At 57.1% G+C, this 94,923-nt stretch carries 95 protein-coding genes, 3 tRNA genes and 2 rRNA genes (1 of these 100 running past the window's edge); 36 read left to right on the top strand and 64 right to left on the bottom strand.

What is annotated here, in order from left to right; all coding sequences use genetic code 11:
* Both GJQ55_RS10995 and GJQ55_RS11000 read left to right on the top strand, forming a co-directional pair.
* Window positions 1-74, top strand: the 3' end of a protein-coding gene (locus tag GJQ55_RS10995; protein ID WP_228345013.1) for a vWA domain-containing protein. The gene continues 589 nt to the left of window position 1, outside the view; the window shows 74 of its 663 coding nt (coding positions 590-663); the start codon falls outside the window, past its left edge; its stop codon occupies window positions 72-74.
* Between the two features lie 62 nt (window positions 75-136).
* Entirely contained in the window at window positions 137-907 is a 771-nt protein-coding gene (locus tag GJQ55_RS11000) for a methyltransferase domain-containing protein (protein WP_228345014.1), read from the top strand.
* A 56-nt stretch (window positions 908-963) separates the two neighbouring features.
* Here the strand turns inward: GJQ55_RS11000 and GJQ55_RS11005 are convergent, their stop codons facing one another.
* The 7 genes from GJQ55_RS11005 to alaS form a co-directional block, all read right to left on the bottom strand.
* Window positions 964-1,677, bottom strand: a complete 714-nt coding sequence (locus tag GJQ55_RS11005) for a type 2 periplasmic-binding domain-containing protein (RefSeq protein ID WP_228345015.1) — start codon at window positions 1,675-1,677, stop codon at window positions 964-966.
* A 361-nt stretch (window positions 1,678-2,038) separates the two neighbouring features.
* Window positions 2,039-2,115: transfer RNA gene (locus GJQ55_RS11010), tRNA-Arg, on the bottom strand.
* A gap of 46 nt (window positions 2,116-2,161) precedes the next feature.
* Window positions 2,162-2,238: transfer RNA gene (locus GJQ55_RS11015), tRNA-Arg, on the bottom strand.
* Between the two features lie 90 nt (window positions 2,239-2,328).
* Window positions 2,329-2,419: transfer RNA gene (locus GJQ55_RS11020), tRNA-Ser, on the bottom strand.
* Window positions 2,420-2,487: 68 nt separating this feature from the next.
* The gene (gene csrA, locus GJQ55_RS11025; protein ID WP_228345016.1) at window positions 2,488-2,682 is read right to left on the bottom strand and encodes a carbon storage regulator CsrA; all 195 of its coding nucleotides are present in this window, start codon (window positions 2,680-2,682) and stop codon (window positions 2,488-2,490) included.
* Between the two features lie 180 nt (window positions 2,683-2,862).
* Window positions 2,863-4,095 (bottom strand): aspartate kinase, encoded by a 1,233-nt coding sequence (locus GJQ55_RS11030; protein ID WP_228345017.1) that lies wholly within the window; start codon window positions 4,093-4,095, stop codon window positions 2,863-2,865.
* A 145-nt stretch (window positions 4,096-4,240) separates the two neighbouring features.
* Window positions 4,241-6,874: an alanine--tRNA ligase gene (gene alaS, locus GJQ55_RS11035; protein WP_228345018.1), complete on the bottom strand. Its 2,634-nt coding sequence runs from the start codon at window positions 6,872-6,874 to the stop codon at window positions 4,241-4,243.
* A 187-nt stretch (window positions 6,875-7,061) separates the two neighbouring features.
* Here alaS and GJQ55_RS11040 point away from each other — a divergent pair, with 187 nt between their 5' ends.
* The 5 genes from GJQ55_RS11040 to GJQ55_RS11060 all read left to right on the top strand — a co-directional run bounded on the left by GJQ55_RS11040 (window position 7,062) and on the right by GJQ55_RS11060 (window position 10,877).
* A complete protein-coding gene (locus GJQ55_RS11040; protein ID WP_228345019.1) occupies window positions 7,062-7,265 on the top strand; it encodes a YgaP family membrane protein in 204 nt (67 codons plus the stop codon).
* A gap of 133 nt (window positions 7,266-7,398) precedes the next feature.
* Complete coding sequence (locus GJQ55_RS11045) at window positions 7,399-8,349, top strand: tetratricopeptide repeat protein (RefSeq protein WP_228345020.1); 951 nt, start codon at window positions 7,399-7,401, stop codon at window positions 8,347-8,349.
* Between the two features lie 18 nt (window positions 8,350-8,367).
* Window positions 8,368-8,586, top strand: coding sequence for a hypothetical protein (locus GJQ55_RS11050; RefSeq protein WP_228345021.1), 219 nt, complete (start codon window positions 8,368-8,370; stop codon window positions 8,584-8,586).
* A gap of 45 nt (window positions 8,587-8,631) precedes the next feature.
* Entirely contained in the window at window positions 8,632-9,522 is an 891-nt protein-coding gene (locus GJQ55_RS11055; RefSeq protein WP_228345022.1) for an alpha/beta fold hydrolase, read from the top strand.
* A 71-nt stretch (window positions 9,523-9,593) separates the two neighbouring features.
* A complete protein-coding gene (locus GJQ55_RS11060) occupies window positions 9,594-10,877 on the top strand; it encodes an NAD(P)/FAD-dependent oxidoreductase (RefSeq protein WP_228345023.1) in 1,284 nt (427 codons plus the stop codon).
* Window positions 10,878-10,901: 24 nt separating this feature from the next.
* Here GJQ55_RS11060 and GJQ55_RS11065 read toward each other — a convergent pair whose 3' ends face one another.
* The 3 genes from GJQ55_RS11065 to GJQ55_RS11075 all read right to left on the bottom strand — a co-directional run bounded on the left by GJQ55_RS11065 (window position 10,902) and on the right by GJQ55_RS11075 (window position 13,064).
* Entirely contained in the window at window positions 10,902-11,417 is a 516-nt protein-coding gene (locus GJQ55_RS11065) for a regulatory protein RecX (protein WP_228345024.1), read from the bottom strand.
* Window positions 11,398-12,438 carry a recombinase RecA gene (recA, locus tag GJQ55_RS11070; protein ID WP_228345025.1) on the bottom strand — a complete coding sequence of 347 codons (1,041 nt, stop codon included), beginning with the start codon at window positions 12,436-12,438 and terminating at the stop codon, window positions 11,398-11,400. The genes GJQ55_RS11065 and recA overlap by 20 nt, the downstream gene beginning before the upstream one ends.
* Window positions 12,439-12,578: 140 nt before the next feature.
* On the bottom strand, window positions 12,579-13,064 hold the full coding sequence (locus GJQ55_RS11075; protein ID WP_228345026.1) for a CinA family protein: 486 nt from the start codon (window positions 13,062-13,064) through the stop codon (window positions 12,579-12,581).
* 78 nt (window positions 13,065-13,142) lie between these two features.
* Here GJQ55_RS11075 and mutS point away from each other — a divergent pair, with 78 nt between their 5' ends.
* Both mutS and fdxA read left to right on the top strand, forming a co-directional pair.
* Window positions 13,143-15,773 (top strand): DNA mismatch repair protein MutS, encoded by a 2,631-nt coding sequence (gene mutS, locus GJQ55_RS11080; RefSeq protein ID WP_228345027.1) that lies wholly within the window; start codon window positions 13,143-13,145, stop codon window positions 15,771-15,773.
* Window positions 15,774-15,942: 169 nt separating this feature from the next.
* A complete protein-coding gene (gene fdxA / locus GJQ55_RS11085; protein ID WP_228345028.1) occupies window positions 15,943-16,266 on the top strand; it encodes a ferredoxin FdxA in 324 nt (107 codons plus the stop codon).
* Window positions 16,267-16,349: 83 nt separating this feature from the next.
* On the opposite strand, the gene rpoS is transcribed toward fdxA, so the two are convergent.
* The 11 genes from rpoS to GJQ55_RS11140 all read right to left on the bottom strand — a co-directional run bounded on the left by rpoS (window position 16,350) and on the right by GJQ55_RS11140 (window position 26,397).
* Window positions 16,350-17,339, bottom strand: a complete 990-nt coding sequence (gene rpoS / locus GJQ55_RS11090) for an RNA polymerase sigma factor RpoS (RefSeq protein ID WP_228345029.1) — start codon at window positions 17,337-17,339, stop codon at window positions 16,350-16,352.
* Window positions 17,340-17,408: 69 nt separating this feature from the next.
* Window positions 17,409-18,188: a peptidoglycan DD-metalloendopeptidase family protein gene (locus tag GJQ55_RS11095; RefSeq protein WP_228345030.1), complete on the bottom strand. Its 780-nt coding sequence runs from the start codon at window positions 18,186-18,188 to the stop codon at window positions 17,409-17,411.
* 288 nt (window positions 18,189-18,476) lie between these two features.
* Window positions 18,477-19,376 (bottom strand): DUF368 domain-containing protein, encoded by a 900-nt coding sequence (locus tag GJQ55_RS11100; RefSeq protein WP_228345031.1) that lies wholly within the window; start codon window positions 19,374-19,376, stop codon window positions 18,477-18,479.
* Window positions 19,377-19,404: 28 nt separating this feature from the next.
* Window positions 19,405-20,037, bottom strand: coding sequence for a protein-L-isoaspartate(D-aspartate) O-methyltransferase (locus GJQ55_RS11105; protein WP_228346788.1), 633 nt, complete (start codon window positions 20,035-20,037; stop codon window positions 19,405-19,407).
* A gap of 26 nt (window positions 20,038-20,063) precedes the next feature.
* Window positions 20,064-20,813 (bottom strand): 5'/3'-nucleotidase SurE, encoded by a 750-nt coding sequence (surE, locus tag GJQ55_RS11110; protein WP_228345032.1) that lies wholly within the window; start codon window positions 20,811-20,813, stop codon window positions 20,064-20,066.
* Window positions 20,791-21,858 carry a tRNA pseudouridine(13) synthase TruD gene (gene truD / locus GJQ55_RS11115; protein WP_228345033.1) on the bottom strand — a complete coding sequence of 356 codons (1,068 nt, stop codon included), beginning with the start codon at window positions 21,856-21,858 and terminating at the stop codon, window positions 20,791-20,793. The genes surE and truD overlap by 23 nt, the downstream gene beginning before the upstream one ends.
* Window positions 21,855-22,337, bottom strand: a complete 483-nt coding sequence (ispF, locus tag GJQ55_RS11120) for a 2-C-methyl-D-erythritol 2,4-cyclodiphosphate synthase (RefSeq protein WP_228345034.1) — start codon at window positions 22,335-22,337, stop codon at window positions 21,855-21,857. The genes truD and ispF overlap by 4 nt, the downstream gene beginning before the upstream one ends.
* An 18-nt stretch (window positions 22,338-22,355) precedes the next feature.
* Complete coding sequence (gene ispD / locus GJQ55_RS11125; protein ID WP_228345035.1) at window positions 22,356-23,054, bottom strand: 2-C-methyl-D-erythritol 4-phosphate cytidylyltransferase; 699 nt, start codon at window positions 23,052-23,054, stop codon at window positions 22,356-22,358.
* Window positions 23,051-23,362 carry an FtsB family cell division protein gene (locus tag GJQ55_RS11130; protein ID WP_228345036.1) on the bottom strand — a complete coding sequence of 104 codons (312 nt, stop codon included), beginning with the start codon at window positions 23,360-23,362 and terminating at the stop codon, window positions 23,051-23,053. The genes ispD and GJQ55_RS11130 overlap by 4 nt, the downstream gene beginning before the upstream one ends.
* Before the next feature lie 72 nt (window positions 23,363-23,434).
* Window positions 23,435-24,727 (bottom strand): phosphopyruvate hydratase, encoded by a 1,293-nt coding sequence (eno, locus tag GJQ55_RS11135; protein WP_228345037.1) that lies wholly within the window; start codon window positions 24,725-24,727, stop codon window positions 23,435-23,437.
* 41 nt (window positions 24,728-24,768) lie between these two features.
* Window positions 24,769-26,397: a CTP synthase gene (locus GJQ55_RS11140; protein ID WP_228345038.1), complete on the bottom strand. Its 1,629-nt coding sequence runs from the start codon at window positions 26,395-26,397 to the stop codon at window positions 24,769-24,771.
* Between the two features lie 245 nt (window positions 26,398-26,642).
* On the opposite strand from GJQ55_RS11140, the gene GJQ55_RS11145 reads away from it, so the two are divergent.
* The 3 genes from GJQ55_RS11145 (at window position 26,643) to GJQ55_RS11155 (ending at window position 29,559) form a co-directional block, all read left to right on the top strand.
* Complete coding sequence (locus GJQ55_RS11145; RefSeq protein ID WP_228345039.1) at window positions 26,643-27,929, top strand: succinylglutamate desuccinylase/aspartoacylase family protein; 1,287 nt, start codon at window positions 26,643-26,645, stop codon at window positions 27,927-27,929.
* A gap of 86 nt (window positions 27,930-28,015) precedes the next feature.
* The gene (locus tag GJQ55_RS11150; RefSeq protein WP_228345040.1) at window positions 28,016-28,843 is read left to right on the top strand and encodes a motility protein A; all 828 of its coding nucleotides are present in this window, start codon (window positions 28,016-28,018) and stop codon (window positions 28,841-28,843) included.
* A complete protein-coding gene (locus GJQ55_RS11155) occupies window positions 28,840-29,559 on the top strand; it encodes an OmpA/MotB family protein (protein WP_228345041.1) in 720 nt (239 codons plus the stop codon). Before GJQ55_RS11150 ends, GJQ55_RS11155 begins: the two co-directional genes overlap by 4 nt.
* Window positions 29,560-29,851: 292 nt before the next feature.
* On the opposite strand, the gene GJQ55_RS11160 is transcribed toward GJQ55_RS11155, so the two are convergent.
* Both GJQ55_RS11160 and GJQ55_RS11165 read right to left on the bottom strand, forming a co-directional pair.
* Window positions 29,852-30,097: a hypothetical protein gene (locus GJQ55_RS11160; protein WP_228345042.1), complete on the bottom strand. Its 246-nt coding sequence runs from the start codon at window positions 30,095-30,097 to the stop codon at window positions 29,852-29,854.
* Window positions 30,098-30,269: 172 nt separating this feature from the next.
* Window positions 30,270-32,429, bottom strand: coding sequence for a methyl-accepting chemotaxis protein (locus GJQ55_RS11165; protein ID WP_228345043.1), 2,160 nt, complete (start codon window positions 32,427-32,429; stop codon window positions 30,270-30,272).
* 203 nt (window positions 32,430-32,632) lie between these two features.
* On the opposite strand from GJQ55_RS11165, the gene GJQ55_RS11170 reads away from it, so the two are divergent.
* Entirely contained in the window at window positions 32,633-33,979 is a 1,347-nt protein-coding gene (locus GJQ55_RS11170) for a Na+/H+ antiporter NhaC family protein (protein WP_228345044.1), read from the top strand.
* Here GJQ55_RS11170 and GJQ55_RS11175 read toward each other — a convergent pair.
* A complete protein-coding gene (locus GJQ55_RS11175) occupies window positions 33,976-34,734 on the bottom strand; it encodes a Nif3-like dinuclear metal center hexameric protein (RefSeq protein ID WP_228345045.1) in 759 nt (252 codons plus the stop codon). The genes GJQ55_RS11170 and GJQ55_RS11175 overlap by 4 nt on opposite strands.
* A gap of 89 nt (window positions 34,735-34,823) precedes the next feature.
* On the opposite strand from GJQ55_RS11175, the gene GJQ55_RS11180 reads away from it, so the two are divergent.
* Complete coding sequence (locus tag GJQ55_RS11180; RefSeq protein WP_228345046.1) at window positions 34,824-35,993, top strand: trypsin-like peptidase domain-containing protein; 1,170 nt, start codon at window positions 34,824-34,826, stop codon at window positions 35,991-35,993.
* A gap of 209 nt (window positions 35,994-36,202) precedes the next feature.
* Here GJQ55_RS11180 and hisC read toward each other — a convergent pair whose 3' ends face one another.
* The 9 genes from hisC to GJQ55_RS11225 are packed head-to-tail and all read right to left on the bottom strand — an operon-like array spanning window position 36,203 to window position 43,229.
* Window positions 36,203-37,267, bottom strand: coding sequence for a histidinol-phosphate transaminase (gene hisC, locus GJQ55_RS11185; protein WP_228345047.1), 1,065 nt, complete (start codon window positions 37,265-37,267; stop codon window positions 36,203-36,205).
* Between the two features lie 5 nt (window positions 37,268-37,272).
* The gene (gene hisD / locus GJQ55_RS11190) at window positions 37,273-38,577 is read right to left on the bottom strand and encodes a histidinol dehydrogenase (protein WP_228345048.1); all 1,305 of its coding nucleotides are present in this window, start codon (window positions 38,575-38,577) and stop codon (window positions 37,273-37,275) included.
* A gap of 18 nt (window positions 38,578-38,595) precedes the next feature.
* Complete coding sequence (gene hisG / locus GJQ55_RS11195) at window positions 38,596-39,246, bottom strand: ATP phosphoribosyltransferase (RefSeq protein ID WP_228345049.1); 651 nt, start codon at window positions 39,244-39,246, stop codon at window positions 38,596-38,598.
* Window positions 39,247-39,273: 27 nt separating this feature from the next.
* Window positions 39,274-40,539, bottom strand: a complete 1,266-nt coding sequence (murA, locus tag GJQ55_RS11200) for a UDP-N-acetylglucosamine 1-carboxyvinyltransferase (protein WP_228345050.1) — start codon at window positions 40,537-40,539, stop codon at window positions 39,274-39,276.
* An 11-nt stretch (window positions 40,540-40,550) separates the two neighbouring features.
* Window positions 40,551-40,784, bottom strand: coding sequence for a BolA family protein (locus tag GJQ55_RS11205; protein ID WP_228345051.1), 234 nt, complete (start codon window positions 40,782-40,784; stop codon window positions 40,551-40,553).
* Between the two features lie 47 nt (window positions 40,785-40,831).
* Window positions 40,832-41,161 carry an STAS domain-containing protein gene (locus GJQ55_RS11210; RefSeq protein ID WP_228345052.1) on the bottom strand — a complete coding sequence of 110 codons (330 nt, stop codon included), beginning with the start codon at window positions 41,159-41,161 and terminating at the stop codon, window positions 40,832-40,834.
* Between the two features lie 12 nt (window positions 41,162-41,173).
* Window positions 41,174-41,632 carry an outer membrane lipid asymmetry maintenance protein MlaD gene (gene mlaD, locus GJQ55_RS11215; protein WP_228345053.1) on the bottom strand — a complete coding sequence of 153 codons (459 nt, stop codon included), beginning with the start codon at window positions 41,630-41,632 and terminating at the stop codon, window positions 41,174-41,176.
* Between the two features lie 2 nt (window positions 41,633-41,634).
* A complete protein-coding gene (mlaE, locus tag GJQ55_RS11220) occupies window positions 41,635-42,417 on the bottom strand; it encodes a lipid asymmetry maintenance ABC transporter permease subunit MlaE (protein ID WP_228345054.1) in 783 nt (260 codons plus the stop codon).
* A complete protein-coding gene (locus GJQ55_RS11225) occupies window positions 42,417-43,229 on the bottom strand; it encodes an ATP-binding cassette domain-containing protein (protein ID WP_228345055.1) in 813 nt (270 codons plus the stop codon). Before GJQ55_RS11225 ends, mlaE begins: the two co-directional genes overlap by 1 nt.
* 200 nt (window positions 43,230-43,429) lie before the next feature.
* Here GJQ55_RS11225 and GJQ55_RS11230 point away from each other — a divergent pair, with 200 nt between their 5' ends.
* From GJQ55_RS11230 to yjgA, 12 genes are all read left to right on the top strand, one after another.
* Window positions 43,430-44,389, top strand: a complete 960-nt coding sequence (locus tag GJQ55_RS11230; RefSeq protein WP_228345056.1) for a calcium/sodium antiporter — start codon at window positions 43,430-43,432, stop codon at window positions 44,387-44,389.
* On the top strand, window positions 44,389-45,363 hold the full coding sequence (locus GJQ55_RS11235; RefSeq protein WP_228345057.1) for a KpsF/GutQ family sugar-phosphate isomerase: 975 nt from the start codon (window positions 44,389-44,391) through the stop codon (window positions 45,361-45,363). The genes GJQ55_RS11230 and GJQ55_RS11235 overlap by 1 nt, the downstream gene beginning before the upstream one ends.
* Window positions 45,363-45,935, top strand: coding sequence for an LPS export ABC transporter periplasmic protein LptC (gene lptC, locus GJQ55_RS11240; RefSeq protein ID WP_228345058.1), 573 nt, complete (start codon window positions 45,363-45,365; stop codon window positions 45,933-45,935). Before GJQ55_RS11235 ends, lptC begins: the two co-directional genes overlap by 1 nt.
* Entirely contained in the window at window positions 45,913-46,488 is a 576-nt protein-coding gene (gene lptA, locus GJQ55_RS11245) for a lipopolysaccharide transport periplasmic protein LptA (RefSeq protein WP_228345059.1), read from the top strand. Before lptC ends, lptA begins: the two co-directional genes overlap by 23 nt.
* Window positions 46,485-47,210 carry an LPS export ABC transporter ATP-binding protein gene (lptB, locus tag GJQ55_RS11250; protein WP_228345060.1) on the top strand — a complete coding sequence of 242 codons (726 nt, stop codon included), beginning with the start codon at window positions 46,485-46,487 and terminating at the stop codon, window positions 47,208-47,210. Before lptA ends, lptB begins: the two co-directional genes overlap by 4 nt.
* 94 nt (window positions 47,211-47,304) lie before the next feature.
* Window positions 47,305-48,798 carry an RNA polymerase factor sigma-54 gene (locus tag GJQ55_RS11255; protein ID WP_228345061.1) on the top strand — a complete coding sequence of 498 codons (1,494 nt, stop codon included), beginning with the start codon at window positions 47,305-47,307 and terminating at the stop codon, window positions 48,796-48,798.
* A gap of 42 nt (window positions 48,799-48,840) precedes the next feature.
* Window positions 48,841-49,143 carry a ribosome hibernation-promoting factor, HPF/YfiA family gene (hpf, locus tag GJQ55_RS11260; RefSeq protein WP_228345062.1) on the top strand — a complete coding sequence of 101 codons (303 nt, stop codon included), beginning with the start codon at window positions 48,841-48,843 and terminating at the stop codon, window positions 49,141-49,143.
* 3 nt (window positions 49,144-49,146) lie between these two features.
* The gene (locus GJQ55_RS11265) at window positions 49,147-49,608 is read left to right on the top strand and encodes a PTS sugar transporter subunit IIA (protein WP_228345063.1); all 462 of its coding nucleotides are present in this window, start codon (window positions 49,147-49,149) and stop codon (window positions 49,606-49,608) included.
* Window positions 49,609-49,626: 18 nt separating this feature from the next.
* Window positions 49,627-50,487 (top strand): RNase adapter RapZ, encoded by an 861-nt coding sequence (gene rapZ, locus GJQ55_RS11270; protein ID WP_228345064.1) that lies wholly within the window; start codon window positions 49,627-49,629, stop codon window positions 50,485-50,487.
* A gap of 7 nt (window positions 50,488-50,494) precedes the next feature.
* Window positions 50,495-50,767: an HPr family phosphocarrier protein gene (locus tag GJQ55_RS11275; protein WP_338149180.1), complete on the top strand. Its 273-nt coding sequence runs from the start codon at window positions 50,495-50,497 to the stop codon at window positions 50,765-50,767.
* A 150-nt stretch (window positions 50,768-50,917) separates the two neighbouring features.
* Window positions 50,918-52,273: a magnesium transporter gene (mgtE, locus tag GJQ55_RS11280; protein ID WP_228345065.1), complete on the top strand. Its 1,356-nt coding sequence runs from the start codon at window positions 50,918-50,920 to the stop codon at window positions 52,271-52,273.
* A 14-nt stretch (window positions 52,274-52,287) separates the two neighbouring features.
* Entirely contained in the window at window positions 52,288-52,800 is a 513-nt protein-coding gene (gene yjgA / locus GJQ55_RS11285; RefSeq protein WP_228345066.1) for a ribosome biogenesis factor YjgA, read from the top strand.
* 759 nt (window positions 52,801-53,559) lie between these two features.
* Here yjgA and GJQ55_RS11290 read toward each other — a convergent pair.
* The 7 genes from GJQ55_RS11290 to GJQ55_RS11320 all read right to left on the bottom strand — a co-directional run bounded on the left by GJQ55_RS11290 (window position 53,560) and on the right by GJQ55_RS11320 (window position 62,912).
* Window positions 53,560-54,357, bottom strand: a complete 798-nt coding sequence (locus tag GJQ55_RS11290; RefSeq protein ID WP_228345067.1) for a carbon-nitrogen hydrolase family protein — start codon at window positions 54,355-54,357, stop codon at window positions 53,560-53,562.
* On the bottom strand, window positions 54,357-58,361 hold the full coding sequence (locus GJQ55_RS11295) for a YhdP family protein (RefSeq protein ID WP_228345068.1): 4,005 nt from the start codon (window positions 58,359-58,361) through the stop codon (window positions 54,357-54,359). The genes GJQ55_RS11290 and GJQ55_RS11295 overlap by 1 nt, the downstream gene beginning before the upstream one ends.
* A gap of 7 nt (window positions 58,362-58,368) precedes the next feature.
* Complete coding sequence (gene rng / locus GJQ55_RS11300) at window positions 58,369-59,823, bottom strand: ribonuclease G (RefSeq protein ID WP_228345069.1); 1,455 nt, start codon at window positions 59,821-59,823, stop codon at window positions 58,369-58,371.
* Window positions 59,813-60,400 (bottom strand): Maf family protein, encoded by a 588-nt coding sequence (locus GJQ55_RS11305; protein WP_228345070.1) that lies wholly within the window; start codon window positions 60,398-60,400, stop codon window positions 59,813-59,815. Before GJQ55_RS11305 ends, rng begins: the two co-directional genes overlap by 11 nt.
* Window positions 60,397-60,876, bottom strand: coding sequence for a rod shape-determining protein MreD (gene mreD / locus GJQ55_RS11310; RefSeq protein WP_228345071.1), 480 nt, complete (start codon window positions 60,874-60,876; stop codon window positions 60,397-60,399). The genes GJQ55_RS11305 and mreD overlap by 4 nt, the downstream gene beginning before the upstream one ends.
* Window positions 60,876-61,718 carry a rod shape-determining protein MreC gene (mreC, locus tag GJQ55_RS11315; RefSeq protein ID WP_228345072.1) on the bottom strand — a complete coding sequence of 281 codons (843 nt, stop codon included), beginning with the start codon at window positions 61,716-61,718 and terminating at the stop codon, window positions 60,876-60,878. The genes mreD and mreC overlap by 1 nt, the downstream gene beginning before the upstream one ends.
* Window positions 61,719-61,874: 156 nt before the next feature.
* Window positions 61,875-62,912 carry a rod shape-determining protein gene (locus GJQ55_RS11320; protein ID WP_228345073.1) on the bottom strand — a complete coding sequence of 346 codons (1,038 nt, stop codon included), beginning with the start codon at window positions 62,910-62,912 and terminating at the stop codon, window positions 61,875-61,877.
* Window positions 62,913-63,038: 126 nt separating this feature from the next.
* On the opposite strand from GJQ55_RS11320, the gene gatC reads away from it, so the two are divergent.
* The 4 genes from gatC to GJQ55_RS11340 all read left to right on the top strand — a co-directional run bounded on the left by gatC (window position 63,039) and on the right by GJQ55_RS11340 (window position 66,711).
* Complete coding sequence (gatC, locus tag GJQ55_RS11325; RefSeq protein ID WP_228345074.1) at window positions 63,039-63,326, top strand: Asp-tRNA(Asn)/Glu-tRNA(Gln) amidotransferase subunit GatC; 288 nt, start codon at window positions 63,039-63,041, stop codon at window positions 63,324-63,326.
* 20 nt (window positions 63,327-63,346) lie between these two features.
* Entirely contained in the window at window positions 63,347-64,798 is a 1,452-nt protein-coding gene (gene gatA / locus GJQ55_RS11330) for an Asp-tRNA(Asn)/Glu-tRNA(Gln) amidotransferase subunit GatA (RefSeq protein ID WP_228345075.1), read from the top strand.
* Between the two features lie 11 nt (window positions 64,799-64,809).
* On the top strand, window positions 64,810-66,273 hold the full coding sequence (gene gatB, locus GJQ55_RS11335) for an Asp-tRNA(Asn)/Glu-tRNA(Gln) amidotransferase subunit GatB (protein WP_229367416.1): 1,464 nt from the start codon (window positions 64,810-64,812) through the stop codon (window positions 66,271-66,273).
* A gap of 93 nt (window positions 66,274-66,366) precedes the next feature.
* A complete protein-coding gene (locus GJQ55_RS11340) occupies window positions 66,367-66,711 on the top strand; it encodes a P-II family nitrogen regulator (protein WP_228345077.1) in 345 nt (114 codons plus the stop codon).
* A 74-nt stretch (window positions 66,712-66,785) separates the two neighbouring features.
* On the opposite strand, the gene GJQ55_RS11345 is transcribed toward GJQ55_RS11340, so the two are convergent.
* From GJQ55_RS11345 to GJQ55_RS11385, 9 genes are all read right to left on the bottom strand, one after another.
* Entirely contained in the window at window positions 66,786-67,190 is a 405-nt protein-coding gene (locus tag GJQ55_RS11345; RefSeq protein WP_420907145.1) for a ClpXP protease specificity-enhancing factor, read from the bottom strand.
* Window positions 67,190-67,816: a stringent starvation protein SspA gene (gene sspA / locus GJQ55_RS11350; protein ID WP_228345078.1), complete on the bottom strand. Its 627-nt coding sequence runs from the start codon at window positions 67,814-67,816 to the stop codon at window positions 67,190-67,192. The genes GJQ55_RS11345 and sspA overlap by 1 nt, the downstream gene beginning before the upstream one ends.
* Window positions 67,817-67,909: 93 nt before the next feature.
* Window positions 67,910-68,665 carry a cytochrome c1 gene (locus GJQ55_RS11355; protein WP_228345079.1) on the bottom strand — a complete coding sequence of 252 codons (756 nt, stop codon included), beginning with the start codon at window positions 68,663-68,665 and terminating at the stop codon, window positions 67,910-67,912.
* 2 nt (window positions 68,666-68,667) lie between these two features.
* Complete coding sequence (locus GJQ55_RS11360; protein ID WP_228345080.1) at window positions 68,668-69,900, bottom strand: cytochrome b; 1,233 nt, start codon at window positions 69,898-69,900, stop codon at window positions 68,668-68,670.
* Window positions 69,900-70,496: a ubiquinol-cytochrome c reductase iron-sulfur subunit gene (gene petA / locus GJQ55_RS11365; protein WP_228345081.1), complete on the bottom strand. Its 597-nt coding sequence runs from the start codon at window positions 70,494-70,496 to the stop codon at window positions 69,900-69,902. Before petA ends, GJQ55_RS11360 begins: the two co-directional genes overlap by 1 nt.
* A gap of 226 nt (window positions 70,497-70,722) precedes the next feature.
* The gene (rpsI, locus tag GJQ55_RS11370) at window positions 70,723-71,115 is read right to left on the bottom strand and encodes a 30S ribosomal protein S9 (RefSeq protein WP_228345082.1); all 393 of its coding nucleotides are present in this window, start codon (window positions 71,113-71,115) and stop codon (window positions 70,723-70,725) included.
* Window positions 71,116-71,119: 4 nt separating this feature from the next.
* Window positions 71,120-71,551, bottom strand: a complete 432-nt coding sequence (rplM, locus tag GJQ55_RS11375) for a 50S ribosomal protein L13 (protein WP_228345083.1) — start codon at window positions 71,549-71,551, stop codon at window positions 71,120-71,122.
* A 121-nt stretch (window positions 71,552-71,672) separates the two neighbouring features.
* Entirely contained in the window at window positions 71,673-71,984 is a 312-nt protein-coding gene (locus tag GJQ55_RS11380; protein WP_228345084.1) for a hypothetical protein, read from the bottom strand.
* A 71-nt stretch (window positions 71,985-72,055) separates the two neighbouring features.
* Complete coding sequence (locus GJQ55_RS11385; protein WP_228345085.1) at window positions 72,056-73,645, bottom strand: peptide chain release factor 3; 1,590 nt, start codon at window positions 73,643-73,645, stop codon at window positions 72,056-72,058.
* A gap of 170 nt (window positions 73,646-73,815) precedes the next feature.
* On the opposite strand from GJQ55_RS11385, the gene GJQ55_RS11390 reads away from it, so the two are divergent.
* Window positions 73,816-75,051 (top strand): ATP-binding protein, encoded by a 1,236-nt coding sequence (locus GJQ55_RS11390; RefSeq protein ID WP_228345086.1) that lies wholly within the window; start codon window positions 73,816-73,818, stop codon window positions 75,049-75,051.
* Window positions 75,044-75,583, top strand: coding sequence for a response regulator transcription factor (locus GJQ55_RS11395; protein ID WP_228345087.1), 540 nt, complete (start codon window positions 75,044-75,046; stop codon window positions 75,581-75,583). The genes GJQ55_RS11390 and GJQ55_RS11395 overlap by 8 nt, the downstream gene beginning before the upstream one ends.
* Before the next feature lie 25 nt (window positions 75,584-75,608).
* On the opposite strand, the gene GJQ55_RS11400 is transcribed toward GJQ55_RS11395, so the two are convergent.
* The 5 genes from GJQ55_RS11400 to GJQ55_RS13470 are packed head-to-tail and all read right to left on the bottom strand — an operon-like array spanning window position 75,609 to window position 79,261.
* Window positions 75,609-76,271, bottom strand: a complete 663-nt coding sequence (locus GJQ55_RS11400) for a hypothetical protein (protein ID WP_228345088.1) — start codon at window positions 76,269-76,271, stop codon at window positions 75,609-75,611.
* Window positions 76,268-76,711 carry a ribosomal protein S18-alanine N-acetyltransferase gene (gene rimI, locus GJQ55_RS11405; RefSeq protein WP_228345089.1) on the bottom strand — a complete coding sequence of 148 codons (444 nt, stop codon included), beginning with the start codon at window positions 76,709-76,711 and terminating at the stop codon, window positions 76,268-76,270. The genes GJQ55_RS11400 and rimI overlap by 4 nt, the downstream gene beginning before the upstream one ends.
* 2 nt (window positions 76,712-76,713) lie before the next feature.
* Window positions 76,714-77,460 (bottom strand): hypothetical protein, encoded by a 747-nt coding sequence (locus GJQ55_RS11410; protein ID WP_228345090.1) that lies wholly within the window; start codon window positions 77,458-77,460, stop codon window positions 76,714-76,716.
* 2 nt (window positions 77,461-77,462) lie between these two features.
* Complete coding sequence (locus GJQ55_RS11415; protein WP_228345091.1) at window positions 77,463-79,013, bottom strand: 2-isopropylmalate synthase; 1,551 nt, start codon at window positions 79,011-79,013, stop codon at window positions 77,463-77,465.
* A 47-nt stretch (window positions 79,014-79,060) separates the two neighbouring features.
* Window positions 79,061-79,261: a thioredoxin family protein gene (locus GJQ55_RS13470; protein ID WP_420907166.1), complete on the bottom strand. Its 201-nt coding sequence runs from the start codon at window positions 79,259-79,261 to the stop codon at window positions 79,061-79,063.
* Between the two features lie 36 nt (window positions 79,262-79,297).
* On the opposite strand from GJQ55_RS13470, the gene GJQ55_RS11420 reads away from it, so the two are divergent.
* Window positions 79,298-79,531: an FAD:protein FMN transferase gene (locus tag GJQ55_RS11420; protein WP_479266826.1), complete on the top strand. Its 234-nt coding sequence runs from the start codon at window positions 79,298-79,300 to the stop codon at window positions 79,529-79,531.
* 39 nt (window positions 79,532-79,570) lie between these two features.
* Here GJQ55_RS11420 and GJQ55_RS11425 read toward each other — a convergent pair whose 3' ends face one another.
* From GJQ55_RS11425 to GJQ55_RS11445, 5 genes are all read right to left on the bottom strand, one after another.
* Complete coding sequence (locus tag GJQ55_RS11425) at window positions 79,571-80,101, bottom strand: SPOR domain-containing protein (protein WP_228345092.1); 531 nt, start codon at window positions 80,099-80,101, stop codon at window positions 79,571-79,573.
* Window positions 80,102-80,136: 35 nt separating this feature from the next.
* On the bottom strand, window positions 80,137-81,822 hold the full coding sequence (gene argS / locus GJQ55_RS11430) for an arginine--tRNA ligase (protein ID WP_228345093.1): 1,686 nt from the start codon (window positions 81,820-81,822) through the stop codon (window positions 80,137-80,139).
* 486 nt (window positions 81,823-82,308) lie between these two features.
* Window positions 82,309-82,905 (bottom strand): FMN-dependent NADH-azoreductase, encoded by a 597-nt coding sequence (locus tag GJQ55_RS11435; RefSeq protein WP_228345094.1) that lies wholly within the window; start codon window positions 82,903-82,905, stop codon window positions 82,309-82,311.
* Window positions 82,906-83,010: 105 nt separating this feature from the next.
* Window positions 83,011-84,393, bottom strand: coding sequence for a ribonuclease J (locus GJQ55_RS11440; RefSeq protein ID WP_228345095.1), 1,383 nt, complete (start codon window positions 84,391-84,393; stop codon window positions 83,011-83,013).
* Window positions 84,394-84,451: 58 nt separating this feature from the next.
* Window positions 84,452-85,321 carry a hypothetical protein gene (locus tag GJQ55_RS11445; RefSeq protein WP_228345096.1) on the bottom strand — a complete coding sequence of 290 codons (870 nt, stop codon included), beginning with the start codon at window positions 85,319-85,321 and terminating at the stop codon, window positions 84,452-84,454.
* 173 nt (window positions 85,322-85,494) lie between these two features.
* On the opposite strand from GJQ55_RS11445, the gene GJQ55_RS11450 reads away from it, so the two are divergent.
* Both GJQ55_RS11450 and GJQ55_RS11455 read left to right on the top strand, forming a co-directional pair.
* Entirely contained in the window at window positions 85,495-86,196 is a 702-nt protein-coding gene (locus GJQ55_RS11450) for an AzlC family ABC transporter permease (protein WP_228345097.1), read from the top strand.
* Window positions 86,193-86,519 carry a branched-chain amino acid transporter permease gene (locus GJQ55_RS11455; protein ID WP_228345098.1) on the top strand — a complete coding sequence of 109 codons (327 nt, stop codon included), beginning with the start codon at window positions 86,193-86,195 and terminating at the stop codon, window positions 86,517-86,519. The genes GJQ55_RS11450 and GJQ55_RS11455 overlap by 4 nt, the downstream gene beginning before the upstream one ends.
* 20 nt (window positions 86,520-86,539) lie before the next feature.
* Here the strand turns inward: GJQ55_RS11455 and GJQ55_RS11460 are convergent, their stop codons facing one another.
* Complete coding sequence (locus GJQ55_RS11460) at window positions 86,540-87,250, bottom strand: HNH endonuclease (RefSeq protein ID WP_228345099.1); 711 nt, start codon at window positions 87,248-87,250, stop codon at window positions 86,540-86,542.
* 252 nt (window positions 87,251-87,502) lie between these two features.
* Here GJQ55_RS11460 and ilvD point away from each other — a divergent pair, with 252 nt between their 5' ends.
* Entirely contained in the window at window positions 87,503-89,338 is a 1,836-nt protein-coding gene (gene ilvD, locus GJQ55_RS11465) for a dihydroxy-acid dehydratase (protein WP_228345100.1), read from the top strand.
* 50 nt (window positions 89,339-89,388) lie between these two features.
* Here ilvD and GJQ55_RS11470 read toward each other — a convergent pair whose 3' ends face one another.
* The 4 genes from GJQ55_RS11470 to GJQ55_RS11485 all read right to left on the bottom strand — a co-directional run bounded on the left by GJQ55_RS11470 (window position 89,389) and on the right by GJQ55_RS11485 (window position 94,837).
* Window positions 89,389-90,816 (bottom strand): ATP-binding cassette domain-containing protein, encoded by a 1,428-nt coding sequence (locus GJQ55_RS11470; RefSeq protein WP_228345101.1) that lies wholly within the window; start codon window positions 90,814-90,816, stop codon window positions 89,389-89,391.
* A 14-nt stretch (window positions 90,817-90,830) separates the two neighbouring features.
* Window positions 90,831-91,175, bottom strand: a complete 345-nt coding sequence (locus tag GJQ55_RS11475) for a histidine triad nucleotide-binding protein (RefSeq protein ID WP_228345102.1) — start codon at window positions 91,173-91,175, stop codon at window positions 90,831-90,833.
* 493 nt (window positions 91,176-91,668) lie between these two features.
* Window positions 91,669-91,784 (bottom strand): 5S ribosomal RNA (rrf, locus tag GJQ55_RS11480).
* A 165-nt stretch (window positions 91,785-91,949) separates the two neighbouring features.
* A 23S ribosomal RNA gene (locus GJQ55_RS11485) occupies window positions 91,950-94,837 on the bottom strand.
* Window positions 94,838-94,923 lie beyond the last annotated feature (86 nt).

Below are 94,923 nucleotides of genomic sequence, written 5' to 3' on the forward strand. Positions count from 1 at the left end.
GTGTGCAGGATGGCGGTGGCAACTGGCGGGTGGTCAATGATCTGGAGAAACTGGACAGCCTGCTGGTGCCCTGAGCCACTGTGAAAAAAACGCGGCGCTGCTATGATCAGCGCCCGTTTCACGTTCGGCAGATGCCATGAAGCCCACCGTTCCCGACCGCAATTTCGACGACCTTGCCAGCCGCTTTGCCCGCACTATTTACGCCACCCCGCGCGGGCGTATCCGGCTGGCGGCACTGGCGCAGGATTTTGCCGAACTGAGCATTCCGCTGGCGCAGGCCCGCGTGCTGGATATCGGCGGCGGTCAGGGTCAGTTTGCCCTGCAGCTGGCCAAACAAGGTGCGATGGTCGATTTGTGTGATATTTCGGCGGAAATGCTGCGCCTGGCGCAGGATCAGTTTGCCGCCGCTGGTCAGCCGTTAAACAGCCGTCACTGCGGCTTGCAACAGGCAGCTGATTATTTTCCGGCCACCTACGATATTGTACTGAACCACGCCGTGCTGGAATGGCTGGAAGAACCGCTGGCCGCCCTTCCCATACTGGCCCAACAGGTTAAACCCGGCGGTTGGTTGTCACTGATGTTTTATAACCGCGATGGCCATATCTGGCGGCAATTAATGAACGGTGGTTTTACCGACCCGTTACGCACCAATACACGGCTGCGCGATGAAGGCAACGCGCCGCAGCATCCGTTAAATCCGGACCTGATTGAACAGCAATTAAATGCCCTGGGGTTCAGCGTGCAACGCTGGCGTGGTATCCGTTGTATTTACGACCATCTGGCGCAAAAAATCCGCGACCGTGAAGGTGAGGAGGCCGTAACCCGGGCCGATCTGGAGTACGGCACCCGGGAACCCTTCCGGCGTTTAGGGCGTTATGTGCATTTTCTGGCGCAGAATAAAAGCTAAGGAGCCGCTGAATAACTCTGCACAGCTCTGCGCGATTTATTCAGAAGCTCCCTAAGTTATTGCAGAATTTTTTTAATTATTTCTGCCTGCGGATGGCGCGGATTGATATACACAGAATGCGGATAAGTGCGCACCAGCGTTTCGGCAAACTGCAGGGCGGCAGGATCGGCCTTTAATTGCTGCAGGTAATACCAGCCGGTATCTTCGGTGGTCAGCATATAATCGGCTCGGCCAGCCAATAACATCTGCACCGCCTGCTCGATCTGATTAACATAAATAACCTCAAAATCCGCATCACGAAAATAATTCAGTTCCTTGCTGCCCGGTAATTGCCGGGTAACCACCAGCACCCCGGGACCAAGCTCGGCCGGATTCTGCCAGCGGAAAGGTTGCGGCTGTGTACGGCGGAATAAACTGTATTTTATCGCAGCGGCTTTTAATACCACCGGCTCGGCATGATCTGCCGGTGGATAAAAACTTAATAACCAATCATTGGCTTCCAGCACCCGCTGAGCCGCCCGGGCCGGTGGTAAAAAAACCGGCTCCGCCTGCCAGCCATGGACGGCCAGCTGCTCGGTTAAAATGCGGAAAGACATACCGAAATCCGGCTGCTGCTGACTGATAAAAGGTGGATACTCAATAACAATGACCGGCGCGACATTGCCATGACCAGTATTTGTGGTGGTTGCAGGGGTGTCGCTGGCCTGGCTTTGACTGGATAAAAATACCAGGAAAAATACTGATAAAAATGCCGATAACTGCTTTAGCATGGCCGATTCCTCTGTGTCGAAGGAGTATAACAGCGCCATGAAATTCTGCGTGGTGATGGGAGAAGTTGGCGCGGATAGGAGAATACTGGCTGGTGAATACGGAGATGAACGGCAGATTCGAAAACAGGGAATAACGTGCGGAATATTCAGTTTCGGAAGAATCTGAGGAGATGGCGCGCTCGGGAGGATGTGCTGACGGTCGCAAGCGACCTGGCCTTCGGCCCACGCGCTTTCCGCATCAACAAAAGGCGTTGATGCTACAAGTCGAACCTGAGGAGGTTCTTACCTCCGTCGCTTGACGGCAGCTTCGAAAACAGGGAATAACGTGCGGGATATTTAGCTTCGGAAGAAACTGAGAAGATGGCGCGCTCGGGAGGATTCGAACCTCCGACCGCCTGGTTCGTAGCCAGGTACTCTATCCAGCTGAGCTACGAGCGCGCATCAGGTTGTTTCCACGGAATACATTTAATCGGCGGGGATTAAATGGCGCGCTCGGGAGGATTCGAACCTCCGACCGCCTGGTTCGTAGCCAGGTACTCTATCCAGCTGAGCTACGAGCGCGCATCGTGGGGCGCGTATTATAGGGAGTTGCGATTAGCTGTCAACGCTATAATTACGGCTTCTAACGGGTTTCTGCAAAGCAGAAGAACGTGGCGGAGAGAGAGGGATTCGAACCCTCGATAGGGTATTAACCTATACACCCTTAGCAGGGGTGCGCCTTCAGCCACTCGGCCATCTCTCCAGTTCACGGCGCGCATGATACCACGTTCAGACAAAATTCAAAGGGAAAATTTTAACGAAATTAAGGTCTTAGTAGTTACCCGGAGTTTCGTCGCCATCTTTCTCACGCTGAATGCGCTGATAAATCTCTTCCCGGTGCACCGCCACTTCTTTGGGGGCATTTACACCAATACGAACCTGGTTACCTTTTACGCCCAGTACGGTTACGGTCACTTCGTCACCGACCATCAGGGTTTCGCCAACGCGACGGGTCAAAATAAGCATAGGAGTTCTCCTGAAGTTCCTGTTCTGTCTAGGGGTGCTGTGTGGCCTTACGGCCGATTCCCATTTCCCAACCTCAGTATTGACCACTTTTGGCGGCCATGATTGAGAATCCTGAGAACTTTTAGTTATTAAAGAACACCCAATCATTGAGTGTTCTTTAACAACGTCCGGACTGCTGGTTTAACCGGTTACGGTTTCTGCATCCAGGCCAAAGGCTGTGTGCAGAGCGCGAACCGCCAGTTCCAGATACTTTTCCGCGATAACCACAGAGATTTTGATCTCAGAGGTGGTGATCGCCAGAATATTAATGTTTTCGTCCGCCAGTACCTTGAACATTTTACTGGCGACACCCGCGTGTGAACGCATGCCCACACCCACCATAGACACTTTGCAGATGTCATCGGTGCCGCTGACTTCACGGGCATTCAGTTCATTGGACACGTTGTTCAGGATGGTCAGGGCTTTTTTGTAATCGCCACGGTTCACGGTAAAGGTGAAATCGGTGGTGCCATCGTCGGATACGTTCTGGACGATCATATCCACTTCTACATTGGCATCACTCACCGGGCCAAGAATACGCGAGGCCACACCCGGAATATCCGGTACGCCTTTAACGGTGATTTTTGCTTCGTCGCGATTGAACGCGATACCTGAAATTACTGGATTTTCCACGGAGCCCATCTCCTCCATTGTGATCAATGTGCCGTTACCTTCCTTCAGCGAGGAAAGTACACGCAGCGGTACTTTGTACTTACCGGCAAATTCTACTGAACGGATCTGCAACACTTTTGAACCCAGGCTGGCCATTTCCAGCATTTCTTCAAAGGTTACCTGTTCCATGCGGCGGGCTGCCGGAACCACACGCGGATCGGTGGTATACACACCATCCACGTCGGTATAAATCTGGCATTCATCCGCTTTCAGGGCTGCCGCCAGCGCCACGCCGGTGGTATCAGAACCGCCACGGCCCAGCGTCGTAATGTTGTTGTCACTGTCGATGCCCTGGAAACCGGCCACAATCACAATGCCACCGGCGTCCAGCACTTTGCGCATGCCGTCGGTTTCAATGTCTTCGATGCGGGCCTTCATAAAGGCGCTGTCGGTTTTAATGCCAACCTGCCAGCCGGTAAAAGAACGGGCCATAATGCCACGCTTCTGCAGCGCCATTGCCAGCAGTGCAATGGTGACCTGCTCGCCGGTCGAAACCAGCACGTCCATTTCACGCGGGTCGGGGGACTCGGTAATGCCTTTTGCCAGAGCGATCAGACGATTGGTTTCACCGCTCATTGCCGACACTGCCACCACCAGCTGGTGACCAGCATCGTGGAAAGATTTCAGCTTGTCAGCAACAGCTTCGATACGTTCGATGGAACCAACGGAAGTGCCGCCGTATTTCTGTACGTATAACGCCATGATGTGTCTTACTGGGGTTGACTGAAGAAAGGGCGCTCATTAAACAACAAATGCCCGGTACTGGAAAGCAGACAGAGCCTGCAACGGCCGGGGAAATTCAGGATGCACTGTTGCTGTGCATCCTGATATCCGCCCGCCTGATTTTTTACGCGGACAATGCAGCTTCAGCCCAACGGCTGAAGGCCGCCAGTGCATCGTCAATACCGGCGGCGTTCTGACCGCCAGCCTGGGCCATTTCCGGCTTACCGCCGCCACGGCCATCCACGTATGGCGCGCATTCTTTTACCGCATCGCCGGCTTTGGCTTTGCCGATCAGGTCTTTGGTGACACCAGCCAGCAACGTCACTTTACCGTCGGCGTCGGAGGCCAGCATGATCAGCGCCGAACCCAGCTTGTTTTTCAGCTGATCCAGCGTAGTGCGCAGCGCATCCACATCGGCACCGTCCAGACGGGCGGCCAGCACGTTCACACCGTGAATGTCTTTAGCGTTAGCTGCCAGGTCGGAACCGGCGCTGGACGCCAGTTTGGATTTCAGCGCATCCAGCTCTTTTTCCAGCTGACGGCTGCGGGCAATCAGCTGCTCGACTTTGTCGCCGACGTTATCAGCGCTGCCTTTCAGAGCACGGGCAATGCTGTTCAGCGTGGCTTCTTCACGGGCAATGTAATCCAGCGCCGCCTGACCTACGACGGCTTCAATACGACGGATACCCGCCGCGATGCCGCTTTCGGAACTGATTTTCAGCAGACCGATATCGCCAGTGCGTTTGGCGTGGGTACCGCCGCACAGCTCAACGGAGAAGTTGTCCACACCCATGGAGAGTACGCGCACTTCGTCGTCGTATTTTTCACCAAACAGTGCCATGGCGCCGGATTCACGGGCGTCGTCGATGTTCATCAGACGGGTGGTCACTTCGGTATTAGCGCGGATCTGGCTGTTCACAATGGTTTCAATCTGCGCGATTTCTTCCGGCTTCACGCCTTCCAGATGCGAGAAGTCAAAACGCAGTTTGTCGTACGTCACCAGCGAGCCTTTCTGGCTCACGTGCTCGCCCAGCACTTTGCGCAGCGCGGCGTGCAGCAGGTGGGTCGCCGAGTGGTGAATGGCTGTAGACTGACGTTTTTCAGCATCGACGCTGGCGGTCAGCTGGTCGCCAACTTTCACACTGCCTTCCACCAGCACGCCTTTGTGCAGATGGTTTTTACCTTCTTTGCTGGTGTCCTTCACCTGGAACACCACGCCATTGGCTTTCAGGAAACCGGTATCGCCGGCCTGACCACCGCTTTCGGCGTAGAAGGCGGTTTCGTCCAGCACCAGAATGGCTTCGTCGCCAGCATTTAGCTGCTCAACGGCAACGCCGTCTTTAAACAGAGCTTTCACCGCGCCGGTGTTTTCCAACTGGGTATAACCGAGGAATTCAGTGCTGCCATCGATCTCCAGACCTTTGCCGTAATTGCCGGCAAAGTTGCCAGCGGCACGGGCCATTTCCCGTTGTTTGTCCATGGCGGCGTTAAAGCCGTCTTCGTCAACTTTCAGGTCGCGTTCACGGGCCACGTCGGCAGTGAGGTCAAACGGGAAACCGTAGGTGTCGTAGAGTTTGAAGGCGGTTTCACCGGGAATGGTGTCGCCTTTCAGACCGGCAATGGCTTCATTCAGAATGCCCATGCCTTTATCCAGGGTTTTGGCGAACTGCTCTTCTTCCAGACGCAGCACTTTCTGCACGTGCGCAGTCAGCGTCACCAGCTCCGGGTAAGCATCCCCCATCTGTTCGGCCAGCGCCGGTACCAGTTTATGGAAGAAGCCCAGCGGCGCGCCCAGCATGTGACCGTGGCGAATGGCGCGACGGATGATACGGCGCAGCACGTAGCCGCGACCTTCGTTAGAGGGCAGCACGCCGTCCACAATTAAGAAGCTGGTGGAACGGATATGGTCAGCGATTACGCGCAGCGATTTGTTTTCGCTGTCTTTGCAGCCGGTCAGTTCACCAGCGGCTTTCAGCAACGCCTGGAACAGGTCGATTTCGTAGTTGCTGTGCACGCCCTGCATAATGGCCGAGATACGCTCGAGGCCCATGCCGGTGTCTACCGAGGGCTTCGGCAGTGGAATCATGTCGCCGTTTTCTTTGCGCTCGAACTGCATGAACACGTTGTTCCAGATCTCGATAAACCGGTCGCCGTCTTCTTCCGGTGATCCCGGTGGGCCGCCCCAGATGTGTTCGCCGTGATCGTAGAAAATTTCGGTACAGGGACCGCACGGGCCAGTATCGCCCATGGCCCAGAAGTTATCGGAGGCGTAACGGGCGCCTTTGTTGTCACCGATACGAACGATCTTATCGGCCGGCACGCCCACCTGTTTGTTCCAGATGTCGTAGGCTTCGTCGTCTTCGGCGTACACCGTTACCATCAGCTTTTCAGTCGGCAGGTTCAGCCACTGCGGTGAGGTCAGAAATTCCCAGGCAAACTTAATGGCGTCTTCTTTGAAGTAATCACCAAAGCTGAAGTTACCCAGCATTTCAAAGAAGGTGTGGTGGCGCGCGGTATAACCGACGTTTTCCAGATCGTTGTGCTTACCACCGGCGCGCACACAGCGCTGCGACGACGTCGCGCGGGTGTAGCTGCGCTGGTCTTTGCCGAGGAAGCAGTCTTTAAACTGCACCATGCCGGCATTGGTAAACAGCAGCGTCGGATCGTTGCCGGGAATCAGCGGGCTGGATGGCACCACTTCGTGGCCTTTGGAGGCGAAATAATCAAGGAATGCCTTGCGAATGTCAGAGCTTTTCATACGGCTGCGGGTATCCGGAAGCGGTTGAAGTTCAGAAAGGCCCGAGTATAGCGGTTTGCAACGGTGCCGCCGAGACCCTGCGCCGTTCTTTCGCCATGCTTTATCGGCCTGATAAGTAAATTCACTTGACCTTTGGACTAAAAAATAACTATATAAGCATATTCTAATTTAGAGAAAGGTAATGTTTATGAACGTTGATCGCTTAGTCTTTGCTTTTGCTGGCCTGATGATTCTGGTTTCCCTGGGCTTGTCTCAGGTACACAGCGTTTACTGGCTGTGGTTCACCGCTTTTATCGGCCTGAATATGTTCCAGGCCGCCTTTACCGGCTTCTGCCCGCTGGCCAAAATCCTGAAGGCTGTGGGCATCAAACCCGGTAATGCCTTTAATTAATACCCCAGCCATGCGGCCTTACCTAATCCGGGGTAAGGCCACATGATGGCGGGATCCAACCCCCAAACCCTCTTCGCTCTGCCGCTATAATCCCGCCGCCTCCTGATATCTGAGGCCCGCTACCGGAGGGGTTATGCGTTTTCTTATTTTCTGCACCGCTTTTTTTCTGTCAGCCTTCAGCCATGCCAGTGACTGGCAGGACTACCCGCCTGTTCTGCCGTCATTTGATTATGCCGGCGAGCGCCTGCAACAACACTGGCCGCAACTGAATCTGGGTACCGCTCAGCCCTGGCCGGATACCGATTTTTTCTACAGCATGCTGCAGCAATTTCCGCAATTACGCGAATACAGCCTGAATCTGGCCCGCCAGCCCGGCGCCCACCCGGCCCTGCAAGCCTTATTGCAGGATGATCTGCAGCCTCTGGCCGCAGCCACTCAACAAGTCTGGCGGCTGCATTATCAGGGCCAGTTTCAGCAAGCCTATGAGCTGGGTATGCAGCTTGGTCCGGCCGGTGCTGTGCCGGCCCTGTACGCCAAACTGATGCACGCTGCTCTGCTGACCAATGACCCTGAGCGTAAATTAACCCTGTTCCGCGAAGCGGCGGCAGAATCGGAACGTCTGCTGCCACTGGCCCCCGACTACGCCTTTGCAGAATTCGGCCTGCACTATGCCCGGGCGCGGATTCTGGAATTACTGGACACCGGCGCCGCCAGCAGCAGTGGTTTTCTGGGCTCAACTAAAAATGCCCTGCAGGAACTGAGCGAACGCTACCCGGAGCAGGCGCTGTATCCGGCCGGCCTCGGTGGCGTACAGGCCGGTATCGTTGAACGGGTGGGCTCGTTTGTTGGCCGCCTCACCTACGGCGCCACCGAAAGCCGCGCCATAGCCGCCTTTGAACAGGCCCTGTTGTTACAACCCGGGCTGCCGGTTATTTATCAGGAATTCAGCACGGCACTGGCCCGTCTGAATGCCAGCAAGTACCATCAGCGCATACAGGAGCTGCTGCAGCGCTGTGTTGAGCTGCCGGTCTACAGTGCCGAAGAAGCCCTCAATCAGGCCCGTTGCGCAGCCCGGCTTCAATAACCGTTACGGTACTGCTTAATGATTAATCCCTGGGTTCTGGCCGCCATGGTTCCCGCCATGGTGGTTTTAATGTTGCAACTGGCCATCGGGCCTTTTGGCCACATTAAATTTATTCACTGGCATTTGCGCTGGAAGCAACTGCCGGCAGCCATCCGCCAGCCCTTAATCACGTTGGCCATCCTGATGTTGCTGGCTGGCGGCACCCATTTACTGGGGTTCTGGCAGATGCCGGAGTAACCCCGCAACCCCGATGGTTACCGCCAATAATAATAACGAGGCGCCATGAACATTCTGACCATTCACAACCAGGACATTGCCCTGCAGGTACGCGAGGCCGGCCCCGCCGACGGTGAGCTGATGATTCTGCTGCACGGCTTTCCCGAATGCTGGAACACCTGGCGCCACCAGATTGAACCGCTGGCCGCCGCGGGTTTCCGGGTCTGCGTACCGGATATGCGCGGTTACGGCGAATCGTCCAAGCCGGATGATTACCGCCGTTATCACCTGAACGAACTGATCACCGACATTGAAGCCCTGCGCCAGCATTACGGCCGTGAGCGCTTTCATCTGGCCGGCCACGACTGGGGCGCAGCGGTGGCCTGGTGGTATGCCCTGCACCATGAACAACATCTGGCCAGCCTCAGTATTCTGAACGTGCCGCACCCCTTTACCTTTCTCAGCAAACTGAAAAGCAGCCCGCTGCAGATGCTGAAAAGCTGGTACATCTTTTATTTTCAGCTGCCCTGGCTGCCGGAATGGGGCATGCGCCTGTTTAACTACGGTTTCCTGCGGCTGGTGCTGAAAGCCAGCTCCACTGCTGGTGCTTACAACGAAGAAGATTTCCATAATTTACGGCACAGCTGGCAACAACCCGGCTGCCTGACGGCCATGGTGAATTATTACCGCGCCATGCTGCGCCACATTCAGTTGCCAGCACAGGATGGCCGGCTGCAGGTACCGACGCAGATTTTATGGGGCGAGCGGGATTTAGCCTTAAGCCTGCAATCGGCCCACGACAGTGCGGCGTTTCTGGCGCACGGCGAATTAATTACCTACCCCGATGCCACCCACTGGCTGGCGCACGACAAACCGGAAGAAGTCAGCCAGCGGCTGATCGGCCACTGCCGCGCCAATCCGCTTGCAGCCCCGTTACAAACCACTAAATCCCTCTGAATTTCAGGGGCATAACAATACCCCAGCTACTTCCGTATAATGCCGGCAATTTATTTTCCAACGGAGCAGCTATGCATCGCATCGTAATTGTCGGCGGTGGCGCAGGCGGGCTCGAACTCGCTACCCGCCTGGGCCGTAAACTGGGCCGCCGCGGTAAAGCGCAGATCGAACTGATTGACGCCAACACCACTCACCTGTGGAAACCCCTGCTGCATGAAGTCGCCACCGGTGCGCTGGATTCCGGCATCGACGAACTGAACTATCTGGCCCACGGCCGCCGCCACGGTTTTCATTTTCAGCTGGGACGAATGCGCCACCTCGACCGCGAGCAGAAAGAAGTGGTACTGGCCGCCATTAAAGACGAACAAGGCGACGTACTGGTGCCGGAACGGCGTATCGGTTACGACACCCTGGTGATTGCCATCGGCAGCATTACCAACGATTTCGGTACGCCCGGGGCGCAGGAACATTGCTTCTTTCTCGATAACCGCCGCCAGGCCGAACGCTTTCACCAGACCTTATTGCGTGAATTTCTGCGCGCCAACGCCGGCAGCGCAGAACCCGCCGGGCTGGATATCGGCATTGTCGGTGCCGGTGCTACCGGCGTGGAATTATCGGCCGAGCTGTACAACACCGCCGAAGTGCTGGTGAGCTATGGTGAAGAAAAACTGAATCCCGGCAATCTGCGCGTGCATCTTATCGAGGCTGGCGAGCGCATTCTGCCGGCTCTGCCACCGCGCTTATCCGCTTCGGCCAAGCGTGAACTGGAAAATCTGGGCGTAACTGTTCATACCCAGACCCTGGTGACCGAAGTATCGGAACAGGGTTTTCACACCAAAGACGGCCAGATCATTCCGGCGCGGATGCGGGTATGGGCAGCCGGGGTACGGGCGCAGGGGTTTTTAACCAATCTGGGCCTGGAAACCAACCGCGCCAACCAACTGGTGGTTAACGCCAGCCTGCAAACGGCTGATCCGTCCATTTTTGCTATGGGAGATTGTGCCTGTGTGCTGCAGGACGGCAAACCCGTACCGCCACGCGCTCAGGCCGCGCACCAGCAAGCCAGCCATTTGTATCTGGCCTTGCAGGCACAGCTGAAACAACAACCTCTGCCCACCTTCACTTACCGTGATAAAGGCTCGCTGGTTTCGCTCAGCCGTTACAGTACGGTCGGCAGTCTGATGGGGAATCTGACCAAAGGCTCGATGATGATTGAAGGCCGGCTGGCGCGCATTGTGTATGTATCGCTATACCGGCTGCATCAGATTGCCCTGCACGGTTACTGGCATACGCTGCTGCTGAGTCTGGTTGGGCACATCAATAAAGTGATCCGGCCACGACTGAAACTGCATTAATAACCGGGTTTTTCGCGGGAAAAATCAGTCCCAGCCGGGGCTGATTTCATCGTCAGACAGAGAACCATGCGGATCGCCAGCGGCGGCCAGCTGTTCCAGTGCATAACGGATATGGTCGGCATTAAAACCGCGCTGGGCCAGATGCCGGTAAATACGGGCTTTTTGTTTGATATCGCTAAGGTCGGCGCCGGAGAATTTGCGCAGCGCCAGTTGCGCGGCCCGTTCCTGCCAATCGGTATCCAGGGCGGCTACCGCAGTGCGGGCATCGGCAATGCCTTTCTGCTGTAATTCCTGCGTCAATCGCAGCGGGCCATAACGGTCGCTGCGGCTGTGCAGAAAAGCATCGGTAAAACGTTCATCCGATTGCCAGCGCCGTTCGGCCATATCGTCCAGCACGGCGGTTAAATCATCGGCACTGGCCGCTTTGGGCTGCAGCTTACGCTGCAGTTCCAGGCGGGAATAATCGCGCCGTGACAGCAGGTCAATAACGGCCTGCCGCAGTCCGGCGCGATCCAGCGGCTCAGGCTTCGGCTTCTTCATCCACCACGCTTTCGATATCGCCACCCTTCACCTGCACGGTCAGCAACTGGGCACGGATCTGGTCTTCAATTTCTTTGGCCAGCTCTTTGTGCTCTTCCAGGTACTGCGCCGCATTGGCTTTGCCCTGACCGATCTTGTCACCCTTGTAGCTGTACCAGGCACCGGATTTATCGACCAGATTGCACTTAACCCCCAGGTCGATGACTTCGCCCATGTGGTAAATGCCCTGACCGTACATAATCTGGAATTCGGCCTGTTTAAACGGCGGCGACACTTTGTTTTTAACCACTTTGACGCGGGTTTCGTTACCCACCACTTCATCACCCTGCTTCACCGAGCCGGTACGACGGATATCCAGACGCACCGAGGCGTAGAATTTCAGGGCGTTACCACCGGTGGTGGTTTCCGGGCTGCCGAACATCACGCCGATTTTCATGCGGATCTGGTTAATAAAGATCACCAGACAGTTGGCGTTTTTCACGTTACCGGTCAGTTTACGCAGCGCCTGTGACATTAAGCGGGCCTGCAGACCAACGTGGCTGTCGCCCATTTCGCCTTCAATTTCGGCTTTCGGTACCAGTGCCGCTACGGAGTCGACCACAATCACGTCCACTGCACCGGAGCGCACCAGGCTGTCACAGATTTCCAGCGCCTGCTCACCGGTATCCGGCTGCGACACCAGCAAGGTATCCAGATCGACACCCAGCTTTTCGGCATACAGCGGATCCAGCGCGTGTTCGGCGTCGATAATGGCAACGGTTTTGCCCATTTTCTGCGCCTGCGCCATGGCCGACAGACACAGGGTGGTTTTACCGGAGCTTTCCGGACCGTAGATTTCCACGATACGGCCCATCGGCAGGCCACCAATACCAAGGGCGATATCCAGCCCCAGAGAGCCGGTAGAAATGGCGGGAATGGCTTCGCGCGGTTGTTCGCCCATTTTCATAATGGCGCCTTTACCGAACTGACGTTCGATCTGGCTCAGGGCTGCGTCGAGGGCTTTCTGTTTGTTTGCGTCCATCGCTCTGTCCTTCAGGTAATCAGCAGGGAACTGCGCTGTGGTTTTCAGTATCCAGTGCGGCAACAACAAAGCACTGTAAATTTAACCAGTATTTAAGCACAGCTTATTTCTGCCGCCAACCCTTCTTTTGCCTGATTTTTCTAACAAGCCAGAAACCGGCACAACCCCTGAATGCCATGCACCACCGCCAAAGCCCGTACCTGCTGGCGGTTGCCGGGAAAATGACAGCATTCCACCAGCTGGTGGTCGGCGTTGCCCCAGGCAAACCACACCGTCCCCACGGGTTTTTCTGGCGAACCACCGCCGGGGCCGGCAATACCGCTGACCGCCACCGCCACATCCCCCAGGCTGTTATTCACCGCCCCGATCACCATAGCGCGCACGGTTTCCTCACTCACGGCACCATGCTGCTCAATAATGCCCGGCGGCACATTCAGGTAACGGATTTTGGCTTCGTTGGAGTAGGTCACAAAGCCGCATTCAAACCAGCCGGAGCTGCCGGCCACATCGGTTAAAGCACTGGCAATACCACCGCCGGTACAGGATTCCGCCGTTACCACGCGCAGCCCACGGCTTTGCAGAATATCGGCCAGCGCTTCAATTAATGGCTGTAATTCCGGTGTCATTTCAGTATCCCCACAGAATGCCCTACAATCCGCCCTCACTTTATCACGCCCATTCCCAGCCGGTCAGGATCGTTACCCATGAGTCAGGACAACAGCCAACACACGCCGATGATGCAGCAGTATCTGAAAATTAAGGCCGAGTTCGCCGATACGCTGTTGTTTTATCGCATGGGCGATTTTTACGAGCTGTTTTATAACGATGCCAAGCGTGCCGCCCAGCTGCTCGATATTACCTTAACCGCCCGCGGTCAGAGCGGTGGCGCCCCCATTCCGATGGCGGGCATTCCTTATCATTCCGCCGATAACTACATTGCCAAACTGGTGCGCGCCGGGGTATCGGTCGCCATTGCCGAACAGATCGGCGACCCGGCCACCAGCAAAGGGCCGGTGGAACGTAAAGTGGTGCGGGTGATTACCCCAGGCACGCTCACCGATGAAGCCTTTCTGGACGAACGCAGCGATAACCTGCTGGTGGCGCTGTGCTCACAGCAGCAGCGTCATGGCCTGGCGGTACTGGAGCTGAGCTCCGGACGTTTTTCGGTACTGGAAGTGGATGGCGAAGAAGCCCTGCTGGCGGAAATCGAACGCCTGCGTCCTGCCGAACTGTTGCTGAACGAAGATCAGCTGCTGCCCGCCAATCTGAACGAACGACAGGGCGCGCGCACCCTGGCTCCCTGGCATTTTGAAAGCGATACCGCCCTGCGCCTATTAACCACCCAACTGAAAACCCGCGATCTGCGCGGTTTTGGTTGTGAACAAATGAGTGTGGCCATCCGCGCGGCCGGCGCGTTGCTGCATTACGCCCAGGACACTCAGCGCAACAGCCTGCCGCATATCCGCTCGCTGCAGGTGGAACAACCCGACGACGCCATCATTATTGACCCGGCCAGCCGCCGCAATCTGGAAATCGACATCAACCAGAAAGGCGATACCCAGCACACGCTGGCGTGGATTATGGATAAAACCGCCACCGCCATGGGCAGCCGTCTGCTGAAGCGCTGGCTGAACCGGCCGCTGCGCGACCACAACCTGCTGCGCCAGCGCCAGGGCTTAATTGCCCAGTTGCAGGAACAATACGCCACCGAGGAACTGCACAGCAGTCTGAAACAGGTGGGCGATGTTGAACGGATTTTATCCCGCGTGGCACTGGGCTCGGCCCGGCCGCGCGATCTGGCCCGCCTGCGCGATGCCCTCAGCGTGGTGCCGGCGATCCGCAGCCAGCTGCAACGCCTCGACAGCACGCTGGCCAGCAACCTGCTGGAACGGGCGGTGGAGTTTCCCCACTGGGTGGAGCGGTTAAGCCAGGCCATTATTGATAACCCGCCGGTCGTCATCCGCGATGGCGGTGTGATTGCCGAAGGCTACGATGCCGAGCTGGACGAACTGCGTGGCTTAAGCGAAAACGCCGGCGATTATCTGGTGAAACTGGAAGAACAGGAAAAAGCCCGCACCGGTTTAAGCACCTTAAAAGTGGGCTACAACCGCGTGCATGGCTATTACATTGAAATCTCCAAAGCTCAGGCTGACCACGCGCCGGTGGAATACATCCGCCGCCAGACCTTAAAAAATGCCGAACGCTTTATTACCCCGGAACTGAAAACCTTTGAAGACAAAGCCTTAAGCGCCCGCAGCCGCGCCCTAACCCGGGAAAAAATGCTCTACGACGACATCGTACAGGCACTGGCTGACGAGCTGGTCGAGCTGCAGGTCTGTGCGGCGGCACTGGCCGAGCTGGACGTACTCAGCAACCTGGCAGAACGCGCCGACACCTTGCGCTTTGTGCAGCCGCAATTAACCGATGACGCCGTGCTCGACATTGAACAGGGCCGCCATCCGGTGGTGGAAAACCTGATCACCGACCCCTTCGTGGCCAACGACACCCGGCTCGACGGCCGAACCAATATGCAGATCATCACCGGCCCCAACATGGGCGGTAAATCCACCTATATGCGGCAGGTCGCACTGATTGTGCTGCTGGCGCACATCGGCAGCTATGTGCCGGCGCAGCGCTGTGAGCTGGGCCCGATCGACCGTATTTTTACCCGTATGGGTTCCTCCGATGACGTCGCCGGCGGCCGCTCCACCTTTATGGTGGAAATGACCGAAACCGCCAACATTCTGCACAACGCCACCGCCCAAAGCCTGGTATTAATGGACGAAGTGGGCCGCGGCACCAGCACCTTCGATGGCCTGTCACTGGCCTGGGCCAGTGCCGCCCATCTGGCGCAGAGCATTAACGCCTTCACCCTGTTCGCCACCCATTATTTTGAAATGACCGCGCTGCCGGAGCAGTTCAGCAATGTGGTGAACGTACATCTGAAAGCCACCGAACACGACGAGCGCATTATTTTCCTGCACGCGGTCGAGCAAGGCCCGGCCAGTCAGAGCTATGGCCTGCAGGTGGCGCAACTGGCCGGCGTGCCAGCCAAGGTCATTCAGGCCGCCAAAACCCAGCTGCAGCAACTGGAACAGGGCAATCATCAGCCATTGTCTGGCGCCCGCCCGGGCAGCAGCGCCGCCTCTGCTGCGGTGGCCGGCACATCCGGCTCAGGCTCGAAATCCGCCCAGCCGGCCCCGCAACCGCTGCAGAATGATCTGTTTGCCACCCAGCCATCGGCGCTGGAAGAACGACTGGCAGAGGTAAACCCCGATGACCTTAGCCCGCGTCAGGCGCTGGAATTGTTGTACGAACTGAAGCAACTGCAGTAACAATGCCACTTCGGTTCTAAGCACATAACCTTTCTTTCTGAGGGTTCGCCTTGCCCCCGGCCCGGCGCGCCCCTAGAATGCTGGGTTTTTACAACACCCGGAGGCGGCTTGCCGCCTGCCAGGAACCGGGGACCTGTACCGTTGACCAGCGATTTTAAGAGAGGCTCAGATGACGTTCGTCGTGACTGATAACTGCGTTAAATGTAAGTACACCGACTGCGTAGAAGTTTGCCCGGTTGATTGTTTCTATGAAGGCCCGAACTTTCTGGTGATTCACCCGGACGAGTGCATTGACTGCGCCCTGTGTGAACCGGAATGCCCGGCGGGAGCCATTTTTTCAGAAGACGAAGTCCCGTCCGGTCAGGAAGAATATATTGAACTGAACGCGGAACTGGCGGAAGTGTGGCCGAACATCACCGAGAAAAAAGAAGCTCTGGCGGATGCCGAAGAGTGGGACGGTGTGGAAGGCAAGCTGAAGTATCTGGAACGCTGAAGCCGGCAACCGGACACAGAGCATAAAAAAAGCTGCCAGTGGCAGCTTTTTTTATGGACGCATGGCTCAGCCGCAACAACCGTTCAGGACAGATCACCAAACAACGTGGCGGCATTCAGGCCCTGCTTTTCCATAATTTCGCGCAGGCGCTTCAGTGCTTCGACCTGAATCTGGCGCACCCGCTCGCGGGTTAAACCAATTTCCCGGCCCACATCTTCCAGAGTGCTGGTTTCATAACCACGCAGACCAAAGCGGCGTGATAAAACTTCGCGCTGTTTTTCCGGTAACTCTTCAATCCAGCGGGCCAGATTGTCCTGAATATCCTGATTCTGCAGTTCTACCCGCGGGTCATTAATGCGTTCATCCGCGATGGTATCCAGCAAGGATTTATCCGATGACGGGCCAATGGGGGTGTCGATGGAAGTCACCCGCTCGTTCAGTTTCAGCATGCGCTTTACATCTTCGACCGGCTTTTCCAGCAAAGCAGCAATTTCTTCGGCGCTGGGCTCGTGATCCAGCTTCTGGGTCAGCTCGCGGGCTGCACGCAGATAGACGTTCAGTTCCTTTACCACATGAATGGGCAACCGGATGGTGCGGGTCTGATTCATAATGGCCCGTTCAATGGTCTGACGGATCCACCAGGTGGCGTAGGTAGAAAAGCGGAAGCCGCGTTCCGGGTCGAATTTTTCCACCGCCCGGATCAGGCCGAGGTTGCCCTCTTCGATCAGATCCAGCAACGACAAACCACGGTTGAGGTAACGGCGGGAGATTTTTACCACCAGGCGCAGGTTACTTTCGATCATGCGCCGGCGCCCCATTTCATCGCCCTTACGGGCCAGGCGGGCGTAATGCACTTCTTCTTCCGCCGACAGCAACGGCGAAAAACCGATTTCATTCAGATACAGCTGTGTGGCATCCATGGTTTTCCAGGACGTGTCCACTGCAAAGCGTTCCGGTACTTCTTCGGCTGCTGCAGATTTCTCTGTTTCGGCCTCATCTTCATCGATCAGAGCCAGAGCATCCACATCATCAAAAACGTCTTCTTCACGAATATCGCGTTGCTGTACAGCCATGATCATTTCCGCCTGTTTCTGCTTGTCTGGCCTGAAAAACTGCTGTTCAGGCTGACAACTGATTATTTTTTATCCGCTCTGTCCGGACTTGCCGGGCAAATACCGGAGCGGATCAACCGGTTTACCGTTCTGCCGGATTTCAAAGTGCAGCATCACTTTATCGGTACCGGTAGAACCTATTTCGGCAATCTTCTGGCCCGCTTTAACAACTTCCTGCTCGCTGACCAGAATACGGCTGGCATGGGCATAGGCGCTCAGGTAGGTATCGTTGTGTTTTATGATCACCAGATTGCCGTAACCACGCAGCCCCTGACCGGCATACACCACGGTTCCGGCCGCCGCTGCCAAAACAGATTCTCCCAAAGCCCCCCCTATATCAATCCCCTTATTGACCGGTGTTTTGGTTGAAAAACGACCAGTCAAACGCCCGTTTGCCGGCCATTGCCAGCTTAATTCGGCACTGCTCTGAGGTTCCGCCGGGGGCGTATAAGTGGCGGCCGGCGGCGCTGGCAGCGTGGTCCGGGCGACGGCAGCAGGGCTGTCGGGTTTACTGGCCGGAGCAGGCTTGCTGACAGCAACGGCACGGGAGCGACCTGACACGTCAATTTTCTGACCCGGATAAATGGTATAGGGGCTATAAATAGAGTTAGCGCTCGCCAACTCCCGATAGTCGATTCCATAGCGCCAGGCAATCGAGTAAAGGGTTTCCCCACGCTCCACCTGATGGAAACCCGTCGCCGATTTCTCATTGCTGAACTTTCTTTCAACTGAGATGAATTCTCGTCCCGACAAGCAGCCTGACAAAAATGTAATTAATGTGACTAATGTGACAACTGCAAGGTGCTTCATTCTTGTCCACCAGTGGTTATTTTTTGACACCCGCGGCCAGCAGGTTTTTTCGTGTCCGGTGTACGCCGTTCATTAAGAACCAAAGACGCTATAAAAATATTTCTTATGAAAAAACAATCTTAAAAAGATGCACTTTTTCTGATTATTCGTCTGACTGCCTGTTTTTTACGACATTTCCCGCGAAAAAAACCTATCCGCTTTGCGTATTTGCGGAATTCGACAAGACTTCAGCTCTGGCCGGCGCCCGCTGCATGGTTCTGCGTTACGGCCGCCACCGCCCCGATCCTCTCAGCGTGCAAATCGTTTTGCCAGCCACTCCAGCGCCAGTACCAGACCAGCCCCCGCCAGCATCAGCACCAACGCCTGCAGCGTTTCCGCACTCCAGTGCGGCAGAATATTGACCTGCACCAGCGGCACCAGATCACCGCGACTGTCGATGCGGGTCGTCAGGGTCTCTTTCCATGGCCACACCTTAACCAGCGACCCCACCATAAAGCCGGTCAGCAATGCCAGCATGGCCTGATAGTAGTGGTGCAGCAACCAGCTGAGCAGACGGGTAAAACTGAGCAGGCCCAGCAGCGCACCGGCCGCAAATAAGCCCAGCACGCTGAACTCCAGCCCTTTTACGGCGCTGATAACCGGGGCGTACATGCCCATTAGCAGCAGCATAAAGCTGCCGGAAATACCCGGCAGAATCATGGCACAGATAGCGATGCTGCCGGCCAGAATCAGAGTCACCGGGTTCAGAGGCAGTTCCGTTGGTGTGGCCGAACTGATCAGGGCTGCCGTAACGGCACCCGCAGCCAGAAACAGCAGAACAGCGGCCGACCAGCGCTGAATTTCGCGCCCCATATGCCAGCAGGCAGCAATAATAAGGCCAAAAAAGAACGCCCACACCAGCACCGGGTGATTGACCAGCAGGTAATGGATACCACGCGCCAACGTCACAATGGCCAGCAAAATGCCGCTGCCGAGGGTTAATAAAAAGGTGCCGTTAATCGCCTGCCAGAAGGCCCGCGGCCCCTGCCGGAACAGAGTACGTACGGCGTTCAGGTTAACGCTTTTAATAGAATCCAGCAGTTCGGTATAAATGCCGGTAATAAACGCGATGGTGCCGCCGGAAACACCGGGCACTACGTCGGCAGCGCCCATCGCCAGACCTTTCAGAAATAACCAGAGGTATTGCATGCGTTGTCTTAAATCCTTAGCTGAAGTTTCAGCGCTGCACACCGGGCAGAAAGGGCACAAACCGTACGCTTTCCAGGGTTTTACGGCTGAAGTTGTCGCCCTGGCGGGTTATGAGTACCAGTTTTTGCTCCTGGCTGCCCACCGGCATAATTAAACGGCCGCCATCGGCCAGTTGTTGTAGCAGTGAATCCGGTACCGCATCGGGTGCCGCGGCAGCCAGAATACCGTCATAGAGGCCATATTCGGGCCAGCCCCAGGTGCCATCGGAGAGTTTCAGCCGCACATTACGGTAATTCAGCTGTTGCAGGCGCTGGCGTGCTTTCAGATGCAGCGGCTCAATCCGCTCCACACTGTACAGCGTACCCACCAGCGGGCTTAACACCGCGGTCTGATAACCCGAGCCGGTGCCGATTTCCAGCACCCGCGCTAACGGGCCAGCTTCCAGCAGCACTTCCGTCATGCGCGCCACCGTTAAGGGCTGGCTGATGGTCTGGCCATGGCCGATCGGCAGGGCGGTATCTTCATAGGCCCGGTGTGCCAGTGCTTCATCGACAAACAGGTGGCGCGGGGTCTGGGCGATTACATCCAGCACCGCCTGACTGCGGATACCGCTGTCACGCAGGCGTTGCACCAGCCGGTTGCGGGTGCGCTGCGAGGTCATGCCGATGCCGGTCAATAACTGGTCATTCACAGGGCGGTGTCCGGAAAGACTTCCTGCAGCATCGGCAAGGCGCTGTGACGGGTCATATCCATCTGAATCGGAGTAATGGAAACCCGACCCTGCTCGATGGCGTGAAAATCCGTGCCGGGGCCAGCGTCGGCCACCTCGCCGGCGGCAGAAATCCAGTAGCATTCTTTGCCGCGCGGATTAATCGTCTGGACCGGATTATCGGAACGCTGGCGATGACCAAGACGGGTCACTTCAATGCCGGTCAGATCCGCATAAGGACGATCAGGAACATTGATATTAATCACGGAGTTTGGCGGCAGCTGCAGACAGTTCAGTTGCGGCAGGATGTCCAGCAACACCTGAGCCGCGGTATCAAAATGGCGGCGGCCGCAGAGCGAGACCGCAATGGGGGTTTTATCCAGAAACCGGCCTTCGGTGGCGGCCGCGACGGTGCCGGAATACAGCACATCGTCGCCCAGATTGGCGCCCGAATTGATGCCGGCAATGACCCGTTCGCACTGATCTTTAAAGAAGGTATTAATTCCCAGATGCACACAGTCGGTGGGCGTACCGTTAATGCTGATAAAGCCATTGTCCATAGACAGCGGATGCAATGGCCGGTCCAGCGTTAAGGAATTACTGGCGCCGCTGCGGTCACGGTCGGGGGCCACCACCATGACGCGGTGGCCGGCCTGAGTTAACGCCTGCGCTAAAGTGCGCAACCCGGGTGCGTGTACACCATCATCATTCGACAGCATCAGATTCATGCGTACCAAGCCGCTCGGGCTCCTCGGTTTTTGTTATTTCACGGAGTACAGAGGTCGCATAATAACCGGCAGGCAGGGAAAAGGTGAGCATTAAATCGACACTTTCCGGGTTGTCCTGACCTTGCTGCCATTGCCAGCGCAGTTGCTCCGGCACAGCACTCAGCGCCCGCCTCTCCTGTTTCAGACCGGCGTGCTCCAGCCCGTCGCACAGCAGTGGCAACTGCCCGGCGACGGCTGTTTCCAGCGCCAGTACCTCATCGGTGCTGCTCAGACGGCCACGCCCCCACAGCGGCCCGGTCGGCAGGCCTTGTTCATCACGGACTTCACCGGCCAGGGTTTGGCCCCACAGCCCCTGCCGGATGCGCTCAGCCAGAACGTTGTTAAACAGCAGTGACCGCACGGCCGACAGATAAATGCTTTTCTTGCCCGGGTTACGTACACGAATTTCACCCGCCAGCATGGCGCGGCCGGCTTCGATATTGCCGCCGTCATGGCCGAAACGCTGCTCACCAAAATAGTTCGGTACGCCGAGGGTTTTAATCTGTGCCAGATTGGCTTCCACCGCCGCTTTATCGCCCTCAAACCGACGCAACAACAGGGTAAAACGGTTGCCCAGCAGGTCGCCGCGGCGCAGTTTTTTGCTGTGCCGGCTCTGGCTGAGCACGGTCATTTCAGCGTCGTTCAGCACACTGAAATCCGGCTCCTGCACCCGCGGCAGATAAATGCTGAACCACTGCCGGGTAATGGCATGGCGGTCTTTCAGACCGGCGTAGCCGACATCCATTTCCTTTACTCCGGCCAGCGCGGCCAGCTTCTTGGCAATCCAGGCGGTATTGGCGCCGTTCTTTTCAATATGCAGCCAGACGTGCTCGCCCTCACCGCAGGGCAGAGCCTGCGGGATTTCTTCGACCCGGAAATCCTCGTTGTGCTGCTTCAGCAGGGCGTGGGCGCCGGTGGCCGGATAGGCCTGCGGCCAGTCAGGCAAGGCGCTGCCGGCTGACGGATTGGAAATGGGTGCCGGGTTGATGCTGGTTTCGGAGTTCATAAATGCTCTGCGGTTAATAGCAGCACCACCGCTTCCACGGCGATGCCTTCTTTGCGGCCGGTAAAGCCGAGCTTTTCAGTGGTGGTGGCTTTGACGTTAATATCGTCCAGCCGTACCTGCAGATCCGCGGCGATGTACTCGCGCATGGTCTGAATGTGCGGGGCCATTTTCGGCGCCTGGGCAATGATGGTGATATCGGCGTTACCGACCCGGTAGCCCTTGTCGTGAATCAGGCTAACCACATGGCGCAGCAATACCCGGCTGTCGGCACCGGCATAAGCGGCATCGGTATCGGGAAAGTGCTGACCGATATCACCCAGCGCCGCCGCACCCAGCAGGGCATCGGCCAGCGCATGCAGGGCTACGTCGCCGTCGGAGTGGGCGACCAGGCCGCGCTCATAAGGGATCTGCACGCCGCCGATGGTAATAAAACTGCCTTCGCCGAAGGCGTGGACATCAAAGCCATGACCGATGCGCATACTGGGGCTCCGCTCTGTTCAGGATTGAGTTAAAAACAACGACGCCAGCGCCAGATCTTCCGGCCGCGTCACTTTGATATTATCGGCCCGGCCTTCCACCAGCTGTGGTGTCAGGCCCAGCTGCTCCAGCGCCGAAGCTTCATCCGTAACCGTCAGCCCCTGCGCCAGACAGGTCTGCAGCGCCTGCCGCAACTGGGCGAAACGGAACACCTGTGGGGTTAAGGCATGCCAGAGCTGTTCGCGCTCAACGGTGTGGTCAATCACCACCTGCCCGTTATCAACCCGGCCGCGTTTCATGGTATCGCGTACCGGGGAGGCCAGAATGGCACCCGGGTCAGCAAGATTGCCGAGTAATTTATCGAGGTCGCTGTGGCGCAAACAGGGCCGCGCCACATCGTGTACCACCACCCAGTCGTCGGCGGCCGCCAGCCCGTCCAGCGCCACCAGTCCGTTCAGTACCGAATGACAGCGCTCACTGCCGCCGTCGGCGCGGATAATACGGGCATCACCGGCATAGTCGCTGGACGGCCAATAGGGATCCGCGGGGGATAACACCAGCACCAACTGCGCAAAACGGGGATAACTGAGCATCACCTGCAGGGTGTGGTCGATCAGCAAACGGCCCTGCAGCGGCAGATATTGCTTGGGACGGTCGGCCTGCATGCGACTGCCGACGCCGGCCGCCGGCAGAATAGGCCAGAAGCGCGGACTGCTCATGGGCGCTCCGGCGGATCAACAAATAAAATAAAGCTTTCACCGTCGCGCACCAGCCCCAGTTCTTCGCGGGCTTTTTCTTCCAGCAGCGAGGTGCCATCGCGCAGGTCCTGCACCTCGGTAAATAAACCGTCGTTTTCGGCCTGCTGCACGGCGTTATCCTGTTGCAACTGCTGGATACGGCGCTCAAGGGCATTATTGGCCACCACCCCGCTGGCGCCGAACCACAGCCGGTATTGCAGCAGCACGAACAGCAGCAGCGGAAACAGCCACCAGAAGGATCGTAAGGGTTGCAGCAGGCGGGTGAACATAATCCTTGCTCTTATTATTCCGGTGATACGAACAAAAAACGGGCCTAAGCCCGTTTTTGATAGCCGTAATGCTTACTGGCCTTTGATCTCAGAACGACCTTTGTACGGGGCTTTGGCACCCAGCTGTTCTTCGATACGCAGCAGACGGTTGTACTTGGACACACGGTCGGAGCGGCACAGAGAACCGGTCTTGATCTGACCCGCGGCAGTACCCACCGCCAGGTCGGCGATGGTGCTGTCTTCGGTTTCACCGGAACGGTGAGAAATAACCGCGGTGTAGCCGGCGTCTTTGGCCATTTTGATGGCGTCCAGCGTTTCGGACAGCGAGCCGATCTGGTTGAACTTGATCAGAATGGAGTTACCGATGCCTTTCTCGATACCTTCTTTCAGGATCTTGGTGTTGGTTACGAACAGGTCGTCGCCCACCAGCTGAACTTTGGCACCCAGTTTTTCAGTCTGGTATTTCCAGCCGGCCCAGTCAGATTCGTCCTGACCATCTTCGATGGACACAATCGGGTACTGCGCACAAAGCTCAGCCAGATAATCGGAGAACTGCTCGGCAGTGAAAACCTTGCCTTCGCCTTTCAGATCGTACTTGCCGTCTTTGTAGAATTCAGACGACGCACAATCCAGCGCCAGGGTCACATTGCTGCCCAGCTCGTAACCGGCCGCAGCCACGGCTTCTTTAATAGCCGCCAGCGCATCAGCGTTAGACGCCAGGTTCGGTGCAAAACCACCTTCGTCACCGACGGCGGTGTTCAGGCCTTTGCTGCTTAATACTTTTTTCAGCGCATGGAAAATTTCAGCGCCACAACGCAGGGCTTCAGCAAAAGTAGGCGCGCCCACCGGCTGCACCATAAATTCCTGAATATCGACGTTGTTATCCGCGTGCTCACCGCCGTTGATGATGTTCATCATCGGTACCGGCATGGAGTACACGCCCGGGGTGCCGTTGATATCAGCGATGTGTTGGTACAGTTCCACGCCTTTGGCAGCCGCAGCGGCTTTGGCAGCGGCCAGCGACACGGCCAGAATGGCGTTAGCGCCCAGCTTGGATTTGTTCTCGGTGCCGTCCAGCGCCAGCATGGCGTCGTCCAGCGCGCGCTGGTTGGTGGCATCCATACCCAGCAGAGCGTTTTTAATGTCGCCGTTCACGTTCGCAACGGCTTTCAGTACGCCTTTGCCCAGGTAACGGGATTTATCGCCGTCACGCAGTTCCAGAGCTTCACGGGTACCGGTAGACGCGCCACTCGGAGCACAGGCAGTACCAAAAAAACCGCCTTCCAGAGTAACGTCCGCTTCAATGGTCGGGTTGCCGCGTGAGTCCAGCACTTCGCGTGCTTTGATATCAATAATCTTCGCCATGCTTGTCTCCACAATCAGAGGCTTTTTATTAAATAGTTAACTTAACGGGATTCTTTATGCGCGAACGCAGCACCGATAAAGGCCTGGAACAAACCATGCCCATCACGCGGTGTGGAGGTAAATTCCGGGTGGAACTGACAGCCCACAAACCATGGGTGATCCGGTACTTCCACCACTTCCACCAGCTCGCCGTCGACGGAACGACCGGCAATGCGCAGACCGGCTTTTTCCAGTTCCGGTACCAGCGAGGAGTTCACTTCGTAACGGTGACGGTGGCGCTCGACAATCAGTTCTTTGCCATAGGCTTGAGCGGTGGTGGAACCCGGCAACAGCACACATTCCTGACCACCCAGACGCATGGTGCCGCCGAGGTCAGATTGTTCACTGCGGGTTTCCACTTTGCCGGAAGCGTCCTGCCATTCGGTAATTAAGCCCACCACCGGGTGCTGGGTGTCCTGGGTAAATTCGGTCGATTGCGCATCGGCCCAGCCCACCACGTTACGGGCGTACTCGATTACGGCCACCTGCATACCCAGGCAGATGCCCAGGTACGGGATTTTGTTCTCACGGGCGTACTGCACGGTGCGGATTTTGCCTTCCACGCCACGGTTACCGAAACCACCCGGTACCAGAATAGCGTCGACATCGGCCAGCATATCAGTGCCTTTACGCTCAATGTCTTCGGCATCGATATAACGCACATTCACCTTGGCGCGGTGCTTGATACCGGCATGGTCAATGGCTTCGATCAGTGACTTGTAGGCGTCCAGCAGATCCATGTACTTACCGACCATGGCGATGGTGACGGATTTTTCCGGGTTCAGCTTGGCGTCGGCCACCGCATCCCACTCGGACAGGTCGGCCGGGCCACAGGCCAGATCAAACTTCTCAACAATCAGATCGTCCAGGCCGTAGTCGTGCAGCATGCGCGGAATTTTGTAGATGGTGTCGGCGTCTTCCAGCGGGATAACGGCGCGCTCTTCCACATTAGTGAACAGAGCGATTTTCTTCAGCGACGACGCATCAATTTTGTGGTCAGAACGGCAGATCAGCACGTCCGGCTGCAAACCGATGGTGCGCATTTCTTTAACCGAGTGCTGCGTCGGCTTGGTTTTGGTTTCACCGGCGGTGGCAATGTACGGCACCAGCGTCAGGTGCAGCGACAGCGCCCGACGTGAACCCAGCTCTACTTTCAGCTGACGTACGGCTTCCAGGAACGGCTGCGATTCGATATCGCCCACGGTGCCACCGATTTCCACCAGTGCCACATCGGAACCTTCCGCACCTTCCAGCACCCGGCGTTTGATTTCGTCGGTGATGTGCGGAATCACCTGCACGGTACCGCCCAGATAATCGCCACGGCGCTCTTTGGCCAGCACGTCGGTGTAAATACGACCGGTGGTGAAGTTATTGCGGCGCGACATGGTGGTGCGGATAAAGCGCTCGTAGTGGCCGAGATCGAGGTCGGTTTCAGCGCCGTCGTTGGTGACGAACACCTCACCGTGCTGGAACGGGCTCATGGTACCCGGATCGACGTTAATGTAGGGGTCCAGCTTGAGCATGGTGACCTTCAGGCCACGGGCTTCAAGAATGGCCGCCAGCGAGGCCGAGGCGATGCCTTTTCCCAAAGAAGAAACAACACCACCTGTAACGAAGATAAATCGGGTCATAAAGGGTCCGCAATACGAGAAATGATTACAATACGGAAGGCGATTAACCTTCGCTTAAGATGGGAGGGCAGAATACCAGAAGAGGTACGCAGGGTAAATTCAAAAGGCCTGACATGCGGCGCGATTCAGCGCTGACAATTTCCACACGAATAATAAGCATCCGGCACCCGGCGAACTCTTTTGGCCGGGCCCGGTCTACACTGGCTGTCTGAATTCACCCCTTGTTCTGATTCTGCGGAAATTTTATGCGATTACTCCGGGCCCTGTTGTTGCCCAGCCTGTTCCCCACCCTGTTGTTGTCGTTACCGGCTCAGGCCACCGAAGTCAGCCATGAAGAAGACTTACCACCGGCGGTGCCGGTAACCGCCACGGCGGATACCGCGGCAGCTGAACCGGCGCCGGATACGGCCGCACCGGCAGCCGTCACCGTGCCGGCGCCCCTGGCAGAGGTATCGCCCACTCCGGCCGCATTCAGTCTGCTCGGCAGCGAGATTGCTGCAGGCCAGTTCCGCACCCTGTTCTGGAGCCCGGGCCAGTCATTCGCCAGCATTGATACCCCGGTGCCGGTGCTGGTCGCGCGCGGCCAGAAGCCCGGCCCGGTGTTATGCCTGACTGCGGCCCTGCATGGCGATGAGCTGAACGGCATTGAGATGGTGCGGCGACTGATGTACCAGCTGAATCCGCGCAGCATGAATGGCACCGTCATCGGCGTACCCATTGTTAATCTGGACGGCTTCCGCCGCGGCAGCCGCTATCTGGCCGACCGCCGCGATCTGAACCGTTATTTCCCCGGCAACCCGCGCGGCAGCGCCGCCGACCGCATTGCCCACTCGCTGTTTCAGCAGGTGATTACCCCGCACTGCCAGTTTCTGGTCGACCTGCACACCGGCTCACTGAAACGTACCAACCTGCCGCAGATCCGCGGCGACCTCAGCCATGAGCCGGTGTTTGATTTCAGCCGTCATTTCGGTGGCATTACCGTTCTGCACGGCGGCGGCGCCAAAGGCACACTGCGCCGCGCCGCAGTGGATGCCGGCATCCCCACGGTGACGCTGGAAGCCGGTGGCCCCAATGAACTGATCGAAAGCGCGGTGGATGGCGGCGTCAAAGCGCTGGAAACCCTGCTGCAGAATCTGAATATTCAGCCCACCATGCGTTTCTGGGGCGCGCCACAACCGGTGTTTTACCATTCCGACTGGGTGCGCGCCGACCAGGGCGGCATTCTGATGTCGGCCGTTACACTGGGGGCAACGGTCAAAGAAGGCGAAATTCTTGGCCGCGTGGTGGACCCGGTCAGCAACACCGGCAGCGACATTGTGGCGCCCTTCGCCGGCCGGGTGATCGGCATGGCGGCGAATCAGGTGGTGCAGACCGGCTTTGCCGCCTACCACATTGGCGTCCAGAAAGCGGCCGAGGAAGTGCAGCAAGACGCCAGAAATGTGCCCGTTACCGATAGCGCACCGGCTCCGACGCTGGCGCCGGCGGACGAAGAAGCCGCGCCGGCAGCCGGTGAATGCGACGAAAACTGTTAACCCGCCACCGTCTATGCGCTGAGATTGTCCACGCTGCAGGTCTTTTCAGCTAAACTCCGGCTCTGTCAGAGTTTCACGGAAACCTCATGAACCCCTCAACGCTTATCGGCATGCTGGGCGCGCTGGTCTTACTGGCCAGCGTGCTGTTTTTTTCCGCCTCCGACCCGATGCTGTACGTCAATCTGCCCGGCCTCGGCATCGTATTGTTCGGCACCCTGGCGGCCACCTTTATCAGCTACCCGCTCAGTGAAGTACTGCGTATTTTCCGCCTGTTCGGCATTATTCTGCGCAACGAAAAACTCTACTCCAATGACGATATTGAAGAACTGGTGCGCATCTCACGTCTGTGGATGAACGGTAATCTGGCCGCGGTAGAACGCGAGCTGGAACGGGTGCATAACCCCTTTCTGCGCACTGGCGTGCAACTGATGATCGACATGACGCCGGAACAGGACATTCTGGATTTTATGAACTGGCGCATTACCCGCCTGCAGGCCCACGAACACGCCGAAGCGCAACTGTTCCGGGTGATGAGCAGCTTTGCCCCCGCCTTCGGCATGATTGGCACCCTGGTCGGCTTAATCAACATGATGCAGCACCTGGGTGATGGCAATATGGCCAGCATCGGTCAGCAACTGGCGGTGGCGCTGATCACCACTTTTTACGGCATTCTGCTCGCCAACCTTATTTTCAAACCCGTGGCCGTAAAGCTGGAACGCCGTACCGAACAGCGCCTGATTCTGATGCACATGGTCACCCAGGGTATCAGCATGATGTTCAGTAAAAGCAGCCCCGCCTTAATGCGCGAAACCCTGCGTACCTTCGTGGCCAACTATGAAGACGAACTGCGTTCTGATCACGTTCCGGCCCGGCCACACCGCCCACGTCCGACCCGGCAACAGGGCAATTCATGAGCGACGCAGAAGCGCCCCGTAAGCGCCAGGCCCAGCTCGGCATTCCCCTGACCGACAGTGGCGAAGAAGACAGCTGGCTGATTACCTATCTGGATACCATCACCCTGCTGCTGGTGATGTTTGTGGTAATGCTCGCCCTCAGCGATGGCAAAGGCCCGGGCGATGGTCCGGGTGATGACAGCGGTGCCGATAATCAAAGTGAAGGACTGTTGCTGCACGACAGCGGCCCGGCCGCCATCGCCCTGGGGCAACCGGAACCCGGCCCGCAGGTCAGTACGCCCACCACCACGCCACTGGTAGACCAGAGCCTGCTCAGTGGCCTGAGTGATGACGTGGAAGTGGTCTACGAAGAAGGCAAAGTCAGCTTCCGCATCAGCAGCGAAATCCTGTTCGCCTCGGCGGGCGCCGAACTGGAAGACAGCGGTTACCGGGCGCTGGATCCGTTAATTCCAATTCTGCAGGCATCCCCGCACACCGTGGCCGTAGCCGGCCACACCGATAACCTGCCGATTAATACCTCCCGTTTTCCTTCAAACTGGGAACTGTCGGCCGCCCGCGCCGGTAGCGTGATCCGCTATTTAATAGAAAGTGGGGTTGATCCGGCGCGCCTGCGCGCCGAAGGCTATGCCGATACGCGGCCGCTAACCGCCAACGACAGCGACAAGAGCCGCGCCCAGAACCGCCGGGTAGAACTGACGCTGGAAAGCCAGCCCTGATTCTTTGTAGCCTGCGGCCACTGGCTTAGCCGTCATCTTATGCCAGCCCTTTAGGCTGGTTTGCTGCCTTTGGCCACTGGGCAGGCCGCCGTTGGCGGCCTGATGCGGGGCTCCGCCCCCGCGCCCCGGATGTGGGGATCTTATCCCCACGCCCCTGCTTTTGCGCTGTATAGCACGTATATCCTCATTCACCGTCATTGCCGACGGTCACGGATCGTAAGGCGCGTCGTGCGCCACGATCCTCGCCCGGTCCATCCGGGCGGGCCTGTCAATAACGCTTCATTTCGGCGTGCTATAGGCGCGATTCAAACCGCAGCGGCAATGCCGGCATGGTTTTATTGAGCGCGCTCTGCGCGAAAACCAAAAACCAAAAACCAAAAACCAAAAACCAAAAACCAAAAACCAAAAGAAAATATCCGGCCACAGGCCGCAAAAATCTATTCAGGTTACTGCGGTTTTCCCGGCCCATTCGTTCCAGCCCGCAGATAAAAAAATACGGTAGCCATGCCCGGATGATTCCGGGCAAGGATCGTGGCACAGGACGTGCCTTACGATCCGTTGGCTTAACCGGATTTTTTTAGCCAGGATCAGCTGGAACGCGGGCCAGAGGGGTTCGCAAGGGGATACCTCCCCTTGCAATACCAGCGGCCGAAGGCCGCAATAGCTGCCACGCAGTGGCAGCCAACCAGCCCGGCAGGGCTGGCAAACAACTAGGGTGTATCCGCCGATACGCGAAACCGCCCCACCAGCTGCTGCAAACTCTGGCTGGCATGCCGCACACTGCCGGCACTGGCCTGCAACTCCTCCATCACCATTGCCAGCTCGGCTCCTGCCGCTTCGACCTGACGGATTGAGACGCCGTAGAAATGGCTGTGCTCACTGAGATGATTCATCAGGTCAAACATCCGCTGCACTGCCTGCTGCAACCCGGCATTATCGCTGCCGGCCGCTTCTGCCGCGCGCAGGCGCTGGTCCACTTCCTGCACGCCGGTTTCCATAAACTCGACGGCAGCCCGGGTTTCGTCCTGCAGGCCGGCCACGGTTTGCTGAATATCCGATGCGGCCTCGGCGGTGCGGCTGGCCAGTGACCGCACTTCACCGGCCACCACGGCAAAACCACGCCCGGCGTCACCGGCCCGGGCCGCTTCAATGGCGGCATTCAGGGCCAGCAGGTTGGTCTGACTGGTGATGTCAGTAATCATCGCGACGATGTCACCAATGGCGCGCATGCGGCTGTCGAGGCTCTGTACCCGTTGCGCGGTGGTGTCGACCACGGTACGGATACTGAGCGTACCGGCCTGCGCTTCTTCAAAGCGCTGGCGGGCATCCTGCACCACCTCATCCATGGCGTTTTTCATAACCTGAGCGGTGGCCGAGGCTTCCTGAATATCGCTCAGCTGTTGCTCCACCAGCCCCAGCATTTTGCCGATCACGGTACGGACTTCCTCACTGGTGTGATGTGCCTGTCCGGTACGGCTGAGCATTTGTTCGTTGCGCTCCTGCACCAGCGCGGTGGTGGTTTTTACCTGCCCCATAATGCCATCGAGGCTGTCGAGAAAACTGTTGATCCAGCGCCCCATGCCACCGGTTTCATCGCGCGCCAGTTGGCCGGTATCCAGTCGTTGCTGCAGGTTGCCCTCACCTTCCGCCAGAGTACGGATCAGCCGGGTGGTGGTGCGCAACCGCTGTGCCACCAGACGCGGCCCGGTACTGGCAAACACCCAGACCGAAGCCAGCAACAGCAGGCTGTTGAGGGCCAGCGTCGGCCATAAACCAAAGGGCGAAAAATGTTGCAGCAAGGTGGTGGTTCCCAGCAACCCCAGCACCGTCAGCAGATAGGTTTTGATCAGGCCAACACTGACCGAGCGGCGCCGGTACACCTCTTCCAGATCGCCTTCACACATCATGCCCCAGCGGTCGGGCGAGCCAGGCAGCTGAAAGGTCACCCCTTTGCCGATCACCGGAATATGGCGGTAATCGGAATACCCGGGGTAGCGCACAAACAGGTTGCTGCCATGGGCAATGGTTTCGCGTACGCCCGGGTGCAGCTCGCCGGTGGCCGGGTCGGTAAAGCGCAGCTCCAGTTCGGTATGCTCTTTTACCCGCACCGTGCCCCAGCGCGTGTGTATGCCCTGTTTCAGGTTTTCACCATGACTGAAGGTGCTGTCTTCAAAGCGCGAACGCGACAGCGCCGTGCCCGGCTGAATGTCGGGGTCAAAGGACGACTGCACCATAAACAAATAGTTATCGCCGGATTCCGGATACACATGGCCGGCTTCGCGCTGAATCAGATCACCAATCACATCATTGGGAATGCGCGCACACAGGCACAGCTGGCGGCCATCGTCACTTTGCCAGGGCTGATAAAACATCAGCGTTACGGCATCGTGAAAAGAGGACACCGATGGCCCCAGCTGCAGGGTCACCGGGTCGCGGTACGGGCCATGCAAAAAGGGCTGCTGCAAGCCACGCGCTAAGGCCCGCTGCAGCGTCTCAGTGGCGTGGGTTTTGCCGCTGCGGCCGCTTGCGGTAGACACCAGCACGGAACCCCGGGCGTCCAGTACCAGTAATTCAGAACTGTCGCGCAGCTGCTGGTGGCGGCGCTGCAGCAATTCCGGCCACTGGCGGGCATCGGCACCACTGAGCTGACGGCTGAGTTCCTGCAGTTGCTGCCAGTGGTTATCCGTCCATTGCTGCAGCAAACGCACCCGGGTAGCGGCGACACCGGTAAAAATCTCTTCCACCACCGGATACAGATTGCGGTTCAGCCAGCACGACCAGCCCAGCCGCCACTTATTATTCGGGCCAGCCCAGGGCAGCCAGTGCTGCTCAGCGGCAGACAGATTCATCGGGCGGTACAACTCAGACATAGCACTCTCCGCAGCAATCACAACGGCCTGCTGACAGAAAAGTCAGGCCACGTGAAGAGTCTAATACAAAGGCATGAGCTGCCGGAGAACCCCGGCCGACAGAGTCGACAATAACCGGGCAGGCATAAGCACATAACCAAAAAACAGTATTAAGAGGGTGCCGAATCCTTACAATAACGGCCTTTTACTCAGGGAGTAGCCTTATGCCCCGACCCTCTGCCCCGGCCTTGCTGCCGATGTTGTTATTTCTGGCCACCTTTATTGGCAGTGGCCTGTACTTTCAGGCCGCTGGTGCTGACTTTGCCTTTTATAAAATCCCGGCGCCGGTCGCGATTTTGCCGGCCATCGTGCTGGCTTTGCTGCTGGCGCGCGGCAGTATTAATGCGCGGGTTGAAACCTTTGTGCGCGGCTGCGCCGAACCCACCCTGGTGACCATGCTGCTGATCTTTCTGCTGGCCGGTGGTTTTGCCAGCACCGCCAAGGCCATCGGTGGCGTCGATGCCACGGTGAATCTGGGCCTGAGCCTGATTCCGCCGGCGCTGATTCTGCCCGGCCTGTTTGTGATGACGGCCTTTATGGCCACCGCCATGGGCACGTCCATGGGCACCATCGCCGCCGTAACCCCCATTGCCGCCGGGCTGGCCGGCGCCACCGATCTGCCGCTGCTGCTGACGGTCGGCACGGTGATGGGCGGGGCGATGTTCGGCGATAATTTATCGGTAATTTCCGACACCACCATTGCCGCGACCCGCACCCAGGGCTGCTCGATGATGGATAAGTTCCGGCTTAATTTCCGGCTGGCCCTGCCTGCCGCCCTGCTGACGTTACTGTGGCTGTACTGGCAAGGCAGCAGCACCCACATTGAAGCTCCGGGTGATAGCAACCTGTGGCTGATTCTGCCGTATTTAACCGTTCTGATTCTGGCCCTGAGCGGGCTGAATGTGATTGTGGTACTGCTGTGCGGCATTCTTCTGGCCGGCGTCAGCGGGCTGTGGCTGCAGCCTGAGTATTCGGTGGCGCGCTGGGCGCAGGATATTTATGCCGGTTACGACAGCATGCAGGAAATTTTTATGCTGTCGCTGCTGATCGGCGGGCTGGCGGCCATGATGCAGGCCGGTGGCGGGCTGGCCTGGCTAGCCGGACAGATTGACCGCCTCAGCCGCAGCACGAATAACCCACAAGCACACCGGCGCGCCGGCGAGTTCAGCATCAGCCTGGCGGTGGCGCTGTCCAACCTCTGCACCGCCAACAATACCGTGGCGATTCTGCTCAGTGGCGCACTGGCCAAAGACATTGCCGGTCGTTACGGCGTTGCCCCCAGCCGCAGTGCCAGCCTGATGGACTCGGTGTCTTGTGTGGTGCAGGGCATTCTGCCCTACGGTGCGCAGATGCTGCTGGCAGCCTCAATTGCCGGGCTGTCACCGCTGCAACTGGTGGGCACGGTGGTGTACTGCTGGTTACTGGGATTAATGGTGGTGGTATCGGTGCTGTTTAACTGGCCCAAAACGCCAGCCACCCGTACGGCTACCGCCACCCCGCCAGTGGTTTAAACCGGGTTATCGACGTCGATAAATTCCACCAGCAGGTCAAATTCCTGCTGCAGATATTCTCCCAGCGCCTTCACGCCATAGCGCTCGGTGGCGTGATGGCCGGCGCTGAAAAAATGGGTGCCGGTTTCACGCGCTAAATGCACCGCCGGCTCGTTGATTTCGCCGGTTAAAAAGGCATCGACCCCGGCGTTCACCGCCGCCTGCAAATACCCCTGAGCGGCACCGGTACACCAGCCGATGGTTTCGATTACATCGGTTTCTTCACCAATGTGCAGCGGCTGGCGCTGCAGCGCCTCGCCCAGCAACTCACTGAATTCGCGCGCCGTCATCGGCTGCGGCAAACGGCCGATTAAACCGGGCATGGTTGAGTCTTCTTCACTTAACGGCCCATCAATCTGCAGATTCAGCACATCGGCCAGCTGTACGTTATTGCCATACACCGGATGACTGTCGAGGGGCAGATGGTAGGCGATCAGGTTAATGTCGTTGGCCAGCAAGGCTTTCAGACGTTCGCGTTTAATACCGGTAACGCGCTCGTCTTCGCCTTTCCAGAAATAACCATGGTGTACCAGAATGGTGTCAGCCCCCCGTTCAATGGCGGCATCCACCAGCGCCTGACTGGCGGTAACGCCGGTCACGATATGGCCAATATGTTCATGCCCTTCCACCTGCAGACCATTGGGGCAATAGTCGCGGAACTTAGCGGTTTGCAGAATGGTATCCAGATGCTTCAGCAGGGTGCGGCGCTCGATCATAGTGGTGTTCTCTGTGGGGTCGGTTAGCGGCGGTTCTGGTACTATGCCGTTTTATTGGGCAGTTTATGGTGATGGGGGTTTTCCGGCAAATGCGTCCGCTGAGTTCGTTACTGCAGTCTTTGGTTATTCCGGCCCTGATCGGCTGCATTGCTGCGCTGGCTATTTTGCTGTGGGCACCGCACTGGGTGACAGCACCACAGCCGCTGACGGATCCGGTTAGCGGGGAATCCATCACCTCACCTGCCACCATGGCGGCAGCGATGGCCGGCCCGGTCAGCTATGCCGATGCGGTGGAAAAAGCCGCGCCAGCGGTGGTAAATATTTACACCCGCACCCTGGTGCGCCGGGAGCGGCATCCGATTTTTGATGACCCGTTATTCCAGCGCTTTTTCGGCCGCAATCCGGAACCCGATCAACGCATTCAGTCCAGCCTCGGCTCCGGCGTGATTATGGCCGCCGAGGGTTATGTGCTGACCAATAACCATGTGATTCACGGCGCCGATGAAATTGTGGTGGCGCTGCGCGATGGCCGCGAAGCCAACGCCCGTGTGGTAGGCACCGACCCGGAATCCGACCTGGCCTTATTGCAGATTCAGCTGGACGATTTACCAGTGATTCAGCTGGCTAGTGGTGATCTGCGCATTGGCGATGTGGTGCTGGCCATCGGCAACCCCTTTGGCGTCGGCCAGACCGTGACGCTGGGCATTGTATCCGCCACCGGCCGCAACCAACTGGGCCTGAATACTTACGAAGATTACATTCAGACCGACGCTGCCATTAACCCCGGTAATTCCGGCGGCGCGTTAATTAATGCCATGGGTGAACTGGTGGGGATTAATACCGCGATTTTCTCCAAATCCGGTGGCAGCCAGGGCATTGGTTTTGCCATTCCGGCGGCGCTGGCCAACCGCACAATGCAGGATATTGCCGAACATGGCAGCGCCATTCGCGGCTGGCTGGGACTGGAAGTACAGGAGTCTACCCCGGCCCTGTTGGAAGCACTGGATTTACCACGCGCCCTGACCGGCCTGATCGTAACCGGTATTTATCCGGATGGCCCGGCCGACAAAGCCGGCCTGAATATCGGCGATATTATTGTGCGGATTAACCAACAAAGTGCCGACAGCGCCCGCCGCGCCATGAATCAGATTGCCGCAGTACGCCCGGGCGATAATGTTCAGATTGAATTTTTACACGCTGGCCAGCAGCGTCAGGTCAGCGCCGTAGCCGGCCAGCGTAAAACCGTGGCGGCGGATTAAATCTGGCTGACACGATCGGTGATGATCGTTCAGATGCTGCTCGGAAGATTTCTGCAGCAACCTTGTGCGCCATGGAAGGCGCACATGAGCCTCCATGGAAGGATTCACGGCGAGTTGCGAAGAAATCTTCTGGGCAAGCAATATTGTTCAGAACCATATAAAAAACGGGCCAGTCATTGGCCCGTTTTTTTATCGCCTGCGCTGTGAATTTACAGCGCCTTCAATGCATCCAGCAGAATCTGGTTCTGCTCGTCGGTGCCGATGGTAATGCGCAGAAACTGGGCAATGCGTGGCGTTTTAAAATGCCGCACGATAATGCCCTGCTCCCGTAATGCCTGCGCCAGTTGCGCGGCATCTTTATCGGCATGACGGGCAAAGACAAAATTTGCCGCTGATGGCAGCACGTCAAAACCCAGCTGTTCCAAACCCGCCACCACCGCCTCACGGCTGTTAATAACACGAGCACAGGTATCGTTAAAATACTCGCGGTCATCGAAGGCCGCAGCCGCACCGGCAATGGCCATGCGATCGAGCGGATAGGAGTTAAAGCTGTTTTTAATACGCTCTAACGCTTCGATTAAATCCGGGTGCCCTACCGCAATGCCGACGCGCAAACCGGCCAGTGAACGGGATTTCGACAACGTCTGCGTGACCAGTAAATTCGGGTATTGATTCACCAGCGCTATGGCCGACTCACCACCAAAATCCACATAAGCTTCGTCCACCAGCACCACAGTATCGGTGTTTTGCTTAAGCAGTTGTTCAACCGCGGCTAATGGCAACAGGCAGCCGGTGGGCGCATTGGGGTTGGGGAAAATAATGCCGCCGTTTTCACCGGCATTAGCACGGAAATAATCGGCGATATTAATCTGGAAATTTTCATCCAGCGGAATCGGTTTCGGTTCAATGCCGTACAGGCCGCAATACACCGGATAAAAGCTGTAGGTAATATCCGGAAACAACAGCGGCTTGCCGTGCTGGAACAAAGCATGGAAGGCATGCGCCAGCACTTCGTCAGAACCGTTACCGACAAACACCTGATTGGCCTCTACACCGTAATACCGGGCCACCGCTTGTTTCAGGCGGTCGCCATTCGGGTCGGGGTACAAACGCAGATCGTCGTTAACCTCGGCCTGCATCGCCGCAATGGCTTGGGGCGATGGGCCATAGGGATTTTCGTTGGTATTCAGCTTCACCAGCCGCGTCATTTTCGGCTGTTCACCCGGCACATAGGGCACCAGGTCTTTAACGAACGGGCTCCAGAACTGGCTCATGGCAATCAGTCCTTAATCCGGTATTCCGCCGAACGGGCGTGGGCGGTTAAAAATTCACCGCGCGCCAGTACCGAAGCTATTTTACCCATCTCAGACGCGCCATCCGCCGAGCACATAATTAATGATGAGCGCTTCTGGAAATCGTACACGCCCAGCGGTGACGAAAAACGCGCCGTGCCGGAAGTCGGCAATACGTGGTTCGGCCCGGCGCAATAATCGCCCAATGCTTCAGCGGTATAACGCCCCATAAAAATCGCCCCGGCATGGCGAATCTGCGGCAGCCAGGCTTGCGGATTTTCGACCGATAATTCCAGGTGCTCCGGTGCAATGCGGTTAATAATGGCAATGGCATCGGCATCGCTCTGGGCGTGAATAAAAGCGCCACGGTTGATCAGCGAAGTACGGATAATTTCCTGACGCTCCATGGTCGGCAGCAGTTTATCGACTGAGGCCTTTACCGCATCCAGAAACGCCGCGTCGGTGCTCACCAGAATGGATTGCGCATCTTCGTCGTGCTCGGCCTGGGAAAATAAATCCATAGCGATCCAATCCGGGTCGGTTTTGCCGTCGCACACCACCAGAATTTCCGACGGGCCGGCAATCATGTCGATACCGACCTGGCCAAAAACCGCGCGCTTGGCGGTCGCCACATAAATATTTCCCGGGCCAACGATTTTATCGACCTGCGGCACGGTTGCGGTACCGTACGCCAGCGCCGCCACCGCCTGGGCACCCCCCACGGTAAAGACGCGGCTGACGCCGGCCGCCGCCGCCGCCGCCAGCACCAGCTGGTTCAGTTCACCACCCGGCGTTGGTACCACCATAATAATTTCCGGCACGCCGGCGACATGGGCCGGGATTGCATTCATCAGTACCGACGACGGATACGCCGCTTTGCCACCGGGCACATAAATGCCCACGCGGTCCATCGGCGTCACTTTCTGGCCCAGCAAGGTGCCGTCCGCTTCGGTGTAGCTCCAGGAATCCTGCTTTTGTTTTTCGTGGTAGGCACGCACCCGTTCGGCGGCAGCCAGCAAGGCATCACGTTGCGCCGGTGGCAGGGTATCCAGCGCCTGCTGTAATTGCTGCTGGGTTAATTCCAGCTGCGCCATGGACGCCACGGCCATACGGTCGAATTGATTGGTGTATTCGATCAGCGCGTCATCACCACGGGTACGGATCGCATCAATAATATCGGTAACGGTTTTTTGCACACCGGCATCGGAAACCGCTTCCCATGCCAGCAGGTTATTCATCTGTTCCGCAAAATCGTTCTGAGCGGAGCTGAAACGACGGATTTCAATACTCATACATCACTCCTGCAGACATTAAGCGCGGGCATTGCGCTGGCGTTCTACCGCCGCGGCCATCTGATCAATAATCGGCTGAATCTGCGCGTGTTTCACTTTCATCGCCGCCCGGCCGGCGACCAGCCGCGAGCTGATCGGGGCAATTAAATCCCGTGCTTCCAGACCGTTGGCTTTTAAGGTATTGCCGGTGTCGACAATGTCCACGATCATATCGGCCAGCCCCATAATGGGCGCCAGTTCCATACCGCCGTAGAGCTTAATAATATCGACCTGACGGCCCTGCTCGGCAAAATAACGCTTCGCCACATTGACGAATTTGGTCGCCACTTTTAAGCGCCCCTGCGGCATCACAAAATCCTTCAATGCAGCAGTCATTAAGCGGCAGCGGGCAATATCCAGATCCAGCGGTTCGCACAGGTTATCGCTGCCGTATTCCATCAGCACATCTTTACCCGCCACGCCCAGATCGGCCGCGCCGTATTCCACATAGGTGGGTACGTCGGTGGCACGGATCACCACCAGCTTGATGTGCTCGTGGTTGGTATCGAAAATCAGCTTGCGACTCTTATGAATATCTTCGGCCGGATGAATGCCGGCTTCCGCCAGCAGGGGTAAGGTGTCATCCAGAATGCGGCCCTTGGACAGGGCAATGGTTAACGGCTGAGTCATGCGCTGCCGATCCTCTTCAATAATGTCTCAGGCAGAAATCCTACGGATATTCGCGCCCAGTTGCTGAAATTTTTCTTCAATGCATTCATAGCCACGGTCTATGTGGTAAATGCGGTTTACTTCGGTCACGCCCTCGGCCACCAGCGCCGCCAGCACCAGCGAGGCCGAGGCCCGCAGGTCGGTCGCCATCACCGGGGCACCGCGCAGTTTTTCCCGCCCGGTAACAATGGCGGTATTACCTTCCACATGAATATCGGCACCCAGACGCACCAGTTCCTGAGCGTGCATAAAGCGGTTTTCAAACACCGTTTCAATCACGGTGCCGGTGCCTTCGGCCACGGCATTGAGCACCATAAACTGGGCCTGCATATCGGTCGGGAACGCCGGGTGCGGCGCGGTACGGACATTCACCGCTTTCGGACGACGACCGTGCATGTTCAGCTCAATCCAGTCTGGGCCGGTGGTAATTTCGGCACCGGCTTCTTCCAGCTTGTGCAGCACCGCTTCCATAATCAGCGGGTCGGTATCTTTGGTGCGCACGCGGCCACCGGTAACGGCGGCGGCGATCAGGTAAGTACCGGTTTCAATACGGTCGGGCAGTACATCGAACGAGCAGCCATAGAGTTTTTCCACGCCTTCGATCACCAGAGTGTCGGTACCAGCGCCGGAAATCTTGGCGCCCATGGCGTTCAGGCAGTTGGCCAGATCCACCACTTCCGGTTCCCGGGCGGCGTTTTCAATGGTCACAATGCCATCGGCCAGTACCGCCGCCATCATGATGTTTTCGGTACCGGTTACGGTCACGGTATCGAGGAAAATATTGGCGCCATGCAAACGACCACCGGGCACATGGGCCTTGATGTAGCCGTCCAGCACTTCCACTTCCGCGCCCATGGCTTCCATCCCGCGCAGGTGCAGATCGACCGGCCGCGAACCGATGGCACAGCCACCCGGCAGCGAAACTTCTGCTTTACCATAACGGCCCAGCAGCGGCCCCAGCACCAGAATGGACGCCCGCATGGTGCGCACCAGATCATAGGGGGCAATATGGCTGTTCACGCCGGCACAGTCGGTCTCGACCGACATATCTTCATTAATGGCCACGGCCACGCCCATGCAGCCGAGCAGCTCCAGCATGGTGGTGATGTCGTGCAGATGCGGCAGGTTGCCCACCCGCATCACGCCATGAGCCAGTAAAGTGGCCGCCAGAATCGGCAGGGCCGAGTTTTTGGCACCGGAAATCCGGACGTCACCGTCCAGACGGTTGCCACCCTCAATACGCAGTTTTTCCATAATCGTTCTTTTTATTGGGCCTGTTCGGCCGGAGTGAAAGTGCGGATGGTGATCGCATGCAGGCGGCCATCGGCAATGTAAGGATTCAGGATGCGATACACGAACTGCTGACGTTTAACAGCGTTCAGACCGTCGAACACCGTGCCGACCGCCTCGACCTGATATTGGTAACCATCGCCATCAACATGCCATTGCACATCGGGCGCTTCAGTTTGCAGAATTTGCAGAATTTCCGCCGGAGTCATAACTGTTTCACCATTGCTAGCCGGAAAAGCGCGACATCATAGCGGAATTATGCCGCCGGGCGAAGCAAAGGCCCGAATACCGGTTCCAGATCACTGATACGGATAATGGGTTCCATGTGTTCCGGCAGACATTCAATGTACAGGGCTTTATTCAGGGCCGTGGCCGCACGCAGCCACTCCAGCAGCAGGGCAACCCCGGCACTGGATACCTGGCCCACCTGCTGCAGATTGACGGTCCATTCGTCGCCGGCCTGTTGCAGCAGCGCCAGCCCCTGCGGCAGCACGTCGACCACGGTCTTGTGGGTAAGGTCACCGCTGAGCTGCGCCCGGCTGGCACCAGCAGACTGCAGGGACGCCGGTTGAGGCTGAACAACCATAGGCTTCTCCCGTTACTCTTCGGCTTTGCTGAACAGGAAACGGCCGATCAGCTCTTCCAGCACAATGGCCGACTGGGTGTCTTCGATCCAGTCACCGTGCTTCAGATTCTCATCTTCGGCGCCAACGCTGATACCGATGTACTTCTCACCCAGCAAACCGGCGGTCAGAATTGCAGCCGAGCTGTCCACGGAAATGGTGCTCATGGATTTGTTGATCTCCATCTCCACCACCGCGGCATACCACTCGTGGTCCAGATAAATTTTGCTGACCCGGCCGATGGTCACGCCAGCCATCGACACCTTGGCGCGTTCGGTCAGACCACCCAGATTCTCAAAGCGGGCCTTCACCGTGTAGGTGTCGCCGTTATCCTGCAACGACAGACCACTGACCCGGAACGCCATCAGCACCAACGCAATAATGCCCAGCACCATAAAGGCGCCCACACTCAGTTCAATAAAACGCATACGCATAATCAGACGCCTCCCAGCATCACGGCCGTCAGAACAAAATCGAGCCCCAGCACCGCCAGGGAGGAAATCACCACCGTCTGGGTGGTGGCCTTACCAATACCTTCCGAAGTCGGCACCGAATCGTAGCCCTGGTACACCGCAATCCAGGTCACGACGATGCCAAACACGATGGACTTGATCACGCCCTTGATCACGTCATCATAAAACTCCACCGCCGACTGCATATTGCCCCAGTAGGCACCGTCGTCGATGCCGAGCATATCGATGGCGACAAACGCGCCGCCCCAGATGCCCACGGTCGAAAACAGTAACGCCAGAATGGGCATGGAAATAATGCCGGCCCACAGGCGCGGGGTAATTACCCGTTTGAGCGGATCAACCCCCATCATCTCCATGGCGGATAACTGCTCGGTGGCTTTCATCAGGCCGATTTCCGCGGTCAGCGCCGAACCGGCACGGCCGGCAAACAACAAGGCGGTAACCACCGGCCCCAGTTCGCGCAGCAGGGTCAGCGACACCATGGTGCCCAGCGCCGCAGCGGAACCAAAATCGACCAGAATGTTGTAGCCCTGCAAGCCCAGCACCATGCCGACGAAAAAGCCGGCCACCACAATAATAATGAGCGAGCGGATGCCGACGGCGTAAATCTGTTTCAGCAGGTCGGCAAAACCGGCACTGCCCGGGCCACCCCAGAAAACGGAATGCCACAACAGCAGCGTGGCCCGGCCGATGGACTCCATCGCCAGCACACCACGCTTACCGATATTCTGTAGTTGTTGCAGCATCAGCTCACTCCGTTCAGCAGTTCCTGACGGTAATCATCCGCCGGATAATGGAAAGGCATCGGGCCGTCGGGCTCGCCGCGTAAAAACTGCCGCACTTCGGCATTGTCAGAATCCAGCAGCTCCTGTGGCGTGCCAAACCCGATCACCTTGCCGCCGGAAATCACGCACAGATAGTCGGCAATGGCACAGGATTCTTCCACATCGTGCGACACCAATAAGCTGGTTAAGCCCAGGGCTTCGTTGAGGCCGCGGATTAACTTGACGATCATGCCCATGGATACCGGATCAAGGCCGGTAAAGGGCTCATCGTACATAATCAGTTCCGGGTCCATGGCGATGGAACGCGCCAGCGCCACCCGCCGGGCCATACCGCCGGATAACTCTGCCGGCATCATCTTACGCGCACCCCGCAAGCCCACCGCTTCCAGCTTCATTAACACCAGATCGCGGATCATGGATTCCGGCAGTTTGGTATGAATGCGCAATGGGAAGGCGACGTTGTCAAACACGCTGAGATCGGTAAACAACGCCCCGGTCTGGAACAGCATGCCCATTTTCTCCCGGCGCATTTCCAGCAAACCGGTGCGGGATAATTGCGGAACATTTTCCCCGGCCACCACCAGCTCTCCGGCATCGGGCAACAGCTGGCCGCCGATCAGGCGCAGCAGCGTGGTTTTACCGGTGCCGCTAGGGCCCATAATGGCGGTGACTTTGCCGCGCGGAAAATCCACCGACAAATCGTTAAAGATCATTCTCTCGCCACGGCTGAAACTCAGCCCGCGGATCGAGACATAGGACTCTGGCAAGGACATGCCGACACTCCCGGTCGCCGTCAAAACGTTGCCGGTAGCATAACGGATGCCCGATACAGAACCAAACGACAGCCGCCGCTGGTTGCGGCCACTAGTAAAACGCTGCGTTGCACCGGAACGAGACAATTCTTCTGTACATTGCGTGCAGCCATCCCTCCGGTACAATGCCGGCTGATCTTTTTCTGTGGATACCCATCCTCATGCTGACTGCAGTTGCTCTGATTATCGCCGGCCTGATTATTCTGGTCTGGAGTGCGGATAAATTTGTTATTGGTGCCGCCGCCACCGCCCGCCATCTGGGTATGTCGCCGCTGCTGGTCGGCCTGACCATCGTTGCCATGGGTACCTCGGCACCGGAAGTCTTTGTTTCCATCATGGCCGCCCTCGATGGTGCCGGTAACCTGGCCGTGGGTAATGCCCTGGGTTCCAACATTACCAATATTGGCCTGGTGCTGGGCATCACGGCCCTGATCAGTCCGATTCCGCTGCAGAAAAAATTATTGAAAAAAGAACTGCCACTGCTGGTGCTGGTCAGCATTATCGGTGGTCTGGTGCTGATGGACCTGGAACTGAATTTAACCGATGCCCTGATCCTGTTCGCCGCCATGGGCTTTGCTCTGTATCTGATGTTCCTGAATTCCAGCGAATCCGGTGAACCCATTGTCGATGAAGACGAAGCCGCCGAAATTGAAAACACCCCGATGCGCAAAGCCCTGCTGCTGATGGTGCTGGGGCTGGCAGCATTGCTGGTCAGCTCACGCATGCTGGTCGATGGCGCGGTCAGCGTGGCCACCTTCTATGGCGTCAGCGAACTGGTGATTGGTTTAACCATCGTGGCCATCGGCACCAGCCTGCCGGAGCTGGCCGCTTCGGTCGCCAGCGCCCTGAAAGGCCACCACGATATCGCCATCGGTAACGTCATCGGCTCCAACATTTTCAATATGCTCACCGTAATGCCGGTGCCGGGTCTGCTGGCCGTCACCCAGGTAGAAAGCATGGCACTGTACCGCGACTATGCCGTTATGATGGTGATGACCCTGATGCTGCTGGCTTTGTTTGTGGTGAATTACCGCAAGGGCACCATGGGGCGTTTTTCCGGTCTGTTATTAACCGGGGGTTTTACCGCCTATCTTCTGTACCTGTTTATTGAAGCAAGCTGATGAGCACCGATCTGAACTTTAATTTTGAACAATCCGCCCGCCGCACCATTACGCTGGAACAACAGGCGGTTGGCCAACTGTTACAGCGCCTGAGCGGTACCTTCAACACCGCCTGCCGCCTGATCCTGCAGTGCCAGGGCCGGGTGGTCGTCACCGGCATGGGCAAATCCGGTCATATCGGCAGCAAACTGGCGGCCACCCTCGCCAGCACCGGCACCCCGGCTTTTTTTGTGCACCCGGGCGAAGCCAGCCACGGCGATATGGGCATGATCCAGCCCACCGACGTGGTGATTGCCCTGTCCAACTCCGGCGAAACCGGCGAAGTGACCAGCCTGTTACCCTTGCTGAAACGCATGGGCACGGCGCTGATCAGCATGACCGGCAACCCCGCTTCCACCCTGGCAAAAGCGGCCGACGCCCACCTGGATACCGGCGTGGAACAGGAAGCCTGCCCGCTTAATCTGGCTCCCACCTCCTCCACCACCTGTGCACTGGTGATGGGCGATGCACTGGCCGTAGCCTTACTGGAAGCACGCGGCTTTACCGCCGAAGACTTTGCCTTTTCCCATCCGGGCGGTTCGCTGGGCCGGCGCCTGCTGCTGAAAGTGGATGACATTATGCACACTGGTGCCGGCATTCCCGTGGTGGGGCCGGAAGCCACACTGTCGCAGGCACTGTTGGTGGTAACCTCCAAAGGTCTGGGCATGACCACCGTGCAACAGGATGGTCAGCTGCTGGGTATTTTTACCGACGGCGACCTGCGCCGGGCTATTGATCAGGGGGTTGATATTCACACCGCCACCATGGCCGATGTGATGACCCGCGGTGGCAAAGCCACCCGTCCCGGCACCCTGGCCGCTGAAGCCCTGAAAATTATGGAAGACAACAAGATCAACGCCCTGGTCGTCAAAGACGGCGACCAGGCGGCCGGCGTCCTGACCATGCACGATCTGCTGCGGGCGGGCGTGCTCTGATGCGGAAGCAATACGTTGTCCTGGCACTGGCGCTGCTGGCCGGCATTGGCCTGCTGAACCTCGACCGGGTAAAAGAAATGCCGGTAACAGCCACCCCGGTGGTCAGTGGAAATGAAGAGGCCGACTATTACGGTGACCAACTGTATCAGCGCCAGTACAACGCGGCCGGTCAGCTGGAGCAGAGCTTCCGCGCCGCCACCCTGCAGCATTTTCCGCTGTCTGCCGTGTCGCACTTTACCCGGCCGCGCATTATCACCACGGCTGAAGACGGCAAAATGTGGCAGATTGATGCCCTGACCGGCGAAGCACTGGACCAGGACGAGCGTCTGACCCTGCGTGAGCAGGTGGAAATCCGCTCCATCAACACGCCCGCTGACGACCCGATTACCATCCATACCGACTGGCTGAACTACCATGCCGGGCAGCAGACCGCCACCACCGATGCACCGGTGGTGATCCGTCATCCGGCCACGCTGACCGAAGCCACCGGCATGACCCTCAATGTCGCTGACCGCACCCTGCAACTTCATCATCAGGTAAACACCCGTTATGTGCCGCAAGCATCTGAATAAACTCTGTGCCGCTGCCCTGCTGCTGCCGGCGCTGGCGTCCGCACTGCCGGAAGACTTCAACCAGGAAGTGGTGATTGTTTCCGACCGCGCCGAAATTGACCGTCAGGCCGGAGTCGTGATCTATCAGGGCGATGTCCTCCTGACGCAGGGCACCCTGCGTATTGAGTCTGACCGCCTGACAGTGGTCAGCACCGAAGGCCGGATGGAAAAAGCCACCGCCGAAGGCCAGCCGGCCCGTTATCAGCAGCAGATCAACCCCGGCTCACCGCTGACCCATGCGCACGCGCAACGCATCGACTATCTGGCCGCCAATCAGGAAGCCATCCTGATCGGCAATGCCGTACTGCGGCAGGACAGCAACGAAATTACCGGTGAGCGTATCCGCTACGATATGAACACCGAAGTCATCTCCGCTGGCCAGCCAGCCGACGCTGGGGAAAAACCGGCCCGGATCAAAGTGATCTTCCAGCCCAAAACCGCTGAGCCGGCCACAGCGCCCGCTCCGGCAGTAACCGTTCCGGATGCACCGGTTCCGGCGGAGACCCAGCCATGAAAACCCTGCACGCCGAATCGCTGGCAAAAAGCTACGGCAACCGCCAGATCGTTAAAGACGTCTCCATGTCGGTGAACAGCGGCCAGATTGTCGGCCTGCTCGGCCCCAATGGTGCCGGCAAAACCACCTGTTTCTATATGATTGTGAATCTGGTGCAGGCGGATAACGGCCGTGTGCGCATCGACGATGAAGACATTAGCCACCTGCCCATGCACGGACGAGCCAAAAAAGGCATTGGTTACCTGCCGCAGGAAGCCTCTATTTTCCGCAAGCTGAGCGTGGCCGATAACATTATGGCCATTCTGGAAACCCGCAAAGACCTCGATAAAGCCGGTAAACAGGCCAAGCTGGAAAGCCTGCTGGATGAGTTTCATATTCAGCATATCCGTGACAGCAAAGGCATGGCGCTGTCCGGTGGCGAACGGCGGCGGGTGGAAATTGCCCGCGCGCTGGCGGCCGAACCCTCCTTTATTCTGCTCGATGAGCCTTTCGCCGGGGTTGACCCCATCTCCGTTGCCGACATCATGGATATTATCCGCCAGCTGAAAGCGCGCGGCATCGGCGTACTGATTACTGACCACAATGTGCGGGAAACACTGGCCATCTGTGAAAAAGCCTATATCGTCGGCGGCGGCCATATTATTGCCGAAGGTACCGCTGAGCAGGTATTGGCCAACGAACAGGTGCGTAAACAGTATCTCGGAGAAGATTTCCGCCTGTGAGCCAGTAACTGACGTGGTTTGTCAAGGATAGCCAGACCGGGCCCTTGGCGTATAATGCAACATTAATGCCGTTTTGAGTGAATACTGAAGCCCTATGAAAGCCTCCCTGCAGTTAAAGATGGGTCAGCAACTCACGATGACCCCGCAATTACAGCAAGCCATCCGCCTGCTGCAATTGTCGACCCTCGATCTGCAACAGGAAATTCAGGAAGCGCTTGATTCCAACCCCATGCTGGAAGTGGAAGAAAACGAACACGACGGCCTCAACGATTTATCCTTGCCGGCGACCGCCGACATCAGCACCGAAGTCAGCAGCCACGACCATGACGATGGCGCTGACACCCCGGAACTGGACGAACAATGGTCACAGGAACAGATTCCGGATGACCTGCCGGTCGACAGCCAGTGGGAAGATACCTACCAGACCACCGCCGGCGTGGCCTCCGGCAACAGCGGCGCCATCGACGACGACTTTGACTACGACGCCCGTCACGCCAGCACCGACAGCCTGCAGGACCACCTGCTGTGGCAGCTGAACCTGACCCCGATGTCCGATACCGACCGCGATATCGCCCTGATGCTGATCGACGGCGTCGATGATGACGGCTACCTGCACACCACGGTTGAGGATGTGCTGGAAAGCATGGACCCGGAGCTGAACGTCGAAGAAGACGAAGTGATGGCCGTGCTGCACCGCCTGCAACAATTTGACCCGGCCGGGGTATTTGGCCGCGACCTGCGCGAATGCCTGCTGCTGCAACTGCACCAGATGCCGGCCGACACCCCCTGGCTGGCGGAAACCCGGCTGGTGATCAGCGAACATATTGAGCTGCTGGGCAACCGCGACTACCCGACCCTGATGCGCAAAACCAAACTGCGCGAAGATGATCTGAAAGCCGTGCTGCGGTTAATCAAAGAGCTGAACCCCAAGCCCGGCTCCGGGATCAGTTCCGAACAGGCCGAATACGTTATTCCCGATGTGATCGTGCGTAATATCCGCGACGAATGGCGGGTGGAACTGAACCCCGACATTGCCCCCAAGCTGCGCGTCAACGCCGATTACGCCGCCCTTATCCGCCGCTCCGACAACAGCACCGATAACGCCTTTCTGCGCGACAACCTGCAGGAAGCGCGCTGGTTTATCAAAAGCCTGCAAAGCCGCAACGAAACCCTGCTGAAAGTGGCGACCAAAATTGTCGAATACCAGATCGACTTTTTCGAGCAGGGTGAAGAAGCCATGAAACCGCTGGTACTGCACGATATTGCCGAAGCGGTGGGCATGCACGAATCAACCATTTCGCGGGTCACCACGCAAAAATACATGCACACCCCGCGCGGTATTTTCGAGCTGAAATACTTTTTCTCCAGCCACGTCAGTACCGACAGCGGTGGCGAATGTTCCTCCACCGCCATCCGTGCCATGATCAAAAAACTGATTGCCGATGAAAATGCCCGCAAACCATTAAGTGACAGCAAACTGGCTGCCTTGCTGGCCGACAAGGGGATTCAGGTTGCACGCCGTACCGTTGCCAAGTACCGTGAAGCCATGCTTATTCCGCCGTCGAACGAACGCAAACAACTGATTTAAAACTGTTTTAACTTACCAGCATAAAAACCAAGGAGTCTGGATATGAAAATCAACCTCAGCGGCCACCACATCGAAATTACCGAAGCGCTGCAAAGCTATGTGGAAGAAAAAATGTCACGCCTGAGCCGTCATTTCGACAACATCACCAACGGCCAGGTGACCCTGACCGTAGTGAAAGAACGCATGACTGCGGAAGCCACCATCCACGTTGCCGGTGCCGACCTGCACGCCAGCGCTGAACATGACGATATGTACGCCGCCATCGACCAGATGACCGACAAACTCGACCGCCAGGTGTTAAAACACAAAGAAAAACTGGTGGACCGTCAGCACGGTCACAACTGAGCCATGGCCATCAGCATCGGGGATATTCTGACCCCGGAACGTACGTTATTTGACGCCCCGGTTTCCAGTAAGAAAAAGTTACTGGAATATCTGGCCGGTTTTGTCGCCGACCTGACACCGGACAGTTCCGCCGACGATATTTACGAGCGCTTACTGGGCCGTGAACGGCTGGGCAGCACCGGCATCGGGGAGGGCATTGCCATTCCCCATTGCCGCCTGCCACAGTGTCAGCATCCTTTTGGCGTACTGCTGCGCCTGAGCGAAGCCATTGACTATGACGCCGTTGACCGGCGGCCGGTCGACCTGGTGTTTGCCCTGTTCGTACCGGAAGAAGCCAACGACGAGCACCTGCAGGTGCTGGCCATGCTGGCGCGTAATTTCACCGAGCCAGACTACCGGGAAGCGTTGCGTAACGCACCGGATGCCGGCCGCCTGTACCAACGGGCACTGCACACGGAAGCCTGAGCAGGCATAAGGAGCAATATGCGTCTGGTCATTATCAGCGGCCGTTCCGGCTCAGGAAAATCCAGCGCCCTGCACGTGTTGGAAGACCTCGGTTTCTATTGCATTGACAACCTGCCGGTGGCCTTGCTGCCGGCACTGGTGCATCAGACGGAAGGGGAAGAAAAACTGTCACGGGTGGCGGTAAGCATTGATGCCCGCAACCTGCCCCATGCTTTCGACCGCATCGACGATGTCCTGCACGAATTGCCCAGTGAGGAATACCAGCTCGATGTGGTGTATCTGGATGCCAGCGAAGAAGTGCTGCTGCAGCGCTTCAGCGCCACCCGGCGCAAACACCCGCTCACCGGCCCGGACGTATCTCTGGCCGAAGCCATCCGGCAGGAAAAACAGCTGCTGCACCCGATTGCCGACCTGGCCGACCTGACACTGGATACCACCAGCATGTCGGTACACGAGCTGCGCAGCCAGATTAAACTGCGGGTCGCGGGAAAATCCGGCAGCGACATTGCCATTCTGTTTGAGTCTTTTGGTTTCAAACACGGCGTCCCGATTGATGCCGATTATGTATTCGATGTGCGCAACCTGCCCAACCCCTACTGGGACCCGGCGTTACGCCGCTTCACCGGCCGCGACCAGGAAATCATCGGTTTTCTGCAGAATGAACCCCAGGTGCTGGCCATGGAAAGTGACATCACCTCGTTTATTACCCGCTGGCTGCCCAGTTTTATTGAAGCCAACCGCAGTTACCTGACCATCGCCATCGGCTGCACCGGCGGCCAGCATCGCTCGGTCTATCTGGCCGAGCAGCTGGGCGCGCTGTTCAGCCAGCAATATCCACAGGTGCAGGTTCGCCACCGTGAACTGAACGGCGTGCACTGAGGAAGCCATGATGATTCGCACGGAACTGCTCATTATCAACAAGCGTGGCCTGCACGCCCGTGCCGCCGCCAAACTGGCCGGCACCGCCAGCCAGTTTGCCAGCAGCATCCGTTTAGGCAGCAGCAGCCAGATGGCCGATGGCAAAAACATCATGTCGGTGATGATGCTGGCGGCCAGTCAGGGCACCACCTTGCAGGTGGAAATCAGCGGTGATGACGCCGATGCAGCCCTCGCCGCCCTGACCGATCTGTTTGCCCGCCGTTTCGACGAAGACGAATAACCCTCTGATGAACGCCAGTAGGGCGACAAAGTTGGCCTGATGCCATAAAAAACAACCCACTGAACCAGATTCTTCAGGTTCTTTCGTGGTGCCGGACGGCCGTTACCGCTAAAATCCGAACCACTGCCCCTTAATTTCCGGACCTGAGCAATGGCGCAACACAGCGAAAAAGCCAAAGCAAAACTGCACAGTCTGAACGCCGCCCTCGAAAGCGGCGCGCTGACTCAGGTCAAACGCATCCTGAATTCCGGTCTGGCCCCGGTTGACGTTGCTCACCTGATCGAATCATCGCCCCCGAAAGCCCGTAAATTGCTGTGGGAGCTGGTCGACAAAGATCTCGAAGGTGAGGTAATCCAGCACCTGAGCGAAGAGCTGCAAAGCCACTTCCTCAGTGATATGAGCGCCGAAGAGGTTGCCGACCTCACCGCCGACATGGACACCGACGACGTCGCCGACATGCTGCAACAGCTGCCGGAGCGCGTGACCCAGGAAATTCTGGAGTCCATGGATGATCAGGACCGCGCGCGTCTGGAAGCCATTATGGGCTATCCGGAAGACAGCGCCGGCGGTCTGATGAACACCGACACCATTACGGTGCGCCCGGATATCACCCTGGATGTTGTTTTACGTTATCTGCGCCGGCACAAAACCCTGCCGCCGATGACCGACAACCTGGCCGTGGTTAACCGCCAGAATGAATTCATTGGCATTCTGCCGGTCAGCAAACTGCTGGTCAGCGATCCGCAGCAAACCGTGCGCGAAGTGATGACCACGGACTCCCGGGTTATTCAGGCCACCCAGCACGAAAGTGAGGTTGCCAAGGTCTTTGAACGTCACGATCTGGTGTCCGCCCCGGTGATTGATGCCAGCGGCAAGCTGGTCGGCCGTATCACCATCGATGACGTGGTCGACGTTATCCGTGATGAAGGCGACCATTCCCTGCTCAGCATGGCCGGTCTGGATGACGAAGAAGATACCTTCGCGCCAGCGCTGAAATCCAGCCGCCGCCGGCTGGTCTGGCTGTTTATCAACCTGCTGACGGCCTTTACCGCCGCCACCGTGATTGGCCTGTTCAAAGATACGATTGAACAGATTGTGGCGCTGGCCGTACTGATGCCCATTGTTGCCAGTATGGGCGGTATTGCCGGCAGCCAGGTACTGACGCTGGTTATCCGTGGTCAGGCGCTCGGCCATATCAGCAACGCCAATATCAACTGGCTGCTGCGCCGGGAAGTATTGATTGCCGGCATCAACGGCACCTTACTGGCACTGGTCATCTCACTGATCACCTTTTTATGGTTTGGTGACCCCTATATTTCACTGGTGATTGCCCTGGCCATTGTGATCAACATTACCTTTGCTATGCTGGCCGGCGCTGTGCTGCCGATTCTGATGAAAGCCAAGGGCATTGACCCGGCCCTGGCAGGCAGCGTGGCGCTGACCACCATCAGTGATGTTGTCGGCTTTATGTCCTTCCTGGGATTAGCCACCCTTATTGTCCTCTGACTGAATTCAACCTTATGAAACATACCGACTACCAGGATGATGATGAAGATTTCATCAGCAAATCCGAACTGAAACGTGAAGCGCACCGCCATCAGCAGCTGGGCAAAAAACTGGCTGACCTGAATCCGAAGAAATGGCGCGACCTGCCGATCAGCGAAAACCTCTACAACGCCCTGGTGGAAAATAACCGCCTGAGCCAGAACGAAGCCAAACGCCGGCACCTGCAATTCATTGGCAAAATCATGCGCGATGAAGACGTGGACGCCATTCTGGCCGGACTGGAACTGCTGGATCCGTCCAGCGAAGCCTACGGTCGCCGCATCAAGCAACAAGAGATGTGGCGCAACCGGCTGGTCAGTGATGACGCTGGCCTGAATGCCTTTATTGAAGAGTTTCCGGCGGTTGACCGCCAGCAGCTGCGCAATCTGGTGCGCAATGCGCAGAAAGAAATGAATTCAGAGCCGCCCAAGCCCGGCACCAACTATAAGAAACTGTTTCAGTTTATTCGTGAGCAGATGGAAGGCTGACGCCTTCTGCCTTCATGGTGGTTGCCAGCCCTGCCGGGCTGGTTTAGCCGCCACTGCGTGGCAGCTTATGCGGGGCTCCGCCCCTGGCCGTCACTGCGTGACGGCTTTTTGCGGCCTTCGGCCGCTGGTATTGCAAGGGGAGGTATCCCCTTGCCAACCCCTCTGGCCCGCGTTCCAGCTGGTTCCTCGTTTACCAAAGCCAATGACGCATACGCGGCCAAGGGGGAGACTTCAGGCATCCTGCCTTTCGCCCTGCGGGCCAGCCTTCGGCTGTTCAATTTTGTTCCAACAAAATTGTCCATGCCCCTACCCGCTCGTTTGGAGTCATCCAAACGATGCTATTGGCTTTGCCAAACTTCGGGCTGGAACGAATGGGCCGGGAAAAACCGTAGAAATTTGAGAGAATTTTGGCGGCCTGCGGCCGGATATTTTTTGTTTTGAGCGAAGCGCACAAAAACATTGACGGCGTAGCCGCTACGGTTTGAATCGCGCCTATAGCACGCCGAAATGAACCGTCGTTGACAGGCCCGCCCGGATGGACCGGGCGAGGATCGTGGCGCACGACGCGCCTTACGATCCGTGGCCGTCGGCAATGACGGTGAATGAGGAAATACGTGCTATACAGCGCAAAGCTGGAGCGCGAGGATAAGTTCCTCGCAATCGGGGCGCGGGGGCGGAGCCCCGCATCAGCTGCCACGCAGTGGCAGCTAAATCAGCCCAACGGGCTGACCAGCCTGCAGGGCTGGCAACCAGGCGCCGTCAGCAGCGCTTATGCTGCTCCAGCGGCATACGCCGGCGCACATCAACCAACAACTCCGCATTCAACTCAGCCACCACCACGCCCGGCTCATCGGCCAGTTCAGACAGCACCTGGCCCCAGGGGTCAATAATCTGCGAATGGCCCCAGGTACGGCGCTGGTCGTCGTGCCAGCCGCATTGGTTAGCGGCCAGTACGTAGCATTGAGTTTCTATGGCCCGCGCCCGCAGCAGCACCTGCCAGTGCGCTTCGCCGGTGGTGTAGGTAAAGGCTGCCGGGATACTGATGATCTCAGCGCCCTGCTCGCGCAGGCGCTGAAACAGGCCGGGAAAACGCAGATCGTAGCAGATCGCCAGCCCGAGTTTCCCCACCGGGGTGTCGACCACCACCAGCTCCTCACCGGGGGCAAAGCGTTCGGATTCGCGGTAGCGGTTGTGGGCGTCGCCGACATCGGCATCAAACAGGTGGATTTTGTCGTAGCGGGCCACCAATTCGCCCTGATCATTAAACACCAGCGACGCCGAACGCACGCGCGGGTCGCCGTCCGGGCTGGTCATGGGCACGGCACCGGCCACCAGCCACAGCTTGTATTGGCGGGCCCAGCCGGCCACTATCTGCACATACTGCGGATCCGCGGCTATAGCGGGGTAGCGCTGGCCGTCCAGACTTAAAAACATCTCCGGCAGCAACACCAGCTGAGCACCCTGTTGCGCCGCCTGCTGCACCCCTTGCTCCGCCCGTTGCAGGTTGTGCAGCGGGTCGGCGCCACTGTTCATCTGTATGGCCGCAAGCTGTGGCATCAGTCGTCCTCCAGGCCGAAAATACTGAGTATCCGTTGTTTCAGGCTGCGGCTTTCACTGCCATCGACCTGATTATCAAAGGCCCGCTTCAGGCGCATATCCGGTTCACTCCAGGTACCGCCGATGTCGTAGCTGGTGCTGGTAAAGCGGGATAATTCATCGCCGATTAACTTTTCCGTCACATAGATCGAGGCTGCCACCGGCGGCGCGAAACCGGCCAGAATCGCCACCATCGGCAGGCTGCTGGTCACCGGCAGGGTGACGGCCAGCTTCATATTCAGAGTTTCATCCATCAGATTGGTACTGCCCGAGGTCTGGAACCGGCCGCTGGGGCCATCCACCAGCAAGGGTTCGGTAAAGGTCAGCACGCCCTGTTCCAGCCGGGCACTGCCGCGCAGGGTGTCAAAGGCCACACCGCTTTGGTACAGGTCAGAAAAATCCAGCTTCAGGCGCCGGCTCATGGAGTTGACGTTCAGCACGCCAAATGCCCGCAATGCACCGGCGCCATCCGATACCAGGGAACCATCGCGGATACGCAGAGCAACGTTGCCGGCCATGGTCGCCACGTTGTAAGCCAGCGGCGAGCCAGCCCAGCGAAACTCACCACTGCCTTCCAGTTCGCTCCCTTCCACCACCGGCACCTGTCGGAAACCGCGCTGGATGGCACCAACGTTTTTACTGCCGAAGCTCAGCCCGCTTAACACGGTGCTGTGGCGGCCATCCTGATATTGCCACTCCAGCTGTCCCTGCAGCCGCAAACCATGAATATCACTGTCGTGAATCTGTACCTGTAAACCCTGCCCGGCCGGGCGGCTGCTGAAGTCCCAGCGCCCCATCTGGCGGTCGCCGGCAAAGACTTCCGCCACCGTCAGATCAAGGGCCGGTAAGTCCTGTGGATCAACCTCCTGCAACGGATCAGCAGCCGTTATGGCCACGGGTGTATCAGCAGACACTCCGGAGGCAGCCTCGGCGGTCGCGGCAGGCGGTTCGGCATCACTGTGAGGGAAATGCAGATAATCAAGTTCGGCTCGCAGTGGCCCGGTGCCATGCGGAATCTGTACCAGCCCCCGCAACAACTGACTGTCGACGTTGAAATCCCAGCGTTGCGGCTGTTGCTGCCCCAGCACGCCGGTGACGCCCATCGGCATCCCCCAGGCCAGCACCTGCCCCAGAGTTACATCAATACGCTGCAATGGATTACTGCTGCCAGCCGCATCACTGTGAGCGCCAGCCACCGCCTGTTGCTGCTGATAATGGCTGATCCGTTGCCAGGCGTCCCACCAGTCTTCCGCGATCAGTTCCGTCGCCAGCTGGCCGCTGAGCAGTACTCCGGGCTCCGCCGGCAAGCTGGCCGGCAGCCCTCCCAGATGGATCTGGCCGCGCTGCAGTTCGGAACCTTCCAGCAGCAGGTCGGCATCGACCAGCTCGTTGTAACGGAACTGCATCCGCAGCCCGTCACCGGGTTGCAGAACCACCTGCAGCGGAGCCACTGCGTCCACGTCTTTGCCAACCGGGTAAGGCAGATCAATGCGGGTGCCGGTCAGATCGGATTGCAACCGGAAGCGCAGGCCCTCTGCCGTCAGCTGCATACCGGCCTGATAGTTCAGTTGACCACTTAACGGTTCCAGCAGGAATAAGGGCAGCCACTCACGGAATGCCTGCCACTGGCCATCCCCCTCGCCCTCCAGATAAATATTCAGCGCCCCCGCTGCGGCGACCTCGGAGCGGATAGCGGCCCGGAACGTGCCGCCGAAGATCCGGCCACTGAGCGCCCGGGCACTGAGGCCGGTTTTGCTGGTGTAGCGTAACGCACCGTCCAGCGCGGTCATGGTCAGATCCAGCTCGCCCAGATGCAGGCGGTTTTCACGGACGCTGGCATCAATGCTGATATCCGGCCCGCCACTGCCGGCTCCCAGCTGCTGACGCAGCAGAATACCGGCCTGCAACGGGCCGCTGGCCTGCCACTGATCAAAGGCGTGATTAACCACCTGCTGCAACGGGGTGTGAGTGAAGTACTGCAAGGCCTCGCCGCTGTCACCCTGTAAGCGGGCACTGACTTCCAGCTCACTGCCGCCGGCCCGGCCCGGCCGCAAGCGCACCCGGCCACTGTTGCTGAGCAGCTGCCCGCCCAGGGTACGGCCCTGATCGAGCCAGACATCCAGCGCCGGGGCATCCAGCAACAGCCGGCCCTGTAGCTGTTCGGCCGGCGGCCAGTCAGGCAGATAACTCAGCTGCGCCTGCATAAATTCCAGATACAGCTGGGTACTGGTGCTGTTGCGCGGGTGTTCTGAACCCAGCACCGTCTGCAGGGCAAATGCCGCCTGCCGCGCATTACCCTGCTGCAGGGACTGATCGAGCCAGTTGCGGACTTCCGCATCCACCAGATCGGGAATCAGTTGTTCGCGCAAATCCAGCGGCGCCTGCGGCAGGCCCAGCAACAACCCCAGACCGGCTTCGCGCGGGCTGTCACGGCCGGGCAACTGAATCTGTAATTCGGCCGTTACCGGGTAACTGCTGATACCGGGCTGATCAGCCGGTCTGTGTTGCAGGTCAGCCCGCAACCCCTGCACCTGCAGGGTTGAAAGCCCCGGCTGCAGGAACCAGCGGAATACGCCCTGCACATTTTCCAGCGCCCAGGGCTGTGGATACAGATCGGCGAGGTGGATCAGCATCTCATCCCCGCTCACCCGCAAGGCTCCGGCCGCAGGGTGAATATGCAGGCTGCCGCTTAACCCGGTAAAGGCGGGGATTCCCCGGTACGCCGAACTGCTGACTTCATCCAGCTGAGCGCGGACATCCAGCCTGGCGGCGGCGTTGGCACTGGCGGGTAAAAAAGAAAAGCGGATATCACTGGCCCGGCCTTCCGGCTGGGTGCCGGCGATATAGGGGGCAATTTCGTCAGGCAAAAACTGGTGTTGCAGCAACAACCGCTGCAAACCGTCCACATCAGCGGCGGGAATACCGATCTGCCAGCCTTTGCTGCCATTCACCGCCACCGAGCTGAGGCTGAGACTGTCGAAGGGTAAGGGGGTACTGAACTGTGGCTGCAGCCGCAAATGCCAGTCACTGCCGGTATGCCGGCCAGCCAGCAATAAGCGGCCATCCGCTAATTGCAGCGGTTCACCACGGGTGTGCAAATTCAGCTGCTCCACCGCCAGATCCAGGTACAGGGCCTGTAAATCGCCATCCTGCAACCGTAACCAGCCTCTGGCCCCTGCCCGCAAGGCATGCACGCTTAATCCTGCAGGCAGCTCATCCGGCACCCAGCGCTGCCAGTCCTGCGGATCAATTTCCAGATACAGTTCACCATGCTGGTGTTGCAGGGGCCATAACGGCCCTTGCAGGGAACCCTGCACGCGGATACCGGCCAGTTCATCACGGCCCCAGTTAATCTGACCGTCGATTTCATGCTGGCGGCCACGGTTACGCCAGAATAAATGGTCAATACGCAGGGCATCGGGGGCGTGCTGCAGATCCTGGCTGTTGATCTGCCAGTCATGCAGGCTGATGGTTTGTTGTAACTCCAGCCATTGCAGCCAGGCTGGCCGCTCACCGGCAGGTTCCGGAGCGGGGGCTGCGTCAGGATCGGCTTCCGGCAGGGTTACCACCCAGCCCGGGGCCAGTTGCCACTGGCGCGGTTGCAGCTGCTGCAGCTGCAGACGCACACCACTGATTTCTATACGCCGGAACACCGGCTGCTGCCAGAAGGCACTGGCACCGATATCCAGTTCCGCTTCCAGCTGTTCAATCTGTAAGCCTTCGCCGCCACCAACGGTAAGCCCCTGCACCGTCAGGGTGGGCGACAGTATCGACCAGCCCCCCTTCAGACTGGCCATCTGCACCGGCTGTCCGAGCAAGCCGGACAAATACTGTTCGGCTTCCGGCTGCCAGGTTTCCACCAGCGGTGCCAGCTGACGGCCAAGGCTGGAGTACAGGGCCAGCATGACCACGGCGACCACCAGGGTGATCCACAGCTGTGTCCAGAGTTCGCGTAGCCAGCTCATGCGTTACCTATTGCAGAATGATGTCGTACTGATCCTGAACGTACTGACTTTCGACCTGCAGTTTAATGGTTTTACCAATAAAGGCTTCCAGATCGGCCAGACCATTGCTGTCTTCATCCAGCAACCGGTCGACCACTTGCTGACTGGCCAGAACCAGATAGGTTCCGGCACCATAAGCCCGTTCTTCACGCAGAATTTCGCGGAACACTTCGTAGCAGATGGTTTCGGCGGTTTTCACCGACCCGCGACCACCGCAATGATGACAGGGTTCCATCAGCATTTGCTCGAGGCTTTCGCGGGTGCGCTTGCGCGTCATTTCCACCAGCCCCAGCTCGGAGACGCCGCTGATTTTGGTTTTGGCGTGGTCTTTTTCCAGCACTTTTTCCAGCATCCGCAGCACCTGGCGCTGATGCTCGGCTTCCACCATATCAATAAAATCAAGAATGATGATGCCACCCAGATTACGCAGCCGCAGTTGCCGGCCAATGGCGGTGGCCGCTTCCAGATTGGTTTTGAAGATGGTTTCTTCCAGATTGCGCCGGCCGACAAAACCACCGGTATTCACATCGATGGTGGTCATGGCTTCGGTCTGGTCAATCACCAGATAACCGCCGGATTTCAGCGGCACTTTGCGTTCCAGCGCGCGCTGGATTTCATCTTCCACACTGTACAGTTCAAACAGCGGCCGCGGGCCGGGGTAATACTCAATACGGTCGGCCACTTCCGGCACGTACTGGTTTACAAACTGCTCGATTTTCTGGAAGGTCTCACGCGAGTCGATAAAAATTTTGCTCACTTCCGGCCGCGCATAATCGCGCAGGGTACGCAGTGACAACGGCAGTTCGTCGTAGACCACCGACGGGGCTTTGTTGTCGCGGATACGTTCTTCCAGTTTGCGCCATAAACGGCGCAGATAGCGGGTGTCGGCCAGTATTTCATCGGCCCCGACACCTTCCGCCGCCGTGCGCACAATAAAACCGGCATCACCGCTGTTCAGCCCTTCACTCTCCATGCACTGCTGCACCAGCTGCTTCAGACGCTCGCGCTCCTGATCGTCATCAATGCGCTGGGAAACCCCGACATGCTCTTCCGCCGGCATATACACCAGATAGCGCGACGGGATGGCCAGTTGCGTGGTCAGCCGCGCACCTTTGGTACCGATGGGGTCTTTGGTAACCTGCACCACCAGTGACTGGCCTTCGTGCAACAGCTGGCCAATGGGCGTATTGCTATCACCCTTGCCGACTTCTCCGGCATGAATAAAGGCTGCCCGTTCTAAACCAATATCGACAAAGGCAGCCTGCATACCGGGCAGCACCCGCACCACTTTGCCCTTATAGATATTACCGACCAGTCCGCGGTGGTTGCTGCGTTCGATAAAAATCTCCTGCACCACCCCATTTTCGACCACTGCCACCCGGGTTTCGGTGGGGGTCAGGTTCATCAGAATTTCAGCATTCACGACTTGGGTCCTGCTGCCAGATAGGAATTCGGAATTCGCGCAGCATGGCTGCGGTTTCAGTGAGCGGCAAGCCCACCACATTGCTGTAGCTGCCGTTAATGCCCGCCACCAGTACTGCACCCAACCCCTGAATGCCGTAGGCACCGGCTTTGTCGGCCGGCTCGCCGGTGGCGATGTAGGCGTCAATCTGTGCATCGGTCAGCGTGCAGAAGGTAACGTCGGTGCGTACCACCTGTACGGTTTCGTGATCATCCTGCACCAGCGCCACCGCAGTCAGAACCTGATGGGTACGGCCAGACATGGCCTGCAGCATACGCCGGGCATCAGCATCGTCTTCGGGTTTTACCAGAATCTGATCCGCCAGTACGCCGGTGGTATCAGACCCCAACACCACGGCACCGGGGTTCAGTGCGGACACCGCACGGGCTTTTTCCAGCGCCAGGCGGGCCACGTAAGCGGCGGGCAGTTCTGCCGGCCGCGGGGTTTCATCCACGGCCTGCACCTGAATACGGAACGGTACGCCGATTTGTTGCAGTAATTCCCGCCGTCTTGGTGAAGATGACGCCAGTACAATCATGCCAGGTGCAGCCGTTTCATGCTGACATGCAGCAGGGCATACAACCAGGGCCAGACCAGACCGGAGACCAGCGCCGGCTCCCAGATGGCGACCGGCGTGCGGTTTTCGCTCACCAGCGCCACGGCCCAGAACTGTAATACCTGATGCACCACCACCAGCAGCATCATTACGGCGGTTAACTGCAGAAAATGAAACATAATCAGGCGCCGGTACAGCAGCTGCAGCAGTACAATATGTACCCCCAGCGTCAGCACGTTCAGCCCCAGCAGCTGATGGTTTTCCACATCCAGCATCAACCCCAGCGGAATGGCCAGCCACAGACCAAACTGGTGCGGCGCATGCAACACCAGAATACTGATCAGCAACAGCAACCACAGCGGCTGTAACCAGCTGAGCAGATCCGGCATGGGCAGGTGTTCCAGCACAAAGCCGGCAAACACCAGTAATAACGTCAGAATAACCGCGCGGATCTGCATTAATCCCTCCGCCACAAGGTTTCAGGCGGCACCCGGCTGGCACCTTTACGGAACACCAGCAATAAATGCCGGCTGCGATCCAGCTGGGCGCTGGGTTCGGCCAGCACTTTCGCAAACGACTGGCCGGGAATATTTTCCACTGCCGTCACCGTGGCCACCGGATAACCGCGCGGATAACGCTCACCCAGTCCGGAACTGACCAGCAGATCACCGGGAATAATATCGGCCGTGGCCGGCACATAAATCAGCTCCAGCTCGGTCAGCGAACCGGTACCCACTGCAATGGCGCGCACGCCGTTACGGTTTACCTGCACCGGAATGGCATGGTTAGGGTCGGCAATCATCAGTACCCGCGCGCTGAAGGGCATCACATCAATGACCTGCCCCAGCAGGCCGTAAGCGTCCAGCACCGGCTGACCGATAAAAACGCCGTCTTCGCCGCCTTTGTTCACCACAATCTGCTGACTGAAGGGATCAGGATCGACGGCGATGACCGAGGCCACCAGCACGCGATCATCCACCTGCTCGGAGGCGCTGAGCAGTTCGCGCAGCTCAATGTTTTCAGTTTCCAGTGCCGCCAGTCGCTGCGAACGCAGTTCCAGCACCAGATTGCGGGCCTGCAGCTGCTGATTTTCCATCAGCAACTGCTGGCGGCTGGTGGCAGATTCACCAAACCAGCGGCCGATCAGTTGCGGCACCAGGGCAGTTTGCTGAGCCGGTGCCAGCACATAACCAATGCCATAACGCAATGGCTGCGCCCAGCCATAACGACTGTCGGTCCACATCAGCAACAAGGCCACCACCGCCAGTGCCGCCAGACGTTGCGGCTGATAGGCGGGCATATAAAAACGGGATTTAATAATGCGTCCCCTGCGTCCGGAAAAATAAGGGCTTACTATACCGGCAAGCCCGGAGAGGGGCCAGCCGCAGCCATTCTCACTGACCATCAGGCAATAAAAACGGCGCCGCAGCGCCGTTGTTATTGCCCGCCCCTGGAATCAATCCAGAGCCAGCAGTTCCAGCTGTTGTTCGCTGGCGGTTTCCAGGAACTTGCCACCGCCACGCGCCACGCAGGTCAGCGGGTCATCGGCAACAATCACCGGCAGACCGGTTTCTTCGCTCAGCAATTTATCGAGGTCACGCAGCAGCGCACCGCCACCGGTCAGCACCATGCCACGCTCAGCCACGTCGGACGCCAGTTCCGGCGGTGATTGTTCCAGCGCGCTTTTCACGGCCTGGACGATGGCCGCCAGAGATTCCTGCAGCGCCTCCAGAATTTCGTTGGAGTTCAGCACGAAGCTGCGCGGGATACCTTCCGCCAGATTACGACCGCGGACATCAATTTCACGCACCTCACCACCCGGATAAGCGGTACCAATTTCCTGCTTGATGCGCTCAGCCGTGGCTTCGCCGATCAGGCTGCCGTAGTTACGGCGGATATAGGCGACAATGGCTTCATCAAAGCGGTCACCACCGATCTTCACGGACTCGGCATAAACCACGCCACTGAGCGAGATAATGGCAATTTCAGTGGTGCCGCCACCGATATCCACCACCATGGAGCCACGGGCTTCATCCACCGGGAGGCCGGCACCAATGGCCGCAGCCATCGGCTCGTGAATTAAGTAAGCACGGCTGGCGCCGGCACCCATGACCGAATCACGGATGGCTTTACGTTCAACCTTGGTGGCCTGATACGGCACACACACCACCACCCGCGGGCTGGGGGGCAGCAGGCTGCTTTCGTGCACTTTTTTAATGAAGTACTGCAGCATTTTCTCGGTCACTTCAAAGTCGGCAATCACGCCGTCTTTCATCGGCCGGATGGCCTGAATATTACCCGGCGTACGCCCCAGCATCCGCTTAGCTTCTGTACCTACCGCCGCCACGCTCTTCTGATGTCCCTGCAAACGAATGGCAACAACCGAGGGTTCATTCAGCACAATTCCTTTATCACGCATATAAATCAGCGTATTGGCTGTTCCGAGGTCGATCGACAGATCGCTGGAAAACAAGCCTCTTAATTTCTTAAACATCCAATTGATTCCTGTTCACAGGTGGGCAAATTGCGGGTAACTCTAACAATGGCGGGGATTTAGGGCAAGGCGCATTTATGCTACTCTCAGCCGCTTTCTAACCGGCATTATAACTGGAGTAAGCACATGGCTCTGGACCAACAACAGGTTCGTGACATTGCCGATCTGGCCCGTCTGCAAATAGACGATTCCCAGATTGCGGAATACCAGACCAATCTCAGCAATATCCTCACCCTGGTAGAACAACTGGCCAGTGTGGACACTTCCGCCATTGAACCCATGGCGCATCCGCTCGATGCAGTGCAGCGCCTGCGTGCCGATGCAGTCACCGAAACCAATCAGCGCGATCACTTTCAATCCATCGCCCCGGCTACGGAACAGGGTTATTACCTGGTTCCACGCGTGGTTGAATAACAGCGGTAAGGAAGAACCCCATGCATAACAAAACCATGGCTGAGATCAGCCGCGACCTGGCCGCCGGCGCTTACAGCAGCGTTGAAATTACCAATGAGTTGCTGAACCGCGTGCAACAGCGCGATGCGCAGTACAACAGTTTTATCACCGTTACCGCCGAGCAGGCGCTGGCACAGGCCAAAGCCGCTGACACCCGTCGCGCCGCCGGCAATGCCAGCGATTTAACCGGCGTGCCCTTTGCCCACAAAGATATTTTCTGCACCAACGGCGTGCTGACCACCTGCGGTTCAAAAATGCTGAGCAATTTCGTCGCCCCCTACGACGCCACCATTGTCGACAATTTCAATCAGGCCGGTGCCGTATCACTGGGCAAACTGAATATGGACGAGTTCGCCATGGGCTCGTCCAACGAAAGCTCCTTTTATGGCGCCGTCGCCAACCCCTGGGATAAAGACCGTGTTCCTGGTGGTTCCTCCGGTGGTTCTGCTGCTGCCGTGGCCGCCCGTCTGGTACCCGGCGCCACCGCTTCGGATACCGGCGGTTCTATTCGTCAGCCGGCGGCTTTTTGTGGCTTAACCGGCCTGAAGCCGACCTATGGCCGCGTCTCCCGCTGGGGCATGATCGCTTACGCCTCCAGCCTGGATCAGGCTGGCACCATCACGCGCACGGCGGAAGATGCCGCGCTGATGCTGAATGTAATGGCCGGTTTTGATGCCAAAGATTCCACCTGCATGAATCATGAAGTGCCGGATTACCGCAACACGCTGAACAACAGCATCGCCGGCTTAACCATCGGCCTGCCGGAAGAATATTTCCGCAGCGATTTAAGCGCTGATATGCAACAAGCCGTGCGTAACGCCATTGCCGAATACGAAAAATTGGGTGCAAAGGTAAAACCGATTTCACTGCCCAATACCCACCTGGCGATTCCGGCCTATTACATCATTGCGCCGGCCGAATGCTCCGCCAACCTGTCGCGCATGGACGGTGTGCGCTTTGGCTACCGCTGCGACAACCCGCAGGACATTAACGACCTGTACAAGCGCTCCCGCGGTGAAGGCTTCGGTCCGGAAGTAAAACGCCGCATTATGATCGGTGCCTATGCGCTGTCGGCCGGCTTCTACGATGCCTACTACAAAAAAGCGCAACAGGTGCGCCGCTTAATCAAAAACGATTTCGCCGAGGCCTTTAAAGAGGTTGATCTGATTGCCGGTCCGGTAACCCCGACCCCGGCCTTTAAGCGTGGCGAAAAAACCACCGACCCGGTGGCCATGTATCTGGAAGATATTTTTACCATTGCGCTGAACCTGGCCGGCTTGCCGGGCATGTCGGTTCCTTGTGGCATGGTGAATAACCTGCCGGTGGGACTGCAGTTAATCGGTAATTATTTTGACGAAGCGCGCCTGCTCAATGCCGCGCATCAGTTCCAGCAGGTGACCGACTGGCACCAGCAAAAACCGGCCGGTGTGTGAGGAGTTCTGAGATGGAATGGGAAGTTGTTATCGGCCTTGAGATTCACGCTCAGCTGGCCACCAAATCAAAAATTTTCTCCGGCGCCGCCACGCAGTACGGTGCCGAAGCCAACACTCAGGCCTGCGCGGTGGATTTAGGTTTACCCGGTGTATTACCGGTGTTTAACGAAGAAGCCCTGCGCATGGCGGTAAAATTCGGCCTAGCCATTGATGCCGACATCGGTAAAAAATCGGTGTTCGACCGCAAAAATTATTTCTATCCAGATCTTCCGAAAGGCTACCAGACCACCCAGCTGCACCACCCCATTGTCGGTAAAGGCTGTATCGAAATTGAGCTGGATGACGGCACCACCAAACGCATTAACGTAACGCGCGCGCACCTGGAAGAAGACGCCGGCAAATCCGTACACGAAGGTTTCAACGGCATGTCGGGTATCGACCTGAACCGTGCCGGTACGCCGCTGGTGGAAATTGTGTCGGAACCGGAACTGCGCAGCGCCAAAGAAGCCGCCGCTTATTTCCGCAAAATGCACAGCATTGTTACTTATCTGGGTATTTGCGACGGCGATTTATCCCAGGGCTCCATGCGCTGCGACTGCAACGTCTCATTGCGTCCGAAAGGCCAGCAGGAATTCGGCACCCGCACCGAAATTAAAAACGTCAACTCGTTCCGTAACGTCGAGCGCGCCATCGAAGCCGAAATTGAACGGCAGATGGATCTTCTCGAAGACGGCGGCAAAATCCTGCAGGAAACCCGTCTGTACGACGCCGACAAAAACGAAACCCGCGCCATGCGCTCGAAAGAAGTCGCCAACGATTACCGCTATTTCCCTTGCCCGGATTTATTGCCGGTCATCATTGATGACAACTACATCGAAGCCGTACGCGCCACCCTGCCGGAATTACCGGATGCCAAGCGCAAGCGTTTTGTTAAGGATCATGGCCTGTCACCGGTGGACGCAGCTGTACTGGCGTCCAGCCGCGAACTGGCACATTACTTTGAAACCGCCGCCAAAGCCGCCAACGACTATAAACTGGCCGCTAACTGGGTGCAGGGCGATGTATCCGCCACGCTGAACCGGCTGGAAATCGGTATCGACCAGCTGGCTGTGTCAGCGGAACAGCTGGGCCGCATTCTGCAGCTGATCAAAGACAGCACCCTGAACAACGGCGGCGCCAAAGAAGTGTTCAACGCCCTGCTGGACAGCAAAGGCGATGGCAGTGCGGCCTGCATTGATGCGCTGGTAGACAGCATGGGCCTCAAGCAGGTATCCGATACCGGCGCCATTGAAGCCATTGTGGCGGAAGTGCTGGCGGCCAACCAATCGCTGGTCGATGGCTATCTGGCCACTCCGGAAGACAAGCGCGCCAAAGCCATCGGGCCCTTTATTGGTCTGGTGCGCAAAGCTGCCAAAGGGGTAAACCCGCAGGTGGTGATGGACGTTCTGCAGAAGAAGCTGAACGAGCTGGGCTGATGCATCATCCGGCCGCCGCCTGACCCTGGTCATGACAGCCGCCGGATAGCTCTGCTACAAGGTTGTTTGTGCATCAACATCAGGGAGTTCTGCATGCAATTTAAACTGATTCTGGTGTTCGTCGATGACGAGAAAACCGACAAGGTGCTGGACGCTGCCCGTGCTGCCGGCGCGACCGGCGCCACCATCATCAGCCATGCCCGCGGCCAGGGACTGAAAAAAATGACCGGTATCTTTGGCTTAGAACTGCTGAATCCGCGGGCAGTTTTGCTGATTCTGGTAGAAGAACGACGGGCTGACGCAATCCTGCAGGCGGTCACCGATGCCGGTGGTCTGGATGAACAGCTGGATACCGGCATCGCCCTGATGCTGGATGTGGATAAAGCCTTAGGCCTGACTCAGCATATTGAAGCGCTGCAAAAAGAACATCCGCTGTAACGATCTGCTCTGACAGCCATAAAAAAACCGCCAACTGGCGGTTTTTTTATGCTTCACACTGACGCTTCAGGAAATTACTTAACCACTTTCAGGGCTGGTTTCGTACCTGAAGGTTCCGGTGCCGACGGCGGCGGCAGATCATCCGGATCGGGCGCACCCGCTTCGGTACCAAATACCATACCCTGACCATTCTCACGGGCGTAGATAGCCAGAATCGCCACCACCGGCACAAAGACCGACATCGGCACTCCGCCAAAGCGGGCGTTGAAGGATAAACCATCGTTATCGATCAACAGATTCTGTACTGCCGCCGGGCTGATATTCAGCACAATCTGGCCGTCGTTCACAAACTCCTGCGGCACCTGCACGCCCTGCAGGCCGGCATCGACCAGCAGGTAAGGCGTACACTGGTTATCCAGAATCCACTCGTGCAGTGCCCGCACCAGATACGGACGACTGGGGGTCATGGCACGGCTCATCAGTCGCGCATTTCCCGCTCACGATCCGACAGGCTGGCCTGGAAGGCTTCGCGGTCGAACAGGCGTTCCATATATTGCAGCAAGGGTTTGCACTGTTTTTCCGGCAGTTCGATGCCCAGTACCGGCAAGCGCCACAGGATAGGTGCCATGCAGCAATCCACAATCGAGAATTCCTCGTTCATAAAATACGGCATTTCAACAAAAATCGGCGTAATGGCGATCAGGCTTTCAGTCAGCTCTTTACGGGCTGCCTCAGCCTCTTTGCCTTTACCGGTCAGAATGGTGCGGATCAGGTCGCCCCAGTCTTTCTCAACGCGGTGAATCCACAAACGGCTCTGTGCACGGGCTACCGGGTATACCGGCAACAGCGGCGGATGCGGAAAACGCTCATCGAGGTATTCCATCATCACATTCGGCTCGTACAGAACCAGATCACGGTCGACCAGAGTCGGCAGTGAATTATAAGGATTCAGGGATGCCAGATCCTCCGGCTTGTTATCCGGATCCACGTCATGAATATCAACCGCGACCCCTTTTTCAGCCAGTACGATACGTACGCGATGGCTGTAATGATCGGACGGATCCGAAAAAAACGTCATGGAAGAGCGCTTCGCTACAACCCCCATAGTTTCCTCACCTTTTATCAGCAAACCCATTAAACAAATACAGCCCGGCCGCGGGTTGCGCGGTCGGGCTCTGTGTCAGCAAGACCAATCGTCTTACTTAAAGTCTTTCCAGTACTCTTTGTTCAGCATGTATACCGGAACAAAGAAGATGGCCAGGAACAACAGCACCCACCAACCCAGACGCTGACGCTCCAGTGCAATCGGCTCGCCCATATAAACCAGGAAGTTCACCAGGTCATATACCAGCTTGTCGTATTCTGCAGCACTCAGGGTACCCGGCTCGGCCAGATACAGCACACCATCCTGTTCTTCGGTAATTTCCTGGCCGGTCAGGGTGTCAAACCCTACACGCACCTGCGCAGTACCTTTTACCTGAAGGCCCTGCAGTTCACCCAGAACATGCGGCATACCAACATCTTTGAAGACTTCGTTGTTGACGCCGTAAGGACGGGTCGGGTCTTCATAGAAGCTGCGCAGGTAGGTATAAACCCAATCCGGACGACGCACACGCGCCACCAGAGTCAGGTCCGGCGGCGTCGCCCCAAACCATTTTTTACCGTCTTCTGCGCGCATAGCGTTGGTCATCAGGTCACCGAATTTTTTATCGGCAAACACCAGATTTTCCATCATCAGCTCTTCCGGAATATCCAGATCACGGGCCACACGGTTATAACGACCGTGTTCCAGCGAGTGACAGCCCATGCAGTAATTCATATAGGTCTGGGCACCGCGCTGCAGTGATGCAGTATCGGTCAGATCGGTCAGGTGCTTATCCAGCTGCACAGAAGGAGCTGCCGCCATAGCAACGGCAGGAATCAGTGCGGCAATTAACGCAAATACTTTTTTCATGCTCAGTGGCCCCCGGTTACACGCTCAGGTACTGGTTTGGTTTTTTCCATGCTGGTGTAGATCGGCATGGCCAGGAAGAAACCGAAATAGATCACCGAACCGATACGGGACAGCAATGTGTTAATGTCGGTTGCCGGCTGAGTACCCAACCAGGTCAGCAGAACGAAAGCTGCTGCGAAAATCGGGATCAGAGTACGGCTGATCCAGCCCTTGTAGCGCCAGCTCTTCACCGGGCTGCGGTCCAGCCAGGGCAGTACGAACAGAATGGCAATCGCAGCGCCCATGGCAATAACGCCCAGCAGCTTATCCGGTACCGCACGCAGAATCGCGTAGAACGCACCGAAGTACCATACCGGCGCAATGTGGTCCGGAGTCTTCAGGCCGTTGGCCGGCTCGAAGTTCGGGTATTCCAGCATAAAGCCGTTACCTTCCGGGAAGAAGAACATCACGGTAGAGAACACCATCAGGAATACCACGATACCGACCATGTCATGCACGGTGTAGTAAGGGTGGAACGGAACGCCATCCAGCGGCTTGCCGTTTTCATCTTTCAGGGCTTTGATATCCACGCCATCCGGGTTGTTGGAACCCACTTCATGCAGCGCCAGCAGGTGCAGAACCACCAGCATCACAATCACCAGCGGTACGGCAACCACGTGCAGGGCGAAGAAACGGTTCAGCGTAGCGCCAGAGATCAGGAAGTCACCACGGATCCACTCAGTCAGAGCATCACCAATACCAAAGGGAATAACGGAGAACAGGGAAATAATTACCTGCGCACCCCAGTAAGACATCTGACCCCAGGGCAGTACATAACCCATAAAGGCTTCAGCCATCAGCGCCAGGTAGATCAGCATACCGAAGATCCAGATCAGCTCACGCGGCTTCTGATAAGAGCCGTACATCAGCGCCCGCATCATGTGCAGGTAGACGGCAATAAAGAAGAAGGTGGCACCGGTAGAGTGCATATAACGGAGCAGCCAGCCCCATTCCACATCACGCATGATGTATTCAACGGAAGCGAAAGCACCTTCGGCACTGGGCACGAAGTTCATGGTCAGCCAGATACCAGTAAGGATCTGGTTAACCAGCATCAGCATCGACAGTACGCCGAAGAAATACCAGAAGTTGAAGTTTTTCGGCGCATAGTACTTGGACATATGCTTTTCGTAGGTCTGAGTAACCGGCAGACGATCGTCAATCCAGCCCATCAGAGTGTTTTGCTGCTTGCTCATCAGGCATTCTCCTCGTCTACGCCGACTACTACGACGTTATCGGATTCATAAGAATACGGCGGAATAACCAGGTTATCAGCGGCCGGAGAGCCATTGAAAACACGGCCGGACAGGTCAAACTTGGAACCGTGACAGGGGCAGTACCAGCCACCTTTCCAGTTGGCATCGAAGGCTTCCGGCTTAACTTCCGGGAAGTATTTCGGTGCGCACCCCAGGTGCGTACAGACACCCAGCACCACAATCAGCTCCGGATCACGGGAGCGATGCAGGTTATCGGCATACGCCGGCTGCTGAGCTTTGTTGGTGTTGAGCGGATCTTTCAGATCGCCATTCAGAGACTCCAGCAAACCGAGAGTCTCAGGGGTACGGCGGGTAACATAAACCGGCTTACCACGCCATTCGGCTACCAGCATGGCACCCGGTTCGATTTTACTGATATCCACTTTCGCCGGAGCACCTGCTGCCTTAGCCTTCTCACTGGGTAACCAGGATTTTACGAAGGGTACTGCGACGAAGCCTGCACCGACAGCACCGAGGGCAGCGGTCGTGCCCAATAGCAGAGTGCGCCGACCCTTATTCACGCCGTCTTGACTCATTACCATCATCTCCCATCAAAGAAATTCTTGCGCAGCTCGCTGGCCAAAAGCTTTTGTATCGTTTTAAAACAGACCATGCGCAGCATGCAGAGCGGCGCACATAGTAAAGAAATTAGCCGAATGAGACAACCGGAAAACCCATAGCGAATGGGGTATTAGAGGCATAAAAAAAACGCCCATTGACCTAGGACAATGGGCGTCTTTATAAGCGGCTTCTGCCAGCGTATTAACGCTTGGAGAATTGTGGCTTCTTACGTGCTTTACGCAGACCCACTTTCTTACGCTCAACTTCACGGGCATCACGGGTTACATAACCAGCGGCGCGCAGAGTCGGACGCAGAGTTTCATCGTACTGCATCAGTGCACGGGTAATACCGTGACGGATTGCACCGGCCTGACCGTTGCCGCCGCCGCCGTTAACGTTTACATAAACGTCAAATTTGGCCAGGCTTTCAGTCAGTTCCAGCGGCTGACGAACTACCATGCGGGCAGTTTCACGGCCGAAGTACACATCCAGAGGACGATTGTTAATTACGATGCTGCCAGTACCCGGACGCAGGAAAACACGTGCAGTAGAAGTCTTGCGACGGCCGGTACCATAGTATTGAGTGACTGCCATGATCTTATCCCAGTTTCAGTTCTTGCGGTTGCTGAGCAGTATGCGGATGCTCGCTACCGGCATAAACTTTCATTTTCTTGAACATGTCACGACCCAGCGGGTTTTTCGGGAGCATGCCCTTAACAGCCAGTTCAATAACTTGTTCCGGCTTGTGGTCAATCAGCTTCTCGAAAGAGATGGACTTCAGACCACCCGGATAACCGGTGTGGCGATGGTACATCTTATCAGTCGACTTATTGCCGGTGACCTGGATTTTTTCTGCATTGATAATGACGATGTAATCGCCGGTATCAACGTGAGGAGTGTATTCTGGCTTGTGCTTGCCTCTCAGACGGCGAGCAACCTCAGTGGCCAGGCGACCCAGCGTCTGCTCAGCTGCATCAACAACAAACCACTCACGTTTTACGGTTTCGGGTTTCGCGCTGTAAGTTTTCATCAAATTCTCGCCTTTAAGGGCAGGTTGATTCGTAAAGAGGGCGGCATTCTATAGGAAGGAATCACGCAGCGCAAGCAATCTGCCGCACAGAATTCCAGCAGCCGGAACCGGCGCCCTGGTCTCAGTAATGTTCCGGCTCACGGAACTTGACCAGTCCGTAAATCAGGACCAGCAAGGTTACCATAATATCGAGCAAAATCCCCAGCGCCATGGCCGAGGAAGTTTCTTCCTGCTGGTCGTAACCGAGCGACTGGCCGGTATAAAAGAAACCGGCACTGACCAGAAACGCCACCAGAATACAGGCAATCAGGTAGTAGCCTTTGGCATCATCGAGCGTCAGCCGTTCTTCCAGCACCTGCATCTGCAACAGATAATAAGCGGTATACGCCAGTGAGCCGGCCAGCAACATGCCAATCACAAAAAACACAATCATGTTATTTCCCTTTCAGTAACAATCCGACAATCCTAGCCCAACCGGGGCAGGCTTCAAGCCGGCACAGTGTCTCAGTGCTCCCGGGTGGCGCTGAACTGAACATCCGGCCAGCGCTCCTGGGTCAGGCTCAGGTTAACCCGGGTCGGCGCGATATAGGTCAGGTGACCGCCGCCATCAATGGCCAGGTTTTCTGCCGCCTTGCGTTTAAAGTCTTCCAGCATTTTATGATCGTTACAGTACACCCAGCGGGCGGTGTGTACCGATACCGGCTCATAAATACATTCCACTTTGTATTCATCGCGCAGCCGCTGCTGCACCACATCAAACTGCAGCACACCCACTGCACCCAGAATCAGGTCGTTATTGTTCAGCGGCATAAACAGCTGCGTCGCCCCCTCTTCTGATAACTGCTGCAAGCCTTTCTGCAACTGCTTCATTTTCAGCGGATCTTTTAAGCGCACCCGCTTGAACAACTCCGGGGCAAAGTGCGGAATACCGGTAAACCGCAGAGCCTCGCCTTCGGTAAAGGTATCGCCAATCTGAATGGTGCCATGGTTGTGCAGGCCGATAATATCGCCCGACACCGCTTCTTCTACATGCGAGCGGTCGCCGGCCAGAAAAGTAACGGCATCGGCAATACGAATATCTTTACCAATGCGCACATGCTGCATCTTCATGCCCTTGGTGTAAGTACCGGAGCAGATTCGCATAAAGGCGATGCGGTCACGGTGCTTGGGATCCATATTGGCCTGAATTTTAAAAATAAAGCCGCTGAATTTTTCTTCCGTCGGCGGCACCGGACGGGCATCGGTTTCCCGTGGCAGCGGCGCGGGTGCCCATTCGACAAAATAATCCAGCATTTCGCGCACACCGAAATTAGCCAGTGCGGTACCAAAAAATACCGGGGTTAATTCGCCGCGCCGGTATTCATCCAGATCAAATTCATGGCTGGCACCCTGCACCAGCTCAATTTCATCAGTCAGTTCAGCCACCAGTTCCGCACCCAGCAAGGCGGCCGCTTCCGGCGACTGCAAGCCCTGAATCTGAATATCATCCGGCACCACACTGCCCTGCCCGGGGGTAAATACGTGAATGGTATCGGTGATCAGGTTGTAGACGCCTTTAAAGGCCTTGCCCATACCAATGGGCCAGGTGACCGGCGCACATTTGATTTTCAGGATGGTCTCGATTTCATCCATCACCTCAATATGGTCGCGCACTTCACGGTCCATTTTGTTAATGAAGGTAAAAATCGGGGTATCCCGCAGGCGGCAGACTTCCATCAGTTTAATAGTACGGTCTTCCACACCCTTGGCACCGTCGATCACCATCAGCACCGAGTCCACCGCCGTCAGCGTGCGGTAGGTATCTTCCGAGAAGTCTTCGTGGCCGGGGGTATCCAGCAGGTTGACCATGCGGCCCTTATAAGGAAACTGCATCACCGAGGTGGTAATGGAAATACCCCGCTCCTGCTCCATCTGCATCCAGTCAGAGGTCGCCATACGGCCGGTCTTTTTGCCTTTTACAGTACCGGCCAGCTGAATGGCATTACCCAGCAGCAGCAGCTTTTCCGTAATGGTGGTTTTACCCGCATCGGGGTGGGAAATAATACCGAAAGTACGGCGCTGACCGACTTCCTCTGTAAAGGCTGACTTCGACATCGCTTGCGATCTTCTTCAGGGCGGCAAGCCAGGGCTGCCGCAGGGTGATTCTGATCCCGCGCGGATCAGTCTGAGGGGCGCCATAATATGCAAAGGACCGCTTTTTGACCAGAAGCAAGCTTTACCACAACAGTCATCGCCGCGGCCGCCGGCACTGATATAATGCGCCGATGAATCCGAACCTTAATTCTGTAGTGCAGCGGCTGGCCTTGTTGCGACTGGCGATTGCCAGCGTCTGGCTGATCTTTCTGCTGTATCTGCAACTGAACCATTTTGCCGGTCTGGGCATCGCCTGGACCTTACTGGGCTTATACCTGCCCCTGTTATTACTGAACGCCTGGCAGGGCTGGCAACGGCCCGTACAGGACTGGCAACTGTTGCTGCACCTGGCGGTGGAATGTCAGCTGCTGACCGGCCTGCTGTTTTTCACCGGCGGCGTGACCAACCCCTTTATTTCTTACTTTCTGGTGCTGCTGGTCATTGCCGCCTACAGCCTGCCGGCCCGTTTTGCCTGGCTGATCGCCATTATCGGCATTACCGACTACAGCGTGCTGACCCAGTGGTATCAACCGCTGTTAAGTCACCATATGCATGGCATTTCCGGCAGTTCGTTATTCGATCTGCACCTGGGCGGTATGTGGCTGACCTTTGTCATCAGCGCACTGATCTTTATGACCCTGATTCCGTTGTTGCTGCGCGCCGGCCAGCAACAGCAGCAGGAAATTCAGCAGTTACGCGAGCGCCAGTTAAAGAATGAACAGCTGATTGGCATTGCGACACTGGCCGCCGGCACCGCCCATGAAATGGGCACGCCGCTGATGACCATGCACATGGTGCTGGACGAGGTGGCCCACCAGCCCGAACACTTAATCAGCGCCCACGACCTGCATATCCTGCGCGAACAGGTGGCCCAATGCCGGCAGTCTTTGCAACAACTGGCCCGGGCCGGCCGCGAGGTGCACCACACCGGGCAACAGCAGGCCCACCCCTGGCTGATGACCTTGCTGCGACGCTGGCGCCTGAGCCATCCGAATGCGCTGTGGGTGGATGATGGCATTGCCTGCAAAGCCGTCATTCCGTCTTCCCCCCTGCTGGATCAGGCCCTGCTGAATCTGCTCGATAACGCCGCGGAAGCCGGCCGGCAGCCGGTGCACCTGCACAGTTCGGTGCAGGATGGCTGCTGGCAGCTGCATATCGTCCAGCCCGACCCGCAAGCTGCCGCACACATCCGTCAGCAGCATTTATTTGTCAGCGATAAGGAACAGGGCATGGGCCTGGGGCTGTATCTGAGCAACGCCAGTGTGGAACAATTCGGCGGCACCATTCATCTGCAGGCGCAGCACGATGGCAGCAGCTTATGCCGGTTACGCCTGCCCTTATGTACCCGGGACAACCACCATGGCTGAACGCATTCTGCTGATTGACGACGACCCGCACTTTACCCAGGTGCTGAGCCGCAGCCTCGAGCGCCGGGGGCATCCCTGCGCGACGGCCGCCGATGGCCCGGCCGCCCTGACGGCCGCACAAACATTCCGGCCTGACTGGATGGTGCTGGATTTACGGCTGGAAAAAGAATCCGGCCTGAGCCTGATTCAGCAGTTAAAAAGCCACTGCCCGCACAGCCGCATCGTCATGCTCACCGGCTACGCCAGCATTCCAACGGCGGTCGAGGCGGTGAAACTGGGAGCCTGGAATTATCTGCACAAGCCGGCCACCCTGCAGGAATTACTGGCCGCCTTTGCCGACGGCAGCAGCAAACCGGGGAGCCTGAACCCTGAAGATACCGACACAGAAATAATGTCAGTCGACCGGCTGGAGTGGGAACATATTCAGCGGGTGCTGAACGAACAGGCGGGTAATATTTCCGCCACCGCCCGGGCATTGAACATGCACCGCCGCACCCTGCAGCGCAAATTACAAAAATACGCGCCGCGATGACGTTAACGGGATTAAAAAAGACGGCTCAGCGGAAATAGGATTCGTCGTCGAAGGTACTGAGCCAGCGGCTGTGAAACACCACCATACCGGTAATAAACATGCCATTGACCACCCCTTCCGGAAACATCATCAGCGGCAGATAACGCAAAAAGTCATGCCACAGCGCCGCCAGGCTATAAATACCCTGCGCCCACAGCGCCAGGCTCTGGGCAATATCCGCAGCCATCTGCGCCAGCCCGGCATTCAGAAAGCCGGCGACCAGAATATAAATAAAGGGGTTGTGCGGCAGTCGCTGCCACACCTGCCACCAGAAGGCATAACTGCACAGCACCGGCACGGCCACCGCCAGCACAAACTGATAGGGTGCCGCCGCCCACCAGAGCTTGCCCGACAACACCAGCAACAGCTGCACCAGTGCGCCGGCCAGCAACGCCAGCCGCCAACCCATCAGCAAAGTAGCGGCAGTTAACCCGTACAGATGAAAATGCAACCCAGGCCGGATACCAGCCTGCAAGCTCCACAAGATTGCCAGCACCACCACGGCACCGAAGAAGAAATGCTGCGCACCACGGTGCTGGCGCAAAGCCTGCCAACCGGCATTACGACCCGCCACCAGCAGCAAGCCCACTGCCACCGGCAACGCCAACCATAAAGCCAGCGGGCTGAGCAGCCCGGCCGGTAGCATCATGGCTGCAGGTCCATGCAATACAGCAAGGCATCCTCGCTGCCCTGCGCCGTGGGGTAATAATTGGGCCGGCAACCGGCCTGACAAAAACCCATGGATTCGTACAAAGCGATGGCCGGCTCATTGCTGGCGCGCACATCCAGAAACCACTGTTCGGCACCCTGCTGCTGCAGCTGTTGCTGCAAATGGTTCATCAGGGCGCGGCCGTAACCACGGCCCTGCTGGTTGGGATCGACGGCGATCATCAGCAATTCGGCTTCGCCGGCAATCAGGGTATTCACGGCATAAGCCAGCACCCGGCCATCCTGTTCCAACACCTGTACACAGCCGGATTTGGCCAGATAGCGGCGTAAGACACTTTCCGGCCAGGGATGAAAATGGGCGGCCCGCTCGATGGCCAAAATGGCTGGTATATCCTGCTCAGTGGCCATGCGGATTAACATGCTCAGGCTCCACACAGAGCCAGCAAATCCAGCCACAGCTGGCGCTTGGCGGCGGCACTGCGCTGCAGTTCCGGCAACGACGCAATATGGCTGCGCGGTTCGGTACCAATCTGTTGCAGCCAGTAACGACTGTCCTCACCCACCGTTACGGCGGCCAGCGTATCGGCTCCGCACAGGTGCTGCCATTGCGCCTGCAGCGCCCGCAAGGCAACCGGGGTGGTCTGATCGTCGTGCGCCGAGGCAATAAAAGGCCAGCGGAACTCCTGCGGCGGCGGCACAAACTGTGCCTGACCGGTGAGTGCCTGCTGAATACGGAACAGCAGGGGGGGCAACTGTTCAGCCGCCTCAGCCTGATCACAGACCCAGATAAACGGCAGGCTGGTGCGGAAGAAATACAGCCGGAACTGCGGTACGACGGTCGGATCCGGCGCAGCAGCCGTGGTGTTTTCCACCGCGGCGGTAACAACCGGTGCAGCAACCGCCGCAGCGGCGGTGGCGGGTTCAGCGTCCGGCTCCAGCATCGCCGTCAGATTCGGCCGCGCACCGGACGCGCTGTGATGCAGCAGCTGATTGGCCGCCGGATGGGCAATATGCCCGCCCGGGTGCGCAAAGGAGGGTTTCGCCTGAGCAGCAGCCGCAGTCGTTTCCGGCAGCCAGCGCGGCGCCGGACCATGCGGCAATGGCTGACGTGGCAACCATTGCACCACGCCCATGGCCTGCAGGTAATCGAGGCGCCGCTGTTCCAGCATGCTTATACGCCGTCGGCTTGCGGATGCTGACGGGCAGCCCCCGACAACAACAGATTCAGCGCATGAATGTACGCCTTGGCCGAGGCCACCACGATATCGGTATCCGCACCGCTGCCGTTAACAATGCGGCCGCCTTTTTCCAGCCGCACCGTCACTTCACCCTGGGAATCCGTGCCCTGAGTAATGGCATTTACCGAATACAGCAACAGGTTGGCACCGGACGCAGCAATGCTTTCAATGGCTTTCAGCGCGGCATCCACCGGACCACTGCCGTTGGCTTTGGCGCGTTGTTCCTGACCGTTATGGCTGACCACCACTTCTGCAACCGGCGTTTCACCAATGGCGGAATGGCATTCCAGCGCCACCAGCTTAAAGGTTTCGGGGGCGGCATCACTGATCGCTTCGCTGACCAGCGCCTGCAGGTCTTCGTCGAAAATTTCGTGCTTTTTATCGGCCAGCTCTTTAAAGCGGGCAAAGGCATCGTTCAGGGCGGCGTCGGTGTCGAAGGTGACGCCCAGCTCTTCCAGCCGGCTGCGGAAAGCGGCGCGGCCGGAGTGTTTGCCCATCACCATTTTATTGGCGCCCCAGCCCACATCTTCGGCCTTCATAATTTCGTAAGTTTCACGATGTTTCAGCACGCCGTCCTGGTGAATACCGGACTCATGGGCAAAGGCGTTGGCGCCAACGATGGCCTTGTTCGGCTGTACCGGGAAACCGGTAATGGACGATACCAGGCGCGAGGTCGGTACGATGTGTGTGGTATCAATGCCGGTTTCCAGCCCGAACAGGTCGTGACGGGTACGCAGCGCCATCACAATTTCTTCCAGCGCGGCGTTACCGGCGCGCTCGCCCAGACCGTTGATGGTGCACTCAACCTGACGCGCGCCATTGGCCACCGCAGCCAGTGAGTTGGCCACCGCCAGACCGAGGTCGTTGTGGCAATGCACCGAGAAAATGGCTTTGTCAGCGTTGGGAATACGCTCCAGCAGGGTTTTGATTTTATAACCGAACTCTTCCGGAATGGCATAACCCACGGTATCCGGAATATTAATGGTACGCGCACCAGCGTTGATGGCGGCTTCAATAATGCGGCAGAGGAAATCGTTTTCGGAACGGCCGGCGTCTTCGCAGGAAAACTCGACATCTTCCACCAGACTGCGGGCTTTTTTCACCGCATACACGGCCTGCTCTACCACCTGATCCGGTTGCATGCGCAGCTTGTACTGCATGTGGATGGGTGAGGTGGCAATAAAGGTATGAATACGCGCCCGTTCGGCTTTTTTCAGCGCGTCGGCGGCGTGTTCAATATCGCGGTCAACGGCGCGGGCCAGACTGCAGATGGTGCTTTCGCGTACGGCCTCGGCCACCGCCTGAATGGCAGCAAAATCGCCCGGCGAGGCAGCGGCAAAACCGGCTTCAATCACATCGACGCGCATTTTTTCCAGCGCTTTACCAATGCGGACCTTTTCTTCTTTGGTCATGGATGCGCCGGGGCTTTGTTCGCCATCGCGCATTGTCGTATCAAAAATAACCAAACGGTTCTGCTGGCTCATAGGCTGCTCCAATGCCGGAAAAAATCAGGCGCTTAGTATACGCCTGATCAGCAGCTATGGCAGCAAACCGGACGCCGGTAATTGCACCTGTACGGTACAGCCACCACCAGGGGTATCGGTAAAGCTGAGTTTGCCGTGATGGCGTTCGACTTCACCTTACAGCTGGTGCACCAATCAGCGTACCGATCCAGCACCACCGGGCGGCCATCCGCCTGTGCCTGCTGCAAGGCAGCGTTCAGTGCCGCCACGGTATCAACACGTCGGAACAATGGGCCGGCGGCCTCCTGGCCACATCGGGCAACCGCAAACGTTTTTTATTAAAAGATGGCGTGCGTTACAGCCATATTCTGAATCCACTCAGCGGCTGGCCTGTTACCCAGGCCTTTCCGTCGGTCACCGTGGCCGGCCCGACCTGTGTGCAATGTGGCTTGATTGCCACGCTGGCGTTGCTGCAGGGAGCGCAGGCGGAAGCCTTCTTACAGAAAACCGGCCTGCGTTACTGGCTGGTGCGCCCTTAAGCAGCGCGTATTGTTAGCAGCGCTTATTTTTAACAGCGCTTATTTTTTCACCACTTCCCGCAATTCCAGCGGGCTGATGCTGCGCGCCACCAGCTGGTCGTGGGCTTTATTCAGATGCGAGCGGTCAGTGAAGGGGCCAACGAATACCCGGTGCCAGGTGCTGCCATTGACGCTGCTTTCCTGACGATAAGCCGGCATGCCTTCCAGCAACAAGCTGGCGCGCAGGCGTTCGGCATCATCGAGCGAGCGGAATGAGCCGGCCTGCAGGCGGTACTCATACTTCACATCGTCTTTCGGTGTGGACTTGTAAGCATCCACCTTAGGCACTTCCACGGTCTGGTTTTCCAGCAATTTGTAGAAGTCGTAATCCGGTTTCGGCGTGTCTTTGGCCGATTCTTTCAGCTTCTCTTTACCCTGCTGTAACGCTTTACGGGCCTCGCCCTTCACTGCATCCAGCTCATTACTGGCGGGAATGGTGGAGATGTAGAGAATAAACCCCAGAAATGCCACCGCCAGGGTGGGCGTTATTACCCACACCCAGCGGGGAATGCTACTGCCTTTGTCTGCCATAACCGTTCCGTTAATCCTGTGCTGAAAGTGCCGGTTTACATTTCTTCCGGGGCGGAAACGCCCAGCAAGCCCAGACCATTGGCGACCACCTGGCGTACCGCTTCGGCCAGCGCCAGGCGGCCATTACGCAGGTTTTCATCGTCCACCAGGGTTTTTTCAGCGTTGTACCAGGCGTGGAAATCACCGGCCAGTTCGCGCAGATAGGTGGCAACCATGTGCGGTTCGTTGTTGTTGGCGGCGTTGCTCACCACTTCCGGGAAGCGACCCAGTTTCACGATCAGGTCTTTTTCACTGTCCAGCGTCAGAGCGCTTAAGGCGGCCAGACCCGTTTCAGCGTTCCAACTCTGACCGGCTTCGGCCAGCTTGCGGAAAATAGAGCACACCCGGGCATGGGCATACTGGATGTAGTACACCGGGTTATCGGACGACTGCGAACGGGCCAGGTCGATATCGAAGGTCAGCTGACTGTCGGCTTTACGCGCGGCCAGGAAGTAACGGGTAGCATCGCGGCCGACTTCGTCGATCAGGTCGCGCAGGGTCAGATAGGAGCCGGCCCGCTTGGAGATTTTTACCTCTTCGCCACCACGCATCACGGTCACCATCTGATGCAGCACGTAGTCTGGCCAGCCCTGGGGAATACCGGCGTTCAGTGCCTGCAGACCGGCACGGACACGGGTAATGGTGCTGTGGTGGTCGGCGCCCTGCTCGTTCACTACGCGGGTGAAACCACGGTTCCATTTGTCCAGGTGGTAGGCCACGTCCGGTACGAAATAGGTGTAGCCGCCATCGGTTTTGCGCATCACGCGGTCTTTGTCGTCACCGAAATCGGTGGTGCGCAGCCACAGCGCGCCACCCTCTTCATAGGTGTAACCGTTGGCGATCAGACGCTGGACGGCGTTTTCGACTTTGCCATCGGTATACAGCGAGGATTCGAGGAAATAGACATCAAAATCCACCCCGAAGGCTTTTAAATCGAGGTCTTGCTCATGGCGCAGATAGGCCACGGCAAAATGGCGAATGGCTTCCAGATCATCGGCGTTGCCGGTACCGGTAAAGCTCTGGTCTTCCGAACGCACGGTATCGCCGCGCATAAAGCTGGCAGCCAGCTCCACAATATATTCACCCCGGTAGCCATCTTCCGGCCAGCTGGCGTCGTCCGGGGTCAGGCCTTTGCAGCGTGCCTGTACGGATAACGCCAGATTGTTAATCTGCGCGCCGGCATCGTTGTAATAAAACTCACGGGTAACGTCCCAACCGGTGGCTTGCAGCAGACGGCACAGGCAATCGCCCACCGCCGCACCACGGCCATGACCAATGTGCAGCGGCCCGGTCGGATTAGCGGATACGAACTCCACCTGCACCTTGCGGCCGGCGCCATCGTTGTTGCGGCCGTATTGTTCCCGCTGCTCCAGTACTGCCTGCACCAGGCTGGCGGTGGATGCTTCACTTAAATAGAAATTGATAAACCCCGGGCCGGCGATGTCGGTTTTCGCCACCAACGTATTAACCGGCAGCGCGGCCACCAGCAGCTGCGCCAATTCACGCGGATTTTTACCCGCCGGTTTGGCCAGCATCATGGCCAGGTTGGTGGCCAGATCACCGTGGGCTTTGTCGCGGGTATTTTCGATCTGAATGCGGGGCTCCAGATCGGCAGGCAGAGTGCCCTGAGTTTTCAGTGTGGTGACAGCAGCAGACAAAAGCTCGGCGATTTGCGGTTTCATAAGGGCAATCGGACCTGATCGGATAAGCGGAATGGGAAAGGGGCGGGATTATCGCAAAAATGCCGGTGTGGGTGAAGCAAAGCCGACCACGCCTGCTGCAGCGGGGTTTTTACCGGTTATCCCCGGCTTATCCTCGCACCATCCAGAGTTTTCCCACACAGTTATCCACAAAATAAAATCAATACGTTATGCGTGTTTATTAACGCCATAACACAGCAACAGACCTCAGCCTACTGATTTAATTCAGAAAAACTTCTTGAAAAACAGCGCCAGTGCTGGTTCTGGCGGGTTTTCATACGATCGTTTAAATTTTCACCGATCTGAGCGGAAACACTGCACGGTCGGGGCTGACAGCAGTTACCCCAATCTTATCCAGAAAGTTATCCACAGAAACTCTGGATAACCCTCAACAGCATGGGGCAGAAAAGAAACCGGCCGGGAATCCGGCCAGTTAAGTCTTGCAGCGGTGCCGTATGACGGTGGTGCTTACAGCGCCGCGATTTCTTCGCTCGCCGCCGCCAGCGCCTGGGCCTTGGCGTCGTCACCCATGTTCAGGCCTTCGGCGTGAATCATGCGCACATCGGTCAGGCCGATAAAGCCCAGAATGGTTTTGATAAAGGGCGTCTGTGAGTCCAACGGAGTGCCTTTGTAGTTACCACCACGAGCGGTGATGATGGTCACCGGCTTGTTGGCCAACAATCCCACCGGGCCGGTTTCGGTGTATTTGAAGGTCACCCCGGCGCGGCACAGCTGGTCAAGGTAAGACTTCATCTGCGCCGGCACGGTGAAGTTGTACATTGGCATACCGATCAGCACTTCATCGGCGCTGCTGATTTCTTCAATCAGCGCATCCGAGTAGGCCACCACGGCTTTCTGCTCATCATTACGGTCATCGGCCGGAGTAAAAAAAGCACCGACAACGGTGGCATCCAGATACGGCGGTACATCGGTGGCCAGATCACGCACCACCACAGTGCCGTTCGGGTTTTTCTGCTGCCAGTTGCTGATAAATTTTGCCGCCAGCTGACTGGATTGGCCGTTATCACCAAAGATGCTGCCTTTAACGTACAGAAGAGTGCTCATGTTGTGCTCCGATAAACAGGGTTAACGAGGAATGGGGCCATTCTGCTGCAGCAAACACCTGAATAAAATCGCAAAAAACTGAAGCTAACCTTCGATTCTGTCGAATCAATCAACCCGCACCAGCTTACCCTTGTCCCAGCCGAGCCGGCCGGTCTGTACTTTCTGGCGCTGAATGCCGGGATTATTACTGAGCATAAACAGGTCGCCGTTCCGTCCGGTCAGGATGCGCGGCACGCCGCAGGCTTTCGCCAATTCTGCATGGGCCTGCATGTGCACGGCTTCGCCATGTACCGGAATGGCAATCTGCGGCTGTACCCAGCGGTACAGGGTTTCCAGCTCTTGCTGGGCCGGATGCCCGGAGGCGTGAATGGGCTTAATCGCCATTTCGGCGGTGATTACTTCCACGCCGCGGCTTTCCAGCTGCCGGATCAGCCCGGCAATGGAGTCTTCGTTGCCCGGAATGGCGCGGGCGCTGAAAATCACCCGGTCGCCGGGTTCCAGATCAAAATCGGGATGCGTGCCAGCGGCCAGCCGGCGCAGTGCTGTGCGCGGTTCGCCCTGACTGCCGGTGGCCACGGCCAGCACTTCATGGCGTGGTAAATACCCCAGGTGCCCGGTGTCCACGGTGCCGGCACTGTAGGGCCAGACTCCAGCGCGCTTGGCGCACTGGAACATGGTCACCATCGAACGACCGTACAGGCCCATATAACGGCCGGTATCGTCCGCCACATGGGACAGGGTTAACAGGCGGGCGATGTTGCTGCCGAAACAGGTAACAATCACCCGCCCCGGTGCGGTTTCAATGTAATGGCGCAGGCCTTCGTACAGCTCGCCTTCGGAAGCAGAGTGACCATTCACCGTGGCGTTGGTGGAATCACACACCATGGCGCGCACACCTTCCGTGGCCAGTTGGGTAAAGGTGTCTTGCCGGTAGCCATGCCCGACCATCGGCTCGGGGTCGAGTTTCCAGTCGCCGGTGTGGAAAATATTACCGGCCGGAGTGCGGATCATCAGCGCGTTGGGGTCGGGGACTGAATGCGTCAGCGCCAGCCATTGCACATTGAACGTGCCAATCTGCAGGCGCTCGCCGGTCTCGGGCACGATGATTTTTACCCGGTGCAGCAAGCCCTGTTCGACCAGTTTCTTCTTCAGCACTTCGGCGGTGAACCGCGTGCAATACACCGGGCAACGTAACTTAGACCACAGGTAAGGCACGGCCCCGATATGATCTTCGTGGGCGTGGGTAATAATCAGCCCGGCCAGCTGGTCACGGTGGCGGACGATAAAATCCGGATCAGCCATCTGAATATCTGGCTCTCCGGCCTGATGCACCGAACCATCCGCTACAACGCGGCCGGGACGCGGGAAGGTCACACCGCAGTCCACCATCAGCCACTGGCCATCGTGGCCGTACAGATTCATGTTCATGCCGATCTCACCGGTGCCGCCTAACGGCAGAAAGAACAGATCGCGCTCAGAAGGAGTCATGGTTAGTCCGGTTGTGTGGCGAATATTTTTTAAATGCTGTGCTGGGTATTGTTACCGTTTACTGCGGCAAACTGAATTCCACCGCACCGTTAAGCTCAACCGATTCCTCACCGCTAACGGCCAGTTCGAGCCGGATTTTGCCATTATCCAGTTGGGTCACCCGATAGCTGCCACTGCGCAGATTCAAACTCTGCATATTAGGTGCTGCAATATTCACGTATTCATGGTTGCCCAGATTGCCGCCTGTACCGCTAAAATCAAGGCTACTGACCCCGACCACAAATCCCGAACCGTTGCGCTCATCAATATATTTGCAGTCGGGATAAACAGAGCAAGTGCTGCTGACAATATCAATGCTTCTGCGCGGACCACTGGCAAATTGCACACTGGATATTTCCACCCGGTCGGCATGCCACGACGTCCCCATGATGCTGCCCTGCAATGGCTGGTTTTTAAAGTCATAACAATACTGACGCAGAGGCTGCGGCGGCTGTAACGCTAATTGGCGCATGTCTTCGCGCAGGGTACGACCGAATTCCACGTAATAACGCTGACCACGGGCAACCATATAAATCTGAACGTCGCGCTCCGGATAACAGAATGCCGAAAAACCCATCACCACGCCCTCATCATTCACGGCCTTCACCCGGAAGCTGTCCGCCTTTAAGCTCCAGCCGTCTTTCAAAGCCAATACAGCATCCGGGTCGCTGACGTAATGTTTGGCGGCGTAATCAAAGTTATATTTGGCCAGCGTCTGATACAGGTACATGGCGGTATCGGCTTTCCATTTTTCCTGCTGATCAGCCGGGCTGAATTCGGCTTCAGTGGCAGCCGCAGTATCAGTTGTTTTGGCACCTGTTTCACCGGCGGTCTGATCCTGACCACAGGCAACCAATAGCGCCAGCAAACACATGGTTATGAATCTCATTTTTTCTCCCTTAAAAGTCATCAGTGCTGCTCTGCGGCAGCCCGGCGGCGATTCTAACGCCGCTCTCTGTTCTCCACCATCTGCCGTGCAACATAACGGCGTCACCACGGTGCTTGTGGCCCATCATCACAATGCTTACACTGCCGCCCTGCTTATCTGACCCTGTTCTGTTTATGTCCCTGTCTCCCCTGAATGCACTGGTGCTGCGTACCTCGCTGCCGGTGATGTTTGGCTATTTGCCCTTAGGCGCGGCCTTCGGCGTGCTGTTCAGCGAGCTGGATTACCACTGGCTGTACGCCACGGCGATGGGGCTGTTTATTTACGCCGGCGCCGGACAATTTCTGGCCGTGGGATTACTGGCCAATCAGGCAACGCTGACCGAAATGGCGGTGGCCACCCTGCTGATTAATTCGCGCCATATTTTTTACGGCCTGTCATTAATCAGCCGTATGCCCAACCGGGGCTGGCGCCGCCTTTATCAGATTTTTGGCCTCACCGATGAAACCTACTCGCTGATTACTGCCACACCGCTGCCGGCGGATATCGACCGCGGCCAGTTCCAGCTGCGCATTACTGCAGTGAACCAGCTGTACTGGGTTATAGGCTGCACCCTTGGCGCCTGGCTTGGCAGCCAACTGGAATTCAACACCGCCGGCATCGCCTTTGTATTACCGGCGCTGTTTATGGTGCTGACCATCGAACAGTACAAACACCTGCGCGATATGCGTCCTTTTATTGCCGCCCTGCTGATTGGCTTCGGCACATTGCTGCTGATCAGCCGCGAACAGATGCTGCTGATTGCCATTCTGCTCAGCCTCAGCGTGCTGATGATGCAATACGCCGCGCACCGCTCACCCAGAGGGCCTGAAGCATGAACGAATTCTGGCATCTGAGCAGTGTGATTGCGCTGCTGGCGGGCGTTACCTTCCTGACCCGCGCGCTGCCTTTTATGGTGCTAGGACGGGTGGCCGACCACCCGCTGCTGGAACACCTTGGTCGTTTTCTGCCGCCAATAGTGATGGTGCTGCTGGTGATTTATTCGTTTAAAAACGACGTGGCATTCTCGCTGGATTTTCTGCCCGAACTGGGCTGCCTGCTGCTGGTAACGGCGCTGCACCTGGCGTTCCGCCAGGCGCTGATCAGTATTGTCGGAGGGACGGCGATGTATATGCTGCTGATGCAGATTGGGGTGGGGTGATTACCCTGATTTATACGACGTCAATACGGTGCTTTGCGAAAAACACAGTCACGGTGAAACTCTAAAAAACCCAGATGTTGCTGCGCGAGGCGAATGTTCATATCTGCTCGAATGCCCAACACATCCGGGTGAGATAACTGCGGTGACAGTAAAATATCACCCGTATCTTTAAAGCTAATAAATCCACCGTCGAAGGCTTTATCCAGCGTAGGTAAAAGAAGTAAGCCGTTAAAGTGATCCAGTTTTTCCGCGTTGCTAGACACACGCCAAGGTTTAATATGCGATGCGACCAAAAAGCTAACATCTTGATAGCCCGTCACCGCGCATCCTTGCCAATAGCCGATCAGCCTGGTACGAAAGTCACCCTGTCCTACGCGAGTTTTAACGAGACGACTTTTTTCGGTTTCCGTCATGTTGGGTTGCTGAAAAATCTCATCAATGTCGACTTCAATATCCGAATCAAACCCCGCTTTTAAATAATCCGCGAAGCGATTCAAGGCACTGCTGTACATAGAGTTGCCGACGCTGTTGCGTTCAATAAAGATAGGTAACTGCTTTAGCTGCTCTGTCACCACATGAAATTGTGCGAGTCCGGAGATAGAGGTTAGAGGACCGTCGATCAAACCCGCACTTTGCGCCCATTCAGACATAACGCCCTGCACACTGGACAGATATTTTTTCGCCGAAGTATCTGATAACCCCTGCGCTCGCATCCATTCGTCAAAGGTCATGCCGTGAGTCCTCATCGTATTAGATCAACCATTTCGTTGCTGAAGTGAGTTTTATCACTTAATTCGTATGCATTGAACCCTATCGGGAGACCCGTTTGAGATAACCATCGTGAACGACCAATTCAAAGTTACTCACAACCCTCCTCTACTTCATCGCTCATCGTGGATAACAAAATAGGCAGATGAGCTATTGCGCTGCGGCTGATACAATGTGGCTCTTATTTTTCAGCCGCAGACCAGACGAGGGACACCATGCCTGAATACCGTTCCAAGACCTCTACCGCAGGCCGCAATATGGCCGGAGCCCGGGCGCTGTGGCGCGCTACCGGGATGAAAGATGACGATTTCCAGAAGCCGATCATTGCGGTGGCGAACTCCTTTACCCAGTTCGTACCTGGCCACGTGCATCTGAAAGACCTGGGTCAGCTGGTTGCCCGCGAGATCGAGAAAGCCGGTGGTGTGGCCAAAGAGTTCAACACCATTGCGGTGGATGACGGTATCGCCATGGGTCACGACGGTATGCTGTACAGCCTGCCATCGCGTGAAGTGATCGCCGATTCGGTTGAGTACATGGTGAACGCGCACTGCGCCGATGCCATCGTTTGTATTTCCAACTGCGACAAGATCACTCCGGGAATGCTGCTGGCGTCGCTGCGCCTGAACATTCCGGTGATCTTTGTGTCCGGCGGCCCGATGGAAGCCGGTAAAACCAAACTGTCTGAGCACAAGCTGGATCTGGTTGATGCGATGGTGATCGCCGCCGACGATGCTGCCAGCGATGAAAAAGTGGCCGAATACGAGCGCAGCGCCTGCCCGACCTGTGGTTCCTGCTCCGGTATGTTTACCGCCAACTCGATGAACTGCTTAACCGAAGCGCTGGGTCTGGCTCTGCCGGGTAACGGCTCGCTGCTGGCGACCCACGCCGACCGTGAACAGCTGTTCCTCGAAGCCGGTCGCCGCATTGTGGAAATCACCAAGCGTTACTACGAAGAGAACGATGAGTCGGTTCTGCCGCGTTCTATCGCCAGCTTTAAAGCGTTCGAAAATGCGATGACGCTGGATATCGTGATGGGTGGTTCAACCAACACCATTCTGCACCTGCTGGCTGCCGCTCAGGAAGCCGAGTGCGACTTCGATCTGAAAGACATCGACCGTCTGTCACGGGTGGTTCCGCAGCTGTGTAAAGTGGCGCCAAACTCGCCGCTGTACCATATGGAAGACGTACACCGGGCCGGTGGCATCATGGGTATCCTGGGTGAAATCGACCGCGCCGGTCTGCTGCACAATGACCTGCCGACCGTTCACAGCAAAACCATGAAAGAAGCGCTGGATAAGTGGGACATCATGCGCAACCCGAGCGAAGAGGTTGTGAAGTTCTATAAAGCCGGTCCGGCCGGTATTCCGACCCAGACTGCGTTCAGCCAGAGCACCCGTTGGCCAACGCTGGACGGCGACCGCGAAAACGGCTGTATCCGTAATATCGAACACGCCTATTCGAAAGAAGGCGGCCTGGCGGTTCTGTACGGCAACATCGCCCTCGATGGCTGTGTGGTAAAAACCGCCGGTGTGGATGAATCCATTCTGGTATTCCAGGGTAAGGCGAAAATCTTCGAAAGCCAGGACGATGCGGTAAAAGGCATTCTGGCCGATGAAGTAAAAGCTGGTGATATCGTCATTATCCGCTACGAAGGCCCGAAAGGTGGCCCGGGTATGCAGGAAATGCTGTACCCGACCTCGTACCTGAAATCCAAGGGGCTGGGCAAAGCCTGTGCGCTGCTGACCGACGGCCGTTTCTCCGGCGGTACCTCTGGTCTGTCGATTGGTCATTGCTCTCCGGAAGCCGCAGCCGGCGGTGCTATTGGCCTGCTGCGGGATGGCGATATTATCAACATCGATATCCCGAACCGTTCGATTAATGTCGACCTGAGTGCAGAAGAACTCTCACACCGTCGTCATGAGCAGGACAAAAAAGGCTGGAAGCCAGCGGCCGAGCGCCCACGTAAAGTGAGCACCGCACTGAAGGTTTACGCCAAGTTCGCCACCAGCGCCGACAAAGGTGCGGTACGCGATAAATCCTTGCTGGATTAATGGCGGTAAGGGCATAAAAAAACCCGGCAATTGCCGGGTTTTTTTATGGGTTATTGCCTGCTTATTTCGATACGACTAGCACCATCCTGCATACGGAAGAATAACCGCTGCTGAATGGCTGCCGGTATTTCATCGGCATGATGAGTAACATACAGCAGCGTAATTTTCTGCTGTTCTGCCAGTCGGGCAATAAAAGCCAGTACCAGATGGCGGCTGGGGTCATCCAGTCCCTGACAGGGTTCATCCAGAATCAATAACGGCGGCTGCTTAATCAGCGCCCGCGCAATTAATACCAGCCGCTGTTCTCCATAAGATAAATGCTGCAGACTTTGGTTGGCCTTATGACGTAACCCAATTAACTCAAGCCACCTTAACGCCAGCTGTTTATCATCATCGCCACTGCTGCGGTACAGACCGATACTGTCGTACAAACCGGAAATAACCGTGGTCAGCACATTGGTGGAAGCGCGGTATTCCCACTGCAACGCCGATGACACGATGCCGATGTGCTTTTTAATATCCCAGATACTTTCGCCACGGCCACGGCGCATACCGAACAAATACAATTCGTTGCTGTAGCACTGTGGATTATCGCCGGTGATTAACTGCAACAAACTGGTTTTACCGCAACCATTCGGCCCCTGAATCGCCCAGTGGCAGCCAGGCTTAATTTCCCAGTTCAGATCGCTGAATAACACCCGCTCATCATAACGGATACGGGTATTCACCATGCGTACCAAAGGTTGGTCGGCTGGCAAGGTGTCAGCATTTGGGGCCGCTGGAAAATCACCGAGCGGACGATTGAAGTGCATTAACCCCTGCACTTCCGGGCGCGCCAGAACGTCGTCTTTATGTCCCTGACATAACAGCTCAGCATCGTGCATAAAGGCCAGATGCGTTATCCAGGATGGAATTTCATCCAACCGGTTAGCTACCCAGAGCATCGCCTGACCGGCCGCCTGCTGCTCCGTCAGCAGCTGCAATACGCGTTCACGACTGAGCTGATCCAGGCCTTCCAACGGTTCATCCAACACCAATAAATCTGGCTGGTCCTGCAAGGCACGAATCAGCAAAACCTTGCGGCTTTCACCGGTGGATAACGCCCGAAAACCGGAATCCAGAAGATGACCTACCTGCAGGAAATCAATAAGGTGCTGCACCTTAGCCAGCGGTGCCAGGTAATCACGAATTAACGTACCTTTATCCGGTTCATCGGTAATGTCGCTTTCGTCTTCTTTGCGTTCCAGTTCAATCTGACGGGCCTGTGCCTCCAATGACACAAAGGCCACCCTAGCTGGCAAGTTCATCGCCTCACCATGACTGAGTACAACCTGATCCGCTGTCAGCATCGACAGCACGGTTTTACCGCTGCCATTGGTGCCGGTAATCGCCCAGCACTCACCCGGCTGGATATTCCACTGTGGAACAGAAAGAAAACGCCCGTCGTAGAGACGGGCTTTGATCGCAGAAAACTGCACGCTTGATAATCCTCTTAACCCGGAGGCCAATGCAAATCACGGCCGCCAATAATATGCAGGTGCAGATGGAATACAGACTGACCGGCACCTTCGCCGTTATTTACCACCAAACGGTAGGCCTCACCAAAACCTTCCTGAGCGGCAATTTTGCTGGCCGTCAGCATCAGATGGCCCAACAGAGCCTGGTCTTCCGGCACCGAATCACACAAACGCGGAATGGGCTTACGCGGAATCAGCAGAATATGCATGGGCGCCGCCGGATAAAGATCGCGGAAGGCCAGACACAGATCATCTTCATACACGATGGTCGCCGGTAATTCACCGCGGGAAATTTTGCCGAAAATAGTATCTTCAGACATACAACACTCCTTGAATTGAAACCGCACCATAGGAAAAAAAATCGCTGCTGACAATCAGATAAAAGTTAAGGGGTTACAAGGTCATCGTTGCATATGACTAACCAGTAGGACAGCGGATCAGCACTGGTCGCTCGCCAAAGGGCGAGCACCAGGTAGGTTAACAATGAAATATCCACAATATCGCAAACCAGCTGTTAGATCGGCGTTACTGATTGATCGCCTCACATGGGGACCAGCGGCAGGAGCCGCTGGCACAGCTTGCTGCCCGCAGGGCGAGCACCAGGGATGGTGCGAGTGATACCCCGCGGCCGACAGAGCACGTTCGTGCTCACGGCCCTGTGGGCCCCATTCGAGAGTGGGTTTATCGTCAGCGTAAAAGACTGATCGGCAGGACAGCCGATCAGCACAGCTCGCTGCCCGCAGGGTTGTGCACAGGGAGGTGCACAATGAAAAAACCCCCGATAGCGCGAGCTACCGGGGGTTTTGAATAAGAGCTTGACGATGACCTACTCTCACATGGGGAGACCCCACACTACCATCGGCGATACTGCGTTTCACTTCTGAGTTCGGAATGGATTCAGGTGGTTCCACAGCTCTATGGTCGTCAAGCAAACCTTTATGAAGCATTGTCGTCTTACGTAGTCTGCGACGTTTCTTCAAATTAGGGCGGATACATGAGTTTAAATTGGATTCTCTCGCGAACCGGCGGTTGCCTGGTCTGTTTCTTAACTCAGTTTTCTGAGTGTTACCACTCACACCAAGTTTGGGTGTTATATGGTCAAGCCTCACGGGCAATTAGTATCAGTTAGCTCAACGCCTCACAACGCTTACACACCTGACCTATCAACCTGGTAGTCTTCCAGGGCCCTACAGGGAACTCGAAGTTCCAGTGAGATCTCATCTTGAAGGAGGTTTCCCGCTTAGATGCTTTCAGCGGTTATCCTGTCCGAACTTAGCTACCCGGCAATGCCACGGGCGTGACAACCGGAACACCAGAGGTTCGTCCACTCCGGTCCTCTCGTACTAGGAGCAGCGCTTCTCAAATCTCAAACGCCCACGGCAGATAGGGACCGAACTGTCTCACGACGTTCTAAACCCAGCTCGCGTACCACTTTAAATGGCGAACAGCCATACCCTTGGGACCGGCTTCAGCCCCAGGATGTGATGAGCCGACATCGAGGTGCCAAACACCGCCGTCGATGTGAACTCTTGGGCGGTATCAGCCTGTTATCCCCGGAGTACCTTTTATCCGTTGAGCGATGGCCCTTCCATACAGAACCACCGGATCACTATGACCTACTTTCGTACCTGCTCGACGTGTTGGTCTCGCAGTTAAGCCGGCTTGTGCCATTACACTAACCTCCTGATGTCCGACCAGGATTAGCCGACCTTCGTGCTCCTCCGTTACTCTTTGGGAGGAGACCGCCCCAGTCAAACTGCCCACCATACACTGTCCCCAGCCCGGATAACGGGCCTAGGTTAGAACCTCAAACATACCAGGGTGGTATTTCAAGGACGGCTCCACTAAGACTGGCGTCTCAGCTTCAAAGCCTCCCACCTATCCTACACAGATAGGTTCAAAGTTCAGTGCAAAGCTACAGTAAAGGTTCACGGGGTCTTTCCGTCTAGCCGCGGGTACACTGCATCTTAACAGCGATTTCAATTTCACTGAGTCTCGGGTGGAGACAGCTCCGCCATCATTACGCCATTCGTGCAGGTCGGAACTTACCCGACAAGGAATTTCGCTACCTTAGGACCGTTATAGTTACGGCCGCCGTTTACCGGGGCTTCGATCAAGAGCTTCGCTTGCGCTAACCCCATCAATTAACCTTCCGGCACCGGGCAGGCGTCACACCCTATACGTCCACTTTCGTGTTTGCAGAGTGCTGTGTTTTTAATAAACAGTTGCAGCGGACTGGTATCTTCGACTGGTCTCAGCTTACGGGGCAAGCCCTTCACCAAGTCCAGCGCACCTTCTCCCGAAGTTACGGTGCCATTTTGCCTAGTTCCTTCACCCGAGTTCTCTCAAGCGCCTTGGTATTCTCTACCTACCCACCTGTGTCGGTTTCGGGTACGGTCTCTTTGTAACTGAAGCTTAGAGGCTTTTCCTGGAAGCATGGCATCAACCACTTCGGACTCCGTAGAGTCACCGTCATCACACCTCAGCATTGAAATCCCGGATTTGCCTAAGATTTCTGCCTACATGCTTAAACACGGACAACCAACGCCGTGCTGGCCTAGCCTTCTCCGTCCCCCCATCGCATTACAAAGAGGTGCAGTAATATTAAACTGCTTCCCATCGACTACGCATTTCTGCCTCGCCTTAGGGACCGACTAACCCTGCCCCGATTAACGTTGGACAGGAACCCTTGGGTTTCCGGCGGGGGAGTTTTTCACTCCCCTTGTCGTTACTTATGTCAGCATTCGCACTTCTGATACCTCCAGCCTGGTTCACACCTTGACCTTCAACGGCTTACAGAACGCTCCTCTACCATGCACAAAGTGCATCCGTAGCTTCGGTGTATAGTTTGAGCCCCGTTATATCTTCCGCGCAGGCCGACTCGACTAGTGAGCTATTACGCTTTCTTTAAAGGGTGGCTGCTTCTAAGCCAACCTCCTAGCTGTTTTAGCCTTCCCACATCGTTTCCCACTTAACTATAACTTTGGGACCTTAGCTGACGGTCTGGGTTGTTTCCCTTTTCACGACGGACGTTAGCACCCGCCGTGTGTCTCCCGTGATTGAACTCATGGGTATTCGGAGTTTGCAAAGGGTTGGTAAGTCGAGATGACCCCCTAGCCTTAACAGTGCTCTACCCCCCATGGTTAGACACGAGGCGCTACCTAAATAGCTTTCGAGGAGAACCAGCTATCTCCGGGCTTGATTAGCCTTTCACCCCTATCCACAAGTCATCCCCTACCTTTTCAACGGGAGTGGGTTCGGTCCTCCAGTTGATGTTACTCAACCTTCAACCTGCTCATGGATAGATCGCCCGGTTTCGGGTCTATACCCAGCGACTGAACGCCCATTTAAGACTCGGTTTCCCTACGGCTCCGCTATTCGCTTAACCTTGCCACTGAATATAAGTCGCTGACCCATTATACAAAAGGTACGCAGTCACCGAACTAAGTCGGCTCCCACTGCTTGTACGTACACGGTTTCAGGATCTATTTCACTCCCCTCACAGGGGTTCTTTTCGCCTTTCCCTCACGGTACTGGTTCACTATCGGTCAATAAGGAGTATTTAGCCTTGGAGGATGGTCCCCCCATGTTCAGACAGGATACCACGTGTCCCGTCCTACTCGATTTCACTGCTTATAGGTTTTCGTATACGGGGCTATCACCCACTACGGCCGCACTTTCCAGAGCGTTCTACTAACCACAAAACAGCTTAAGGGCTGGTCCCCGTTCGCTCGCCACTACTTAGGGAATCTCGGTTGATTTCTTTTCCTGCGGGTACTTAGATGTTTCAGTTCTCCGCGTTCGCCTCTGCAACCTATGTATTCAGTTACAGATACCTGCCTTATGACAGGTGGGTTTCCCCATTCAGAGATCTCCGGGTCAAAGGTTATTTGCCACCTCACCGAAGCTTATCGCAGGCTATCACGTCTTTCATCGCCTCTTATTGCCTAGGCATCCACCGTGCACGCTTAGTCACTTGACCATATAACCCCAAACCGTTTTAACTCTTACAAGCTATGAAGAGTAAAACTTTAATGGCTGGAATTATGAGTTAATCGATCAAGCAAC

It is taken from the genome of Venatoribacter cucullus, from assembly GCF_016132445.1.
Classification (GTDB): domain Bacteria; phylum Pseudomonadota; class Gammaproteobacteria; order Pseudomonadales; family Oceanobacteraceae; genus Venatoribacter; species Venatoribacter cucullus.

Excerpts from the sequence above, each read along its gene's own strand:
- GJQ55_RS11000 (WP_228345014.1), top strand. The coding sequence starts at position 137 with ATGAAGCCCACCGTTCCCGACCGCAATTTCGACGACCTTGCCAGCCGC.
- GJQ55_RS11005 (WP_228345015.1), bottom strand. The coding sequence starts at position 1,677 with ATGCTAAAGCAGTTATCGGCATTTTTATCAGTATTTTTCCTGGTATTT.
- csrA (WP_228345016.1), bottom strand. The coding sequence starts at position 2,682 with ATGCTTATTTTGACCCGTCGCGTTGGCGAAACCCTGATGGTCGGTGAC.
- GJQ55_RS11030 (WP_228345017.1), bottom strand. The coding sequence starts at position 4,095 with ATGGCGTTATACGTACAGAAATACGGCGGCACTTCCGTTGGTTCCATC.
- alaS (WP_228345018.1), bottom strand. The coding sequence starts at position 6,874 with ATGAAAAGCTCTGACATTCGCAAGGCATTCCTTGATTATTTCGCCTCC.
- GJQ55_RS11040 (WP_228345019.1), top strand. The coding sequence starts at position 7,062 with ATGAACGTTGATCGCTTAGTCTTTGCTTTTGCTGGCCTGATGATTCTG.
- GJQ55_RS11045 (WP_228345020.1), top strand. The coding sequence starts at position 7,399 with ATGCGTTTTCTTATTTTCTGCACCGCTTTTTTTCTGTCAGCCTTCAGC.
- GJQ55_RS11050 (WP_228345021.1), top strand. The coding sequence starts at position 8,368 with ATGATTAATCCCTGGGTTCTGGCCGCCATGGTTCCCGCCATGGTGGTT.
- GJQ55_RS11055 (WP_228345022.1), top strand. The coding sequence starts at position 8,632 with ATGAACATTCTGACCATTCACAACCAGGACATTGCCCTGCAGGTACGC.
- GJQ55_RS11060 (WP_228345023.1), top strand. The coding sequence starts at position 9,594 with ATGCATCGCATCGTAATTGTCGGCGGTGGCGCAGGCGGGCTCGAACTC.
- GJQ55_RS11065 (WP_228345024.1), bottom strand. The coding sequence starts at position 11,417 with ATGAAGAAGCCGAAGCCTGAGCCGCTGGATCGCGCCGGACTGCGGCAG.
- recA (WP_228345025.1), bottom strand. The coding sequence starts at position 12,438 with ATGGACGCAAACAAACAGAAAGCCCTCGACGCAGCCCTGAGCCAGATC.
- GJQ55_RS11075 (WP_228345026.1), bottom strand. The coding sequence starts at position 13,064 with ATGACACCGGAATTACAGCCATTAATTGAAGCGCTGGCCGATATTCTG.
- mutS (WP_228345027.1), top strand. The coding sequence starts at position 13,143 with ATGAGTCAGGACAACAGCCAACACACGCCGATGATGCAGCAGTATCTG.
- fdxA (WP_228345028.1), top strand. The coding sequence starts at position 15,943 with ATGACGTTCGTCGTGACTGATAACTGCGTTAAATGTAAGTACACCGAC.
- rpoS (WP_228345029.1), bottom strand. The coding sequence starts at position 17,339 with ATGGCTGTACAGCAACGCGATATTCGTGAAGAAGACGTTTTTGATGAT.
- GJQ55_RS11095 (WP_228345030.1), bottom strand. The coding sequence starts at position 18,188 with ATGAAGCACCTTGCAGTTGTCACATTAGTCACATTAATTACATTTTTG.
- GJQ55_RS11100 (WP_228345031.1), bottom strand. The coding sequence starts at position 19,376 with ATGCAATACCTCTGGTTATTTCTGAAAGGTCTGGCGATGGGCGCTGCC.
- GJQ55_RS11105 (WP_228346788.1), bottom strand. The coding sequence starts at position 20,037 with ATGACCTCGCAGCGCACCCGCAACCGGCTGGTGCAACGCCTGCGTGAC.
- surE (WP_228345032.1), bottom strand. The coding sequence starts at position 20,813 with ATGAATCTGATGCTGTCGAATGATGATGGTGTACACGCACCCGGGTTG.
- truD (WP_228345033.1), bottom strand. The coding sequence starts at position 21,858 with ATGAACTCCGAAACCAGCATCAACCCGGCACCCATTTCCAATCCGTCA.
- ispF (WP_228345034.1), bottom strand. The coding sequence starts at position 22,337 with ATGCGCATCGGTCATGGCTTTGATGTCCACGCCTTCGGCGAAGGCAGT.
- ispD (WP_228345035.1), bottom strand. The coding sequence starts at position 23,054 with ATGAGCAGTCCGCGCTTCTGGCCTATTCTGCCGGCGGCCGGCGTCGGC.
- GJQ55_RS11130 (WP_228345036.1), bottom strand. The coding sequence starts at position 23,362 with ATGTTCACCCGCCTGCTGCAACCCTTACGATCCTTCTGGTGGCTGTTT.
- eno (WP_228345037.1), bottom strand. The coding sequence starts at position 24,727 with ATGGCGAAGATTATTGATATCAAAGCACGCGAAGTGCTGGACTCACGC.
- GJQ55_RS11140 (WP_228345038.1), bottom strand. The coding sequence starts at position 26,397 with ATGACCCGATTTATCTTCGTTACAGGTGGTGTTGTTTCTTCTTTGGGA.
- GJQ55_RS11145 (WP_228345039.1), top strand. The coding sequence starts at position 26,643 with ATGCGATTACTCCGGGCCCTGTTGTTGCCCAGCCTGTTCCCCACCCTG.
- GJQ55_RS11150 (WP_228345040.1), top strand. The coding sequence starts at position 28,016 with ATGAACCCCTCAACGCTTATCGGCATGCTGGGCGCGCTGGTCTTACTG.
- GJQ55_RS11155 (WP_228345041.1), top strand. The coding sequence starts at position 28,840 with ATGAGCGACGCAGAAGCGCCCCGTAAGCGCCAGGCCCAGCTCGGCATT.
- GJQ55_RS11165 (WP_228345043.1), bottom strand. The coding sequence starts at position 32,429 with ATGTCTGAGTTGTACCGCCCGATGAATCTGTCTGCCGCTGAGCAGCAC.
- GJQ55_RS11170 (WP_228345044.1), top strand. The coding sequence starts at position 32,633 with ATGCCCCGACCCTCTGCCCCGGCCTTGCTGCCGATGTTGTTATTTCTG.
- GJQ55_RS11175 (WP_228345045.1), bottom strand. The coding sequence starts at position 34,734 with ATGATCGAGCGCCGCACCCTGCTGAAGCATCTGGATACCATTCTGCAA.
- GJQ55_RS11180 (WP_228345046.1), top strand. The coding sequence starts at position 34,824 with ATGCGTCCGCTGAGTTCGTTACTGCAGTCTTTGGTTATTCCGGCCCTG.
- hisC (WP_228345047.1), bottom strand. The coding sequence starts at position 37,267 with ATGAGCCAGTTCTGGAGCCCGTTCGTTAAAGACCTGGTGCCCTATGTG.
- hisD (WP_228345048.1), bottom strand. The coding sequence starts at position 38,577 with ATGAGTATTGAAATCCGTCGTTTCAGCTCCGCTCAGAACGATTTTGCG.
- hisG (WP_228345049.1), bottom strand. The coding sequence starts at position 39,246 with ATGACTCAGCCGTTAACCATTGCCCTGTCCAAGGGCCGCATTCTGGAT.
- murA (WP_228345050.1), bottom strand. The coding sequence starts at position 40,539 with ATGGAAAAACTGCGTATTGAGGGTGGCAACCGTCTGGACGGTGACGTC.
- GJQ55_RS11205 (WP_228345051.1), bottom strand. The coding sequence starts at position 40,784 with ATGACTCCGGCGGAAATTCTGCAAATTCTGCAAACTGAAGCGCCCGAT.
- GJQ55_RS11210 (WP_228345052.1), bottom strand. The coding sequence starts at position 41,161 with ATGGTTGTTCAGCCTCAACCGGCGTCCCTGCAGTCTGCTGGTGCCAGC.
- mlaD (WP_228345053.1), bottom strand. The coding sequence starts at position 41,632 with ATGCGTATGCGTTTTATTGAACTGAGTGTGGGCGCCTTTATGGTGCTG.
- mlaE (WP_228345054.1), bottom strand. The coding sequence starts at position 42,417 with ATGCTGCAACAACTACAGAATATCGGTAAGCGTGGTGTGCTGGCGATG.
- GJQ55_RS11225 (WP_228345055.1), bottom strand. The coding sequence starts at position 43,229 with ATGTCCTTGCCAGAGTCCTATGTCTCGATCCGCGGGCTGAGTTTCAGC.
- GJQ55_RS11230 (WP_228345056.1), top strand. The coding sequence starts at position 43,430 with ATGCTGACTGCAGTTGCTCTGATTATCGCCGGCCTGATTATTCTGGTC.
- GJQ55_RS11235 (WP_228345057.1), top strand. The coding sequence starts at position 44,389 with ATGAGCACCGATCTGAACTTTAATTTTGAACAATCCGCCCGCCGCACC.
- lptC (WP_228345058.1), top strand. The coding sequence starts at position 45,363 with ATGCGGAAGCAATACGTTGTCCTGGCACTGGCGCTGCTGGCCGGCATT.
- lptA (WP_228345059.1), top strand. The coding sequence starts at position 45,913 with ATGTGCCGCAAGCATCTGAATAAACTCTGTGCCGCTGCCCTGCTGCTG.
- lptB (WP_228345060.1), top strand. The coding sequence starts at position 46,485 with ATGAAAACCCTGCACGCCGAATCGCTGGCAAAAAGCTACGGCAACCGC.
- GJQ55_RS11255 (WP_228345061.1), top strand. The coding sequence starts at position 47,305 with ATGAAAGCCTCCCTGCAGTTAAAGATGGGTCAGCAACTCACGATGACC.
- hpf (WP_228345062.1), top strand. The coding sequence starts at position 48,841 with ATGAAAATCAACCTCAGCGGCCACCACATCGAAATTACCGAAGCGCTG.
- GJQ55_RS11265 (WP_228345063.1), top strand. The coding sequence starts at position 49,147 with ATGGCCATCAGCATCGGGGATATTCTGACCCCGGAACGTACGTTATTT.
- rapZ (WP_228345064.1), top strand. The coding sequence starts at position 49,627 with ATGCGTCTGGTCATTATCAGCGGCCGTTCCGGCTCAGGAAAATCCAGC.
- GJQ55_RS11275 (WP_338149180.1), top strand. The coding sequence starts at position 50,495 with ATGATGATTCGCACGGAACTGCTCATTATCAACAAGCGTGGCCTGCAC.
- mgtE (WP_228345065.1), top strand. The coding sequence starts at position 50,918 with ATGGCGCAACACAGCGAAAAAGCCAAAGCAAAACTGCACAGTCTGAAC.
- yjgA (WP_228345066.1), top strand. The coding sequence starts at position 52,288 with ATGAAACATACCGACTACCAGGATGATGATGAAGATTTCATCAGCAAA.
- GJQ55_RS11290 (WP_228345067.1), bottom strand. The coding sequence starts at position 54,357 with ATGCCACAGCTTGCGGCCATACAGATGAACAGTGGCGCCGACCCGCTG.
- GJQ55_RS11295 (WP_228345068.1), bottom strand. The coding sequence starts at position 58,361 with ATGAGCTGGCTACGCGAACTCTGGACACAGCTGTGGATCACCCTGGTG.
- GJQ55_RS11305 (WP_228345070.1), bottom strand. The coding sequence starts at position 60,400 with ATGATTGTACTGGCGTCATCTTCACCAAGACGGCGGGAATTACTGCAA.
- mreD (WP_228345071.1), bottom strand. The coding sequence starts at position 60,876 with ATGCAGATCCGCGCGGTTATTCTGACGTTATTACTGGTGTTTGCCGGC.
- mreC (WP_228345072.1), bottom strand. The coding sequence starts at position 61,718 with ATGCCCGCCTATCAGCCGCAACGTCTGGCGGCACTGGCGGTGGTGGCC.
- GJQ55_RS11320 (WP_228345073.1), bottom strand. The coding sequence starts at position 62,912 with ATGTTTAAGAAATTAAGAGGCTTGTTTTCCAGCGATCTGTCGATCGAC.
- gatC (WP_228345074.1), top strand. The coding sequence starts at position 63,039 with ATGGCTCTGGACCAACAACAGGTTCGTGACATTGCCGATCTGGCCCGT.
- gatA (WP_228345075.1), top strand. The coding sequence starts at position 63,347 with ATGCATAACAAAACCATGGCTGAGATCAGCCGCGACCTGGCCGCCGGC.
- gatB (WP_229367416.1), top strand. The coding sequence starts at position 64,810 with ATGGAATGGGAAGTTGTTATCGGCCTTGAGATTCACGCTCAGCTGGCC.
- GJQ55_RS11340 (WP_228345077.1), top strand. The coding sequence starts at position 66,367 with ATGCAATTTAAACTGATTCTGGTGTTCGTCGATGACGAGAAAACCGAC.
- GJQ55_RS11345 (WP_420907145.1), bottom strand. The coding sequence starts at position 67,190 with ATGAGCCGTGCCATGACCCCCAGTCGTCCGTATCTGGTGCGGGCACTG.
- sspA (WP_228345078.1), bottom strand. The coding sequence starts at position 67,816 with ATGGGGGTTGTAGCGAAGCGCTCTTCCATGACGTTTTTTTCGGATCCG.
- GJQ55_RS11355 (WP_228345079.1), bottom strand. The coding sequence starts at position 68,665 with ATGAAAAAAGTATTTGCGTTAATTGCCGCACTGATTCCTGCCGTTGCT.
- GJQ55_RS11360 (WP_228345080.1), bottom strand. The coding sequence starts at position 69,900 with ATGAGCAAGCAGCAAAACACTCTGATGGGCTGGATTGACGATCGTCTG.
- petA (WP_228345081.1), bottom strand. The coding sequence starts at position 70,496 with ATGAGTCAAGACGGCGTGAATAAGGGTCGGCGCACTCTGCTATTGGGC.
- rpsI (WP_228345082.1), bottom strand. The coding sequence starts at position 71,115 with ATGGCAGTCACTCAATACTATGGTACCGGCCGTCGCAAGACTTCTACT.
- rplM (WP_228345083.1), bottom strand. The coding sequence starts at position 71,551 with ATGAAAACTTACAGCGCGAAACCCGAAACCGTAAAACGTGAGTGGTTT.
- GJQ55_RS11380 (WP_228345084.1), bottom strand. The coding sequence starts at position 71,984 with ATGATTGTGTTTTTTGTGATTGGCATGTTGCTGGCCGGCTCACTGGCG.
- GJQ55_RS11385 (WP_228345085.1), bottom strand. The coding sequence starts at position 73,645 with ATGTCGAAGTCAGCCTTTACAGAGGAAGTCGGTCAGCGCCGTACTTTC.
- GJQ55_RS11390 (WP_228345086.1), top strand. The coding sequence starts at position 73,816 with ATGAATCCGAACCTTAATTCTGTAGTGCAGCGGCTGGCCTTGTTGCGA.
- GJQ55_RS11395 (WP_228345087.1), top strand. The coding sequence starts at position 75,044 with ATGGCTGAACGCATTCTGCTGATTGACGACGACCCGCACTTTACCCAG.
- GJQ55_RS11400 (WP_228345088.1), bottom strand. The coding sequence starts at position 76,271 with ATGATGCTACCGGCCGGGCTGCTCAGCCCGCTGGCTTTATGGTTGGCG.
- rimI (WP_228345089.1), bottom strand. The coding sequence starts at position 76,711 with ATGTTAATCCGCATGGCCACTGAGCAGGATATACCAGCCATTTTGGCC.
- GJQ55_RS11410 (WP_228345090.1), bottom strand. The coding sequence starts at position 77,460 with ATGCTGGAACAGCGGCGCCTCGATTACCTGCAGGCCATGGGCGTGGTG.
- GJQ55_RS11415 (WP_228345091.1), bottom strand. The coding sequence starts at position 79,013 with ATGAGCCAGCAGAACCGTTTGGTTATTTTTGATACGACAATGCGCGAT.
- GJQ55_RS11425 (WP_228345092.1), bottom strand. The coding sequence starts at position 80,101 with ATGGCAGACAAAGGCAGTAGCATTCCCCGCTGGGTGTGGGTAATAACG.
- argS (WP_228345093.1), bottom strand. The coding sequence starts at position 81,822 with ATGAAACCGCAAATCGCCGAGCTTTTGTCTGCTGCTGTCACCACACTG.
- GJQ55_RS11435 (WP_228345094.1), bottom strand. The coding sequence starts at position 82,905 with ATGAGCACTCTTCTGTACGTTAAAGGCAGCATCTTTGGTGATAACGGC.
- GJQ55_RS11440 (WP_228345095.1), bottom strand. The coding sequence starts at position 84,393 with ATGACTCCTTCTGAGCGCGATCTGTTCTTTCTGCCGTTAGGCGGCACC.
- GJQ55_RS11445 (WP_228345096.1), bottom strand. The coding sequence starts at position 85,321 with ATGAGATTCATAACCATGTGTTTGCTGGCGCTATTGGTTGCCTGTGGT.
- GJQ55_RS11450 (WP_228345097.1), top strand. The coding sequence starts at position 85,495 with ATGTCCCTGTCTCCCCTGAATGCACTGGTGCTGCGTACCTCGCTGCCG.
- GJQ55_RS11455 (WP_228345098.1), top strand. The coding sequence starts at position 86,193 with ATGAACGAATTCTGGCATCTGAGCAGTGTGATTGCGCTGCTGGCGGGC.
- GJQ55_RS11460 (WP_228345099.1), bottom strand. The coding sequence starts at position 87,250 with ATGACCTTTGACGAATGGATGCGAGCGCAGGGGTTATCAGATACTTCG.
- ilvD (WP_228345100.1), top strand. The coding sequence starts at position 87,503 with ATGCCTGAATACCGTTCCAAGACCTCTACCGCAGGCCGCAATATGGCC.
- GJQ55_RS11475 (WP_228345102.1), bottom strand. The coding sequence starts at position 91,175 with ATGTCTGAAGATACTATTTTCGGCAAAATTTCCCGCGGTGAATTACCG.